The following is a 115,343-nucleotide window of genomic DNA, read 5'->3' on the forward strand; positions in this document are numbered from 1 at the left end:
CGCAGACTGTCCAGATAAGGCCACGAGTTCCTCCTTGCCATAGGCCGCCGATCCAAACCGGCCCGACTGATCCCGGCCCAACCGGCTGCCATGGCCAGTCCAGTGGCCAAGCTCATGCAAAGCCGTGCGATACCAGTTCACCGGATCATGATAGGCTGCCTGCGCTGGCACCTGCACATAGTCCTGTGACGGCGAATAGAACGCCTCCCCGCCGCCGATCCGGAAATCCGCTCCCGTTGCGGCAATAACCCGGTCGGCCTCGGCAATCGCCATGACCGGATCGGGCAGGGCTGGAACGCTGGTCAGATTCTCGGAAAGCCCCTCGCACTGGTCGACGTTGAACACGGTGAAGCGCTTGAGGAAAGCAATAGTCCGTGCCTCGCGATCCTCGCCCCGTGCCTTCTCGGCTTCGTTCTTGGGCGTGAAACGGTCGGCATAGCAGATGACCGTTCCCTTCTCCCCGCGCCGCACATGGCCGCCAGCCTTCTCGGCCTGCCTGTAGGTCAGCCAGCGCTGCGAGCCGTATCCCTGTTCGATCTCCGAGGCCCACAGGATCAGCACATTGATCCCGGAATAGACCCGGCCAGAAGCACCATTGTGCGGCATCGTGCAGGGACAGCGCGCGGCATCCCAAGGCTGCACCCATGGTAACCTTCCTTCCTCCAGCTCCGCAATGATCTTGGCAGTAACCTCACCATAAAGGCTCTGACGGTCTGACGTGCTCATGGTCCTTCACTCCTTCCAAACCGCCATTGACCGGCGCCAGGGTGGCGGGGGGCGGCAGGAGCGGACCAGAAGCCCCGCCGGCTAGTGGCGGGGCGCACCCGAAGGGACGAAACGAAGTGGAGGACCCGGGAGCGAAGTGGACGGGTTGCGCCCCGTCGAGGCGGGGCTAGAGGGCAGCGACGCCCCCCGCCACCTTGACGCCGAAGGCCCTACGCCGCCGCGCCCAATGCGCGGCGACAACTGACGGGATGCAAGGAATCCCGACCGGCCGGCTCAGGGCGGGCCGGAACGCGTCAGGCGATCGCAGCGGCTACGCCGACGAGACGCCGCAGGCGGCTCGGCTGGAGCGCAGCGGAAGTAGAGCGCGGTTAGGCCGGGACGGCCTGAGACGCCACAACCTCACCTTGCGAAAATTTAATCGAACGTAGCGTGGAGCACTCTACGGACGCCAGCGGAAAGACAGGGATGGGATAGCGCAGAAACCGCAGAATCTCATGATCTTGACGCCTTCCGACTGGATCTCAAATCTCTTGCCCGGGGAGCAGAACGACCGGCTACAACTTAGGAGATCCATATCATGACCGACCAGCCCCCCGACCGCATCCTTCGCCTCAACACCGTCCTCGACCGCACCGGCCTGTCCCGGGCGACGCTCTACCGCAAGATCCAGGACGGCACCTTTCCAAGGCAGGTCCGCATTGCCACGCGCTGTGCGGGGTGGCGGGAGTCAGCCGTCAACGAGTGGATGCGCAATCCGATGTTCTATCGGGTCGAGGAAGCCAGATACGGACTATCCTGAGTGACCGAGCCTGGGACCTTCGCGACGGTCAGCTTCGGAGCAATAATTTTAGGATAGCTGACGTTCCCGGCTTCCGGCACCGGTGTCGGCTCGCGCCGACAAGTACGAACCCGCTTCGCGGGAGGGCGCAATCAGGCCGAGCACCATCAACGGCTCGGTTTCGGCGCTGCGCTTCCTGTACAACGTCACGCTCAGGCGGCGCGATCTGGCGCGGGCGCTGGTCGTCACCCGCGTCGTGCCCCGGCTGCCGGAAGTGCTGAGCGTCGAGGAGGCCGCGCGGTTGCTCCAGTCGGCGCCGGGCATGAAGTACAAGGCGGCACTGGGCGTGGCCTATGGCGCGGGCCTGCGCGTGTCGGAGGTCGCCCATCTCAAGGTCGACGATATCGACAGCACGCGCATGCTGATCCGCGTCGAACAGGGCAAGGGCGGCAAGGACCGCAACGCCATGCTCTCACCCCAATTGCTCGAACTTCTGCGAATGTGGTGGCGCGAGGGCGGAAAGCGCGGGGTTCTGATCCCGCATGGCTGGCTCTTCCCCGGCCAGAATATAACTGACCCGATCTCGACCCGGCAATTGCACCGCGCAGTTCAGGAGGCGGCAGAGGTGGCCGGCATCCGCAAGCGCGTCAGCCCGCACACCCTGCGCCATTCCTTCGCCACGCATTTGCTCGAACAGGATGTCGATATCCGCGTGATCCAGGTCTTGTTGGGGCACAGCAAGCTCGAGACCACCGCGCTCTACACCAAGGTGTCGACCCGCACGATCCACGCCGTGTCGGGCCCGCTCGACCAGTTGATGGCGCTGATGGAAGGCAAGACGCCCGCCGGATGAGCCGGTGCGCCCCGACCTCGAGGTCGCGGACATCTTCCGCTCTGCCGGGCCGGCCTACCGGGTGACCCATGCCGGGCACCTCAGCCTGCACCAGCTCAAGGTGATGTCTGCGATCGAGACCTGCCGCACCGCGGCCTTGGGCGGCCACGTCGAGGCCTGCCAGGACTGCGGGCACTGGCGGATCGCTTTCAACAGCTGCCGCGACAGGCACTGCCCCAAGTGCCAAGGCGCCGCCGCGCGCACCTGGCTGGCCGAACGGGAGGCCGACCTGCTTCCCGTCGGCTATTTTCACGTCGTCTTCACGCTGCCCGCCGAGGTCGCCGACATCGCCTTCCAAAACAAGGCGCTGCTCTACGACCTGCTGTTCAAGGCGGCGTCGCAGACGATGCTGACCATCGCTGCCGATCGCCGGCATCTGGGCGCCCGGATCGGCATCACCGCCGTCCTGCATACGTGGGGATCGGCGATGACCCATCATCCGCATGTCCACATGATCGTACCGGGCGGCGGTATCGCGCTCGATGGCACGCGGTGGATCTCGTCGCGTCCAGCCTTCCTCCTGCCGGTGCGTGTGCTCGGGAAACTGTTCCGCCGGCTGTTCCTCACCCGGCTGAACGCTCTTCATGACGCAGGACGGCTCGCCTTCTTCGGATCCATGGCCGATCTGGCCGATCGCCTATCTCTCGCGCTATACCCACCGCGTCGCCATCTCGAACCGGCGCCTCATCGCCTTCGACGAGAACGGCGTGACTTTGCGTTATAAGGACTATCGCCGCGATGGGCCCGAACGCCAGCGGGTCATGACGCTGACCGCGCACGAGTTCATCCGGTGCTTCCTGCTTCACGTCCTGCCGCGCGGCTTCCATCGCATCCGCCATTACGGCCTGCTCGCCAGTGCCACGCGCCACGACTATCTCGCGCTCGCCCGCCGCCTGCTTGCCGTCACGCCGGAGACGGAGGCTCCAGGGCCCGAAGCCGAGCCCGACACCTGCGCGCCATGCCCGTGCTGTGGCGGGCGCATGATCGTCATCGAAACCTTTCCGCGCTGGAGCCAACCCCGCGCGCCGCCCAGGCCCGCCCCGCCGATCCGGGAGCGCGCCGCATGACCCGGCATGGTCCGCCTGCCACCATGGCCCCGCAAAGCGCGCGGTGGTCAAAGGGCCGACTTGCCCCCGGCACGCGCCGCGCTCACGTCTGCTCCTGGCATCAACGTCGACAGCGCGACAAGCACACCTTTGGGGCGCCCAGCCTCGCGTCCATGCGCTTCTGCCGTACCTCCATCAAAGCGCGCACTTCACCCCGCCAAACCACACGAAAGCACAAATCCCCATAGCCCAGCCTATCGGGCCCGCGGGTTCCTGCATGGGAGGCTTTCGTACGCAAGCGCCCGAAAACCTTCACCAAGCCGGCCTTTCCCACGTCCACGCCGGATGTCCGCTATGCCCCCAGAGCACGAACATGACGTAATCGCGGAGGGTGCCGACTGAGGCACAATCACGGGATTACTGAAAGGTTGGTTGCCCTCCGATAGGATGAAGAACGGGCTCACGATTTTGGACCGGGCCCAGCATCACATGGAGGAAAACCGTGGATCAGCATATCGGACTCGACGTTTCCCTGAAAGACACTTCGATATCGGTTCGTGAGAATGGCAAACGCATTTGGCGCGGTAAGTGTGCATCTGACCCAAGCTCCTTGCAGACTTGATCCGCAAGCGCGCACCCCGCGCAAAACGGGTGGTTTTCGAGACGGGGCCACTGGCTGTTTGGTTTTACCACGCTTTGATCGCAGAAGGTTTGCCAGCAATTTGCATCGATGCGCGCCATGCCAAGGCCGCGCTGGACATGGCCGCGAACAAGACCGACGCCAATGATGCTGATGGTTTGGCTCATTTGGCCGAGGTGGGTTTTTATCGGGAGGTTCGCGTCAAAGGCTTCGACAGCATGCTCATGAGGACGCTGATCTCTGTCCGACGCCAGCTCATGAAGATACGGGTGCAAATGTCGAACCAGATACGCGGACTGCTGAAGACTTTTGGCCTTGTGGTTCCCAAGGGCGCCGGCAGCGTCTTTGAGCGCAACGTCGTTTCTCTTCTGGAAGGCGAAGACAATCTGGCGCGCATCATCCTGCCGCTTCTAAAAGCCTGGAGTGATATCCGGCTTCGCGTGGCGGAGTTGACGAAGCAATTGGTCGTCATGGCTGGTGCAGACCAACGTTGCCGTCTGCTCACCTCGGTGCCTGGCGTGGGCACGGTCACTGCCACGGCCTTTGCGGCTGCGGTCGAGGATTCTATCAATTTCAAGAACTCGCGCGCCGTAGGCGCCTGGGTGGGGCTGACACCGAAGCGATATCAATCAGGCGAGGTTGATTACGAAGGTCACATCTCGCGGCGTGGCGACGCCAGGCTACGCACGCTGCTGTACGAGGCAGCATCTGTGATCTTGAACAGGTCATCTGAGACCAACGCTTTGCGAACGTGGGCATTGGCGCTGAAGGAGCGGTTGGGATTCAAGCGGGCAGCTGTTGCGTTGGCCCGCAAACTGGCAGTGATCATGCACTCAATGCTGAAGACGGGCGAACTGTTTGATCCCAATGCAGGAGCCGCCGTCCCCGCCTGATCAGCAGACGCAAAAGCCATCATTCTCAATACATTCATCAGTTTGCGCCCTCGCGGGGCGCATCGAGCCGTCCCTGCCGGGACGCAGTTGGGATCATTCCGCGAAGCGGGAAGCAACTGCCTTTGCTGCGGATTGCGTCACGAACATAGGAAGATCTCCGCTACGTCACCCCAAGCGACCCTCCCGCGGAGCGGGTTCGTGCTATGGGTCGACTGACGCCGTAAGACGCTGGCCGCATAAGCGTGCGCTGTCTCAACACGCAGCGAAAACTCTGTCAGTTCAGAACACGTCCGCGCTCATTGTCATGATCGCTTCTTCACCCGCAACAATGCTGGCGGCCAAGCCGACTGCCTGCGGCAGAATCCGCGTTGCGAAGAAGTTCGCTACATGGATTTTCGAAGCATGGAACGAAGTTTCGCCTGACGCAGCCGCCATTGCCATTCGCGCCCACATCCACCCGAAGGAGACTAACGCAAACAGGCGCAGGTAATCGACCGCTGCCGCGCCGAGCGCATCGACGGTCCCACCGCGAAGTTCTGCTGTCGCCTCACGCAGCAGTTCCAGCGCCTTGCCGGTACGTTGCGCGACCAAGGACGCCGCTTCTACTTGTGCGGCCTCGACCAGATCGGCTTCGACAAGGTCGAAGAACCCTTGCGCAACCGTACCGCCGGCCATCGACAGCTTGCGGCCGACAAGATCCATAGCCTGCACCCCATTGGTGCCCTCGTAGATCTGGGCAATGCGCGCATCGCGCACATATTGCTCCATACCCCATTCGCGAATGTAGCCGTGGCCGCCAAAGACCTGTTGGGCCTGAACCGCGCTTTCGAAGCCGAAATCGGTGAAGGCTGACTTCACGACCGGAGTGAGAAGCGCAACCAGTCCATCGGCCCTGGCGCGCTCGGTCGCATCGGGGTGGGAATGCGCACGGTCTAGCTGGAGGGCAGTCCAGCCAGCGAGCGCCCGCCCGGCTTCAACGAAGGCACGGACGTTAAGCAGCATGCGGCGAACATCGGCATGTTCGATGATCGCAATCGGTCCGCGCGAGCCGTCCGCGCTGCGACCCTGCAGGCGCTCGCGGGCATAGCCAGCGGCTTGCTGGTAGGCAGCACCTGCAATGCCCAGCCCCTGGATCCCGACCATCAGGCGCTCAGCATTCATCATCGTGAACATGGCGGCCAGACCGCGATGCGGCTCGCCAACAAGCCAACCAGTCGCCTCGTCATAGTTCATCACGCACGTCGGCTGCGCATGGATGCCCATCTTCTTCTCGAGCGCGCCTACCGACATGGTGTTGCGGATCGTGAAAGCTCCATCACCATCGGGCAGGAACTTGGGCACCAAGAAAAGGCTGATCCCCTTCACTCCGTCAGGAGCATCGGGAAGGCGTGCAAGGACGAGGTGGACGATATTGCCGCCAAAATCGTGATCGCCAGAGGAAATGAAGATTTTCTGCCCACTCACGGCATAGCTGTCATCGCCCTTGGGCACAGCTTTGGTCTTGAGCAGTGCCAGATCGGTGCCTGCCCCGCTCTCGGTCAGCGCCATGGCCCCTGTCCACTGGCCGCTCACCATCTGCGGCAGGTACATTGCTTTCAGTTCATCACTGGCATGGGCGGCAATCGCCTCGGTTGCGCCGCGGGTGAGACCCGGGAACAGGCCGAAGGAGAGATTCGTCGCCGACATCATCTCATCGAGCCAGAGCTGCAGGATAAAGGGTAGCCCCTGCCCTCCCCACTCGGGATCGGCAGAGAGTGCAGCCCAGCCGCCCTCGACGAACTCCCGGTAGGCGTCAGCAAATCCAGCGGGAGTCTGCACTGCGCCACCGACAAGTTGGCTGCCTTGCTCATCGCCCTCGCGGTTGATCGGAGCGAGCGTCTGTGCGCAAAGCTTGCCGGCTTCTTCGAGCACCGCGTTGGCGAGGTCTGCGTCCACATCCTTGCCAAGCTCGGCCATGACACCATCGAAGCCGAGCACATCTGTCAACAGGAAACGGTAGTCATCGACTGGGGGCGTATACTCGATCATCGCATCACTCCGAATTTGACGGAGTGCGAGTTGCACCAAACACCTGTTACAGTCAATTAGCGACGAACACGACCGCCGGGTCAATGCCCGCCAGATCAGCTATTCGTGACGGAACACTGCGACAATCTGCTCTGCAATTTGTACAGGGGTCAGCCTGCCAGGGCGGAACCAGTCGCTGGCCGAATTCAGCTGCGATAGCAGTAGGTTGCGATAGATCGACCGATCAATCTGTGATGGAAGCGGCAAGGCATCCACCAACGAGCGAAACAGCTCCTCGAATTTGTCACGTCGCGCGATCAGCGCCCCGCGTATTTCGTCGGGCACTTCACGAAAATCATTCATCATCGGCATAGTTAGGGAATCGGGCGCTAGCTGAATATCAAGCAATGTCGCGCAGGCCACCTCCAGCCTGAGCCACGGCCCCTCTACATTGCTGACGGCCTCCGCAATTCTCCCCTCCGCTGCGTCAAGCGCGGCATTATGAAGCTCCAGAAAGAGCGCATCCTTGGACTTTATATGATGATAGAGCGATCCGCCAAAGACCCCGGCCTGCGCCCCGATGTCGCGAAGGGACGTTCCGCGATATCCCTTGCGAGCGAACAATTGGGCCGCAATCTCGAGAATTTCGCGCTTGCGAGGGCTGATATTGACCCCATAGCTAGCGTCATGGTGAGTCCGAGAGGGGTTCGATCGAGATTGCATGGGCTCTTTCATAAGTTCGCGACATAGCATTTTTGCCGATATATCCCGGACCCAAGAATGTCAGAGCCCAAAAAATCAGACAATGAATCGGCAAATTGGCTTCAGCGAGTTGAACTGACGGCTTGAACAGATTGCGGAAAAAGGGCGCCGGATCGCTCGCCACCGCGCCGATTTTCAAGGCGCGGGGTGAAGGCCTCGCTCATTTCAGGGTGAAATTCGAAGATACCGGCCATATTGGCGCGGTCTTGGTGATGTGAGCGGCACGGTTAGGCCGCGGCCAGCAGTTTCGACAGTCTGATGAGGTTGTAGGCGGCAGCGGTGAGCGTGAAGGACCATCCAACGCGATCCTGGCCTCGATGGCGGGTCTTTCGCATGGTGCCGCAGGTCTTTGTCCATCCGAACACCTCTGTGATCCGTTTGCGAATCTTCTGGGAGAGACCGTAGCCGGGATGGCGTGTCGTGCGCCCGTCGATGGCAGAACGCCGGTTGGTGTTGTTCTGGGCGACGTGCGGAGTGACGTCCATCTCACGCAGCGCCGCGACGAAGGCGGCGGTATCATAGTTCTTGTCCGCCCCCAGTGTAATCCGACGACGCCCTTCCATACGGCCCAACATGGTCAGCGCGGCCTCGCGTTCGGCGGTGCCGGTGGCGTGGGTGAGGATCGCATCGACAACGAGGCCGTTGCGGTTCTCCATGAGGACATGGCCCATGTGGCACAGCTTCGCGGCCTGGCCACGCGCCTTCTTGAACAGCCGGGCATCGGGATCGGTGGTCGATGCATGGGTTGCATTGCTGCGCTTCTCGCCCCGAAAATTGCGTTCGGCATTACGGCCGGTCAGTGCTGCTGCCTGCTCGCCGTGGCTGGAAACCGGCCCATCGTCATCGTCATCCTCGGGGCCGCCCTCATCCCTGGGCTTGAAGCTCTTCACGCTGGCCCACGCTTCGATCAACGTGCCATCCACCGAGAAATGATCGCCCGAGAGAAGCGCCTGCACACGCGCCTGGCTGATGATGGCCGACAGGAGCTTGGCGGCAACGTCCCCGGCCAACAGCCTCTCGCGGTTCTTAGTGAAGACCGTGACATCCCAGATCGGCGCATCCATCGCCAGACCGACGAACCAGCGGAAGAGCAAATTGTAGTCCATCTGCTCCATCAACTGGCGTTCCGAGCGGATCGAATAGAAGGCCTGCAGCAGCAAGGCCCAAAGGAGTTCCTCGGGCGGGATCGAGGGCCTCCCGATCCGGGAATACAGGCCGTCGAAATCCGCAGTCAGCACCTCCAGCGCTTCATCAACGATCGCCCGGATCGCGCGAAGGGGGTGGGTCGCTGGCACCCGAGCCTCGCAGCTCACGTACGAAATCAGCCCCTCGCTCCGTTCATCACCGCCGCGCATCCCGATCCCTTCAACATCAATCTACGCGATCCCGGAACCAGTAATGGCACCTCAGCGCAAGCGCCTTCTTCCGCAGCCTGCTAATCTTACCGCGTCACAAATGACTCGTTCATTCTGGCGCAGCATGGACATCGTGTCAGGCGTCGCGCCACTGCTGTGGTCAGCATTTTACGCAGCGTTGCGATCGAATTCGAGGTGTGGCGTTCGGGCCGTATCGGTATGTCCAAGGGATCGCGAACCACGGGGAGCCGGAGTTTCTTCGCGGTTCCAGGTAAAGGCAAATCCTGAGGGGGAAATCGTCTCCCGTTCGGAGATCAGGAATCCGTAGGCTGCGATGCACAGGCTGGCATGATGGTGGAAGCCACGCCAACCCCGCCCTTCGTAATGGCCAAGGCCCAATTCCTGCTTGAGGTCTCGATAATCTCGTTCGATCCGCCACCGCATTTTCGTCGCCGAAACGAGCTCATGTAGTGTCGTCGTTGCCGGCAATGTTGAGAGCCAATACTTGCTTGGCTCTTCATCGCCCTCAGGCCATTCGACGAGGAACCATTCTTCTGCTCGTGGCTGGGTAAGATTATAGTCTCTGGAGGCGACACGAAGGCGCACTGCAGCAAAGCGATACCAGCTCGACATTGCTTCCTTCGCGCCATGCGATGGTCGTCCACGCGTCGGCCGGCAAGTCTATCGCCAATGCTTTGGCTGACTGCGGCTTGTGAGCTTTGCTTCGTTGCACCAGCTTGGGAGCCTTTGCCGCTCCATGGCTTGGCCGGCAGCAGCCCTTCGCCCGGACGTCAAAGACTGACTGTTGGCTGGACGCCAACCGAATATGTGAGACCCAGATCGGTCAGCCCCTGGCGAAACTGGCCATCCGCGCCGTACCCTGCATCAGCAAGCACGATACCCACTGGCGTCTGTGAAGCGAGCGCAGAGCGGACTTGATCCATCGCAATTTGGGGCTTGGTCTGAAACACCACCTCGTCCGGTATCTTGGCCTTTCGGCGTCGTTCTGCGTCATCGAACCAGATCTCTGGAAGGTAAAGTCGCCAGGCGACCGGCAAACTCGCACCCTCATTGGCAATGGTAAGGCTGACGGCAACCTGGCAATTATCCTGCTTGCCGAGTTGGCCACAATATTGACGGGCGACACCAACCGAATGTTGTCCCTTCTTCGGGAAACCCGTGTCATCGATGATCCAGGCAGTAATCGGCCCGCCTCGCTCGATCATTCGAGGTAAGACCCAATCCTGGACACGCCGCATCAGTGCTTCATCAGACCACGGCGCTTGCCCTACAAAATGCAGCAAGGACTGATGCTTGGCTGATACGCGTGCCGGTGCCGTCACTGCTGCCAGCGGCTCCACGCTCTTGCGTGCCACTGGCATCATCAGGCCTGTGCAATAATCTCGAAGAGGCTCTGCACGATCCGTATGCCCGATAACTTCCGTCAGTGCGTCGACATATTGATCAAACGCGCTTACTGCATTCTCGTTGGTCGTCACCATACCGCTGATCCATCGCTATGAATCAGCAGCCTATCACAACCCAATCACCAGCGAATCCCCCGGCTGACGATTTTTGTGACTCAGTAAGACTAAAGCGGGACGCTCTCTTATGTTCGTGATCAAGAGCCTTTTGCATGTTGCACCCTTTCCGTCGACAAATGACGAAGCGCTGAAGTTTTGAGGCTGATGCGCAAAGTTGGGAGCAGAGCTTTCGACGACGATTGGCATACTCTTATCCGCGGGTTGGATACCGCATTTCCGTAGGTTCGTCTGGGGCTGCCTCGGTCTAAAATCGGGCATCGACTGACGTCGGCCACATAGAGTCCGCGAGGGTTCCCCACCGGGGCTCTGCTCCCAACTTTGCACATCAAGCAGATGATGATTCAGGTCCCGTTCGCTCCTTCCTTTTCAACGTTTTACCGGCGATGGCTCTTTTACGCCTGAGGGCTCGGTGCCACCTCTCGACCGATTGCCCACAGGAATGCCGCCATCTCGCGCGCAATCGCGGTTACGACGACGGTCTTGAGCTTGCCCGCCATGATCAGCTTACGATAGCGGGCACAAAGCCGGATCTGGCCTTTCTAGGCGATCTCCCGCACCGTCCTTGGCAGCCCTTCAAGTCGAGCTTGGATGGTCGAACTCACGCGGGCGGGGAAGCGATAAGTCCAGGCCCCCTCGACGAGGACCCGGCGTGCGCGTGAGTTGCCAGCCTTGGTGATCCCTGCCCGCTTGACCCGCTCTCCGGTCGAACTCTCGGACGGCACGAGCCCCAGATAGGCCATCAATTGCCGAGGATTGTCGAAGCGGCGCACATCGCCGATTTCCACGCCGAAGGTCACCGCCGTCATGAATGCGACTCCGCGCATCGCCTGAAAGGCGGCGACGACCGGCGCCATCGACCATGAGCCCGCGGTCTCGGTAACCTGCCTGGTCAGTCGTCGGAGACGAACTTCTGCATCCTCGATAGCCTGACGATATTCCACCAGGACAATATGATGTGCAGGATGGTCGAATTGCAATTCAGTCAGCCACCGGCCATGCGCACGCGTCCATGGCCTGCGTCCAGTGTAGACCCGCCCGTGACGCAGCAGGAACAACTGGAGTTGCTGACGAGCCCGTTTCAGCGCCTCACCCGCCGCTTCCCGGGCCCTCACCAGATCGCGCACTGCTTCATGCGCGGAGTCGGGAACCCACACAGCAGTCAGCTCGCCGGCGCGATGTAACCGCGCCAAGCTCACTGCGTCACGGCGATTGGTCTTAACCCGATCGCCTGGCCGCTTCGGCACCAACGATGGAGCGACCACCACACACTCATGGCCAAGCTCGATGAACTGGCGATGGAGATCGTACCCTGTAGGGCCAGCCTCGTAGCAAAGGTAAAGCTTCGCCCCGCGTTTCTCCAGCTTCGCCACCAGGCCTGCAACCGATGCTGGTTCAGACGAAATGTCGCCGAGAAACCGGACATCACCGGTTCGCCCGCCATCTGCCACCGCAACGGAAATCTTCAACTTCGACGTATCGAGTCCGATGAAAAGTTCGCTATATTTGTCCATGGCTCGTCCTCGCCTATGCTTGGGGCAAGGCTCTGGACCATCCAGAGCAACCCCCGATTTCAGCATATTGCGAGGACGGGCTTTTCTCATCCCGCGAACATACGGTCTAAATGGTGTATTCATGCGCCATGCTGACATCAAGCTGGCTGAAGGCGCCGCCCGCGCCAGCGTTTCGTTCACACAAAGCATCATGTCGAACGATCCGATGGAGGATGTTGCCCGTGTTGCCAACCTGCTGCGCTGGTGGCAGCTCCATGTCTTTGGCGGCGCGGAAGTCTGGCAGGAACTGGTCAACCGGGCGGCACGCATCGGCTGCGAAGCGTTGGTCCTGACTTCAGTCATTTGCCGTCCTATAGAACAAAAACGGCAAGAATGGCCTTTCTATGCTGTCGCGAGCGCGCGCAGATATCATCAATGGTAATTCATGGATTCAAATTTTCTCGGTCAGTTCCGGGACCAGTTTGAACAGGTCGCCGACGATGCCGATGTCGGCAACCTGGAAGATCGGCGCGTCCTCGTCCTTGTTGATGGCGATGATGGTCTTGGAATCCTTCATGCCGGCCAAGTGCTGGATCGCGCCAGAGATACCGATCGCGATGTAGACTTCGGGCGCGACGATCTTGCCCGTCTGGCCGACCTGGTAGTCGTTGGGGACGTAGCCTGCGTCGACCGCAGCGCGGCTGGCGCCGACGCCCGCGCCCAGCTTGTCCGCCAGCGGCATGATGACCTGCTCGAACGTCTCGCCGTCCTTCAGCGCACGGCCGCCCGACACGATGACTTTGGCGCTGGTCAGTTCGGGGCGTTCCGACCTGGCGATTTCGCTGCCTTCGAACGCGCTGGTGCCCGCATCGGCGCTGTGCCCACCGAGGCCGCTTACTGCCTCAACCGTGCCGCTGCCGCCTTCGGCCGCCGCCTTGTCGAACGCGGTGCCGCGCACCGTGATGACCAGCTTGGGATCGCTCGATTCGACCGTGGCGATCGCGTTGCCGGCATAGATGGGCCGGGTGAACGTGCGCTCGCCTTCGATCCCGACGATCTCGGACACCTGCATCACGTCGAGCAGCGCGGCCACGCGCGGGGCGATGTTCTTGCCGGTGGTCGTGGCCGGTGCCAGGAACGCGTCGTGGTGGCCCAGGAGATCGACGATCAGCGGCGCCACGTTCTCGGGCAGCTGGTGTTCGTAGGCCGGATCGTCAGCCAGATGGACTTTGCCCACGCCCGCGATCTTCGCGGCCGCGTCGGCCACCGCCGCGCAGCCGCTGCCGGCGACAAGCAAGTGAATTTCGCCCAGCTTACCGGCGGCGGTGACGACGGCGAGCGTCGCGTCCTTTACCGCGGCGTCGTCGTGTTCGACCAGAACGAGTGTTTTCATTGCGGTAATCCTTTTCGTCCCGGGTCAGGCGATGCCATGGAACGTTAGCTGCATTTCAAGCGATGCCGAGGGCCTTCATCCTGGCGATGAGTTCGTCGACGTCAGCGACCTTTACGCCCGCCTGCCGCGCCACCGGTTCGGCGACTTTCAGCGTCTTCAGCCGCGGCGCGGTGTCGACACCGTAGTCGGCCGGGCTCTTGGTCTCGAGCGGCTTCTTTTTGGCCTTCATGATGTTCGGCAACGAGGCGTAGCGCGGCTCGTTCAGACGCAGATCGGTGGTGACGATCGCCGGCATCGCCAGCTTCACCGTTTCCAGCCCACCGTCGACCTCGCGCTTCACCGTGACATGGCCGCCGTCGACCGTCACAGTGTTGGCGAAGGTGCCCTGCGGCCGGCCCATCAGCGCAGCGAGCATCTGTCCGGTCTGGTTCGAATCGTCGTCGATCGCCTGCTTGCCAAGGATCACCAGGCCCGGCGCCTCAGCCTCGGCGATGGCCTTGAGGATCTTGGCGACCGCCAGCGGCTCGACATCGGTGCCGTCGTCTACCTGCACCAGGATCGCCCGGTCCGCGCCCATCGCAAGGCCGGTGCGCAGCGTCTCGGTCGCTTTCGCCGGGCCGATAGACACGACCACCACCTCGCTCGCCGCGCCCTTCTCCTTCAACCGCAGCGCCTCTTCGACCGCGATCTCGTCGAACGGGTTCATGCTCATCTTCACGTTAGCCAGATCGACGCCCGACCCGTCGGCCTTCACGCGCGGCTTCACGTTGTAGTCAATCACCCGCTTGACGGGCACGAGGATTTTCATCGAGCGTCTCTCCTCTACGCCTTCATGACCGGCGCAGAAATTTCTGGTCATTAATCACATTCAACGCGACCACGCACCCCAGATCCGGAGATTGAGGCAATCACGATCGATAGCTCAAACGGCAGAATCCTTGTCGGTTTCTGCGATTTACGAGCTTCCTTGATCCTTGATCTTCCAACCGTCGACATCCGGTTCGAAATGGAGGCCAGTAGGGCCAGAGAAGTGACTGCCCAACACAAGCACGTCGTTGTCGCACCACTCGTTCAGGAACGAACGCCGGGTCTCGTCCGCCGCGATCGGATCGACGCAAACGTGTGAGCAGACCTTGGTATGTCGGGCCTGTACCGGATGATGGATCATATCACCCGTGATGACGGCATACTCTCCCTTTGAGGAAATGCGGATGCTGCAGTGCCCCTCAGTATGTCCTGGCGTCGGGACGAGGCTGATTTCGTCACAAACGCGATGATCGACCTCCACGAAATCGGCCAGGCCAGCATCAAGGATCGGCTGGATCGAATCCTCAAAGGTATTGATCGAGGTTTGCCAGGTATCTGCCTTGGCAGCTTCGAACTCTCCCTTTGCGAAAAGGTAGCGGGCGTTGGGAAACGTCGGCGTCCACTGTCCGTCGACAAGGCGCGTATTCCATCCGACATGATCGAAATGGAGGTGCGTGCACAGGACGACATCGATGCTCTCGGGCGGAAAGCCCGCCTGCTCCAGATGTTTCAGGAACGGTCCGTCGCGCATATGATAAATGGCGGCCCCCTCCCTGTCTTTACCGTTGCCCAGGCAAGGATCGACCATGATCGTCATCCCGCCGACTTCGAGGAGGAACGCCTGAATGTTCATCATGATGTTGCCATCAGCGTCCGCGTGGTCGGGTATCAGCCAATCATATTTCTGGACCGTTGCGGTATCAATCTGGAGAAGCAAATCAGGCGGCAGCGTCACCTTCTCCACTTCGATCACGCGGGAAATGCGGACATCTCCAATCTGCCAACGGCTGAAGACGATGTTATCGGCCATTTCGATCATTAGTTGAACTCCGATACAAGAAGCGGTTTTTCAATATTGCCACCCACTGGCGCGAACGATGCCGAGCCAGAATCGCGTTCCTGCGATTGCATGCGAGTGGTGCGCGGCCTCCCGGCAACGTTATGAATATTCGGGAACCAAGAACGCCTTCATGGTTCCGAAATTCCGTGACCGAACGGCCTGCCTGAGACGAAAAACCTCATTTTTCGCCATACCCGGTTCAATATTCAAAGCGCAATTCCGCACCGAGCACCCGCCCCTTGTTAAGCGGCGTGAAACTGGTTCCTGCAAATAGTGGATTATTCATTCCGAAGTTCTTCTTATCCAGCAGGTTTTTGCCGTACACAGCAAACGTCACACCCGTATTGCCAATACCGATAGCCAAATTGGCATCAATCTTGTCGGTCGGCAGAAGCTTGTAAACGTTGATGTCGTTCGAAAAGGCAGAATCGATGTGCTGGTAAGATAGCCTGGCCGAAATTTCGTTCGCGCCGACTTCGGTGCGATAAAGAGCCGATGCACCGTACGACCATGGTGACAGGTATGGCAACTCAAGGTCGTACTGGTCCGGCGTGACCACGCCGCCATTACGGAAGCCGATGCGGATTTCGTCGAACTTGCTGTCCAGGTAGCCCACATTGCCTGACAGTTGCAGGCTGTCGGTAACGTCGTAAGTCGCCTCGAACTCGACCCCCTTGATGGTCACGTCGGCCGTGTTGACGGTCGTCTGAATATTACCGAGCACCGGATCGAGGATGGCGAGATCGCGTTGCAGGTCCTTGAACTTGTTCATAAAAGCGGCCAGCCGGAAACGGAGGCGGCTGTCGAAAAGCTTTTGTTTCCAGCCGATCTCGAAGCTGTCCGCAACTTCCTGGTCGTAAGGTCCCGGCGGTGCGGACTTGGTAACGTGGCGCAAGTTGTAGCCGCCCGAACGGAACCCCCTGGTATAGGTGCCATAGATGTTGGTCAGGTCGGTCGGGCGGAAGGCGAAACCGAGCTTGGGTGTGAAGGAGTTCCAGCTCTTTTCGCCCGAGAAATCCATCAGTGGACAGGAATAATCATCGGTATTGCATCTGGCGAAAGGCGTAAGGGCCTGCGTCACCGCTTTCTTCTGTTCTTTCGAATAGCGGGCACCGAGTATCAACGTCAGCGTGTCCGTCACTTTGACGTCGAAACTGCTGAAGAATGCGTAAGTCCAGCTGTCCTGAACGCCGCCGCCTTCGAGATGCAGTTGATTGGGCGTCGCAAGATCACGAGTTTCGACGTAGCGCAGCTTATCGGTGTAGTAGAAAGCGCCGAGCGTCGCGGATACCGGCCCGAACGTACCGGCATAACGCAACTCATCCGAAAGTTGTTGTTGGCGGATATATACGGCCAAGTGAGCAGTGGGCGGGGTCGGCGAGGAATCGATGTCGCCGAGCGAGTTTGAATCGACATGCCTCCACCCGATGATGTTCGTGATAACACCGTTGCCGATCGCCGTTTCCAGGTTCGTTTCCAGCGTGACGTTAGTGAACTTGGAATCGTTGAAACCCTCCTCGTTCAGCGCCACCCGGAAATCGTCCTTGTCGGGGAAAAGGAACTGGTTCTGAGTGACAACGCCGTCGCCACTGGACTTGCCGTATTCGAAGCGCAGCACAGCCTCGCCCGGACCGTCGGGCTGGAGTCCCAGTGCACCGTGCACCAGAGTGGTCTTGCGCTTACCGAGGTGGTTGTTGCCGTTGGCGATATTCTCGAAATAGCCCTCGTCGCGGTTATGGAACGCGCCAAGTTTCGCCGTGACCATGCCGTTGGCGGTGATCGGTCCACTGACGAGTGCGGAGGCGGTGTAGTTGGGGCCGCTCTCGATCGCCGCCCGCGCCGAAATACGCAGATCATCGGTCGGCTTGCGCGTAGTGATCAGGATCGCGCCGCCCGTGACGTTGCGACCGAACAGAAGACCTTGTGGTCCGCGCAAGACCTCGATCGATTCAATGTCGAAGTTATTGGATAGCGCGACCCCGGCGTTGGCGCCCAGATAGACACCGTCAACAAAGACGCCGACCGTCGGCGTCGACGAGGGGATCGAGCTATAGATGCCCATTCCCCGGATTGAAAAATTGTTCACGCCCGGGTTGGTGTTCTGGTTGTTCAGATTGACGTTCGGGACCAGCGCACTCAGATCCGCAATCGTCTGGATGTTAGCCTGCTGGAGCTGGTCTGCGCCAAGCGCTGTTACGGCAACGGCGCTGTTCTGCACGCTCTCGCCAACCGCGCGCTTGCTTCCGGTGACGATGATTTCTGATTCGTTAACAGGTGTCCCGGAAGACTGAAGGACGGCAGCCGAGGCCGTATCTTGCGGCGTCATGCCACTTGATTGCTCGTTCTGCGCAAAGGCAGTCTGCGAAGCGAAGATAGAGAAGACCGATGCGCAAACACAGCTGCGCGCAATTACCGTGCGTTTCATGACAACTCCCAGGACCTTTATGGTTCTCGAAGATCGAGCATATGCATTCGACCGGATGAGCGGGCATACGCAAAGGGCATCGTCGCCATAATCCCTGCGTATTGTCGAAGGCTTATTGGCCAGGCCGGCCAGTCGGTCAGGCGCCGACCGGCTGGATCAGTTGTTGCGCCCGCTGAACAGCATCACCATGCAGGATGGCGCCCAAGCGGGGCATTGCCGCAATTTGTGGGGCGATCTCGGTCACTTTGCGAACGAATCCCTCCGCCTTGCGATCTTCCAGTAGCACGGTGCGCACGACGAGGCTGATGACCCTGCGAATCTCTGGCCTGATCGGCAGGATCGCCATCGTTCCCTTCAACATCTTGCCGTAGAAGCCGCAGGTCGGCAGCAAAGAATACCCAAAGCCCTGTTCGACCAATTCGATGATGGTTATCGCGCCGTCCACCTCCATCGCGGGCCGGAACTGGTGCTTCGCGCGTGTAAACGCCGAATCGGTAAGGTGACGCAAAGCATGGTTCTTGGAAGGCATTATGAGATCGAGTTCGGCAAGATCGTCGATAGACGCGAAGCCCTTCTGAAACAGCGGAAGCTGCGCTGCGGCGGCGTTCCCCACCAGAAACAGCGGCTCGATCCACAAGGGAATGATGGTCACGTCGGCGTGTTCGTGGCTAGGCGCGTCCACGATTGCGATATCGAGCATTCCGTCGAGAAGCTGGTCGGTGATGTGCCGGCTCACGTTCTCTACGATATGCAGCGAAACGTCGGGATAGAGCGCGTTATACTGGCGCAGCAATTCGGGCATCATGATCTGGGCCAGCGGGTATTGCGCGGCGACGTGCAGACTTCCGGTCACATGATCGGAAAAGGTCGCGATCTCACGGCGGATATCGTCAAGCTCGGCCTCAAGAGTATCGGTTCGCCGCACCAGGACCTCGCCCGCCGGCGTCAGCGCTACGCCGCGCGGGCTTCGCCGCAGCAGCTGCACGCCAAGCTCATGCTCAAGCTTCTGGACCTGCCGGGTCAGAGCCGGCTGGGCTATGCGGAGATGCGCGGCCGCCTTACCCATCGTGCCATGATGGGCGATCGCTTTGAAATAGCGAATTTCCTTTAGGTCCATGACGTCCTCTCACCTTGCCTACGCCATGCGTGCAAGCGGCCATGCACGGTGTTGGCAATTGTCATGCCCTGACTGGCATGTATCAGAAACGAGACTGAACCTGTGGCGCCAGCAAGTCCAGCGCTACGAATGATTTTGCCGCGATTGGCCAGTGCCGGCCGACTGCGGATCAGGCGAGATCGACTTCGGCGCGCATGCATTCGGCACCATCGGCGTCGAGCGACCACATTTCGTATCCTCCTTCCCTTTCGGCGAGGCACAGCTGAAAGGGCTTTCCGGCAACGAGCGGGCGTACAGCCCTGAAGGAGAAACGCAACGGCGACCGTTCCGGGCACCGGGCGAGCGCATGATAAAGCAGCATGGTGGCCTGATACGGTCCATGCACCAACAGGCCCGGATACCCTTCGACGTCGCGGGCGTAATCAAGATCGTAGTGGATCCGGTGACCGTTGAAGGTCAGCGCGGAATAGCGGAACAGGGCGACGATATCGGGATCGACAACCTGTGTGAACTGCGACGTTCGATCGCTCGCCTTGCCGGCCGAATAGGGCGGCGCGTTCTCCAGAAACACGATATCCTGTCGTTCGCTGATCGCGTCGCGACCGGCGACCGATATGACGTGCGAGACGGTTACGAAGACAAGCGCCCCCGCCTTGCCGTTCTTGCGCTCGAAATTCTCGACAACCGTGCGTCGCACCGCTTTTTCCCCAAGCGGTGCGGGTTCGAGGAACTGCACCTCACCACCGGCCCACATGCGGCGCAAGAACGTGCTCGCGCCATCGCGCAGGGGATGGCCATCGGCGCCCATGCGCGACTGTCGGTCCGCAGGAAGGAAATGGAGCCAATGGCCAAGCGGCGGCAATGCTCCTGGCTCCCCGGGCAGGCGGTCGACATCGAATAGCGCGGCGAGCCGTTCGACGGCTGACGCGCTGAACATGTCTTCCTGGTGCTGGTCGACCAGGGCGAAAGCTGCCGCCTGGGCCGCGATCCGCGTACGGCTCGCCTCGGTTTCGACGTTTGTCATGGCGCCGCCCTTTCCATCATCCACTCTCTCGATCCTCGAATGCCACGATACGTCGGTCAAGCTCGATAGCGTTTCGGCATGTATAGCATTGCGCGACAGCATCACTTCGGTCTGCGCGATCTCCTATGGTGGCAATTAATACCCGCCTTCCGCGCCGCGCGTGGCAAGGCAGGCGGTGGAGCGCCGGCCGAAATTGCAGCGGCGCTGGATGCAGCACGGAGGATGCATGAAGATTGGTATCGTGGGCGCGGGCTATGTCGGCCGCGCTGTTGCCGAACTGGCGTCAAGAGCCGGTTGCGAGGTCAGGATCAGCAATTCACGAGGCCCGCGCACGCTGTCGTCCGTCGGGGTCGCGACGGGGGCGACCCCGGCGACGATCGAAGATGCGGTCGCTTTTGCGGACATCGTCTTTGTTGCCATTCCCTTCGCCAATCGCGAAGATTTGCCCGCCGAGCTCTTTGCGCGCAAGATCGTGATCGATGCGAACAACTATTACCCTCAGCGCGACGGTAATATCGACGCGCTCGACGCGATGACGACCACGACCAGCGAGTTGATGCAGGCAGCCCTTCCCGGCGCACGGCTCGTCAAAGGGTTCAACGCCATCCTCGCCACCGACATCGTGCCGGACGCGCGACCGACCGGCACACCCGATCGCCGCGCCTTGCCGATCGCGGGAGACGACGCCGAAGCGAAGGCTGCGGTCGCACAGTTTCATGACCTGATCGGGTTCGACGCCCACGATGCGGGAAGCCTGGCCGACAGCTGGCGCTTCGAGCGTGCCAAACCAGCTTATTGCGTGGCCCTTGACGAAGACGGACTCGTAGCCGCGCTGGCGGCGGCGGATCGCGCCGAAGAGGCAGCGGAAGGGTCCTGGCGTGGTTGAACCGCGCACGCTTGGCCAAGTGAATATGTTTCATCAAATACCCGGCCTGCCTGGCGAGCACGGGCTGATTACAGGAAGCACCGCATGACGCAGATCGCGGCGAAGGCGAGATCGCCCAAGGTATCGCTGGACGACAAGTGGACCCGCGAATCCGGCCGCGTCGTGATGAACGGGTCGCAGGCCATCGTGCGCACGATGCTGGAACAGAAGCGTCGCGACAGCGCGGCTGGCCTCAATACGGCGGGCTACGTCACGGGCTATCGCGGCTCTCCCCTCGGCAATGTCGATACCGCGATGTGGTCGGCCGGAAAATATCTCCAGGCCGCCGACGTGCTGTTCAGGCCCGGCGTGAACGAGGATCTTGCCGCCACCGCGGTTCGCGGGACGCAGCAGCTCGACGCGGTCGAGGGGGCGCGCTTCGACGGCGTCTTCGCCGCATGGTACGGCAAGGGGCCCGGCGTCGATCGGTCAGGCGATGCATTCAAACATGGAAATTATGCGGGTACGCATCGCAACGGCGGCGTCATCGCCTATTTCGGTGACGATCACGTCGGCAAATCGTCCACCGTCTCCCACCAGAGCGAGCAGGCGATGGCGGCCAGTTCGATCCCCTGCCTCTACCCGGCGAATGTGGAGGAGTTGCTCGATCATGGCCTGATGGCGATCGCCATGTCGCGCTATTGCGGGCTGTGGGTCGGGGTCAAGTGCGTCACCGAAGTGGCCGAGCAAACCGCCAACGTGGACCTGGACATGTTGACGCGGCAATACGTCCTGCCCGAAACCGATGATGCCACCAACGTGCACATGAGTGCCGGCACCTTCAATCCGCTGGGTGAAGAGCGGGTGGTGGTGGAACACCGCCTGCCGCGGGCTCAGGCCTTCGTCCGCGCCAACCGCATCGATCGCACCATTTTCGATCCGGTGGCCGACGGGATCGGCATCGTGGCTTCGGGCAAATCGTACGGAGATACGCGGAGCGCGCTTGAGCTGCTGGGCATCGACGAGGCACGCGCACGGGCGCTGGGTGTCTCGCTATACAAGGTGGGCTGCATCTGGCCGCTGGAACCCGCCGGGCTTACCGGATTTGCAGAACGGCAGGCCGTCCTGCTCTTTATCGAGGAAAAAAAGGCGTTTCTCGAAGCGCAGGCCGCGGCGCACCTCATCAACATGCCCGGCCGCCCGCTTTTCGTCGGCAAGCAGGACGAGGACGGCCAAGCGCTGTTCAGCACCGTCGACGCGCTCGAACCTGTCGACATCGCGAAGATCATCGTAGGGCGTCTGGATCGGCTGGGTCGTGCCGATCGGGCCTTGCATGAGGCGGCGGAGCAACTGCCGGCAAGCCAGTCGGTCGCGGGCTCTGGTCCTGCAGGGCCAAAGCGAGCGCCATACTTCTGTTCGGGCTGCCCGCACAACCGTTCGACCAAGGTACCCGAAGGCAGCACCTCGATGACCGGCATCGGCTGCCACACGATGGTCAATTTCGTGCGCCCCGACATCGCTCTCCTGCCTACGCAAATGGGAGCGGAAGGCACGAACTGGGTAGGCCTTGCGCCTTTCGTCGACACTCCGCACATGTTCCAGAACCTGGGCGATGGCACCTATTTCCACTCAGGCCTGATGGCGATCAGGGCCGCGGTCGCCGCGGGGACCAACATCACCTACAAGATTCTGTACAATGATGCTGTCGCGATGACCGGGGGGCAGCCGGTCGACGGTTCGATCTCGGTTGCCGAGATTGCGCGGCAGGTGCAAGCCGAAGGGGTCGGCGAAGTCATCGTGCTCAGCGACGATCCCGATCGTCACCGCAATACCGGCCTGCCCGCGAATGTCAGGGTTGGCCACCGCGACGAGCTTGACGCCGTCCAGCGCCACTTGCGCGAGGTGAAGGGCACCACCGTCCTGATCTACGAGCAGACCTGCGCCGCCGAGAAGCGCCGTCGCCGCAAGCGCGGCCAGTTCCCTGATCCGGCCAAGCGGCTGTTCATCGCCAAGGAGGTATGCGAGGGCTGCGGCGATTGCTCGGTCCAGTCGACATGTGTCAGCCTGACGCCCGTGGAGACCGCGATGGGCCGCAAGCGCGAGATCGACCAGTCGAGCTGCAACAAGGACTACAGCTGCCTTAACGGCTTTTGCCCCTCCTTCATCACCGTTCGCGGCGCCGAACCGCGCAAGCCGAGCGCGCTGGAAATCGACGAGGCGAGGTTCGCCGCGATCCCGACGCCCCCCGTCGCGCCGCTGGATCAGGATGGCTTCGACATCATCGTGGCGGGCATCGGGGGCACCGGCGTCGTGACGGTCGGCGCGCTGATCGGGATGGCGGCCCACATGGAGGGCAAGCGCATGTCCTTGTTCGACATGACCGGGCTCAGTCAGAAGAACGGTGCCGTATACAGCCACGTGCGCATCAGCGACGGCGCGCGCCGTCCGGCGACGCAGCGCATCGCGCGCGGCGGCGCCGATCTTCTGCTCGCGTTCGACATGGTCGCCGGAACCGGGGCGGAAGCGGTCGATACATTGCGCATGGGCAAGACACGGGCCATCGCCAATACCGACCTTACCGCAACCGTTGCCTTCCAGTTCGATCGCAGCGCGCAGCTCGATCGGTTCATGCTCTTGTCAAAATTCGAGAAGCTGGTCGGCAAGGATGCGATTTGTAGCGTCGATGCCTCGTCGCTCGCCCGCAAGGTGCTCGGCGACACCATTGGCGCAAACATGTTCATGGTGGGCATCGCTGCGCAGATGGGTCTGCTGCCAGTCGGTGTCGAGGCGCTCGAAAGTGCGATCGAACTGAATGGCGTGTCCGTCGGCTTCAACCGCAAAGCGCTGCATCTCGGTCGTCTCTACGTTAGCGATCCCGCTTTCCTCGAAAGCCTCACGCGCTCCGATACCGACCGGCCGGAAGTCCTGCCGACCGGCCTTGACGAGATCGTCGCGCATCGCAGCGCTCATCTGGAACAGTACCAGAAGGCGGCGCTGGCATCTTCGTACCGCGCTCTCGTGAGCAAAGTCGCCGATGCAGAGCGTGCGGTCGCGCCGCAGTCCGAAGACCTCGCCGTCGCGGTTGCGCTCAACTACGCCAAGCTGCTCGCCTACAAGGACGAATACGAAGTTGCCCGCCTGCTCACCTCGCCAAAGTTGCGCGAAGAACTGGATCGAACCTTTGCCGACGGTGGGCGGATCAGCTTCAACATGGCGCCGCCGATCCTCAACGGAGGGGAAATTGACGGACGCCCGCGCAAGCGCGAATTCGGACCATGGATTCTTCCGGTCCTTCGGGTGATGGCGAGGATGAAACGGCTTCGCGGCAGCGTTCTCGATCCCTTTGCAAGAAATCCCGAAAGAAAGCGCGAGCGCGCGCTCATCGCAGAGTACGAGGCACTCGTAGAAAAGACCGTCGCTCGGCTGACCGCCACCAATCTCCCCGTAGCGGTCAAGCTGCTGTCGCTTGCCGACATGATCCGCGGATTCGGTCCGGTGAAGGACGCGGCGATCGACCAGTACAGCCAGACGCTCCGTACGCTGGAGGCACGTTTTCAGGAAGGCGGGCAGGCGCAAACTGCACCGGCCCCGGTGATGGCACCGACGGCATGAGCGTCGACACGGATGAAATCGTTGCCGCGCTGGGCGTTATCGTCGGCGCGCGTCATGTCCTGGTCGGCGAGGACGTATCGTCCCGGTGGGACGGCTATCCGCCGGTCAGCCCGGTCGATGCCGCCTGCATCGTGCGCCCGGCCGACACGTCGCAGGTCTCGGCCGTCCTGTCATGGTGCAACGACAACGGCGTTAGCGTCGTGCCGCACGGCGGACGGACCGGACTTTCCGGCGGAGCCCGCGCGCGCGCGTCGGACGTGGTGATCTCGCTCGAAAGGATGCGGGCGATCGGCGCGCCGGACAAAGCTGCCGGAACGATCGTCGTCGAAGGCGGAGCCATCATCCAGGCAGTGCAGGATGCAGCTCTGGCGCAGGGGATGATATTCCCTGTGGACTTCGGTGCGCGCGGGACGGCAACCGTGGGCGGCGCCATCGCGACGAACGCCGGCGGCAACTCGGTGCTGCGATATGGCATGACCCGCGACAACGTGTTGGGGCTTGAGGCGGTTCTTGCCGATGGCACCGTGATCGACGCGATGAACACCCTCATCAAGAACAACACCGGGTACGATGTGAAGCAACTCTTCATCGGGTCGGAGGGAACGCTTGGCATCGTGACCCGCGCCGTCCTGCGCCTGCAGCCGCAAGTACCCGCGACGGCAACGGCCTTCCTGGGGCTCGACAGCTTCGACCAAGCGCTGTCCCTGCTGTCGCATGCGCGGTCAATGGCCGCCGGCGCGCTGTCCAGTTTCGAAGTCATGTGGCCGTCCTTCGTCGGGGCCGTGGAAAGCGTAGGCAGGAATAGCTCCCCATTGGAGGGACGGCACCGCTTCTACGTCCTGATCGAAGTGGGCTGCGCAGATGCCGAACAGGTCCTTCAGGACTTGATCGAAGACGCTTGGCAACAAGGGATTGTAGCCGATGCGGCCATAGCGCAAAGCCTTGCACAGGCGGAGAGTTTCTGGGCGCTGCGTGACGACATCGAAGCGCTCATGCACGCGCTTTCGCCCGCTTTCGCTTACGATGTGAGCCTGCCCCAAGGGCGGATGGACCAATACGTCGTTGAACTCGAGGCCGCCTTAAGCGAACGCTGGCCGGAAGCGCGCGCGGCCGTGTTCGGCCACATGGGCGATGGCAACCTGCATATCGTTGTCTCGACCGGTTCGGCCGATGATCACGCGCTTGTGGATGCGCTCGTCTACGCGCCGCTCGCGCAATGGGGCGGCAGCATCTCAGCCGAACACGGCATTGGCCAGGACAAACGCGCGTGGCTTGCGATCAGCCGCTCGCCGGCTGAAATTGCCCTGATGCGGCAGACCAAGCACATGCTGGACCCGCGCGGCACGCTGAACCCCGGCAAGGTGCTGCCATGCCCCTGATCGAACTGGTCACGATTGACCTGGTCCTGTGGAAAGGCCGCGACCTCGCCGCCAAGCTGCGTGACCGGTTGACGGGCGCTCCCGACGGCCACGCGCTGGCATGCTGGCTGACCGACCTGGGCGTGCAGCAGCGCTTGTATCTTTTGCGAGAATGGCAAGATGCCGCAGCCATGCTGGCCGAGCGCAGCGCGCTTTTCCGATCCAGCGATCCGTTCGGGGCGGGCGATTGTATCGCTTCGCTTGCGTTCGGCACCTGGGAGCGGTTCGATTTCATGCCCCCTGCCCCGCCGCTGTCGCGCGACGATGTGTATGAATTGCGCTTCTACGACTTGCACGTGACCGGTCTCGCTCCCTCGCTGGCGGCATGGCGCGCGGCGATTGACGCGCGTCACGCGATTTCCCCAATCGCGTGCGCCATGTCCTCGCTCGACGGCCCATCCAGGCTGCTGCATGTCATCGCTTACGAAAATCTCGATGTACGAACCCGATTGCGGCGGCAACTTTACGCCGACGGGCTATGGCCCCCGCGCGGTGCGCCGGAACAGATCCGCCATGCCTTCGCCGAAACCGCCACTCTGGCGTTCGCGCAGGGCGACTGAACAATTGTCGCGCAAACGCATCGTCTACCGGAGAACATCATGACCTTTTTCGTTGTGACCATGACCCATCCCGATGGCGACGGGTGGGATACGCACTTGCTTGATCACCTGCGGTGGATTCTCGATCTCGTGAAGCAGGACAAGATCAAGGCTTCGGGACCGCCGATCGGGAGCAAGCTGCGGTCGGGCATGATCATCTTCCAGGTGGAAGACCGGGCCGAACTCGACGCGCTTCTGGCCAAAGACCCCTTCGTCATTCACGACCTGATCGTATCCCTCGACATCGTCGAATGGGACCCGCTGTTCGGCATATGGTCCGAATTTGCTTCAGGCAGGGCCGACGCCTTCGTCGCGCAGATCGAGGCCGAGGGCTAGGACTTCCTTAGCGTGATACGCCGATGATGCGCCGGTCGATCAGGTCGGCGATGGTCCCACTACCGATACCCATCACCTCGGCGAGCACCTCTTCACTATGCTCGCCGAGACGTGGCGCGCGCAAAGGGCTGCCCCGAACGGCACCGGGTATCGTCCCTGCCGCGCCCGCTGTAAGGTACGTGGCCCCGGTCAGGTGTGATACGGCCGAAAGCATCGGATTTTCCGCAACCCGCGCATCCTTTCTCACCGCCTCGCTCAACTTGCGATAGGGGGCCCAGGTTACGCCGCTCTCGTCAAAGGCACGGGCGAGATCGGCATAAGTACGCACCGCAATCGCATCGGCCACGATCGGATTCAGCCGATCCCGGTGAACGAAGCGAAGCCCCTCGTCGCTTGCAAAGCTCACCCCCGTTTCAGCTTCGATGGCTGAGACCTGCGATTCGATGCCCAACGCCTTCAGCAATCCGCTCCACTGCCGGGGGCTGATCGCGGTTATCATGAGTTGACGATCGTCGGCCGTGCGGAAATTGCGGCCGAACGCGCCGTAAAGGTCGTTCCCGAAACGCGGGCGATCGGTTCCCAGCACTTCTCCTTCGGCAAGCAAGCCCAGCGCGGCGAGCGAAGAGATCGCAATATCGCCCAGCGCAACGCGGATTTCGCGCCCCTGGCCGTCCGCTACGCGGGCCCGCTCCGCCGCGAGAAGCGCAAAGGCGGCATAGAGTCCCGCCGCGAGGTCCCAGGCTGGAAGCATGTGATTCACCGGTTCGTCCGGACCGAGATCGATGGGTCCGGTCATCAGCGGCACGCCCAGCGCGGCATTGACCGTGTAGTCGAGCGCATTCCCGCCATCGGCCCAACCCATGACGCGCACGGTCAGCATATCCGTCCGCCGCTTCGTCAGTTCGTCGTGCGAGAGGAAACCGCGCGCCGGATAGTTGCTGATCAGGCGCCCGACCGAGGCGGCGAGCGCCTGCGCCAGTTCGCGTCCCTCCTCGGACCGGAGGTCGATCGCGACCGACTTCTTGCCTTTGTTTAACCCTTCCCAATAGAAGCTGGCCCCGTTGTCCGCCCGCGGCCAGCGGGTGAAATCCGGTCCGCCACCGATGGGATCGAAGCGGATCACCTCGGCCCCCATCTGCTGCATATGGAGCGCGCCGAGCGGAGCCGCGACAAACGAGGCGCCCTCGACGATGCGAATGCCCTTCAGAAGATCGTACATGGTGCGAGGTGACCTCAGGCCGCGGCTGCGCCAACGAGCGCCTTGGTCTCCAGAAAGTCGGCAAACCCGTGGCCGCCCCATTCACGCCCGTTGCCCGACTGCTTGTAGCCGCCAAATGGCGCGTTGAAATCGAGATCGGCATCGTTGATCATAACCTGCCCGGTGCGCAATTGCCGGGCGATGTTGCAGGTTTCAACCGGATCGGGTCCCTGCACGCCGCCGGCAAGGCCGTATGGGCTGTCATTGGCGATGGCGATGGCTTCATCGACGGTGTCGTAAGCGATGATAACGAGGACGGGACCAAAGATTTCCTCGCGCGCGATGGTCATTTCGGGCGTGACATCGCGGAATACTGTCAGCTGCGCGTAATAGCCCGTGTCCAGCCCATCGGGACGACCAGACCCACCGGTGACGAGTTTGGCACCCTCCGCCACGCCGCGCTCGATCAGGGATTGCACCTTCTCGAAATGCGCGCCAGAGGCCAACGGACCCATCTCGGCTCCGCTGGCGGGAGCGCCCACCCGGATAGCGCCAGCTGCTTCTGCAGCGATGGCACAGATTGCGTCCAGTTCCGCGCGCGGCACGATCAGGCGGGTAAGTGCCGAACAGGTCTGGCCCGAATTCAGCATAATGCCTTTGATCGCATTCGGAATGGCCTTGTCCAGATCAGTTCCGGGCAGAAGTATGTTGGCGGACTTTCCGCCCAGTTCCTGCGTCACGCGCTTGACCGTGACCGCCGCCGAACGGGCCACCTCGATCCCCGCCCGGGTCGAGCCGGTGAAGGAGACCATGTCGACCTGGGGATGCGCGCTGATTGCCTCGCCTACCACCGGGCCAGTTCCATCGACCAGGTTGAAGACTCCTGCCGGTACGCCCGCATCAGCCATGATCTCGGCCCATACGTGCGCAGAGAAAGGGGCCACTTCGGAAGGCTTCAGCACCATCGTGCAGCCGGTGGCGAGCGCCGGTGCGACTTTTGCCGCGATCTGGTTGATCGGCCAGTTCCACGGCGTAATCATGCCCACCACACCGATGGGCTCGTGCATGATCAGCGTCGTGCCCTCGGTCTTTTCGAATTCATAGCTGCGCAAGGCTTCAAGCGCTGTCTGCATATGAACTACGCCAAGGAAGGCCTGCATCTGCTCGGCCAGCCAGCTGGGCGCCCCCATTTCCTCGGTCACGGCGGCAGCGAGGTCGCCGATCCGTTCCTGCACCGACGCGATGACGCGTTCGAGGAGAGCCATGCGCTCTTCGCGGGTCGTGCGGCCGAATCCGGCAAAGGCCCTGCGTGCGGCGGCAACCGCCTTGTCCACGTCGTCTGCCGTACCAAGGGCGATGCGGCCAGCCACCTGCTCGGTCGCGGGATTGACGACGTCGAGGGTTTTGCGGCCGATCGGATCGACCCATTGTCCGTCGATGAAAAACCGGGTGTAGTCACGCATCATGGTCTCTCCGCGTTTTGTTTGTACTGGCAGCGCACCTTCGGCCGCATTAAAAAGATTTTGGCAGGCCCAGCGTATGTGTCGCGACATGGCTCAGGATCAGGTTGGTCGAAATGGGCGCCACCTGGTAAAGCCGCGCCTCGCGGAACTTGCGCTCGATGTCGTATTCTTCCGCAAAGCCGAATCCGCCGTGGGTCTGAAGGCAGGTATCGGCCGCGAACCAACTGGCCTCCGAAGCAACGAGTTTGGCCATGTTAGCCTGCGTCCCGCACTCCAGCCCCGCCTCGAATCGCCGGGCCGCATCTTCAACCATGAGGTTGGCGGCCGTCACCTGAACCTGCGCCCGCGCGATCGGGAATTGCACGCCCTGGTTCACCGCAATGGGCCGGCCAAAAACGGTTCGCGAGGCGGCATAGTCGCTTGCCCTGTCGATGAAGAAACGGCCGTCACCGATGCATTCGGCGGCAATCAGGATACGTTCAGCATTCATCCCGTCGAGGATATATCCGAAACCCTTGCCCTCCTCACCGATGAGATTTTCCACCGGAACCTCGAGATCGTCGAAAAACAGTTCGGTGGTCGCGTGGTTGAGCATGGTGCGTATCGGACGGATGGTGAGGCCGTTGCCCACCGCCTCGCGCAGATCGACGAGCAGCACGCTCATGCCCTGTGAAGGCTTGGCGCAATCTTCGCGCGCGGTCGTGCGCACCAGAAGGACCATCAGGTCGCTGTGTTCGGCGCGGCTGATCCAGATCTTCTGGCCGTTGACGATGTAGCGATCACCTTCGCGCCGGGCGAAGGTGGAGATGCGTGTTGTGTCGGTGCCGGCTGTAGGCTCGGTGACGCCGAACGCCTGCAGGCGAAAGTCGCCGCTGGCGATGCGCGGCAGGTAGGCCGTTTTCTGCGCCTCGTTCCCGTGGCGCAGGACCGTGCCCATCGTATACATTTGCGCGTGGGCCGCGCCGCCGTTGCATCCGCTGCGCTGGACTTCCTCCAGAATGGCGGCTGCGGCGGAAAGGCCAAGGCCGCTTCCGCCGTATTCCTCGGGAATCAGGGCCGAAAGAAAGCCGGCCTGCGTGATCGCGTCGACGAATTCGGTCGGATAGCGTCGATCCGAATCGAGCGACTGCCAGTAGGGACCCGGGTAGTCTTCGCACAGGCGGCGGACGGATTCGCGGATTTCGGGGTAGGACTGGTCCGGGATTTCGATCATGCGCCAATTAGCCTGAAATAGGGCAAGGTCATGCCGTTGGGGGCGCGCGCGAAGTCGATCTCAATACGGGCGCCGATGACGAGCCGGTCGATATCGGCCGCATTCATGAGTCCGGTCATGCGAGGCCCCTCTGCGAGCTGGGCCTGAACCACCGGATAGGGCGGCTCGAAATCTGGGAAATATGCGCGACGCACGACGACGAAAGTGCTGATCGTGCCCTTGCCGCTGGCATCGATCCAGCGCAGGTCCGGCCCGAAGCATTTGGGGCAAACCGGACCCGGTGGAAGGTGGACGTGCCCGCACGCCGTGCACTCCGGCAAGCGCACCCGCCCCTCTTCAAAGCCATCCCAGTAGGGCTGGCTGTCTGGCGACATCTGCGGTTTCACACTCATGCTTCGTTCCCCAGAATGACGGAATCACCCCACATGGTGCCCCAATGCATCAGGTCGGCGCGTGGCATCTGCCGCTCCCCTGCCTCACCGCGCATCTGACGAACCATTTCCGCGATCGTGTTCCAGCCTCCGACATGCGCTTCGGAAAGGAGACCGCCCGAGGTGTTGACTGGCAGGCTGCCGCCCGGGGCGATCTGGCCGTCAGCGATGAAGCGATGCGCGCTGCCGGGATCGCAATAGCCGTGCCTCTCGAGCGCGCCGATCACCAGCGGCGAAAATGCGTCGTAAGTACCAAAACCATCGATGTCTGCATTGCTCACACCGGCCATCTCGAAGGCCTGTCGGGGACGCCGCTCGGCAGACCAGTCGGTTACGCCCTGCTGCGCAATGCCGAAGCCGCGGGGCGCAAAGATGAACTCGTCGGGCCCGCCGCGAATGCCCTGCATGCCACGCACGTAGACGGGCGATTTGGCCAAATCGCGGGCGCGATCTGCGCTGGTGAGGATCAGGACGATCGCCGCATCGTTGATCTGGGCGCAGTCGGCCCGGCGCAGGGGATCGATGAAGCCAGGTTCGTTGGCGTACGCCTCCCAATCGAACGGTTCTCGCCGGATCGCCGCCGGGTTGAGCGCCGCGTGCGCGCGAGAAGACATGACGACGTCGCGCAGGATTTCCGTGCCCACGCCATATTCGTGCATGTAGCGCTGCGCAAACAGCGCAGCCCCGCCACCCGGACTGGTCAGGCCGAAGGCGGGGTCTTCGCCATGCGAACCGCCCCCTTCGCGCAAGCCCTCATGGTCGTTTTCACCACCGAGCGCGCCACGCACCGACAGGAACTTGACCGACGTCACGCAAGCCACCGTATCGGCCATGCCGCAGGCAATCGCCATCGCCGCCGTCTGGAGCGAGAGCGTGACGAAGCGGCCGTGAAGCCAGAATTGCGCGGCATAACGCAAGTTGAGCCCGGCATAAGCCGCGAACTGATCGTAATCGACGCCAAGCGGCGTACCCATGTGGGTGATCATGCCGTCCACGTCATCACGGTGGAGGCCGGCATCGTCGAGCGCCCCGCGCAAGGCCGTGGCGGCAAGCGAAGAGGCGCTGTCAGGAAGCCGGCGTGCAAAGGCGCTCGAACCGACGCCCACGATCGCGGCCTGGCCGCGCAAGTCGAAGGTCATGGCATCTTACCCCTTGAATAGGCCGACGGGCAGGCCCGCCACATCGACGCGAGTCTTGAAAACGCAGCCATCGACACCGGGCGATGCGCCGCCCTCGGGCGTCTTCTCATGTGGCTGCAGCGTGGTGATGTAGAGCGTCTTGAGGTCATCGTCGCCGAAGGCGATCGAACTGGGAAAGCGGACCGGCGTTTCCAGTATCTCGGCTTCGCGCCCTTCGGGATCGAGACGGCGGATGCATCCCGAACCCGGTGCCGCCACCCAAAGAAAGCCCTCGCTGTCCATCGCACAGCCATCGGGATGCCCTTGCGCTTCGGTGAAGGTGGCAAAGATGCGGCGATTGGCCACAGCGCCGGTCTCCACGTCGAAGTCATAGGCATAGACGTGCGGCGGATCGGAATCGCAATGGTACATGGTCGCGTCGTCCGGGCTCCAGGCGATGCCATTGGATATGCCGTAGCCATCGCTAATCTTGGTGACGGTCAGGTCGGGATCGACCCGAAACAGCCCGCCAACCGGGTTCTTCAGCCTCCGGTCCATCGCGCCCACGAAAAAGCGACCGCGACTGTCCGCCTTGCCGTCATTGAAGCGCTCCTTGGCGAAATCGACTACGCTGGGTTCAACGCGCCGCTCCTCCGCACCGTCGGGACTCAGAAGGACGAGCCCCTTGCGGAACGCGACAAGATGGCCACCGCCAATTCTCGGCGCAAAGCTGCCAGGATAATCATCGAACTTGCGCGAGGTGCGATCGGACCCGTCAGGGCGGCACGATTGCAACGTCTTTCCGACCACATCCAGCCAGTAGAAGCGCTGGTCGCGCGGTTCCCAGGTCGGACATTCTCCCAGTTCGTCCACGTCAGACGTAATGCGTTGCATCGTCTGCTCTCCGCTCCCGTTTGTATATGTCATATCTGTACCGTGATCCGGATTTGCGCGGCTTCCAGCCAATGCCAAACGGCTATCACCGCTATGGCGACGGGGTATTGCGGCGGCGCAGGCCTCAGCGATCATAGCGGTCCAGACACCGGCGAGGCGGCCGGGACAGGATTGCAACGCATGGTGACAGAGGATCTGCTGGCCGCCCGGCTGTTTGACGTGTCGGGAAAGGTCGCGCTGATAACCGGCGGCGGCAGTGGGATCGGGCTGATGCTGGCGCGGGCGCTGCGCGCGAACGGCGCGAACGTCTATATCTGCGGCCGCGGTGAGAGCAAGCTGGCCGCTGCCTCCGCCGCTGCAGACTGCGTGGCGATCTCCGCCGACATCTCGAAACGTGGGGGCATAGACGGATTGCACCGCGAACTGGCAATCCGGGAGCAACGGCTCGACATTCTGGTCCACAATGCGGGGACGAGCTGGGTCGCCCCCGTAGCCGACTTCCCGGAAGCAGGCTGGGACAAGGTATTCGACCTCAATACCCGCGCACCCTTCTTCCTCACGCAGGCGCTCATGCCGCTGCTCGAACGCGATGGTCAGGACTGGTCGAGCGTCATCATGGTCACGTCGGCGCGGGCCCGCACTGCGCCGTCTTCGTCCGTGGCGTACAATGTCTCGAAAGCCGCCACGACCCATCTGGTCCGCGTCCTGGCGCGGGCGCTTGCCGCGCATCGCATCAGAGTGAACGCGATCCAGCCCGGCTGGTTCGAAACTGACATGAACCGCGATTACGTCGCGCGCCATGGCGATGCGCTGGTCCGCGACCAGACCGTTCCGCGCCTTGGCACCGAAGCGGACCTGGCGGGCGCGGTGCTCTATCTTGGATCGCAGAGCGGGTCCTTCCTCAACGGCACCGTGCTTGAAGTCGACGGGGGTCTGATCTCCGGGCTCTAGTCGCGAATAACAGGCGGCGTGCCTCCAAGATCGGCAAGCGCCGCAAACAACGCGCGGCAATCCCCCGGGCCGCCAATGTCGGCGAGCGCATCGACGAAACGGTCTGCCATGGCTGCATCACCGCTTTCGCCGATTTCCCTGCGGAACCGCGCCAGAACTGCCTCGTCATCGAGCCACGGCACATCGTCGATCGTTTTCGCCCGCGTAGTCCCGTCGGTAAGATGCAAGGTCACGCGCGCGCCCTGCCTGCCCGGAAACGCAGCCTCGAATTCAGGGTCGATCCCGATTTCGACCTGCGGCAGAAGACGCTGCATCTCCGGATGATGGAACTCGGCGTAGGCCGTCTCGTCCAGTTGTTCGTGAACCAGTGCAGCGCAGATCGCGAACTGCAAGCTCATCTTGGATTGCTGAACGCTGGTGAAGGGGCCAGCGTGATCGCAGCCGGGATAGACGCGCGCCTCAGTAAAGGTATCGAGGACGATGCGTTCGACCTGGTCGGAATGCAGGGCATCGCGCGCCTTTGTCTGCAACATCGCTGCCACCGGCGTTTGCACGAAGTTGCAACCGGCCACCGGCTTGTGCCGCACGCCCAGGATCGCCCTCGGTTTGGAAAGATCGAACGCGTCGGCAAACAGCGAACCCGCACGCTCGCCGCATCCAAAGGCGGCAAAAAGCCCGTCGGCCCCTTCAAGGATGTCCAGGCAGCCTTCGATCCCGGCACAGGCGAGGTCATGTGCCCGCAGGCCCGATTGCGCCGCCATCCCGGCGTGAAGGAATATTTCCTGCCCTCCCGACCAGGCCCACTGGTTAACTCCGCACGCGAAATTGCCGGCGATGCTGAGAGCATGGGCCGTTCGCCGTGGATCGAGCCCGCTGGCCGCCGCCGCACCGGCGGCTACGCCGAACGCTCCGGTCATGCCCGACGGCCGCAGATGGCGATTGTGGCGACCGCTTCCCCAGATCGCCTGGCCGAGCGTTGCTGCCACGTCATACCCGGCTACGATCCCTGCCAGAAGGGCATGTCCCGAAAGCCCATCTCTCTCCGCCAGTGCGAGCATGGCCGGAATGACGAGAACCCCGATATGGCTGCCACTACCGACATGCATGTCCTCGCGTATCAGGCTATGGCCAAGGATGCCGTTGGCAAAGGCCGCATCGCTGGCGGACGTTCGGCCTCCCGTCGCCAGGTTGACCGAGTTCCCCGGCGCGGTCTCAAGCTCGGCATAGCGGGTAAGCGCCCCTGCCCACCGCATGGTTCGCGCCCGAATGGCACAGCCGACGAGGTCGAGGACGCAGAGGCGCGCCTTCTTCGCGACCGCATCATCGACCGGCGCCTGCGCAAGCGCCTGGACATGGCTTGCCGCAAGACCGGTCAGGAAACTTCCATCCACCATGTCTGTCACCTCAATCATCATGAATTTCGTTTGCGTCACGGACGAAATCGGGAGAGCGTCTGATCTGCAGGACGGTCAACAGCACGAGCCCAATAGAAACCGATGCGCTGATACAGCCGACCCAAGCCAGCACCCGGCTGAGCGGAACGTCCGGCCCCCCGAACCAGTCATTGCCATAGCCCACCATCGCTGGTCCGCCGGCAGTGCCGATGATGGTGATGATGACGAGGAAGATCGCCGATACCTGCCCACGCGACTGCGGCGGCGAGAGATCGGCGAGCGAGGTCAACCCGATCACCATCATCGCACCCATACCGAACGCGACGCAGCCCGCACCCGTCACCGCGAGATTGGCGGTGTGACCAGAAGCGATCAGCAAGAATCCGGCTATCGCAAGCGCTATGAAGACGCTCGCGCTCCCGATTCGTCCCACCGGGCCGAAACGCCCGACCGCCCGATCCGAAAAGCGACCGCCGAACACCGCCGCGAAAATCCCGACGATCACGATCAGAGCACCATAGGTCAGGCCCGCCAACTTCGCATCGTAGCCATATTCGCGGATGAGAACGGTCGGAAACCACCCGGTGATTGCATATTGGCAGACATTGGCCATCGCCCAGCCGACATGGTGCGGAATATAGATGCGCCGCCTCAACCACCAGCCGCTGAAGCCGTCCAGCGCGCTGCCACTGGATATTTGGGAAGTGTGCCGCCGGGCGGGTTCTTCCAGTGTGGCGAGAGCCAGACAGGCGACGAGGCCGGGCGCTAGCAGCAAGATGAGCACGATCCGCCACGGCTCGAGCGCGATGCCTTGGGCGGCCAGCGCCAAGGAAAATTGCTCTACCGACGGCATAGCAAAGCCGACGAGTATCAGGGAAAGACCGGCGCCTGCGTATATGCCCATGCTGAACAGGCCAAGCGCCTGCCCGCGTTTTTCGCTGGGATAAAAATCGCTGATCAAAGAGATCGCACAGGGCACGAGAGCCGCCTCACCCGCGCCAACCGCCATACGCGCCGCGAACAGTTGCCATCCCGCTTGGGCGAAGCCGCCTGCCGCTGCACCCACGGTCCAGATCGCGATGCACAAGAGCATCAGGTTGCGACGATTGCCATGATCCACGCGCCGCCCAATGAACAGACCGGCGATCGCGAAAGTGATCACGAAGGCAGCGCCCTGCACCAGTCCGATCATCCCGTCCGAAAGGCCCAGCGATTGCTTGATGGGTTGAACGAGAAGACTGAGCACCTGCCGGTCAAGGTAGCCGACAAGGTTCACGATGAAGAGTACAAACATGGCGTAGCCCGCCCGGGTCCGCCACGCGCGCCGGTCTCCCTGCCAGGTTTGAGGCACCGGTATTTCCGACGCGATAGTGGCCGTCGGGCCTCGTTCCATCATCCTCGTGTCCCTAAGACGGTACCGTCGGCGCGATCGCCGCTGTGCGTTGTGTTGTCGGCCCTGTCGCTGCGCAGGAAGCCTGCGCAGCTCCGGGTTTATTCCTGCTCTGCCTTGGCGAAAAATTCGGCCAGACGCTGTTTGTGCACCTTGCCGGTGGTGGTCAGTGGAATATCCTCGCTACGTAAAATTTCCAGCCGCCGCGGAACCTTGAATGCGGCGAGCTGAACCTTGCAGTGCGCAAGCACATCGTCGAGCGACAGTTCCGACCCGGGCGACGGGACAAGCACCGCAGCCACGATCTGCTCGCGATCAGGGTCGGGCAGCCCGGTGACATGCGCTTCGGAAACTCCGGGATGCTGCATCAGCACTTCTTCCACCTCAAGCGGCGATACATTGAGCCCGCCGGTCTTCAACATCTCCTTGGATCGACCTCGAAAATGGAAGAAACCGTCCGCATCGAAGCGACCAAGGTCACCCGTCTTGAAATACCCATTTGCGTCAAAACTCTCGGCCGTCTGCTCGGGCGCTTTGTAATATCCGACCATTGTGCGACCTTTGACATAGACTTCGCCGGTCTCGCCCGTCGGAACTTCGGCGCCAGAATCGGGATCGACGATGATTACGTCCATCCCCGGCACCGGCTTGCCGTGGGTCGTCGACCGTTGCTCGACAGTGTCGTTGCGATCGCCCATCGACACGAAGCCGTAGGTTTCCGTCAAGCCGTAGGGCGGACAGGCGTCCGGCAAAAGATTGGTGAGAACGTCTTCGATCTGATCGGGCGTGCCGCTAACCACGCCCTTGCGCAAGGTCGAGATGTCGAACTGCGCTACGGCCGGATGCTCGCTGATAGCCTGAAGGATGTTCGCGGTGCCGTATAACGCGGTGCAGCGATACCGGTCGATAAGCCGGATCGCCTCATCCGCGTCGAAATGATGCTGCAGGACGATGTGGGTGGCATGCGTCCAGGCCGCGAACACCCCGTTTTCGCAACCCATGCCCCAGAACAGCGAGACCGGAAGGAAGAAAGCATCGCTTTCGTCGAACCCGAGCCGTGCGCCGATCTCGGTCATGTTTTCGATCAGTCCGCGATGCGCCAGCATCACCCCCTTGGGCCGCGAGGTCGAGCCGGAGGTATAGAGCAAGTAGGCGACATCTTCGGGCGTAACTGCCGTAATTGCGCTGTCGAGGGTAGCATCGGTGACCTGCGCCCCAGCGCTCAGGAAATCATCGTACGATGCCATCGCTTCGCCCGGCACGCCTTCGAAGACGATGATCTGCCGCAGGTGCGGGAAATTGCGATCCCACGGCTGCAAATCCTCCATCAACGGCACGTAATCCTTTTTCAGGAAGCGGGCCGCCATGATAAGAACAGAAGTGTCACTGTGCTCAAGCACATAGGACAGCTCGCGGTTTGTGTACCAGGTGTTCAAGGCACACAGCGTCGCGCCGATCATGTGTGCGCCGGTCGCCACTACAAGCCATTCGATCCGGTTGCCCATCAGCAACCCGATTTTGTCGCCCCTGCCAACGCCCGCCGCAATCAGCGCCTTTGCGCAGTCGCGCGCCATGCCTTCGAACTTGGCGAACGTGACCGTCGTCTCGCCAAAGGAGAGCGCAGGACGATCGCCGTGCTCTTGTGCCAGTTCGTGCACGAGCCCTGGCACGGTACGACTTTGCGGAGTGAACATATCGCCTTTTCATCCTCAGTAACCTGCGGGCATTCTTCGAGTATCCCGCCCGCCGGACCGCAGCTTCGCACGGTTCCGACGGTCAGGCCCTGCCCCTGTTCGCATTATCGAACAGCAGCGCTGCTGCTTTGCCCCGCTTGGGCGCCAACGTCCTGCAATGCCCGTTTGGGCAGCGCTTCGCATCGACCGGGGAACGCTAGTCAAACACGCCTCACAAACTTCATGCCGTTTTGCCATCGCGGTCATGCCGTCATGTTATCCTAAAGGCTTTCCGCCCCAACGCGTTCGATGCAACGCGCTATCGCCATGATGCCGAAGTCCTATGATCCGGCCCGGCTTCATGCTCTAAAATCGATGCGGACCCAGGCTGCTCGCACTTGAAGCACGCCGGGAGATGGAGCGTTTCGACATGCAACACGGCAATCTGACCGAAATACCCCCGGCGGGCACGGTCGGCCTGATGGTCCAGGGCGTTGAAGCCGCCCATCGTCTTGTGGCGGCCGCGGTTTCGTCGGTCCGCACCATACAGCGACAGACTACTGCAGACGGCGATCCCGACCGTGAGCAGTTCGCCACGCATGCGCTGGCATGGTACGCGACGTACGAACTTGCGCTCAGCGAATTGCTCGCATGGTCACGTAGTCTGGAATCTGAAGGCCGACTGGGCGCCATCGAACGGACGATCGGATTGGTGGCGACATCAGAATACCTTGCCCAGATGGCCGGCGGGATCGCCATGAGCCAGGTCGAGATCGCACGGATAGACGCATTCCGGATCGACCCGGAGGCTGAGGCCGACTTCCGCGCCGCCGCCGCTCAGGCAATTGCAGCGGGACGAGACCCGGCACTGCGGACGTGGCTCGCGCAGGCGGCGGCCGAGGGGCTGGACAGCGGCAATTTCGGCGATGCCGGGATCGATGACATGCTGGACATGGTGCGGGCCAGCTTCCGGCGTTTCGCGAATGAAAAGGTCCAACCGCAGTGTCAGGCCTGGCATCAGGCGGATGCGCTGATCCCAATCGAACTGGTCGAAGAAATGGCCGAAATGGGAGTTTTCGGCCTGACGATCCCAGAAGAGTTCGGCGGATCGGGCATGGGCAAGATCGCTATGGCGATCGTGAGCGAGGAATTGTCGCGCGGATATATCGGCGTCGGGTCACTGGGCACTCGCTCGGAAATTGCGGCCGAGCTCATCCAGCTTGGCGGGACGCACGCCCAGAAGAGCGCCTATCTGCCGCGCATCGCCAGTGGAGAAATTCTGCCGACCGCCGTCTTTACGGAGCCCGACACCGGCTCGGATCTCGGATCGCTGGCCACCCGCGCAAGCAAGTCGGACGGCGGTGGATATGCGATCACCGGCGCGAAAACATGGATCACCCATGCCAGCCGCTCCGACCTGATGACGGTGCTGGCGCGCACCGGTCCGGCCGATCAAGGCTACCGCACGCTGTCGATGTTCCTTGCGGAAAAGCCCCGCGGCACGGCAAAGGATGCGTTCCCTGTGGACGGTCTGGTCGGAAGCGAGATCGAGGTACTCGGCTATCGCGGGATGAAGGAGTACGAACTTGTGTTCGACGATTTCCGCGTTCCGGAAACGACCCTCCTGGGCGGGGTCGAGGGGCAGGGCTTTAAGCAATTGATGATGACTTTTGAATCGGCACGTATCCAAACCGCGGCCCGCGCCGTTGGTGTTGCTCAGAACGCGCTCGAATTGGGACTGCGTTATGCGCTGGACCGGCGGCAGTTCGGCAAGGCGATCATCGCCTTTCCGCGCGTTTCGGCCAAGATAGGATGGATGGTCGCCGAAACGATGATCGCACGGCTTCTTACATATCGCGCCGCGCGAGAGAAGGACGGTGGTCGCCGCTGCGATCTTGAGGCAGGCATGGCCAAGCTACTCGCCGCACGTGTCGCTTGGAGCAATGCGGACAACGCGCTGCAGATCCACGGCGGCAACGGCTATGCCCTGGAATATCCGATCAGCCGGGTCCTGTGCGACGCGCGCATCCTCAACATTTTCGAAGGGGCTGCAGAGATCCAGGCTCAGGTGATTTCACGCAGGTTGCTGTCCGATGCCGGGTGACGAAACGATGAAGGCCATTGTCCAGGACCGGGCGGGCGATCCCGGCGTGCTGGCGGTCAGGCAAGTTCCAACACCGTCATTGCGATCCGACGACGTGCTGATCCGCGTGGAACGTAGCGGCGTGTGCTATCACGACGTGCTCGTGCGGCAGGGCGTGTTCCGCAAAGCCGTGCAGATGCCGCTCATTCCCGGTCACGAGGTTGCGGGGATCGTCGAGCGGGTCGGCCCCGCGGTCAGCGATTTCGTGGTTGGGGACCGGATCTGCACCACGCAGCGGCGTGCGGTTTGCGGGCGTTGCCGGTTATGTCGTTCCGGTCGCGAGACACTGTGCGAGGCACAGGAGTTCATGGGCGATGCCCATCTCAATGGCGGATATTCGCAATATGTGGCGGTTGCGCAGGACTGCGCGGTCAAAGTGCCCGCGGATGTTTCGCTGGATCACGCCGCCATCGCCGCGTGCGCCATCGGCACGCAGCTCAATGCCATTCGCGACGTTGGCCGGCTGAAAGCCGGTGAAACCGTTCTCGTGACCGGCGCCTCGGGCACGCAAGGCGGACATGGGGTGCAACTCGCTCGGGCAATGGGTGCGCGTGTCCTGGCGACCGTGTCTTCCGAAACGGCTGCCAAGGTCGCGCGCGATCATGGGGCTCACGATGTGATCGTTACGCCGCACGGGATCGATTTCTCCCGCCAGGTGCGCGAAGCCACCGCCGGGGCTGGAGTCGACATGGTGGTCGACAACGTGGGAACAGACATTTTCCACTTCATTCGGCGCGCGGTCGCGCGCGGTGGCCGCTGGGTGATGGTCGGTGCCCTTTCGGGCAAACAGGTATCGTTCAACACCGCCCAACTTTTCACGAGCGGCATCGACATGCTGAGCGCGGTCAGTTGCTCGCGCGCGCAGCTTGCCGATTGCCTCCAGTTGCTAGCCGATGGGGCCGTGAAGCCCGTGATTGCCGATGTTGTTGCGCTGGACGACGCCGCCGCTGCGCATCGCAGGCTCGAATGCGGCGGCGTCGGCGGGAAAATTCTACTTCACGTCTGATGGTGAGGGATCGCGACCCCCATCCTCTCGCCGTCTCCCCACAAACCGCACCGGCAAGGAAGCGATGATGATGATGAAATCTGCCTATGCCGCAAACATCGCTGCTGCGCGCCATTTCCTGTTCGTTCCGGGCAACCGCCCCGAACGCTTCGACAAGGCAGCGGCGAGCGGTGCGGATGTGGTCGTCATCGATCTCGAGGATGCCGTGCCCGCACCGGCCAAGGCGCAAGCACGCGACGACGTCCGCCGCTGGCTGGAGGCCGGCGGATCGGCGATGGTTCGCATCAATGCGATCGACGCTCCCTGGTTTGCCGAGGATCTCGCGCTCGCCCACATCACGACATTGCAGGGACTGATGGTGCCAAAGGCGGAGGCTGGCGACGCCATCATCGACGTCGCGCGCCTGTCACCGGTCGTCGCGCTGGTCGAGACGGCGCGCGGCGTAACGGGCATCGATGCGCTCGCGGCTGTGCCGGGCATCGTGCGCCTCGCCTTCGGGACCATCGATTTCGCGCTCGATTGCGACCTTACGGCATCCGACCGCCAGCTCGACCCGGTAAGGCTCGCCATGACCATCGCCAGCACGGCGGCGGGGATCGCCCCACCGATTGACGGCGTCACAGTCCGCTTCGACGATCCCCTGCCGGTCGAAATCGCTGCGCGGGCGGCGCGTTCGATGGGGTTCCGCGCGAAGCTGTGCATTCATCCCGCCCAGCTCGCCCCGGTGGCAGCGGCTATGACGGCATCGGAAGAAGAGCTCGAACGAGCCAGGCAGATTGTCGCCGCAGACCGCGCGGCGTCAGGAAGCGCCGTATCGCTCGGCGGCGAAATGATCGATCGGCCGATCGTCGCCCGCGCCTATCGCCTGCTTGCCGAGGGGGGATGACGGCCGACCATGGAGGCCGGCCGTCATCAGTCTTGTAGCCGAATGCGGTAGAGCGCGTTGCGCACGTCGGAAGCGATATAAGCATATCCATCGCCGCCGATCGCAAGGCCGCCCGACCGCGAGTATGGCTGCATCAGCAGACCGATCGGCAGATCGTCCTTTGCTACCCGAGCTTCCGTAGCACCCGGCGCCAGTGCAAGCAGGCGACGTTCGGCAGTATCGAGCACGTAGATCGTCCCGCCCGGTGCGATCGCCACTGTCCGCGGCGTGCCGAGATCGCGCGCGATAACCGTCTTCGTCCCTGTTTCGGGGTCGATCCGAACCAGTCGTCCACTACCGCTCTCGGTGATCAGCACGGTGCCGCCAGCTTCATCGACAAGGCCGAGCGGCTTATCGAGATCGCTGGCAAGCACGGTGCGCTTCTCCCCGCTGATGGCAAGAAGCTGTCCGGATGCCGGCAGGGTTGCGAGCAGGGTTCCGTCGTCGCGCTCGATCGCGCTGGCCGGCCCTGCGACCCCGTCGATCGTGCGCACAAACCGGCGCGTGCTCCGATCAAAAATCTGGATACAGTTGAGCAGGTCGCTGGCGAGCACGATATGGCCGCCATGCACGCTCACTGCCGTCGGCGCCTCCAGCGGCGAGACGAGAGGGCGGGCCAGGTCGGTAGCCTGTCCGGTCCGGCCATCGACCGCGTGAAAGGCGAAGCCACCAGCGACGTAGATTTCGGTCCGTCCCTGGTGCTGGCCCGCCGCGATCGCGAAGGGGAAGCCGAGTTCCCCAGCCATCAAGGTGGTCTGCTGACCCGTGACAAGGTCGACGTCAGCCAGGCTGCTGTCAGGCATGTTGGTGACGAGCGCATGGCCATTCTCGCGAATGATCATGTCGTCCCCGCCGGTCGGCAAGCGGGCGATATCGCGCTGATCCGATCCGTCACGGTTCATCATGACCAGCCGCCCGGTCGCCCCGTCCATCACCAGCAAGCGCCCGTCCTGCGTGATGCGAACGCTGCTCGGCCGCTCGAAGCCGGTTGCGATCGCCGTCACTTTACCCGTAGCCGGATCGATCCGTGCAACCTGTCCTTTCACGAAGAGAGGTGCATAGATCATCCCGTCATCGCCAACCGCGAAGGCGTTCGGGCCACCGATGTCGGTCACGATCGTGCGCGGCGGGGTCCTGCCTTCGAGGTCGATTTCGGACAAGCCATCGCCAAAGAACACCTGCCCCACATAGAGGTGCTTGCCATCCGGAGAGAACGCCAGCGAATTGGCTCCGGGAAGCGAGGTGGCTATGGTGCTGATCGTTCCCGCGGCACTACGGCGCTTGACGGCGCCCTCGACGATTGCGGTGAAGACCATAGAGCCATCAGGCGCAAACGCGACATCGTCGGCTATTCCCAATGGCGGATTGACGACCGCAGTCGCGCTTTGTCCATCGAGGTCCACGGCCAGTATGGACTGGCGCGCAATGCTGGCGACATAGATCAGTCCATCGGGCCCCGCAGCCAACCCGTTTATCGCAGGCAGCGGGGACGACGCGACGACGGTTTCCAGCTCGATTGCCGAGCGCGGCACCGCCGCACAACTTGCAGCCATGATCGCGATGGCAGGGACCGCGCACGCGCGCACGGATCGGCTCCACACGCGCGCCGCATCGAACCGGGGGGGAAAGCGCTTCCCGCCCTGCTGCGTTCCCGCAAAGGGCGGGCTCGCAAGAGACATCAGTACGTCACCCCGATCCGGAGGCCGTATGTAACCGGCTTGCCCGTGTACCGCGTGATGAAATCCGAAGCGCCGAATGCGGTGTTGTAATAGTATGTGTTGGTGAGGTTGCGCCCGAAGATCGCGACCGACCAGCGATCGTCCCGCGACTTTACGCCGATTTGCCCGTTCACCAGGGCATAGGGCTTGATATCGAAGAGCGGCCCGGAATTGAAATCCGCCGTTGCCGAACTGCGATAGGTGACGTCGCCACCGGCGAAACCCATCAGAGTCTCGCTAACCGGCGTTTCATAGCTGAAACTGCCGTTCAGCTGCCATTTCGGCGAAAAGTTGAAGGGCCGGCCGACAAGGCTGAGCCGTTGGTTCGTCTGGCTGTAGAACTCGCCTTCGAGCACTTTGGTGTCGATATAGGTCCCCGCGAGGGTGAGCCGCAGCCCCTGTGCCGGGGCCATGTCGACTTGCAGTTCGGCGCCGTTAACCCGGGACCGCGGAATGTTGACGAGCGCGCGCACCGGCCCGAACGTCGCGTCGACGATACGGCTGAACAGCTGCTTGTCGGCATAATCGTAACGGAAGACCGCGCCGTTCACCTGCATGAGGCGATCGAACAGCGAGAGCTTGAAGCCCGCCTCGTAGGCGTCGACCCGTTCCTGACTCACAGGCGTAAGCTGTGGCACCGACGTAGCCGGTGGATTGGGAAAGCCGCCCGATTTGTAGCCACGGTTGAACGAGATGTAGAACAGCTTGCCGCGCTCCGGCTGGATGTTGATCCCCGCCTTGATCGAAACATTGTCTTCGTCCAGCGTGAGGTTGCTGAGGACCGGGTCGAAGTTCGAATTCATCGTCACGCAGCCGCCGGGAACGAACGCGCCGGGATTGGGTTGAAGACCGGCCCGAGCTTTCAGGCTACCGCTGATGTTGCTGATGTAGTTTGCCAGCTGACCGCTTCCGCTGTCGCGTGAACAGCCAGTGAATTCCCGCTTCTCTTTCGAATAACGCAAGCCCGCGGCAACGTTCAGCCAGTCGGTGATCGGCACAGTGGCATCACCGAAGAGGCCGAAGGCATCGACTTTCTGATCCGAGGTCGGCACGATAGCATCGGTGGGTATGGCCAGCGACTGGCGCAGGCCGGTCGAATGGAGTCCGTTGAACACGTTGACGTCATGGCTCGTGTCGTGGCGGTAATTCGCACCGACAAGGGCTGTCAGATCCCCGTCGCTGTACGAGCCGCGCACTTCCTGGTAGAGCGAACCGATATCACCCAGGTAATTATATTCCTGATCGATGATGTTCACGCCGTCGCGGTCGCTCGACGTATCGACCTTGTACTTTGAGTACGCCGTGATCGCAGTCGCCGCGAAGCCGCCGCCGAGATCGGCCTGAACCTTGCCGAACAGCTGGTAGAAGCTTTCATCCGCGGCGTATTCCATGCCCGGATTCCAGTCCGCTGCGCGCGCCGTCATCGGGGGCAACCGAGTTGCGAGAAGTTCGGGCGTCGCCTTCGCGGGGTTGAGTATGACGCGCGCGATTGCCTGGGGCGCCTGCGTGTCCGATTCGTCATGCCAGCCGCTCGCGCCAAAGGTGACCGTAACGGTGTCCAGCGGCTCCCAATCCGCAATTATGCGGCCAAGCAGCTTGTCGGACGCCCCGCGCTTGTCATCGCGGGTGAAACTCTTCTGCCAGTCGCCACCCTGCGTGGTCGACGCCGAAACCCGCACACGCAGGCGGTCGCTGACCGGTCCACTGACGTAGCCATCGGCGCTGAACAGGCCGAACCGGCCATACTCTGCATTCAGACCGGCACTCAGATCGGACGTCGGCCGGTTGGCGATGTAATTGATGGCACCTCCGGTCGAGTTGCTGCCGTAGAGAGTTCCTTGCGGCCCCTTCAGCACTTCGACCCTCTGCACGTCGAGTAACGCGCCCTTGGTCATCGCCGCATAAGGTAGCGGAACCTCGTCGACATAGATCGACACCGTCGGACTCGCCAGCAGAGAGCCGTCGTTGTAGCCGATGCCACGCAACGTATAGACCGGGCTGTTGAAGCCGGAATTGGCGTAGCTCAGGCCTGGCACCACATTTGCCAGATCCTCGGTCTGCCGGACCCCGCTCTGCGCCAGAGCATCGCCGCCCAGCGCGGTGATGGACAGCGGCACGGTGTTTACCGACTCCGATCGTTTCTGTGCAGTTACGACGATGTCCTGGAGGCCGCCCGATCCATCTGCGACGACACCTTCATCCAGCACCGCAGTCGACTGCGCAAGCGCAGGGCCGCTACACGTTCCAAGCAGAACAGCTACAACGCGAAATATGTCTTTCATAAAACCCTCCCAAAAGCGAGGCGGGTTCATCGCCGATTGCCGTTATCTTTATTCAGATGACAAAGTGGACGCCCGCTCGTCGCGCTTGGTCTAGTGGGCAGTCGCCAATGCCGCTCATAAAGAAGGGTGATGGCGCGCATAGCCGTTTTGGATCGTACGAAGAGGCCGCCAGCGCCAGGCATGATCGCAATGCTGCCGTCAACCCCCTCACGCGCTCCGATGAATAACAGAGGTTAGGGCGTTCGAACTCGATATCAACGAATCCAAGACGCAAATCTATTCCGAAAGCTTCCGGTTCTCGGATAGCTGGCCGACTGACTTGGCATCCCGAATAGAGTTCGCCTTGGATTCGCCGTCACGCCGCGTATCCGAACGCCTGCGCGCCGCTCTGGAACACGCATTTTCGCTGACTTCTGCGGCCGGTGATGACGGAATTCTCAAATACACCCTTCGGTATCTCGACAAGTCTACGCTCCCTGCCGGCCAGTGAGCAGTGATAGAGCCATTTCTGAAACAAGCCGCCGTGCACTACGGTCACACCATTGATTACGTGGCCCGCATCATTGTTTGGCGTTACCTCGCCAAGCGGGATCTCGACACCGAGGCCTGGGGCACTCTTCTCGTTGGCCTACTCGACCGGCACGGCCGACTAGGTAATGACGCCGAGGTCTGCTGGTCGCTTTATGCCGCGCTACGCCTCGGCGTTGCGAGCCCACTCAACATTGCGGTCGTCAAGAACTGCGGGGCCATGTCGATCGTAGCTCTCTTGTCGGCGGCTCACGCGGGACTGGTGGATCAAGCCATATTCAACGCGACCGAAAATGTGATCATTGGGGAAAACGCATCCGGTCCATACTGGCCGGTATTTCTTGAGTGGCGTGTGCGAGACTGGCCAGAGGGAGTATTCTTATGAGACCTGTGCGCGGGTGGGCGTAGGGGGCTGAATAGCGTTGAATTCCGGCCTGTTTGCATTGTTCCCCAGGCCCGCCACGTCGCCGGGCATGGTCGTTGCCACTTTCATGCCGCTACGGTGAGAATATTCATGGTGCGCTTGAGGTTGTAGGCGATGGCGGTGAGGTGGACTTGGGCGGCGGCTTTGGCGAGACCTCGCCATCGCATTCGCCTGAGGCCATAGCATCGCTTCCATGTTCCGAAGATCTTCTCGATCCGCCCCCGCACGCGATGGATCGGTTTATTCCATTCATGGAGCTTGCGCAGCGTTTCGGCTTCGTCGCGGCCCCACATGCCGGTGGCGACGATCCGGGGGACCCCACCCTTTGCAAGAACGGCATCGCGAAAGTGATTGCCGCCGTAGGCACTATCGGCAAACACCTCGCCGGGATTATCGGGCAAGGCCTCCGGGCCTGCCTTGCCGTCATTGATATTGGCGGATGTGACCGAGACTTCCTCGACCAGTGCCGTATCTGCATCGGCGCCAACGTGGGCCTTGAAGCCGTGAACAGCCTGCTTTCCCTTGTGCTTTACCCAGCGGGCATCGTCATCCTCCTCACTGGCGGACGCGATGATGGTCGCATCGACCAGCGTTCCGGTCTTGACCGTCACCGCCTTTGACTTGAGCTGCATGGTCACGGTTTCAAACAGCGCCCGGTCAAGCTTGTGTGCAACGAGCAGCTTGCGAAATCTGACAAAGGCGGTCCGTTCGGGCGTGGCTTCATTCGCGGAGAACCCGCAGAAGCGGCGAAAGGAGGCTCGATCGTCGAGCGCTTCGGCCAGCTTCACATCGGACAGGTCGTACCAGATCGACAGAAGCAGGGCTCTGAACATCGCCAGTGGTGGCCAGGCCGGCTCACCCTTGGTAGCGGGATAGAGCGGATCAAGCAGTTCCGCGACCTGACGCCAGTCGATCAGTGATACCAGCGCGTCGAGCGATGAAGCGGCCCGCTCGCGCCCGGCAAAACCAAACTGCTCCTGTCCGATCGAACGTCGTGCCACCTACCGCCCTCCTTCTGGGAAAGCCTATAGAATCAGCAATCAACGCCCATGTCGACGCCCACCCGCGCGCAGGTCTCATAAGGGAACGGATCGGCTTCAAACGGGCTGCAGTAGCCGTTGCCCGCAAACTGGCCGTCATTATGCACACCATGCTTAAATCGGGCGAACTCTTCAATCCAGCCATAGGTGCAACAGCATGATTGCCCGCGTTCTGCTCGTTTCTCCTCGGCATTCATGATCTGAACGTCAGCCTCATGTCCCTGCCGGGGACGTGGGCCGAGCCATTCCGCTTGAAGGGTTGCACAGCTATCAGAGCTGAGTGCGCCCGAAACATTGGAAGGCTCTTCCCGCGAAGCCCATCATGCGGCGGCTCATGCCGACCGCGCAGACGACCCTGCTCCCGGCATACAGTGATGGCCTCATGACCCTGAACATCCACCAAGCAGAAAAAAGGACTTGCTCTATTACGCGCGATTAGTTTCCGTTGTGATCAAGCCCGTTTTTCGACCCACAATCGATCGGCTTTGATGAGCGCAATTGCCATCACGATGAGCTTGCGCATCAAGGTGACGACGGCAACCTTTGCGGGTTTTCCAGATTCGATGAGACTTTGATATTTCGCTTTGAGGTCTGGGTTGTAGCGGGCGGCGACAAGGGCCGGCATGTAAAGCGCACGTCGGACATTGGCCCTTCCGCCCTGAATGAAGCTACGTCCTTTCCATTGCCCTGATTGACGAGCGATGGGAGCAAGACCTGCAAGGGAGGCTGCTTGTTTGGGCTCGAGTGCTCCCAGCTCTGGCATGGTGGCGACGAGCTGGTCAGCAGTTCGTATGCCGACGCCGGCAATGCTTGAGATAATTTGATGGCGGCGCGCTAACGCTGGATCGGTTGCGATACTTTCCGCGATTTCTGCATCGACCTGGGCGATATGCCGGTCAATCTGGTCCAGACGATGTTTATGCTGCCGCTTGAGAAGCGGGACCGTGAGATTTTTCGCCTGGTTCTGGACGGCAATCTTGTCGCGGACCAAGCTATCGCGGGCGCTGATCAGTTCGGCCAGCTTCGCTTGTTGCGGCGTAGTCGCTGGGCGGACCGGAGGCTGTAGTGTCGCGGCCATGCGGGCAAGGATCGTCGCGTCGATTTTGTCCGTCTTAGCAAGAGTGCCCGCTGCTTGCGCAAACCGGCGAGCACGGGCCGGGTTCAATTTAACGCATGGCAGATCCGCCAACGCCTGCTCAAGCCGGCGGTGGTAGGAACCTGTCGCCTCATAAGCGATCCGATCAATCTGGCATTGCCCAAGCCAGACTACCAGTTCCTTGTGTCCCTTGATCGTATTCGCGAACTGCCGCTCATAGCCGGCAGGATGGGCAAACACGTCGAGGGTTGCTTTCGAGATGTCGATGCCGACCGTTTGTGGTAGAGAATTGTCCATCTTTTCCGCTGTCCTATTCTTGTCATCCGAGCCCGAAGCCCTGGTTTCCGTCCAGGCCTGTTGGAAAAGAAAGGGGTGATCACACTAATCGACGGTCCTCCACGATCGAGACAACCTCGATCCATCCCCTTCCGCCTGATCCGGGGTGGCCACCCCGGATCAGGCATCTCATGATGCCCCAGCAGGCACAAAAGTCATAAGACAAGACGACCCTTCACCAAGCCGGCCTTTCCCACGTACACGCCGGATGTCCGCTATGCCCCCAATATGCGCATGCAAGACGGAGAAGCGTCTGGCCTGCAACTGGGGAGTGGAAGTCGAAGCCTGAACGGCCGGCAAGGGTCGGGAACCGACGCCGGGGCAAAGGCAGCTATCCTCACGTCCCGGCTCCGAACCAGACACTCCGAAACCGGCCCAAAGCTGCAGTTAACCTCGCGCCGTTTGCTTGAAGGTGGGTCGAAGTACCTTGGCGCCGCCGCGCAACTGGTCGAGATAATCTGACCAGTGCTGCATCATGCGCACGCGTTCATCCCAGTATTGCCCCCGTGTGTAGGCGCGGCGAACTGCATTGCCCTCAACGTGGGCCAACTGACGTTCGATGGCATCGGCGTTCCACAGGCCCATCTCGTTGAGCAGAGTGGCAGCCATGGCGCGGAAGCCATGGGCGGTCATCTCGTCCTTGCCATAGCCCATGCGACGAAGTGCGGCGTTGATGGTGTTGTCGGACATGGGTCGGTTGACTGAGCGCAGTGAGGGGAAAAGATAGAGGCTGTAGTCCGCGTCGTGCTCTATCTCCCGAATGATGGCGATGGCTTGACGGGATAGCGGCACGGCATGCGGACGGCGCATCTTCATCTTGTGTTCGGGGATCGTCCAGACCTTCCGATCGAAATCGAATTCTTTCCATTCGGCATGACGCAGCTCCCCAGGACGCACGAAGACATGCGGCAACAGGCGCATGGCAATCTGGGTCTGTGCGTCTCCCTCGTAATCCTCGATCGATCGCAAGAGGGCGCCAGCTTCGTTCGGGGTCGTGATCGCGGCGCGGTGGACGACCTTGGGTGTGACAAGAGCGCCGCGCAGGTCCGCGCAGACATCGCGCTCGGCCCGTGCTGTCGCGATGGCGAAACGGAACACCTGGCTGCACGTCGTGCGCACGCTGGTCGCGGTGTAGAACTTTTTTGTGCGCTCGATCTTCTTGAGCGCCAGCAGCACTTCGTGCGCGGAGATCTTGGAGATCGGACGCCTGCCGATCGCGGGCATCACCAGGCCGAGCTGCCACTCGTATTTCTTGATCGAAGCGGCAGCTCGATCCTCAAGCCGGACCTTTTCCAGCCATTCATCCGAAACAGCCTTGAAGCTATTCGAGGCCGCGACCGAATCGGCCATCTTGTTGAGCTTGGCCTGATCTACCGGATCGATACCGTCTGCCAGCAGGCGGCGGGCCTGCAACAATCGTTCCCGCGCATCCGCGAGTAGAAATTCGGGGTAGCGCCCGAAGGTGATCGTCCGCTGGGTCTGATGGAAACGGTAGTTCATCCGCCAGTACCGGGTTCCGCTCGGCTTCACGAGGAGGTACAATCCATCCCGGTCCGACAGCTTGTACGGCTTGTCCTTGGGCTTGGCGCGTGCGACCGATGCCGCTGTAAGCCCCGATTTCCCTGCGATTGCGGCCATGTTGATGGACCTCCGACAGCTTAAATTGGCTACAGGTCCATCAGATGATCCATCATTTGCCTGAGATTGAGTGGAACATATCCGGAACTGCCCGGACAGTGTATCAGCCAAAAACCGCAGAAAACAGCCATTTTTTGAGGCGTTTTCGGACTTCCTAGGAGGGCGGCTGGAGCGGGTAGCGGGAATCGAACCCGCCTAGCTAGCTTGGAAGGCTAGAGCATTACCACTATGCTATACCCGCTCGTTCCGGCGAATAGTCCGGTCAAAGCAAGCCGCTTCGTGACGCCGCTTTTCACGAGATTCGTCGTTTCGTCAACGCCTCTCTTGCACCGGGCGGGTTTCCCATTGTGGATGAGACCATGCAGCCGCGGGCCGTGGCAGGTCGGCATGGCTGCTCACGGCAGGCACGCCCCCCCCCCCTTGCATTGCTGCCGGGCGCCACGACATCGTGTGTTCGCCAATGCAGCAATGCTATGCTGGAGTGACCGCCACACGAGGAGTCGCGCGACGATGAATTCATTCGGTACGCCCAATCCGAGCGAAGACCAGAACCCGGCCAAGAGGCGCAATGCGCTCGACCTTCTCATGAGTTCGGGCCTTGGTAAGCTTCTTCGCGGCCTTGGCGTGACCTCGCGGCGCAGTGGCGGCGAAAGCCTGTTGGAAATTGCCGACGCCCTGCTCTCACTGCGCGGTCGCGCTTCAGGACCGGCTCTCGCCTCGGCCTTCTTCGACCTCTACGAAGCCAGCGATGCCTCGGCGCGACAGGAGTTCCTGGCCAAGGTACACGAACGGCATCCCGCCGACGGCAAGGCGATCGACAAGGCCATCGCGCGATGGAACGAAAAGCGCGACGAGGCTTCAGCGCTGGCTCTCAATCAGGCCGCGGAATTGCCCAGTCACCGGCTGATCAACCAGCTGAACCTTGCCCCGCAAGGCACTCAGCGGCTGATCGGCCTGCGCGAGGACCTGCTGGCCGTGCCGCGCAGCACGCGATCGGCCGGCATGGCCGCGCTGGACCGCGAACTGGAAAGCGCTTTCACCGCCTGGTTCAATGCCGGCTTCCTAGAATTGCGGCGCATTGCCTGGGATTCGCCCGCCTTTCTGCTGGAACGGATCATCCGCTACGAAGCGGTCCACACGATCCATGGCTGGGACGACCTGCGCCGCAGGGTCGAGCCGATGGACCGGCGCTGCTACGGCTTTTTCCATCCCCAGATGCGCGACGATCCGCTTATTTTCGTCGAAGTGGCGCTTACCCCGAAGCTGCCGGGTGCGATCCACGAGGTGATTGCCGAAGAGCGCATCACGACCGATCCGCGTGAAGCCAGTTGCGCCATCTTCTATTCGATCAGCAATTGCCAGGTCGGCCTCAAGGGCGTTCCCTTCGGCAACCACCTGATCAAGCGCGTCGTCGGTCTCCTCAAGGAGGAACTGCCGCACCTCAAGACTTTCGCCACGCTCTCACCGGTCCCGGGCTTCGCCAAGTGGCTCGCCAAGGAACGGGATTCCGATACCCGCCTGTCCGGCTCGGGCGAAATCCGGCAACTCGCCGCGCGCTATCTCGTCGAGGCCAAGGGCAAGGGCGGACAACCCCTCGACCCCGTCGCCCGATTCCACCTGGGCAACGGTGCCAGGCTCGAGGCGATTCATGCCAACGCGGACCTCTCGCCAAACGGCCAGAAGCAGTCGCATGGCGTCATGGTCAATTACCTCTACGATCTCGACGAAATCGAGGCCAACTACTTTGCGCTCACGGAAGCGGGCACCGTGGCCCATTCCAAGGCCGTGCAGGTCCTGATGGACGAGCCCGAAGGCAAGAAAGGCGGCAAGAAGAAGGCCGCCGCCAAGGGCAAGAATTCTGTGGCCGCCTGAAGCGGCAGGGCGGTCGCAGATCAGTGGCCGGGAAAGTCGAGGAGCGCTTCTACCGACACGCCTGCATCGCGCAGTCGTGAGGCACCGCCCAGCTCCGGCAGGTCGACGAGGAACAATGCCTCTTCGACGACGCCGCCTGCGCGCCGGATCAGTTCGAGTGCGGCCATTGCGGTGCCGCCGGTGGCGATGAGATCGTCCAGCAACACGATTCGGCTGCCTTGTGCCACCGCGCCGGGGTCAATCTCGAGCGTGTCGGTTCCGTATTCGAGGGCGTAATCGATCGCGAGGACCGGGACGGGAAGCTTGCCGGGCTTGCGCACCGGAATGAAGCCCACACCGCAGTGCGCAGCGACCGCCGCCCCAAAGATGAAACCGCGCGCCTCGATTCCGGCAATGGCTTGTGCGCCGGCAGCTTCAACGCGCTGCGCCAGCATTGCCACGGCAGCCGCAAAGCCCGGGCCGTCGCTCATGAGGGTCGTGACGTCGCGAAACAGGATGCCCGGCTTCGGGAAATCCGGGATCGAGCGCACAAGCGCCTTGAGGTCATCGGGACTCACGGTTTTTCACTCCTTCAAATGCGAAGCGCCCCTGCCATCCGGAGATGGAGGGGCGCCTGCGTTCCGGTCCGGAAGACCGGGTTATCAGTGCTTCTTGTCGGCCCAGATGTTCCGGTACGACATGTAGCCCAGGATGGTGGCGAAGAGCAGGAAGCCGAGGATCGGCCAGCCGGTCTGCTTGCGCTTTTCCAGCTTGGGCTCTGCAGCCCAGGTCAGGAACGCCGCGACGTCCTTCGACATCTGGTCGACGGTCGACTTGGTGCCGTCACCGTACTCGACCTGGCCATCGGCGGTGAGCGGCGGAGCCATCGCGAGGTTCAGGTTCGGGAAGTACGGGTTGTAGTGCAGGCCCGACGGCGTCTTGGCATCCGGGAACTCCTTCAGGAGTTCGGCGGGCTGGTCCTGGAAGCCGGTCAGCAGCGAGTACACATAGGCCGGGCCTTCGTGGCGAGCCTTGGTGATCAGCGAGAGATCCGGCGGAACCGCGTTGTTGTTCGCCGCGCGAGCCGCCACGTCGTTGGCGAACGGCGACGGGAAGTAATCCGTCGGCGCGCCCGGACGCATGGTGGATTCACCGGTGTTCGGGTCAACGCCCGGAACCGTGAAGCCGGCCGCGATCGCCTTCACTTCAGCTTCGGTGTAACCGAGCGCGGCAAGGTCGCGGAAAGCGACGTGCTTGAGCGCGTGGCAGGCCGAGCAGACTTCCTTGTAGACCTGGAAGCCGCGCTGGAGCTGCTGGTTGTCGAACTTGCCGAAGGGGCCGTCGAACGAGAAGTGCACTTCCTTGGGCAGGAGGTGGAATTCATGCTCGGCCGTGGGCGGCGACGGATCAGTCGCAGCCGTGATGGCGCCGAGCACGAAGGACCAGGCCAGGGCTACCGTGAAGAACAGCCCGACGAGGATCGAGAGAATGCGTGCCATGTCTTTCGTCTTTCGTTCTAGCTGTTGATCACGCCGAGGGAGCGAGCTTGGCAGCCTCATCCTCGCCGAGAACGGACTCGGTGATGGAATAGGGCAGCGGCAGCGGCTTCTCGATGGCCGAGACGATCGGCAGGATGATCAGGAAGTGCGCGAAGTAGTACAGCGCGGCGATCTGGCTGAACATGACGTAGGGTTCTGCCGCCGGCGCACCGCCGCAGTAGAACAGGACCGCCATGGCCGGGATCAGGCCGAACCAGAAGAACTTCTTGTACAGCGGGCGATAGGAGCCCGAACGCACCGGCGACTTGTCGAGCCACGGCAGGAAGAACCAGACCAGGATCGCGCCGAACATCGCCAGCACGCCCATGAGCTTTGCCGGGATGAAGAAGAAGTCCTGGGTGAAAGCGCGCAGGATCGCGTAGAACGGCCAGAAGTACCATTCGGGAACGATGTGCGCGGGCGTGCTCATCGGGTTGGCCGGAATGTAGTTGTCCGGGTGACCCAGGGCGTTCGGGAAGAAGAACACCATCGCGCAGTACAGGAACGCGAAGACGCCGATCGCCCAGCCGTCCTTGGCAACGTAGTAGGGATAGAACGGAACGGTGTCGCTCTCGCTCTTCACTTCGACGCCGGTCGGGTTCGAGGAACCCGGGATGTGCAGTGCCCAGATGTGCAGGATCACGACGCCCAGGATCACGAACGGCAGCAGGTAGTGCAGCGAGAAGAAGCGGTTCAGCGCGGCATTGTCCGGCGCGAAGCCGCCAAGCAGCCACTGCTGCAGCGGTTCACCGACAAGCGGAATTGCGGAGAACAGGCCGGTGATGACCTTGGCGCCCCAGAAGCTCATCTGGCCCCAGGGAAGCACGTAGCCCATGAAGGCGGTCGCCATCATCAGCAGGAAGATCACGACGCCCAGCAGCCACACCATTTCGCGCGGCGCCTTGTACGAACCGTAGAAGAATCCGCGGAAGATGTGGATGTAGATGACGACGAAGAATGCCGAGGCGCCGTTGGCGTGCGCATAGCGCATCAGCCAGCCCCAGTTCACGTCGCGCACCGTCATCTCGATGGTGTCGAATGCCACCGCAGTGTTCGATGCATAGTGCATCGCCATCACGATACCGGTGACGATCTGCAGCACGAGGCAGAGCCCCGCGAGGAAACCGAAGTTCCAGAAATAGTTGAGGTTGCGCGGAACCTCGTAGCCGCTGCCGACAGCGTTATAGACGAGGCGCGGCAGGGGAAGCCGGTCGTCCATCCACTTCATGAAGGGATGGGAAGGCTTGTATTCCTTGGCCCAGGGAAAGCTCATGATCGTGATCCTCTCTCTTGGCCTTAACCGATCTTGACGACGGTATCGGAGGTGAATTCGTACTCCGGAACCTCGAGGTTCTTGGGCGCGGGGCCCTTACGGATGCGGGCGGCGGTGTCGTAGGAAGAACCGTGGCAGGGGCAGAAGTAACCGCCGAACTCGCCGCGGTTCTCACCCTCGCCGGCACCCAGCGGCACACAGCCGAGGTGGGTGCAAACGCCCATGGTGATAAGCCAGTTTTCCTTGCCTTCCTTGGTACGCTCTTCCAGCGTCTGCGGATCGCGCAGGGTCGAGACGTCGACCGCGTTCGCTTCCTTGATCTCCTTGGGAGTCAGGTTGCGCACGAAGACCGGCTGCTTGCGGAAAATCGCCTTGATCGCCTGCCCCGGCTGGATCGCGGAGATATCGACTTCGGTCGACGAAGCCGCAAGAACGTCGGCCGATGCCGACATCTGGCTGACCAGGGGAATCACTACCCCAACGCCAGCGACACCCGCCGCGCTTACTGCGGCGATATTGATGAAGTCGCGCCGCCGCACGCCATCTACTTCTGCCATGTTTGCCCTTGCCTTGCTTTCGACAACCCACTGCCGGGGGACCGACAACGAGCCATCAGCTTACCAATGGTACGCTTGGTATCCCCCTTCGACGGCACGCAGTCCGGACGTGCTCCGGGCCGATACCGACTTGGCGGGCCTGATATACACGAAAGTCCGCCGTGCCAACCGCCTTTTTGGTCTGGCACAAGGCGCAGGAAACCTTGCCGGTTTTGATGCGCCCAGTCCCGCCGCAAGCTGGCTTGCTGCGGCAAGTGCCGCAGGTTCAGCCCAGCCCGATCAGCGAAAGCTCGCGCCCATAGGCGGGTTCGTTGCGGTGCGTGGCCAGGCGGAAGGAAAAGAATCGGTCCGGTTCGGCATAAGTATCGAGACGCAGACGCTCCACCGCGGCAAGCCCTGCAGCCTCGAGACGCGCGGCGACATAACCTTCCAGATCGAAATGATGATGGCTTTTCCTGCCCGCCTCGAAGAAGCGGACGTTTTCGGAATCGTCCTTGCAGAAGCGGTCGAAGAAGGACTGGTCCACTTCGTAGGACGCCTGGGCGATGCAGGGACCGACCGCAGCGACGATCCGGCCCGCCTTTGCCCCTAGCGTCTCCATGGCCTCCACGGTGCGGTCGGTGACGCCGCCGATGGCACCTTTCCAGCCGGCATGGGCAGCGCCGACGACGCCCGCTTCGCGGTCGGCCAGCAGGACCGGCGCGCAGTCGGCCGTGACGATCCCCAGCAGCAGCCCCGGACGATCTGTGACAAGGGCATCGGCATGCGGGCGGGCGTCATCCATCCACGGATCCCCGCCCACGACGACGCAGTCGGGCGAGTGGACCTGATAGACCGAGACCAGCCGCGCGCCAGGCTTGACCGCGGCGACGGCGCGCGCGCGATTCTCGGCCACGTCGCCGGGATCGTCGCCCGAGCCGAGCCCGACATTCAGCCCGGCGACCGCGCCCCGGCTCACGCCGCCGCGCCGGCCGAGGAACCCGTGCGGCAGCCCCTCCAGCAGTGCAGCCCGGTTGACTTCGACCGCTGCGGCGCCGGTCATCTCTGGCTCGCTGTCAGCCAAGGCTCTTGGTCACCTGTTCGCGCACGTCGCGCGACAGATCCGGCAGCGATGCAATCTTCTCGAGCTCTGCCTTCATCAGGTGGGAGCGCTCCGCTTCGATTCGCCGCCAGCGACCCAGGGCCGGGACGAAGCGCGCCGCAGTCTGCGGGTTGATCGGATCGAGCCGGCGAATCAATTCGCCGATGGTGCGATAGCCTTCCCCGCCGGCATCGTGGAATGCCTTGGGATTGACCGCCGCCGACATGTAGAGCGCCCGCACCCGGTTGGGATTGGACATCGTGAAGTCCGGGTGCAGCGCCAGGTCGCGGATGTGGTCGAGCACCAGCGGATGGGTGGATCCGGCCTGAAGCGCAAACCACTTGTCGATGACGAGCGCATTGCCTTCATAGCGCTTGTGGAAGTCGTCCAGCGCCTGCTTGCGCTCGGGCACGTCAAGTCCGCACAGCACGCTCAGCGCACTCTGGCGATCGGTCATGTTGTCCGCCGCCCAGTACTGCGTATCGGCCCGGCGCGCCCCTTCGGCCGGATCGGCCGCGGCAATGTAGATCAGCGCCTGCGCCTTGCACTTGCGCGCGCCGCGCGCGCCGGCATCACGGCTGTATGGTATCGCGGAAACGCGGTCGTGCAGCGCCCGCAGCGAGGCGGAAAGCTCCCGGCCCAGCCATGCCTTGAGATCCTCGCGCGCCTCGTAAAGGGCGCTCGGGTCGGCGACCAGCAGCTGCTCGGCCAGGTAGGAGACCGGCGGCAGCATCAGCAGTTCACCGCGCATCAGGTCATCGAGGGCGACATCGTCGAGCACGGCGGCGAAGGCGCGCTTCACGGCGTTGCGCTCTGCGGCCTTGGCCGATGCGCTCATGGCGTCCGACACGGCCGCGATCAGGTGGCGAACGACAAGGCTCTGCATCGCCTCGTATCGTGCAAAGGGATCGTCGTCGCTGGCGGCGAGGAACACCAGGTCCTCGACCGGCCGCTCGACATCGAGGGCGATCGGCGCGGAGAAGCCGCGGTTGACCGAAAGCACCGGGGCCTTGGCATATCCCTCGAAGCGGAAAGTGTCGCTGGCCTTGTCGAGGACGATGAGCCGTTCGCCGTCGTGGCTGGCCGTATCGCGGTCGAACAGGGCGATCCGCAGGGGAATCGGCATGGGCTGCTTCATCGCCTGCCCCGGGGTGGAAGGAACGGCCTGGCTGACCGTGAGGGTCACGGCATCGACTTCATGGGCCATGCGAACCTGCACTTGCGGCGTTCCGGCCTGCGAGTACCAGAGGCGGAACTGCTCGAGGTCCAGTCCGGCGCCTTCCTCGATCGCCTTGATGAAATCCTCGCAGGTCGCCGCTTCGCCGTCATGGCGTTCGAAGTAGAGATCGGTGCCTTTGCGGAAGCGCTCCGGCCCCGCCATGGTCCGCATCATGCGGATGACCTCGGCGCCCTTGTTATAGACCGTCGCGGTATAGAAGTTGGAGATCTCCTGGTAGGAATCGGGCCGGATCGGGTGCGCCAGCGGGCCCGAATCCTCGGGGAACTGGGCCGAGCGAAGGACGCGCACGTCCTCGATCCGCTTGACCGGCTCCGACCCCATGTCGGCACTGAACAGCTGGTCGCGCAGCACCGTGAAGCCTTCCTTGAGCGAAAGCTGGAACCAGTCGCGGCAGGTGATCCGGTTGCCGGACCAGTTGTGGAAGTACTCGTGCCCGATCACGCCTTCGATCGCATCGTAATCGGCATCGGTCGCCGTGTCCGGATCGGCCAGGACATAACGGGTGTTGAAGATGTTGAGGCCCTTGTTCTCCATCGCCCCCATGTTGAAGTCGGAAACGGCGACGACATTGAACAGGTCGAGGTCGTATTCGCGCCCGAAGGTCTGCTCGTCCCACTTCATCGAGGCGATCAGCGAATCGAGCGCGTGCTGGGTGCGGCTCTCATCCCCGGGACGCACCCAGATGTTCAGCGCGACCTGGCGGCCGCTGCGGGTCGTGTAAGCGGCACTGTTGGCGACGAGATTCCCGGCGACAAGCGCGAAGAGATAGCTCGGCTTGGGCCAGGGATCGTGCCACTCGGCCCAGTGGGTACCGTTCTCCCCTTCCCCCTGCGCGGTACAGTTGCCGTTCGAGAGCAGGATCGGGAAAGCCGCCTTGTCGCCGGCCATGCGCACCGAATAGACCGAAAGCACGTCAGGCCGGTCGGGAAAGAACGTGATCCGGCGGAAGCCCTCTGCCTCGCACTGCGTGCACAGCATCCCGTGGGAAGCATACAGGCCCATCAGCTGGCTGTTGGCGATCGGCTTGATCAGCGTCTCGATCTCAATCTCGTGGGCCTGGCCGTGCAGTTCGATCAGCAGGTCCGGGCCGTCGAGCCGCCAGTCGTTGATCGCCTCGCCATCGACCCTCACCGAAAGCGGCGCAATCTGATCGCCATTCAGACGGATCAGGTCCGATCCGTTCCCGGCCGGATTGCGCTGCACTGAAAGCTTCGAAGTGACGTGCGTCTCATCGACGCCAAGTGCGAACTCCAGCGCGATCTGCGGCACCAGCCAGGCCGGCGGCAAGTAGTCTTCGCGGTGGATGACCGGCGGCGCCTGTGGCGGCGGCGCGGCGTCGGCAACCTGCATGTTGGCTTCGGAGTCGGCGGGAGTGCTGGCGATGTCCATGGCCTAGATTTAGAGGCTTACCTTGCGATTGCCAGCCGTTGCGGTACGAATTTACCCGGAGTCTGGGGGGATAAGATCGAATGATGCATGGCAAGCGCGCAGTGATGCTGCTGGTCGCGGGGTTGGCGATCCTTTCGGGCCCGGCCATGGCGGCAAGCGCGCCGCAGTCCGGATTCGACGTCGACCAGGCGACCCGGCTCTGGCTCGACACGCTGCAAGGCCCCGCCCGCGCCCGGTCCGACGCCTATTTCGAAGGCGGTTACTGGCTACCCCTGTGGGGCACGCTGATCGCGGTGCTGATCGACTGGGCGCTGCTCCACTTGCGCCTGTCCGGCCGGTTCCGGGACTGGGGCAGCCGGATTTCGCAGCGCCCTTCGGCCATTGCGGCGGTAACCGCGCTGCTCTACCTGCTCGCCGGTTCCGTGCTCACGCTGCCCTGGACGATCTACAGCCAGTTCATCCGCGAACGCTCCTACGGACTGATGAACCTGTCATTCGGCGGCTGGCTGGGCGAACAGGCGATCTCCCTTGCCTTCAGCCTGGTAGTGGGAACCGCCGTGCTGGCCGCGCTCTATGCCGCGATACGCCGCTTCCCGCGCCGCTGGTGGGTACTTGGCACCGGCATCGTCGCCGTCTTTGCGTTTGTCGCGCTGCTGCTGGCGCCGATCTATCTATCGCCGTTGTTCAACACCTACAGGGAAATGCCGCAGGGCCCGCTGCGCGACCGCATCGTCGCCATGGCGAACCGGTTCGATGTCCCGGCAAAGCACATCTACGTCTTCGACGCGAGCAAGCAGAGCGACCGGATTTCCGCCAATGTTTCCGGCATCGGCCCGACGATCCGCATCAGCCTCAACGACAATCTCCTCAACCGCTCGACGCCCGAGGAGATCGAGGCGGTGATGGGCCATGAGCTGGGCCACTACGTGCTCGGCCATGCCTGGCGCAACATCGCCTTCTTCGTTGTCCTTGCCGCCCTGTGCCTGTTCGTCGTGGCGCGCATCGCCCCCTGGCTTATCGCCCGGTATGGCCAGAGTTGGGGTGTTCAGGATCTTTCCGATCCGGCATCGGTTCCGGTGATGATGATCTGCATCTCCATCCTCTCCCTGCTGGCGACACCGCTGACGAACAGCCTGATCCGCATCGACGAAAGCGAGGCCGACGCCTTCGGCCTCGACGCCGCACGCGAACCCGACGCCTTCGCCGCGGTAGCGATGAAGCTGGCCGACTATCGCAAGATCGAGCCGGGCCCCGTCGAGGAAATGCTGTTCTTCGACCATCCCTCCGGAGCGACGCGGGTGCGCATGGCGATGCAGTGGAAGAAAGACCATGTGCCCGATGCCCGGATGGTCCGTCCCGCCCCCCTGCCCCAGCACTTCGGAGAACATCGCAAGTGAAGCGCCGCCTGTTCATCTTCGGCCTCGGCTATACCGCCGGTTACATCGCGGACCGGCTCGAAGCAGCAGGATGGGAAATCGTCTCCACCGGCCGCGACGGTACCCTCTCCTTCGAAGACGAGGGCAACGTGCGCATGGCGCTGGCCGACGCCGATCACGTGCTCTCCTCGGTCCCGCCGGGCAGCGAGGGGCTCGACCCGGTTCTGGAGCGCTATGGCGATGCCCTCGGCGCAAAGAGGCTGTCCTACCTGTCCTCGACCGGCGTCTATGGCGATGCCGAAGGCGCGTGGGTCGATGAAGGCGCGCCGACGGGAACCGGCCGCCGCGTCGCCAGGGCCGAAGCCGACGCCGCCTGGCTCAGGCGCGGCGCGCGCGTCTATCGCCTGCCCGGGATCTACGGTCCGGGCCGGTCGATCTTCGAACGGCTCGCCGAAGGGCGTGCCCATCGCATCGATCTGCCTGGGCAGGTATTCAGCCGCGCCCATGTGGAGGATATCGCCGCAGGGGTCATCGCCGGTCTCGATGCGGCCCCGGGGGCCTATAATCTCTCTGATAACGAGCCCTGCAGCCAGAACCGGCTCGTCGAGGAAGCCTGCGCGCTGCTCGGCATCGCACCGCCGCCGATGCAGTCGCTCGAGGAGGCGAACCTGTCGCCGATGGCACGCTCGTTCTATGCGGAGAACCGCCGGGTCGCCAACGGCAAGGCCAAGCGCGTGCTCGGCTGGCAGCCCCGCTATCCCAGCTTTCGCGAAGGCCTACGCGCGCTTCGCCCGCGCTGACAGCGCAAAGAGCAGGCCGACGAGTGCGAGCAGCGCGCCACCGCCGGCAAGGGCGGTCCAGCGATAGTCCTCGAAAAAGGTCGACAGCACCATGGCGACGACCGGAACGGCCACGCCGTTGTAGGCTGCCCGGCCCGCACCCAGCGTACGGATCAGCACGAAGTAGAGCGGGAAGGATACCACCGACCCGAAAATCGCCAGATAGGCGATCCCGGCAAGATAGCCCCAGCGCATGTCGACCACCGGCGGCCCTGCCGTGACGATGCTGAACAGCGCGTCGGCAAGCGTGCCCCAGACCATTGCCCAGGCAAGCAGCGGCACGACGAGCTGGCGTCGCCCGGCGGGCGTGGCCTGCAGCACGTTGGCAGACGATGCACTGAACAATCCGGCGCAAGTCAGCGCAATGCCCAGTGCAATGCGGCTGTCGGGCGGCGCATCGCGAAATTCATGGATCAGCAGCAGGGCGATCCCCGCTATGGCGATCAGCGAGCCGAAGACGAAGCGCGGCTTCACCGTCTCCTTCAGGAACAGTCGCCCCAGCAGCGTATTGGGTACCATCAGCAGCGCGTAAAACACGGCGACCAGCCCCGAGGTCAGGTGCATTTCAGCGCGGTACACGAACTGGAAGTTCAGGAAGAACTGCGAGAGACCCACGAAGACCGAGAGGATCATCCCCTCGCGCGAAAGGCGCAGCGGATCGCCGCGCAGCTTCGCGAAGATGAACATGCCGATGCAGGCGATGGCGAAACGGTAGGTGATCGACCAGCTGGCCGGAACGAGGCCGACCTGGTCCTTGATCACCAGCCATGTCGACCCCCAGATCGCGGTCACGATGAGGAAGGCGGCCACGACCTTGGCCTGCGAAGCGGCCGCTTCGGTATTGCTATCACTCATAGTCCGGCAATCGCCCGGGCCAACGCGGCAGCCGCTTCGGGCCGGGTGTCCCACGCGGTTACCAGCCGCGCCGCGTCCATGCCCCAATCGTAGAACTCGAAGCCCTGCGCGCGCAGCGCCTCTCGCTCGGCGGCGCTTGTCGCAAGAAACACTTCGTTGGCCTCGACCGGGTGGAGCAGGCGCGGCCCGGCCGCCGCCGCGATCTCGGCCGCAGCGGCATTTGCGGCCCGCGCATTGTCGAGCCACACATCGTTGTCGAGCATGGCAAGGATCTGCGCGGCAAGATAACGGCCCTTGGACTGCAGGTGCCCTGCCCGCTTGCGGCGATAGCGCGTCTGGCGCGCAAGCTCGGGATCGAAGAAGACGATCGCCTCGGCGCCCATGCCCCCGTTCTTGACGAACCCGAAGCTGAGCGCATCGGCGCCCAGCGCCGCCTCTGCCGGACTGCAGCCCAGAAACGCCACGGCATTGGCGAAGCGTGCGCCGTCGATATGCAGCGCCAGCCTGCGTCCCCTGACATAGTCGGCAATCGCCGAAAGCTCGCCGGGCCGATAGGCACAGCCATATTCGCTCACCTGCGTGACCGAAACCGCATGGGGCTGGACCTGGTGAACATCGTCGCGGATCGGCTCGACGACCGCGGCAATCGCCTCCGGCGTCAGTTTCGCGCTTTCGCCCTCTGCCAGCATGAGCTTCGCACCGTGCATATAGAAGCCGGGCGCACCGCACTCGTCGACCTCGATATGGGCTTCGCGGTGGCAGACCGCGCCGCCGTGCGGGGGCACCATCGCCGAAAGGGCAAGGCAGTTCGCCGCCGTGCCGGTGGCCACCCACAGCGCCGCGCAGTCACGCCCGAACAGCGCGGAGAAGCGCGCGTCAAGCTCGCGGCTCAGTGCATCGTTGTCATAGGGCGCATCGGCCGCGTCCGCAGCCATCATCGCCTTCCAGACCGCGGGATGAACGCTGGCAGCATTGTCGGAGAGGAACTTCATGGCCATATGCCCTGCTAGGGCTCGCGCCCTGCGTCAAGCGCTTGCATGGCGCTGCCATTCACGCACCGGAGAATGCCGCATGGTCGGAGTGACCATAACCAAGCACGAGAAGGATACGCGCGGCGAATATGTCGCCCATGTCGCGGACAGCGATGCCGTCGGCCGCCTGACCTGGGTGGAGCGCGAGGGCGTCCATTTCGCCGACCACACCCTGGTCCCGCCGGAGATCGGCAATCGCGGGGTCGCGATGCGGCTGGTCGAGGCGATGGTGGCCGACGCGCGCGAAAACCAGTTCAAGGTCGCCCCGGTCTGCAGCTATGTCGTGGCCGCGTTCAACCGCCACCCCGACTGGAACGACGTTCGGGCCTAGTCCGGCCTGCCGTAACCGCCGCCGCCGGGTGTCTCGATCACGATGACGTCGCCGGCATCGACATGCGCCGAGCCGGTCGAGCCCAGATCCTCGACGCTTCCGTCAGTACGCTCCACCCGGGTTCGCCCGGGGGCCGCATCTTCACCGCCCGCGAGACCAAAAGGCGCAACCTTGCGCCGCTGGGCAAGGATGCCCGCCTGCATCGGCTCGAGGAAGCGCAAGCGGCGCGTCGCTCCGTCGCCGCCCTTGTGCAGCCCGTTTCCGCCCGACCCGCGCCGGATCGAGAACTCTTCGAGCAGAACCGGAAAACCGGTCTCGAGCACTTCGGGATCGGTCAGGCGGCTGTTGGTCATGTGGGTCTGGACAACGCTGGTGCCGTCGAAATCCGGGCCAGCCCCCGAACCGCCCGCAATCGTCTCGTAGTATTGCCGCCGCGCATCGCCGAAGGTGAAGTTGTTCATCGTCCCTTGAGACGCCGCCATCGCGCCGAGAGCCGCGAACAGCGCATCGGTGATGGCCTGGCTGGTCTCGACATTGCCGGCAACGACCGCAGCCGGCGCGCGCGGGTGCAACATCGATCCTTCGGGCACGATCAGCGCGATCGGGCGCAGGCACCCCTCGTTCATCGGCACCGCATCGTCGATCAGCGTGCGCACGACATAGAGCACCGCTGCGCGCACGACCGGGAGCGGCGCATTGAAGTTGTCGGCAAGCTGTTCGCTGGTGCCGGTGAAGTCGATAGTCGCGCCGCGGGCCTTGCGGTCGATGCGCACAGTCACGCAGATCTGCGCCCCATTGTCCATCGGCACGCGGAACGAACCGTCGGCCAGCCTGTCGATCAGCGAGCGGACCGCAGCTTCGGCATGGGCCTGTGCATGGGCCATGTAGGCGTCGACGATCCCGCGCCCCTGCTCGCGCGCGATGCGGCGCAGTTCCGAAGCGCCGCGCGTACAGGCGGCGACCTGCGCCCGCAGGTCGGCGATGTTCTGGTCGATCGCCCGCGAGGGATAGGGCCCCGAGGCCAGCAGGGCGCGCATAGCCGCTTCCTGCAGCTCGCCGCGGTCGACCAGCAGCACGTTGTCGATCAGCACGCCTTCCTCGTCCAGCGAGCGGCTGCGCGGCGGCATCGATCCCGGGCTGATCCCGCCGACGTCGGCATGGTGCCCGCGTGCCGCGACGAACCAGGCCGGGGCGCTCTCGTCATCATGGGCAAAGACCGGCATGACCACAGTGATGTCCGGCAGGTGCGTGCCGCCATCGTAGGGCGCATTGAGCACGTAGGCATCGCCCGGCAGCAGACCGCGCCCGTCCTTCGCATCGCCGCGCCGCGCCAGGATCGTGCGCACGCTCTCGCCCATCGAGCCCAGGTGCACCGGCATGTGCGGCGCATTGGCGACGAGGCTGCCCTCCCGGTCGAACACGGCGCAGGAGAAGTCGAGACGCTCGCGGATATTGACCGAGCTGGCGCTGAACTGCAGCGCTGCGCCCATCTCTTCGGCAATCGCCATGAACAGCGCGCCCATGATCTCAAGGCGCACCGGATCGCAGGCGGTGGTCCGCGCCTGCGCCACCTGCAGCGCGTTGACCCGGGTGAGCAGGAGATTGCCGAACCGGTCGACACGCACCTGCCAGCCGGGTTCGACGACCGTGGTCGAAACGTCATCGACCACGAGCAGCGGACCATCGGCCTCGAAACCCTCGGCCAGATCGGCGCGCAAGTAGAGCGGCACGCGGTGCTGCGATCCACCGGTGAAGATATCGACATGATCGGCAGGTGGGCCGGAGTTGCCGGGAAGAGCCAGCGTCGCGCCGCCCGCATCCTGCGCGGCGGAGACCGCCTCGATCCGCAAGGTCTCGGCGATCAGGTCGCTGCCCGCGCCGAAGCCGAAGCGGTTCAGCCAGCCTTCGCGGAAGGCTTCGCGCATGAAGGCAAGGCTGCCCAGGCGCACCTCGATGGCATTCTCGCTGCCCTTGGGGCGCACCGCCAGGGTAGCCTCCAGAGTAATGGTGTCGAGCGCGACACCCTGCGCGACCAGATCGCCGCGTGCCTGCGCGCCAAGCGCCTCAACCGCGCGCCCGATATCGTCCATGCTGCGCGCCTCGAGCGGCAGCGCCAGCGTCCGCTCATGCAGCACGCGCTGGTCGGCAAGGCCCATTCCATAGGCGGACAGCACACTTGCCAGCGGATGGCACAGCACCGTGCCGACCCCGAGCGCATCCGCCACCTTGCAGGCATGTTGCCCGCCGGCTCCGCCGAAGGTGACGAGCGCAGCGCGCGTCATGTCGTGCCCGCGGCGCAGGGAAACGGTCTTGATCGCATTGGCCATGTTGGCGACCGCAATCTCGAGGAAGCCTTCCGCCGCCTCTTCGCGCGACAGGGCCCTGCCGGTTGCTGCACGCACCTGCTGCAGCACCTCGTCCATCTTATGCTGCGCAGCATGGAGCGATAGCGGCTCATTCCCGTGAGGGCCGAAGACCCGGGGAAAATGCTGCGGCCGAAGCTTGCCGAGCAGGAGGTTGCAATCGGTCACCGCCAACGGGCCGTCCCGCCGGTAGCAGGCCGGACCGGGCACGGCACCTGCGCTTTCCGGCCCGACGAGGAAGCGCGCCCCGTCGAAATGGCAGATCGACCCGCCGCCCGCGGCAACGGTCTCGATCCGCATCATGGGCGTGCGAACGCGGACACCGGCGACGCGCGTCTCGCTGTCGCGCTCATATTGTCCGGCATAGTGCGAGACGTCGGTGGAGGTCCCGCCCATGTCGAAACCGATGACATGATCGAAACCGGCCTCGCGCGCGATTGCCGCCATGCCGACGATACCGCCCGCAGGCCCGGACAGGATCGCGTCCTTGCCGCGAAATGCTGCGCCGGTCGCCAGCCCTCCGCTCGACTGCATGTAGAGCGCCGTCACCTGCGGCCCGAGCCCCGCTTCGAGCCCCGCGACATAGCGGTCGAGCACCGGCGAAAGGTAGGCATCGACGACCGAGGTATCCCCGCGCGCGATGAGCTTGATGAGCGGTGCGACCTCATGACTGACCGAGACCTGCGTGAAGCCGACCTCGCGCGCGATCCGCGCCAGCACCGCCTCGTGGGCGACATGGCGATAGCCGTGCATGAGGACGATGGCGATGGCGCGCAGGCCACGATCGAAGAAATGCTGCAACCCTTGAAGCGCAGCATTTTCATCGAGCGGCCGGTACACCGTTCCGTCCGCACCGACGCGCTCGTCGACCTCGATCACCGCGCCGTGCAGCGGTTCGGGCCTTACTATGTGCCGTGCGAAAATGTCCGGGCGCTCCTGCGTGCCGATGCGCAGGGCATCGCCGAAGCCGCGTGTGATGGCGAGCAGAACCGGCTCGCCCTTGCGTTCGAGCAGGGCGTTCGTCGCCACCGTGGTGCCAAGCCGAAGCTGCGCCGGCGGCAGCTCACCGTCTCGCACACCGGTCAGGCGGCGCATCGCCTCGACCGCAGCATCGTCGTAGGCGCCGGGACTTTCGGAAAGCAGTTTCAGGCGCTCGAACCGGCCGCCGGGCGCCCGGGCCACGACATCGGTAAAGGTGCCGCCCCGGTCTACCCAGAACTGCCAGAGACCGGCTTCCCGATTGCGATTGCTCATGACGTGGCGTCCGCAGCCCTGCTGCCTCAGGCGAAACCGCGATCGAGGAAACCCTCGGCGAGCCCGGCAAGGTAGGCCGCGCCCTGCGGCATGACGGTTTCGTCGACGATCATCCTGGTCGAGTGAATGCCGCAGCAATGCTGCCAATCCGCCCCTTCGTGCGCCACGCCGAGGAAGAACATCGCGCCGGGCACCTTTTCCAGCACATAGGCGAAATCCTCAGCCCCCATGATCGGATCGGGCAGGCGCAGGAACGCCTGCTCGCCGAACATCCGGCGCGCGACGTCTTCGCCGAAGCCGACCGCCTCTTCATGGCAGACCGTGACCGGGAAGCCCTCGACCGTGTTCAGTTGCGCCGTCATGCCGTGCGCCCCGGCGATACCGGACGCCAGCACGGCAAGGTCCTTCTTGAGGCGCGCCCGGTTCTCTGCCGAAAGGCTGCGCATCGTCCCTATCATGCGGGCCTCGTCGGCGATGACGTTGTGCGCGGTGCCGGCCTCGATCTTCGCGATCGTGACCACTACCGGGTCGAACACGCTGAACTTGCGCGCGACCATCGCCTGGATGGCAGTGACGATCTCGCAGGCGACCGGCACCGGATCGAGCGTCTGGTGCGGCATCGAGGCATGGCCGCCACGCCCGGTCACCACGATCTCGATCTGGTCCGCCGCGGCCAACAGGGGCCCGCTACGACCGCCGATCAGGCCGTGGGGGGCATTGGGCATGACATGCAGGGCAAAGGCGGCGTCGGGCAGCGGCCGGTCGAAACCCTCGCCGCCCAGCAGTCCGTCCTGCAGCATGAAGCGCGCGCCGTGATAGCCTTCCTCGCCGGGCTGGAACATGAAGCGGACCTCGCCTGCGAGGCTATCGGACTGGGCGCAGAGGATCTCGGCCGCACCGGCCAGCATCGCGACATGGGCATCGTGCCCGCAGGCATGCATCGCGCCCGGCACTTTCGAGGCGAAATCGAGGCCGGTTTCCTCAGGCATCGGCAGGGCGTCCATGTCACCGCGCAGCAGCACCGAGCGGCCCCGCCCCGCCCCGCCCTTCAGCGTGGCGACAAGGCCCGTCGTCGATGGGCCCTCCTTCCAGTCGAGCGGCAAGTGCGCCAGCGCTTCGCGGATCTTGTCGCGCGTCAGGGGCGTGTGCAACCCGATTTCCGGCTCGGCATGGATCGAGCGGCGCAGCGAAACGATGCGGTCGGAAATGCGGGCGGCTTCGGCAATCAGGGAACTGGGAGGCATGGTGCCATGATAGACATGGTCACCCGCCTGTCGAGCCGGCTTTACTCATGCTTCCGGCTTGTCGACCAGTTCGATTTCGTGGCGCCTCAGCTTCTGCAGCGTGCGCCAGGACATAAGGCCCATGGCGAGATAGGAGATCGCCCCGCCCAGCGCCACGGCCCACGCCGCGCCCGCAGGCCCGATGGAGATGAACAGGTAGAACCCCACCGCCAGACCGGCGACCGCAAAGAGCCGTGCCACCAGCGAAAGGCGTGCCCGCCCGGTCGAATGGAGAACCGGTTCGAAGGCGACGCTGGCAAGATCGAAACTGGCCGCGATTGCCAGCGGCACGAGGATCGCCGCGCCCTGCTCGAAGTCGGGCCCGGCGATCAGCTCCAGCAGCTGGCGTCCGATCAGCAGAGCGATCACGACCACCACGAGGCCCGCAGCACCCGCGATCAGGCTGGTCTGCAGCGCCAGCTTGCGGAATTCGGCGAATTCGGTCGAGACGCGGGCACGGGCGACTTCGGCATAGACCGAGCGCGTCAGCAGCGTCGAAAGCTTGCTCAGGGCCTGAGATAGCTGCGAGGCCAGACGATAGAGACCGGCCGCGCGCGTACCGACGAAGGCACCGACGGCAAGCAGCGGCCCGTTCTTCATGGTCGCCTCGATCGTCGCCCCGGCGTAAGTTACCATGAAGAAATGCCCGACGCCCTCGTTCTCGGCGAAGGCCTGGCGCCACTTGGCAAGGTTCGAAAGGCGCACGGCCTGCGGACACAGGCGGCGGGCCATGGCCCAGTACAGGATCGCCTCGAGGACATCGATAGCGGCCCAGGCGAAGAGGAATCTTCCCACGCTCGGCCCGGTGGCCCAGATCGTGAGCGCCGCAATCAGGCGCCCGGTCGGCACGACCGCCTCGACATAGACCGCCATGTCGAAACGGTGCAACGCGCGCACGATACCGGTCGGCGCCGATACCAGCGCCCACAGCGATCCGCAGGCAAAATAGAATGCGATGTCGATATAGGCCGGGTTGAGTTCGAGAACGCCGGAAAAGCCGTAGATCAGGATTGCCGCAAGGCCACAGCCGATGACCGCACCCACCGCGTCCAGCATCCCGCACAGCATGCCCAGGCGGCCGAACTTACCCCAGTCCTCGGCATGCACATGTTCGCTGCCGTAGCGCACGACGACGCGCCAGGTCTGGAAGCCTGCAATCGCAATCAGCGCCTGCGCCGTTCCGAAGATCAGCGAGAAGTGGCCGAAGTCCTTCAGTCCGAGCGTGCGCGTCAGGATCGCAAGGTAAGCGAGGCCGCAGACGGCTCCGAATCCCTTGCCGCCGAGCAGCCAGGCCGTGTTCTGAAGTATCCGCCGGAGGGGAGAAGCATTCTCGAGGCGGTCGCGTTTGGCGGACATCACGGGTGCATTTGGACGAGCACCGTTTCACTTGCAAGGTTTCACGAGATGCAAATAAGGCAAAGCGTGCCGCGACAAACCGGCACCTTTCTATTTTGCCCCTTTGAGGCTAGAGGCCGCAGCTTGCCCCAACCAGTCAAGTTGAATCCATGATCGAACACGCCATCCTCCTCAGCGCCGGCCAGGGCTCACGCCTGCTTCCGCTCACCGCCGAGCGACCGAAGTGCCTGATCGACTTCTCCGGCAAGTCGCTGATCGAATGGCAGATCGAAATGCTCGCCCGCGGCGGCGTGAAGCGGATCGACGTCGTTACCGGCTTCATGACCGACATGCTCGAAGAGCACCTCATGGCGATCCATGATCCGCGCGTCGAAATCTCGATCCGCTTCAACCCGTTCTACAAGGTCGCGGACAACCTCGGCTCCTGCTGGATTGCGCGCGAGGCAATGCGCGGCGACTTCCTGATCCTCAACGGCGACACGCTGATCTCCGAGGAGATCGTCCAGCGCGTGCAGCAGGGCGCGACGGACAAGGACGGCAAGACCTGGCCCGTGGCCGTGACCGTCGACGTCAAGCCGGAAGGCTACGACAGCGACGACATGAAAGTCGAACGCGAAGCCGACGGCCGCCTCGTCCATATCGGCAAGACGCTGACCGCCGAGCAGTCCAATTCCGAATCCATCGGCTTTCTCGCCTTCCGCGGCGAAGGCGCAGAACTGTTCCGCGAAACCGTGCGCCAGGCGATGCGCACCCCCGAAGGCGTGCAGCACTGGTACCTCAAGGTCATCGATTCGATTGCGCCGACCGGCAAGGTCGGCACGGTTTCGATCGAGGGCCTCGACTGGGCCGAGGTGGACTTCCTCAACGACATCGAGATCGCGACCAAGCTGACCGACACCTGGGCCTGATCGACTGGGCACTGATCCATCGGAGGCCTGATCCATCAGGGGCCTGCACTGAGGCGGGCCCCGTCCTCCGGAGCAGGTCCGGAGCCTAGAAGAAGCCCTTGAGCCAGCTTACCAGAGCGGCCAGATCCTCGCCTTCGAGGGCTACCGCGTGCCCGAGGTCGGGCACTTTCGGCCAGCCGCAGTCGACGAATTCACGGCCCTGCCATTCGCGCGATCCCTCGTAACGGGGGATCACGTGGAAATGGACGTTAGGGTCCACCATCATCAGCATCAGGTAGTTAAGCCTGGCATAGCCCACCGCCTTGCCCAGCGCCGCCTCGATGGCGCTTGTCGCCTGCTTGAGCTCGGCGTGGGCCTCGGGCGGCAGTTCGCCAAAAGCGGTAACCTCGGACTTGGCGGCCAGCACCAGCGAACCGAGCGTCGGCTGCGCCGCGCGGGCAAGGACGACCCAGTGGTCGAACTCGGCGACCAGCGTTGCCGGGTAGCCGAATTTTTCCATCGTCACGTTCATCGTCAGTCCTCCGAAAGCCACGAAGTGATCGTACCGCCCCTGGCCCGCACATTCCATGCCTGCACCAAGCGGATCGCATGGACCAGGCAGGACAGCGCCGTCCACCACGCCACGGCGATCAGGCCGATGTCGGGACGCGCAAAGAGCATGGCGACGAAGAGAATCGCCATGTTTGGATTGCGGCGCGCGGTGATCAGGCGGAACCGGCTGTCGAAGCGGCGCCACACGTGGATGTGCATCATGCCGTTCTGGCGCATGAACACGCCTTCGATCAGGCGCTGGACGACATAACCGCCCTGGATGGCGCCCTGCACCCACCAGAAGGTCGCGGTGTCGTAGGCTAGGCCCCAGCTGGCTAGACCAGTGGCCCAGAACCACCACCAGAACGGCGGATGGACGAGGTCCATGCCGTGGTCGAAGATATTGCCCCAGTAGGAAGAGGTGATCGTACACCGGGCGAGCTTGCCGTCCACGGTATCCAGCACCATGAACACCAGGCCGGCCGCCATGCCCGACCAGTAATGGCCCTGTGCGAACAGGACCGTCGCGACCACGCAGAACACCGCGCCGACGAACGTCACCATGTTCGGGGTGATGTGCAGCCTGGCGCAGATGCGGGTCAGCACCAGTGCCCATTCCGGCCAGAGGTACTTGGTGAGCAGGTCGGTCACGCCCTTGTAGGCGCCGAAATAGCTGGCACGCTCCAGCTGGCGGACGGTATCCTTGCGCAGCGGGAGCAGGAAAGGCGTTTCACGCTTGCGAAGCTGTTTGTTCTCGATCGTCGGCCCGGTCTCGAAAGCGACCACCGTCATCCCTGCGGCGTCGGCCAGCGGCACTCCCGCCGCCATGGCCTCGGCGATTCGGCGCGTCTGGTTCGCATCTGCAGCATGCGCGAGCGCCGGAACGCCCCCGAGGGTAAGCACCATGCCCGGCTGGGTGACGATGTGCCGGAACCATGCCGGGTCCCAGGCGAAGGCGGCCGCCGACAGGATTGCCGCCTCTTCGGGCACCGTGTCGGCAGGTGTGAGCCGGGAAGCCCGTGCAATCCGGGCCACGCGTTCGGAAACGTCCAGTCCCCACAGCTTTACGGGGTTTTCGCCGATCGAGACGACAGGCAGCACTTGCGAATTTTCGACCATGGGATGTCGCCGTAGTCGAGGCCGCCGGGGCTGGCAATCGCCGTCGTCGCCAGCCCAACACACGCTCACGCGACGGTGCACCTGCGCCACAGAAGTGTAACTTTCCTGTGTCAAACCATGTTTCGTAGTGATTTTCGGCGCGGGTGGCACTACATAAGCCCCCGTGTACGGATCGATTTACGAGTTTGAATCGCTGCCGAGCTTCGGCAAGCAGGGAAGCGAGGGTCACTCTCGCTCCTCTTCGCGCGTCCGCCGTGGACGTGCCGTCCCGCTTGTCGGGATCGTCCGGAATCCCCGCAGCCACCGCAACAAGGGCATCGCGCCCGAGATGGCCGATTGCTCCAACATCCTGACCGAGACGCCCCGCACCCGCGAGGATCTCCACCACACGCTCGCGGAATTTGCGCGGCGCGGCATAGACTACCTCGTGGTCGATGGCGGCGACGGTACCGTGCGTGACGTACTGACCTGCGGCGCCGACATTTTCGGCAACGACTGGCCGACGCTGATGATCCTGCCGAAAGGCAAGACCAACGCGCTGACAGTCGATCTCGGCCTGCCCAACCACTGGTCGCTCGCCGAAGCGCTTGCTGCAGCGCAGAACGGCAATACCGTGACCCGTCGGCCGCTGCGCGTCTCCCCGGCCGATGGCTCGGGCGGCTGCATCCAGGGTTTCATCTTCGGCACCGGCACTTTCTCGCTGGCGACCGAGGCCGGCCAGGAAGCGCATCGCCGCGGCGCCTTCAACAGCTTCGCCGTGGGCATCTCGATCCTCTGGGCCGTCATCCAGGCGCTGTTCGGCGGCGCCGGCAACCCGTGGCGCGCATGCACCCCGACCCGCCTCGTCGACCGTTTCACCGGCCGCGCCCTGCCGCGCACAGGCCCGGGCAGGGACGACGAGCGGCTCATGACCTTTGCCACGACTTTCGAGAAGTTTCCTCTCGGCGCGCGGCCCTTCGGCAGCAATGTGCCTCCAGGGATGAAGCTGGCCGTGGTCGACTGGCCGGTACGCTGGGTGATCATGCTGGTCCCGGCCATGCTCTTCGGCTTCTACGGACGTTTTCTCAAGCGCGCGGGCGTGCATCGTTTCTGCGCCAGCGACGTCGACATCGACCTCGGCGGAACGTTCATCCTCGACGGCGAGGCCTTCCCGGCCGGCCGCTATATCCTCGACGAAGGCCCGCAGCTCACCTTCGTCGTCCCGTGAGCCGCTGAGCAATGAGCGAGGATCTCGCTGGACGCGTGACGGCCGCTCTCAACCGGCCCGTCGAACCCGAAGTGCGCGCCTTCGCCGAACGCCTTGGAAAAGAGGCCGGTGCACTGGCCGTCCTGTTCTACGGCTCCAACCTCAGGACCGGCTCGCTGGAAGGCGTGCTCGATTTCTACGTCCTGACGGCAGGAGCGCAGTTGGAGAAGATCTGGCCGCGCGTCAGCTATCACGAATGGGACCATGCCGGCGTCACGCTACGCGCCAAGGTCGCGACAATGGCGCTCGAGACGTTTCGCGCCGCGGCTTCGGGCGAATTGCTCGATACGACGATCTGGGCCCGCTTCGTCCAGCCCAGCGCCCTGGCATGGCAACGCGATGAAGCTGCCGGCGCGGCCATGGCCGAGGCCATCGCCCTGGCGGCACGGACCGCCGCCCGGCTGGCGGTTGCCCTGGGTCCAGAGACCGGCACTCCCGAGGACTACTGGCGCGCCCTGTTCCGTGCGACTTATGCCGCCGAATTCCGGGTCGAGAAAGCCGGTCGCGAGGATTCCATCCTCTCTGCCAACCGCACCCATTTCGATGGCCTCCTGCCGCTGGCACTCGTGGCCGAACGGATCGACTTCGCCCGCGCTGCCGATAGCGTCATCCGCCCGGAACTGAGCGCCGCCCGCCGGGCTCGCCTGCTTGGCTGGTGGAAGAAACGGCGGCGCATGGGCAAGCCCTACAACTTCATGCGCCTGCTCAAGGCCTCGACCACTTTCGACGGCGCAGCGCGCTATGCCGCCTGGAAGATCGAGCGGCACACCGGCATTCATGTCGCCCTTACGCCCTGGCGCGAGCGTCATCCGGTGCTTGCAGCACCCGGCGTGCTCTGGCAGGTCTGGCGTGCGAAAAAAGCCGCCAACGCCAAAGAAGCCGCGTGAGCATCACCCAAGCCCCTGTATCAGCCCTCATTCTTGCCGGATCGCGCCCCGGAGTGCCCGACCCGGTAGCCGGCGCCGAAGGCGTCAGCCACAAGGCCCTTGTCGAGATCGACGGCAGGCCGATGCTCGCCCATGTCGTCTCCGCGCTGCGGGATGCAGGCATCGCGCGTATAGCCGTGGCGACGAACGATGCTCAGGTAATCGCCCTGGCGTCCGAGCTGGGCTGTGAGGCCGTACCAGCCGCCGCCGGACCGAGCGCCAGCGTCGAAGCCGGTTTTGCGCAGCTGGGCGCGCCGATGCTGGTCACGACTTCAGACCATGCGCTGCTGCGTGCGGAATGGGTTTCCGATTTTCTCGCCGATACGCCCGGCAATGCCGACGTCGCCATCCTGCTGGCCCGGCGCGAGGCGATCGAGCGCGCCATGCCCGGGAGCAAGCGTACCTACTTGCGCTTCGCCGATGGCTGGTGGTCGGGCTGCAACCTGTTCCTGCTCGCCCGCGACAACGCCAATGCCGCGATCCGAACCTGGAAAATGGTCGAAGCGGATCGCAAGCGTCCCTGGCGGATCGCCGCGAAACTGGGGATCGGCATGCTGGTGAACTATGCGCTGGGGCGCCTGACGCTGGCGGCGGCCATCGCCCGAATGGGCCGCCGGGTCGGCATCGAGGCCCGGCTAGTCGCCGCGCGCGACGGCCTGGCCGCGGTCGACGTCGACAAGCCTGCCGACCTCGCCGATGCCCGGGAAATCATGGCATCGCGAAAGATCGCGCAGTAAGCCGGGAAAAGCGCCCGGTCGCACCATGCGCGGCAGGAAGTCCTTGAAAGGTTTCTATCCGCGCAGGCACGCCGATCACATGTACTTCATCTCGATCCGGATCGACTTCACGGTGTCGCCGACGGGAACGCCGACCTTGGTGTAGCTCGGCTTGCCGAGGTTGAAGATGTTGATCGACGGGTTGTTCGACATGCCGCCGCCGTCGCTCATGATGTCGGTCTTGCCGTTGCCGTTGAGGTCGTGGCGCACGGCAATGCCGTAGGTGCCCGCGTCAGGCACGGGCAGGCAGAAGGTCATCGTGCCGGCCTTGGCCGGAACCTCGATGCGGGAGAGCCACTTGCCCTTTGCCAGCCACTCCGACGAATTGGCCCGGTAGCTCTGGATGCGCAGCTTGCCCTGCGACGCCTTGACGCCATCGACGGTTACCATGACCGCCGGGCCGGAGCCCGCAGTACAATGGCTCATGTCGTTGCGAATTTCATTGCGGTACTGCGCAAGGGCCGGCGAAGCCGTCGCCAGGCCGATCGCGGCGAGAGCGCCGAATACTGCAGTCAGTCGTTTCTTCATTCCGATCGATCCCTTCGGGAAGGTCGTGTTCATTTCCGCTTCCATGTAATGGACTGATTTCGCTCCATTCGCGGCGGTATTGCCGCAAGAGCAAGGCAATGTCATCTCCACCTTATTCTTGGCGCCAATCTGGCCTGACCGCCGTGAATGCGAACTGAATTGTCGCGCAAGCTGCCAGACAGGCGGCAGTTTTGCGCAAGGACGCATAGCGAAGAAAAATCCGACCCGGCCAGCGAAGTTCCCATTTCGCATCGCGGCAACTGTCCCTATTCGGGCCTTGACCCAATATCGCGTGTGGAAAACGGGCTTCCTCGTCCTTGTCCGCACAATATCTGGTGCTTTATTCATCGTTAGCCAAGGAGCCTCGATTTCCCCATGACTGCCCCCCTGATCTCGCCCTCGATCCTGTCCGCAGACTTTTCGCGCCTGGGCGAGGAAGTGCGCGCCATTGATGAAGCGGGCGCCGACTGGATCCATGTCGACGTGATGGACGGCCACTTCGTGCCCAACATCACCATCGGCCCGGCCGTGGTGAAGGCGCTGCGTCCGCACACCGCCAAGACCTTCGACGTTCACCTGATGATCTCGCCGGTCGACAGCTACCTCGAGGCTTTCGCCGATGCCGGCGCGGACATCATCACCGTCCATCCCGAGGCAGGCCCGCACGTGCACCGCACGGTGCAGACGATCAGGAACCTCGGCAAGAAGGCCGGAATCTCGCTCAACCCGGCAACGCCGGCCAAGATGCTCGACTATCTGATCGACGAGATCGACCTCGTCCTGGTGATGAGCGTCAATCCCGGCTTCGGCGGCCAGAGCTTCATCTCCAGCCAGCTTCGCAAGATCGAGGCAGTGCGCAAGATGATCGACAAGTCGGGCCGCGACATCCGCCTCGAAGTCGATGGCGGGGTCGATGCGAAAACGGCGCCGCTGTGCGTCTCCGCAGGCGCCGATGTGCTGGTGGCTGGCTCCGCCACCTTCCGCGGCGGCCCCACGAAATATGCGTCCAACATCCGGACGCTGAAGGGCCTCGCCCCGGACAATACGGACTGACACGGTGACACTGGACACGCACAACGGTTCGCAGACCTGGAACCCGGATGAAGACCGGGCCATTCCACTGGCTGAAGCAACCGAAGTGGGTGTCGAGAACAAGACGGTGGACGAAACGCCTGCCCCTCAGCTGCGCGAGGACGCGCCCGTGGCGACCGGCGAGCAGATCGAGCCGGGGCGCGCCCTGGCGCTCGTCGACTTCTCGCCGCCGGCCGTGGGGGCAGGCGAACGCCTGATCCGGTTCGCCTATCGCCTTGGCGTGCCGGGCACGATGCTGACCGCACCGATGGGCAAGAAGTCGAAGACGCGGTTGCTGGCCACGGTGAACAACACCGTACCGGGCAACCGCATCGCCGGAACGGCCCTGCGCGCGGGGCATTTCCTGGTCCACGGTGCCAAGACGCCGATCGCGCAGGTCGATTTCCATGGTGCCGCGCGGGTCACGCCGCCTCTGGAATCGGTGGTCCACAGCTTCTCGTGGCTGACCGATCTCGAAGCCTGCGCTCCGCGCGAACAGGGCGTGCCGGTGGCCGAGCGGATCCTGACGTCATGGCTCCAGGCCAACCCCAAGCCGCCGGCCAAGCCCGGCAAGGGGCCTGCATGGAATGTCGGCCACACCGGCATGCGGTTGATGAACTGGCTGGTCCATGCGCCGCTGATCCTTTCCGGCGAGAAGGCCCTGCGCCTGCGCACCCTGCGCCACATCAACGAAACCGCGCGCTGGCTCGACCGGCAGGTCCACCACGCCGAGGACGGCCTTGCCGAAGTGGCCGGCTGGTGCGCGGTGATCGCCGCCGGTCTGCTCCTTCCCGACGGTCGTCCGCGGCGCCTCTACGGCGAAGCCGGCCTGATCCGTGCGCTGGGCGAACTGATGGGCGACGACGGCGGCGTGCTGTCGCGCAGTCCGCTGGCACAGATGGAATCGATCGCGCTGCTGGTGCGCCTGCGCAACTGCTACCAGGCCACCCGGCGCGATCCGCCAGACGCGATCGAGCGGGTGATCGAAATGCTCGTGCCGCCGCTCCTTGCGTTGACCCATGGCGACGGTTCGCTGGGAAGCTGGCAGGGCGCCTGGGCGATCAACGGCGATGACGTCAGCGCCCTGGTTGCCGCCAGCGGCGTGAGGACCCGTCCTTTGCGCGACGTGCGCCAGTGGGGCTACCAGCGCGCCGTCGCGCAGAAAACCATCCTGCTGTTCGACACCGCGCCTCCGCCGATGCCGAGCCATGCCCGCTACGGCTGCGCCTCGACCCTCGCCTTCGAGATGTCGCACGGCGGCCACCGCCTGATCGTCAATTGCGGCGGCGCTGCCAGCGGCGGCGGGCTGGTACCGGTCCGCCTCGAACAAGGCCTGCGCGCGACGGCGGCGCATTCGACCCTGACCATCGACGATGCCAATTCCACTGCGATCCTGATCAACGGCATGATCGGATCGGGTGTCAGCCAGGTCGATATCGACCGCAAGACGCTGCAGAATGAAAACGGCTCGAACGCCACCCGACTCGAAGCCAGCCACAACGGCTATGCCGCGCGTTATGGCCTGACTCACCGCCGCATCCTCATCCTGCGCGACGACGGGACGGAACTGCGCGGCGAAGACCTGCTCCTGCCCTCGGGTCGCAAGGGGAAGCGGGGCAAGGTCGGCTATGCGCTGCGCTTCCACCTCGGCCCCGAAGTCGACGTCGCCCTCACCGAGGATGGCCAGGGCGCGGGCCTTGCACTGCCCGATGGCAGCTACTGGCAATTCCGCAGCGGCGGCGGCGATGTCTCGATCGAGGATTCGCTGTGGGTCGACGGCCATGGCCGTCCCCAGGCGACGCAGCAACTCGTCGTCCAGGGCCTCGTATCGCGGGGCGGCGGCAATTTCGGGTGGCTGCTCAAGAAGATGGGCTGACGCTGCGCCCAGCAGTGCAAGGCACTATTCTTCCAGTTCGATATCCCAGTAAAGCCAGTCCCGCCAGGTCTCGTGCAGGTAGTTGGGCGGGAATCCCTTGCCCCGTTCCTGCAACTGCCAGCTCGTCGGCCGGATCGGCGGCACCAGCGGCGGCATGTTCGCCTGCTTGGGCGTGCGCCCGCCTTTCTTGAGATTGCACGGGGCGCAGGCGGTGAGGATGTTTTCCCAGCTCGTCCGGCCACCCAGGCGGCGCGGGATCACATGGTCGAAGGTCAGGTTATGCGGGCTGCCGCAGTACTGGCAGCTGAAGCGATCGCGCAGGAACAGGTTGAAGCGGGTGAAGGCCGGAAATTCCGAAGGCTTCACATATTGCCGCAGCGCGATCACCGAGGGGATCTGCATCGTCCAGCTCGGGCTGTGCACCGCGCGGTCGTAACTGCTGACGATATCGACCCTTTCCAGCACGACCGCCTTGATCGCGGTCTGCCAGGGCCAGAGGCTTAAGGGGTAGTAGGAGAGCGGTGTGTAATCCGCATTGAGAACCAGCGCAGGGCAGTCCGAAAGACTTCGGGAGGGATCTTCCTCCGCGCTGCGGAACCGGGCCGCGCGCTCGATCAGCTCCGACTTGAGCATGGCCTCCTGTCGCAGGCCGTCATTACGGTTTGATGGCAGCGCATGCCCGTAATCCAGCATTTGCGCGAGTCGCCGTCAAGCCTGCGTGCGATGCAGTATAATCGACAATCCACAGCTTGCGAACGCACCTTGTCGCACGCGCCAATGCGGTTAGGACATTCCCCGCAATGTTCCGCACACGCTTTGCCCCCAGCCCCAACGGCCCGCTGCACCTTGGTCACGCGTTTGCCGCCGTGGTCGCCCATGACCTTGCGCGCGAAAGGGGCGGGCAATTCCTGCTGCGCATCGAGGACATCGACGGCGCGCGCAGCCGCCCTGAATTCGTCGACGAGTTCTTCCGCGACCTCGAGTGGCTCGGCCTGCCGTGGGACGGCGAGGTCGTGTACCAGTCCCGCCGCCTCGACCGCTACATAGAGGCCGGGGAAGCGCTCAAGCGCATGGGACTGCTCTATCCGTGCCGCTGCACCCGCGCCGAGATCGCAGCCGCCGCAACCGGCAGCGGACCTGATGGCCCCGTCTATCCCGGCACCTGCCGCGGCCGCGCGGTGGATCCCGAGGGCGCAGCATGGCGGATCGACATGGCCCGGGCCACCGCACTGGCAGGCCCGCTCACCTGGGTCGACGAACTGGCTGGCGCGCAGATTGCCCAGCCCGAGCGGTTCGGCGATGTCGTCCTGCTGCGCAAGGACCTGCCCGCCAGCTACCACCTCGCCGCCACGCTCGACGACGCTGCGGACGGCATCACCCTCGTCACGCGCGGCGCGGACCTTTTCGCGGCAAGCCACGTTCACCGAATGTTGCAGGCGCTGCTGGGACTGCCGGTTCCGACCTGGCACCACCATGCACTGCTGGTCGAACCCGGCGGCAGGAAGCTGGCCAAGCGCCGCGGATCACCCTCGCTGGGCGATCGCAGGCGGGCGGGCGAAGATGGCCGCGCCCTGGCGGAAGCCTTGCGCGCCCACCGGTTCCCGACTGGTATTTCGCTCTGCGGAGGCCTAGATAGCGAGTCATGAGCTATATTCTTGTCCCCATTATCATCGTGCTGATGATCATGGTCGTCGTCAGCCTGGTGCGCGGCATCGTCGCGTTCATCAACAGCACGAAGGAAGACCTCAACCGCGATCCGGACGCGGTCGGAGCGACGCCCAACCAGCTGTTGCAGAACAAGATGATGTTCAATCGCATCAAGTACCAGGCAGCCGCAGTCCTCGTCTGCGCCCTGCTGCTGGCGATGGCGCGCTAAGACCTTGGTCAGGCTCAACAGGATCTATACCCGCACCGGCGATGACGGCACGACGGGCCTTGTCGACGGCTCGCGGCTACCCAAGCATGCTGCCCGCATGGAAGCCATCGGCGCGGTGGACGAAGCCAATTGCGCCATCGGCCTTGCCCTGTGCGCCCTGGGCGATACGCCGCATGCCGGGGCTCTCACCCGAATCCAGAACGACCTGTTCGACCTGGGAGCCGACCTTGCCACGCCCGGTGACGACTTCACCCCCGGCGAGATGACGCTGCGCATCGTGCCTTCGCAGGTCGAATGGCTCGAAAGGCAGATCGACTCCATCAACGAAGACATCGCCCCGCTGAAAAGCTTCATCCTGCCCGGCGGCAGCGAAGCCGCAGCGCGGGTCCACATCGCCCGTGCCTCCGCCCGGTCAGCAGAGCGCCGGGCCGCCGCGCTCGCTGCGGCGGAACCCGCCAACCCCGCGGCTCTGGCCTACATCAACCGGTTGAGCGACTATCTCTTCGTCCTCGCCCGGGCAGTGAACGCCAACGGCGCCGACGACGTGCTCTGGGTGCCCGGCCAGAACCGCTAGGCGCGGCTAATCCCAAGACTAGGTTCCTTCTGAGCGACAATCCCGCTAGGCAACCGCCGAATTGGGATCATCAGAGGAGACTTTCGGTGCAGTCAGTCGGTATCATCGGTGCAGGTATCATGGGTTCGGGCATCGCCCAGACCGTCGCGAGCAAGGGCATGGACGTCATCCTGACCGACATCTCGCTCGAGAATGCCGAGAAGGGCAAGGCAGGCATTGCCAAGGGCCTGTCCCGGCTCGTCGCCAAGGAGAAGATGACGCAGGCGGATGCCGACGCCCTGCTGGCGCGCATCACCCCGGTTGCCGACTATGCCGCGATGTCGGGCTGCGACCTCATCATCGAGGCCGCAACCGAGCGCGAGGACATCAAGGCCAGGATCTTCGAAGCCGCCGGCAAGGTGCTGAAGGACGGCGCGATCATGGCCTCCAACACCAGTTCCATTCCGATCACCCGCATGGCTGCCCAGTCGCCCGATCCGACGCGCTTCTGCGGCCTGCACTTCTTCAACCCGGTCCCGGTCATGGGCCTCGTCGAAGTGATCCCCGGCCTTGCCACCTCACAGGACACCACCGAGCGCATGAAGGCCTTCGGCGAGAACTTGGGCAAGACGGTCGTACTGGCCGGGGACGCTCCCGGCTTCGTCGTCAACCGCATCCTGTGCCCGATGCTCAACGAGGCGATCTTCGTTCTGGGCGAGGGACTGGGCTCGGTCGAGGACATCGATGCAGGCTGCAAGATCGGCCTCAATCACCCGATGGGCCCGCTTACCCTTTCCGACTTCGTCGGGCTCGACACTCTCTACGAGATCATGAAGGTATTCCACGCGACCACCGGCGACCCCAAGTACCGTCCCGCCCCGCTGCTGCAGAAGTACGTCGAGGCAGGCTGGTACGGTCGCAAGTCCGGCAAGGGCTTCTATGACTACACGGGCGAGAAGCCGGTACCCTCGCGCTGACCGCACGCCAGCAACGCATTGGCAAAGCGCCCCTGCCTCACCCGAGGCGGGGGCGTTTTTCTTGGAACGCTCCGCGCGCCCCGGCCGTTACCCAAGCGAAGGAGATTTCACGATGACCCAACGCCCTGACGATCTCGCCCCCGAAACGATCAATTCCGAACAGGACGACGCCGAAGCCCAGGCGCAGTCGGTGGCCGCAGAGGCAATGAACGGTTCGCTGTCGGTGCTCGGTCTCGACCAGAGCGAAAAGCTGTCCAACAGCCTCAACCCGGCCGATACCCCCGACCTCGTCGATCACATGAAGCAGATGGACACCAGCGGAACCATCGACATGTCCGCCTATCGCGGCGAGGAGACGATGGACGATCTGGAAAACCGCTATGGCCGTGCAGGCGTGGCCGATGCCGAATTCGGCAGCGACGACAGCTAAAGCCCCTTCACCCGTTCACTGCGCCGCAGTGGTATCCTTGGCCCAGGGATTGCGGTGTTCGGCCTTGCTGGCAGCGACCCTGGCCTTTTCGCTTTTCGCCGCCTGATCCGCCGCCGGAACCGTGCAATAAGCGGTCGCCAGGATTCCAGCTGCCCAGAACAATGCGTTCCAGCGGCTTTTGAAGACGGTGGAGATTTTCGGCCCGAGCATCATGGCGCCAGCATAGGCCGCCCGGGTTAAGTTTCGGTACCCGCCTCGCGCTTCAGGTCATACAGCACCTCCAGCGCATCGCGCGGGCTCATGGCATCCACGTCCATGTCGCGCAGCTTGTCCCGCAGGGTGTCGCACTGCTCCTCGCGGTGGTCCTGCGCTGCGGCGAAAAGCGGCAGTTCGCCAAGGCCCGCCGCCAGCCCGCCGGTCTCGGCCCGCCCCTTTTCCAGCTTCTCGAGAACCGACTTGGCACGGCTGATGACCTTGGGCGGCACCCCGGCCAGGCGCGCCACGGCAAGGCCATAGCTGCGGTCGGCAGGGCCGTCGGCCAGTTCATGGAGCAGCACGAGGTCGCCCTTCCATTCGCGCGCCCGGACATGGTGCAGCGAAAGCGCCTCGCAGGTCTCCGCCAGCCGCGCGAGTTCGTGATAGTGCGTCGCGAACAGGCAGCGGCAGCGGTTGGTTTCGTGCACCGCTTCGGCCACGGCCCAGGCCAGCGCGAGCCCGTCGTACGTGGACGTCCCGCGCCCGACCTCATCGAGGATCACGAAGCTGCGGTCGGTTGCCTGCGCGAGGATCGCGGCGGTCTCGACCATCTCGACCATGAAGGTCGAACGCCCGCGCGCGAGGTTGTCCGAGGCGCCGACACGGCTGAACAGGCGATCGACCATGCCGATCCGGGCCGCTGCGGCGGGGACGAAGCCGCCCGCCTGCGCCAGCAGGACGATCAGCGCGTTTTGCCGCAGGAACGTCGACTTACCGCCCATGTTGGGGCCGCCGATCAGCCAGAGACGGTCGTGCGTGCCCAGCCGACAGTCGTTCGCCACGAAGCGTTCGCCCTGCACCGCCAGCGCCGCCTCCACCACCGGATGGCGGCCGCCCTCGATCTCGAGGCAGGTCGCGTCGACCACTTCCGGGCGGGTCCAGCCGCCCTCCGCGGCGCGTTCGGCCTGCCCCGCCGCAACGTCGATGCGGGCAAGCGCAGCCGCCGTCTTCGCGATCTGGTGGCGAGATGCGACGGCCCCAGCGACCAGTTCCTCGAAATGCGCTTCCTCGGCGGCAAGCGCGTGGGCGCCTGCCTCGGTGATGCGGCTCGCCTCCTCGTGCAGCGCCAGCGCATTGAAGCGCATTGCCCCGGCCATTGTCTGGCGGTGCGAGAAGCCGCTGTCCGCCTCCATCAGCTTGTCGGCATGGCGCGAGGGCACTTCGATGAAGTAGCCCAGCACGTTGTTGTGCTTGATCTTGAGCGCGGCGACGCCGGTTTCGTCCCGGTACTTCGCTTCGAGCGCGGCGATCGCTCGCCGGGCATTGCCCGATGTCACGCGCAGTTCGTCGAGCGCGGCATCATACCCTTCGGCGATGTAGCCGCCCTGCCCGCGTTCGGTCGGCGGCGAGGCGACGAGCGCACGGGCGAAATGGTCGACCAGTTCCCCGTGGCCGCCAAGGTCGGGCAGCAGGCGCTCAAGCAGGCCGGGAAGCGCATCGCGCTCACCAAGCCTTGCGCCGATCTCGCGGGCGCCGGACAGACCGTCGCGCAGCTGGCCGAGGTCGCGCGGGCTGCCGCGCCCGGCGACAACCCGCCCGAGCGCGCGGCCGACATCGGGCAGCGCTCGCAAGGCGGAGCGCAGGTCTTCGCGCAGCAAGGCATCGACATGCAGCCATTCGACCAGTTCGAGCCGCTCGGCGATGGCAAGTCGGTCGGTCAGCGGAGCGGACAGGTCATCGGCAAGCTGGCGCGCGCCGGCACCGGTAACGCAGCGGTCGACGGCATCGATCAGGCTGCCCTTGCGCCCGCCTTGCGAGGACTCGAGGATCTCCAGGCTCGCCCGCGTTGCCTCGTCCATCGCCAGCGCGGCTTCGCCCGAGCGCGCCTCGGGCGGCAGCAGAAGCGGCAACGCACCGCGCCCGACATGATCCAGATAGGCGATGAGCCCGCCTGCCGCTGCCAGCATGGGCCGCGTGAAGCTGCCGAAGCCGTCGAGCGTGGCAACGCCGTGGATGACCTTGAGCCGCTCTTCCCCGCCTTCCGAGGAGAACTCATGCCCCGAGCGAGCGATAGCCTCGTCGGGCGCCAGTTCCCAACCCTCGGGCACTACCAGTTCGCTCGCGCCCAGCCGCGCCAGTGCGGCGCCGAGGCGCTCGGGCGCGCATTCTTCCAGTTCCATCCGCCCGGTGGAAATGTCGCAGGCGGCAATGCCCACCGTGCCGCGCACGTCGCAGGCTGCTGCCAGCACGTTTGCGCGGCGCGGTTCGAGCAGGGCTTCCTCGGTCAGGGTTCCGGCGGTGACGAAGCGGACGATATCGCGGGCCACCAGCGCCTTGGACCCGCCGCGCTTCTTGGCTTGGGCGGGAGTCTCGGTCTGCTCGGCGATGGCGACGCGGCAACCGGCCTTGATCAGGCGGGCAAGGTAGCTCTCGGCCGAATGGACCGGCACGCCGCACATCGGGATCGGCGCGCCCTGATGCTCACCGCGCGTGGTCAGCGCGATGTCGAGTATATGCGATGCCCTCTTGGCATCTTCGAAGAAGAGTTCGAAGAAGTCTCCCATGCGATAGAAAAGCAGGCAGTCGCCCGCTTCTTCCCGCAGGGCGAGGTACTGGGCCATCATCGGGGTTGCGCCGGAAGTCATGCGCGTCAGCGTTAGCGCCACGCTTCGGTGCTTGTGAAGCTTAGGTATCGATGCTTTCCCCTATCGCGTGACGGGAACATCCGTTAGGGGTCCGGGTGAAAGCTGGAGGTGCGCTTTGTCGGATAAAAGCAGGGTTCAATTCACCGAGCGCGAGGCGCTCTTCTATCACCAGACGATCCGCCCGGGTAAGATCGAGATCATCGCCTCGAAACCGATGGCGACACAGCGCGACCTGAGCCTCGCCTATTCTCCCGGTGTTGCCGTACCGGTGCAGGCCATCGCCGACGACCCGGCAACCGCCTACGACTATACCGCGAAGGGCAACCTGGTTGCCGTCATCTCCAACGGCACCGCGATCCTGGGCATGGGCAACCTGGGCGCACTGGCATCGAAGCCGGTGATGGAAGGCAAGGCTGTTCTTTTCAAGCGCTTCGCCGACGTCGACTCCATCGACATCGAGCTGAACAGCGAAGATCCCGAAGCGCTTATCGAAGCCATCGCGATGATGGAGCCGAGCTTCGGCGGCATCAACCTGGAAGACATCAAGGCGCCCGAGTGCTTCGTGATCGAGCAAGCGCTGCGCGAGCGCATGAACATCCCGGTCATGCACGACGACCAGCACGGCACCGCGATCATCGCCGCTGCCGGCCTGATCAACGCCTGCCACCTGACCGGTCGCAAGCTCGATGAAATCAAGGTCGTGGTGAACGGCGCCGGCGCTTCGGCGCTGGCCTGCACCTCGCTGATCAAGTCGATGGGCGTACGCCACGAGAACGTGCTTGTCTGCGATACGCGCGGCGTGATCTATCCCGGCCGCGAGCGGGTGGACCAGTTCAAGTCGGCTCATGCCGTCATGACCGATAAGCGCACGCTGGCCGAAGCCATCGTAGGCGCCGACGTGTTCCTCGGGCTCTCCGCCAAGGGCGCGGTCACGCAGGACATGATCAAGACCATGGCCGATCAGCCGATCATCTTCGCCATGGCCAACCCGGACCCGGAAATCACCCCGCCCGAAGTCAAGGCGGTGCGTCCCGACGCGATCGTCGCGACCGGGCGTTCGGACTATCCGAACCAGGTCAACAACGTGCTGGGCTTCCCGTTCATCTTCCGCGGTGCGCTCGACGTCCACGCGACGGCGATCAACGAGGAAATGAAGATCGCGGCCGCCCGCGCCATCGCCGAACTGGCCCGCGAGCAGGTGCCCGAGGAAGTCGCGGCAGCCTATGGCGAATCGCAGCAGTTCGGCCTCGAGTACATCATCCCCGCGCCGTTCGACCCGCGCCTGATGGAAGTCGTGCCCTCGGCGGTCGCGAAGGCAGCAATGGAATCGGGCGTTGCGCGCCGCCACATCGCCGATTTCGACGCCTATCGCCAGGAACTGAAGGGCCGTCTAAACCCGACCACTTCGGTCCTCAGCCAGGTCTATGCCCAGGTCAAGGCGAACCCCAAGCGCATGATCTTCGCCGAGGGCGAGAACGAGGTCGTGCTGCGCGCCGCGATCCAGTATCGCGATTTCGGCTATGGCGAACCGATCCTGGTCGGCCGCACCCAGCACGTTCTCGACAAGATGGCCGAACTCGGCGTCTCCGATCCGGAAAGCTACCAGATCGAAAACTCTATGGTCTCGCAGCATGTCGCGCCGATGGTCGAGATGCTTTACGAGCGCCTCAAGCGCCGCGGCTTCCTGCAGCGCGACGTGCAGCGCATGGTCAATACCGACCGCAACATCTTCTCGGCCTGCCTGCTCAAGCTGGGCATCGGCGATGCGATGATCACCGGCATGACCCGGCCCTTCGCCCAGTCGATGAAGGACGTGCGCCGCGTGCTCGATACAGCCGAGGACAAGCTGCCCTTCGGCATCCACATGATGGTCGGCAAGAACCAGACGCTGTTCCTGGCCGACACGACCATCAACGAGCGCCCGAACGCCGAAGAACTGGCCGTCATCGCCAAGGAAACCGCGGCGGTCGCCCGGCGCCTGGGCCACGAACCGCGCGTCGCCTTCCTCAGCTACTCGACCTTCGGCAATCCCGCGGGCCGCTGGCTCGACACGATCCGCGACGCCGTGCACATCCTCGACCAGGAACAGCCCGGCTTCGAGTACGACGGCGACATGGCGCCCGACGCCGCGCTCAATCCGAAGATCATGGCCCTCTATCCCTTCTGCCGCCTCACCGCGCCGGCGAACGTGCTGGTCATGCCGGGCCTGCAGTCGGCCAACATCTCGGCCAAGCTGCTGCGCGAGATCGGCGGGGCGACCGCAGTGGGCCCGATGCTGCTGGGCATGGAACTGCCGGTCCAGATCGTGCCGATGACCGCCATCGCTCCGGACGTGCTGACTTCGGCCGTGCTGGCGGCGGCCGGCATCGTCGGCTGACGCTGTCGGCTTCGGCCGAACGGAAAAAAGGCCCCGATGGCGATTGCCTTCGGGGCCTTTTTCGTGCGGTGCATTGCCGTGAGGTGGCCAGACTGCCTACTTGCGGCGGTAGCGGAAGTACCAGACTTCGTGACCGTAAACGTTGCGGGCCTTGGTCTCGTAGCGGGTTTCGGGCCAGCCGCCGGGGCGCTTCTGGAAATCGCCGGGCTTGTCGCAAAGCCATTCGAATTGCCCGGTATGGCGCTGCATGACCATCAGGGCATGGCGCAGGTAAACGGCATGATCGGTGCCGAAGCGGAACTCGCCGCCTGGCTTGAGCTTGGCCGCGAACATATCGACCGGGCCGTCATTCATCATCCGGCGCTTTGCGTGGCGGGCCTTGGGCCAGGGATCGGGATGCAGCAGGTAAAGGAAGGACAGCGTCCCGTCGGGAATGCGCGAGAGTACCTCCAGCGCATCGCCATGATGGATACGCACGTTCGCGATCGGCGGGTGCGCACCGTTGTCGCCGCTGACGTGCAGAAGCGCCTGGGCGACGCCGTTGAGAAACGGTTCGGCGCCGATGAAACCGTGGTTCGGCAGCATCTCGGCGCGATACGCCATATGCTCGCCGCCACCGAAGCCGATCTCGAAATGGAGCGGGCAGTCTTCCCCGAACAGGATCTGGGCGGTGACCGGCCCTTCGTCGGGAACTGCAATCTGCGGCAGCAGGTTGTCGACCAGGGCCTGTTGACCGGCGCGCAGGGGCTTGCCCTTGGCGCGGCCATAGAGGCGGTTGAGAGTCGTGGGATCGCCGGATTTGTAAGCCGTCATGGCGCGCGCCACTGGCAGGCAAGAGCGCCGCGGTCAATGGAGGCGATCATCGCGCCATTTGCACATGCGACTTCGGCAGTATCCAAAAAGGCCATTGCAACGCGGCGCAATGCGCTGTTCTAGGTCGAAAACCGCGAAGGACTGCCGCCAGCCATGTTGCGCACGATATTCCTGCTGATCGCCTGCCAGCTTCTTGGCGAGATCGTCCACCGCCTGACCGGACTCGCCCTGCCCGGCTCGGTAATGGGCATGATCCTGCTCTTCGCATGGCTCGCCCTCGTCCCGCGCGAGCGTCCGACGCTGACGGTGGTGACGGGCTGGCTCACCGCGCACCTTGCCGTCATGTTCGTTCCCGCCGCGGTCGGGCTGATCGACGAAGGCGATGTGCTGAAGGCGGACGGGGTCGGCCTTGTCGTGGCGACGGCTATCTCGACTTTCCTGACCATGGCGGTCACGGCGCTTGTTTTTCGCTGGGCCCTGCGCCGTTTCGGACCGGTCGACACCGAAGCGGACACCGCCGCATGACCGACTTGATGACGACGTCGCTGTTCTGGCTCGCCGTGACGCTCGGCGTGTTCGAAGTGGCAGACACGGTCTCGAAGCGGTCCGACCGGCACCCGCTGCTGCATCCGGTGCTGTGGTCGACACCGGTGCTGATCGGACTGCTGACGTGGACCGGGACACCATACGAGACCTACCAGCAGGCGACTTTCCCGATCAGCTTCCTGCTCGGTCCCGCGGTCGTCGGCCTCGCAGTTCCGATTTGGACGCAGCGCGCGCGCATCCGCCGGCTGGCCGTGCCGATCGCCCTTGCCCTCGGCGCGGGCGCGATCACTTCCATCGTCAGCGCCGTGGGGGTCCTCTCCCTTTTCGGCGCGCCGAACGAGATCCTGGCCTCGATCGCCCCGCGCGCGACGACCACGCCGGTTGCGATGGCGATAGCCGGGCAACTGGGCGGCGTTCCGGCGCTGGCCGCCGTGATCGTGCTGTTCGCGGGCGTGATCGGCGCGATGTTCGCCACGCCGCTGCTCAACCTGCTCAATGTCCGCGATTATCGCGCGCGCGGATTTGCCGTCGGCGTTGCAGCCCATGGCATCGGCGCGGCGCGGGCCTTCCAGGTCGATTCGACCGCAGGCGCGATGGCCAGCCTCGGCATGGCCCTGAACGCGGCAACGACGGCGGCGCTGCTCTCGATCCTCGCGCTGCTGGTCTGAGCGGAGTCGCCCCGAGTCAGCCGCGGCGCAGGGCCGCAGCCCGCCGGGCAGCGACACGCGACTTGCGCTTCTTCCACCAGACATAGACCCCGGTCACGCACAGCCCGGCTGTCGCCAGTCCGGAAAGGAAGATCAGCAGGATCGTGACATTGCCGCCCACCCGGCCGCTGTGCAGCGGGTAGAGCAGGCGATAGCCCGCGAGCGAACGGTTGCCGTGATAGGGGTCGTAAGTCTCGACCACGGCATGGCTGGCGCGGTCGAAGTAATAGTAGATCGGGCCGAGGCGATGGTAATTGACGGTGCCGTCGTCGGTCATCGTCACGCCGATCGTGCCCTCGTCCGGATTTGCGAGGACACTGGCGGGCTGCCAGTCGATCCCTTCGCGCACCGCATGGGCGCGCGCGGCAGCAACGGCCCCGGCAAAGTCGAGCGGCGCGTCCTTCGCCTCACCTGCGGGGGCGACATGATCGTCGTCGCCGAAAGCAACCTCGATCATCGGCGCATAGGCTTCTTCGAAGAAATTGAGCGCGACCGAGGTCAGCGCGAGAGCGGTCAACGGGACGAAGAGCCAGAGCGCGCTGGCCTTGTGCCAATCGAGCATGAACTTGGCGAACATCGAACGGAAGCTGACTTTCCAGCTACGCTTCCAGCCCTTCCAGAACGGGCGCTTGAGCGGGAAAGTCAGGTAGAAGCCGATGCCGTGCCCGATCAGCCAGAGTACCGCAACCGTTCCCATTATCCAGCGCCCCCAGGTGCCGGCCAGGAGATGGGCGTGCAGTTCCAGGACCAGTTCCATCGCCCCGCGCTTGTTCCAAGCGGCTTTCGAGAACCGGGTCCCAGCGGGCTCTGCGCTGAAGCGATCTAGGAAGACCTGATCCACCGGCGGTCCGGAGAGGCCCGCGGCGCGATCGACATCGACCACGATCCGCCGCGTCTCCGCTACTGCGAGGGGAAAGCCGCGCACGACCCATTCCGGGTGGCGGGCTGCGAAGCGATCGACCAGTGGTGCCACGTCCGGCGCGGGCTTCCCCGCGGCGGCGGCGAGCGGCTGCGCGAAAAGGTCTGCGTTGATCCAGGCGTCGATGGGCCGCATGAAGCTGAGCACGCAGCCGGTCACCGCAGCAAGCAGCAGGAGCGGAATGGCCACAAGGCCAAGGTAGCGATGCAGCGTGATCCAGGGCGAACGCGGAACGGGTTTCAAGACGATCGGCTCTCGACTGCGGCGGGTTGCGATGGTCCCTTCATTGCCCACAATCTTACAACGCCAAAGGTCCAATTCGCACGCCCGGACCGGGCCATCCTTACCCGGCGCATACGAAAACGGCCCACCCCGGGGGGCAGGCCGCTCGATTCATGATGAAGCGAAACGCTGGGATCAGGCCGCTTCGGCCTGCTCGTCCGGGTCGCGCAGCACGTAGCCGCGGCCCCAGACCGTCTCGATGTAATTGGCACCGCCGCAGGCGTGGCTGAGCTTCTTGCGCAGCTTGCAGATGAAGACGTCGATGATCTTCAGCTCGGGCTCGTCCATGCCGCCATAAAGGTGGTTGAGGAACATTTCCTTGGTCAGCGTCGTGCCCTTGCGCAGCGAAAGCAGCTCGAGCATCGCGTATTCCTTGCCGGTCAGGTGCACGCGGGCGCCATCGACCTCGACCGTCTTGGCGTCGAGATTGACGATCAGCTTGCCGGTACGGATGACCGACTGCGAATGGCCCTTAGAGCGACGCACGACCGCGTGGATGCGGGCGATCAGCTCTTCGCGGTGGAACGGCTTGGTCACATAGTCGTCCGCGCCGAAGCCGAACGAGCGGACCTTGGAGTCCATCTCGGAAATGCCGGAAAGGATCAGGACCGGCGTCTGCACCTTGGCGACGCGCAGCTTCTTGAGGACGTCGTAGCCGTGCATGTCAGGCAGGTTCAGGTCCAGAAGAATGATGTCGTAATCGTAGAGCTTGCCCAGATCGAGGCCTTCTTCGCCGAGATCCGTCGAGTAAACATTGAAACCTTCCGCCGACAGCATGAGCTCGATGGCCCGGGCCGTGGTCGGTTCGTCCTCGATCAACAGCACTCGCATGAGGTAACCCCCTTTTTCCCCATAGTCCGCTTACGCTAACCCTGCATAAACGGACATTGCCGTGAATTAACCATATGAGCAATGAAGGTTAAAGGTAAATTTGCCGTTAATGCAAAATCGGGATTCCTTCTGAAATCACGCGATTTGTCGCAAACGCTCCCCATTACCCCCTTTGGAATTCCTCAAAAGGGTTAGGAACCGCTCAGGCCGGTTGCATCCTGCGCGGGACCTTGCGGCGCGATTCGCCCTGCCCGGCCTTCGCCGGATGGCCAATGCGCCTGAGGTAACTCCAGAAACCGCATTGCAGCCCGACCAGCATGAGGATGAAGGGCTGGAAGGCGATGCCCACGAACAGCGATCCAATCATGTAGACCACATGCGCGAGCTGCAAAGCGTTGGCGAGCGGCGCCACCCAGGCCTCGTCCGGCCCGGTACGTCCTTTCCAGCGCCGCCGGATCATTTCCATCTGGAGAATGCCCAGGCCCTGGATCAGCAGCCACAGGAACAGACCCGGGAAGCCCTGCTCGCCCAGCATCTCGAAATAGCTGGAATGGAAGGCGCGGCCCTTCTCGACCACCTTCTGCCGCTCGACCACGACATTGCTGCCGTCCGATTCGCGGGCGACGGTGTCGTATTCGACCTCGCTCGACAGGTAGACCTCGAAGCCGCCGCCCAAGGGATGCTCCCTGGCATAGCCCCAGGTCCACTTCCACACGCCGAGGCGAGTGCTGGCAGACTGGTCGGACTGGTGGTTCTCGATCGTGCTCATGCGCGCGAGGAAGGATTGCGGCAGGAACGGCACGGCGGCGAACAGCGCGAAGGCCATGCCTCCTGCGATCAGCACCCGGTGCTTCGCAGTGCGCAAGGAGAGCGCGCAGAGCACGCCAAGGCACATCAGGCCGGTGCGCGCCTGGGTGCCGACCGGGATCAGCGCGCAGGCGAAGATAAGGGCGCAAGCGAAGGTCCAGACCCGCCAGTCTGAAGGGAAGATCGTGCCGTGGCGGGCCAGCCAGATGATCACGGGGATGATCGAGATCGCCACGCAGGACAGGATCGAGCCTTCGAACAGGCCCGAATTGTTGTCCACGAAGATCCGCAGCGTGCCGTAACCGCCGCCGCCCATCACCGTCTTGATGCCGCCGTCGATGATCAGGGCACTGGCCGCCAGGACCATGACCAGTGCGACCGCCTCGATCCGCAAGCGGGTGCGCAAGGTAAGCGGCAGGAAGATCGAAAAGACCAGCGCCTTCCACACCCAGGCCCATTTCTCCAGCGCTTCTGCCGGATAGTCGGCAGTCAGCGTTGTCATCGCACAGTATGCCAGCAGCATGGCCAGCAGCGCCTGGCGGAAGGTGAAGCGCGAATCGCGCTTGTCGTCGAGCAGCAACCATCCGCCGAAAGCCGCAGCGAAGGTAATCAGCGAGACCGGGACGCTTGAGAGGATGCCCCAGGAAATGACCTGCGGCGAAACGATGTCGACGTAGAGATAGCAAAGCACCCACAGGAACGGACGCTTGAAGCCCATGACCAGGAAGCAGGCGAGGAATGCCGTCAGGCCAAGGTCAAGCATCCGGCTGTGCGCCTTCGCCCTGCGTCGGCACACGCATCTTGCGCCTTTGCGCGGGCCGGGCCTTGCGCCCGCCCCCTGCATCCTCGCGCCCCTCTTCGTCGAGATCGACGCGTGCCAGCAGGCGCAGCGCGGCAAGCGCGAGCAGTCCGTGAGACAGGGCAAGGGCGAAGATATCGACCATGCCATGGGCGATACCAGCCGCGGGTTGACGGCGCGTTAAGCCTTACAAGCTAGGGATTTGCAGGTCATGACACGCATCCTCCACGTCCTCGACCATTCGCTGCCCATGCAAAGCGGCTACACCTTCCGCACTCGGGCGATCCTCAAGGCGCAGGCCGCGATGGGCTACGAAGTGCGCGGCGTGACCGGACTGCGGCACACGGCCGAAGGGCCCATCGCCGAAGAAGCCGACGGCCTGCTCTTCCATCGAACGGCCGGTGCGGCAAGCGGCCCTGTCGGACTGCGCGAATGGCGCGAGATTGCGCTCTTCGCGAAAGGCATCGAAAAGGTCGTGCGCGAATGGCGGCCCGACGTCATCCATGCCCATTCCCCGGCGCTGTGCGGCCAGGCAGCCCTGCGCGTCGCCCGCCGCCACGGCATTCCGCTGGTATACGAAATTCGCGCGTTCTGGGAAGACGCCGCGGTCGGCAACGGCACCGGCAGCGAAGGCTCGCTCAAGTACCGGCTGACCCGCAAGCTGGAGAGCCACGTCGTCTCGCGCGCCGATGCCGTGGTGACGATCTGCGAAGGCCTCAAGGCCGATCTTGTCGGGCGCGGCACCGCGCCGGAGCGAATCACCGTCATGCCCAATGGCGTCGATCTCACCCTCTTCGGCGAGCCCGCAAGCCGCGACCCCGAACTGGCCCGCAGCCTGGGCTTCGAGGTCGGCGGCGCGCCCTGCCCGGTGATCGGGTTCATCGGCAGCTTCTACGACTACGAGGGCATCGACGTGCTGATCGAGGCCATGGCCCATCTCGCCCAGCGGCGAAGCGACGCGCGCCTGCTGCTGGTCGGCGGCGGCCCCTGCGAGGCAGCCTTGCGCGCGCAGGCCGCAGCATCGCCCGCCGCAGAGGCGATTCGCTTCGTCGGCCGGGTCCCGCACCACGAGGTCGAACGCTATTACGCTCTTGCCGACATCATGGCTTACCCGCGCAAGCGCAGTCGGCTGACCGATCTCGTCACCCCGCTCAAGCCGCTCGAAGCGATGGCGCAGGGCAAGCTGGTCGCCGCCAGCGATGTCGGCGGGCACCGCGAACTGGTCACGCATGGCCGCACGGGAACCCTGTTCACGCCGGACGATCCATTGGCCTGTGCGAACGCGCTTGCCGGGCTGCTGGAGGATCGCGCGCACTGGCCTGCCTACCGTAAGGCCGGCCGCGACCATGTCGAATCCCGGCACGATTGGGCCGTGAACGCGGCTCGTTATCAAGACGTTTACCAAATGCTGGCACTCCTGAAGCCTGAAAACAGGGGCACTGTCGCTGCATGACACTGCCTCGCGCAATTTGAGAACGGGATGGAAAACGTGGCCCAAGACACACGCAGGAAAGCCGGAGGAAAGCAGCCAATCAGCCGCCACCCGCTGTTTCCGGCCATCGTGGCCCTCTGGTTCGGCGCCCTCTTCGGTCTGGCCGGCATCGCCATCAAGCCGGCCATTGTCGAACAACTGGTCACGGTCACGCACATCGATTCGCTGGTCCCCATGGCGGCCCCGCCGCTCGGCGCAACCGCGCGCATCCTGATCGCGCTGGCCATGACCGGGCTTGGCGGAATCGTCGGCGCCATGGTCGCCCGCCGTATCGCCCGTCCTGCTGCAGGCGCAGTCACTTCGCGCCGCCGCATGAATCCGGCGGCAGCTGAGCTCGCCACTCCTGCTTTTGTCGCCAACGAGATGCCTGCGCAGGCTGAAGCTGCACCCGCACCGGTCGAGGCCGGGGAAGTGCGCGATACGGCCCATGCGGATATCGCCGAAGCCGCCGACCTCGAGCTGGAAGAATTCCAGGACGAGGTCGAAGCCGGAACTCAGGCCGCTTCCTTCGCGCCGACCGCATTCGAATCGGATGAAACCGAGGTCGAAGACGCCGAACTCGTAGGTTCCGAGGAGGTCGACGCGTTCGACGTCGAAGCCCATGAGGCCGACGCCCTTGAGGCCGAAGCAGCAGATATCGAGACCGCCGAATTCGAAGTCATCGAGGACGAAGAAGCGCCGTTCGCGGCCAAGGCCTCCGTCAGCAACCACCTGTTCGAGAGCTATTCGCGCGATCTTTCCGGCAGGCCGGCTGCACCGGTCGAACAGCAAGTGCGCCGCGAAGACCGCGCGATCCTCTCGATCGCCGATCTCGATGCCGAACCGGGCATCGACGCGGATCAGGCACCCGGCGCCCAGGCTCCGTTTTATCAGGCGCCCTACGACCGCTCGACGCCTTTTGCAGTGCTGACCAAGGCGATCATCGATTCCCTCGAAAAGCAGCCCGAAGCGCACGAAGAAGACGAGCGGGTCGAAGTGTCCGAGGCTCCGGCCGACCGCGCGCCGTCCCCGGGCGGACACAGCGCAGCGGACCGCATCGCCTCCGCCGATCTCGATTCGCTTTCGCACGTCGAACTGCTGGAACGCCTGGCCCTTGCCATGGCCAAGCGCCGCGAGGAGATCGCAGCGCAAAACGCGGCCGACCTCGTCGAAGCGCGAGAGACTTTTGCACCTGCCGCAACGCAAGCGGCTACCGTAACCCCGCTGGCCTTCAAGCCGCTCCAGTTCGAGCGCCCGCAAATCCAGCCGGCTCCGGTCGAGACCGTCACGTTCAGCGAGGCCCTGCCCGCCGAGCATGAAGAACCCGAAGCCGCACCGTTCGAACTGGCAGACGACTGCGTCGTCGAGGCCGGGATCGAGACGGCAGGATCCGAAGCGAGCGAATCCGAAGACGTCGATTTCGACGAAGCTGAATTCGACGTCGCTGCAGAGGCGAGCGAGGAAACTGCCGATCTCGTCGACTGGGAGCAGGTCGATCACACAGGCTTCGAAGTCCCGGAAGCCGAGATCGAAACATCCCTTGCCGAGCTGGCGCAACCCCTCGAGGACGCCGAACCGGCCGCTGAACTCGAGGAAGAACTCGAAGCTCTCGCCCGGACCTGGGACGAAGAGCCTGTTGCAGCGCAGCAGGTCCCGGCAGCACTCCGCCCCGTGGGCATGGACTCCTTCGACGAGGACGAGGCCCTTCCCGGATACATTCCGCCGCGCCACATCGGCGAACTGCTCAAGACCAAGCCCGCCGCGCCTTCCGCGCCGGTCATGCACTACGACGATGAGGCCGACGGCGAGTTCGCCGAGGATCATACGGAAGCACAATACGCGGACTACGCCGAGGCCGAGGATGAGCCGGAGGACGAGGAAGAAGCGATCGAGGAGGGCTATTCGTCGCTTCTCAACATCTCTCGCGCAGCACCGCGCCAGCCTTTCGTGCGCATCGACGAGCCGGAAACCGACGACGGCATCCAGCCGATGGTCGTCTTCCCCGGTGACGAACCCGCACAGGCGGCACGGCGCTTCGATGGCACGCAGGCTCCCGAGGCAGAGGAGCAGCCGCCCATGCCCAGCGAGTTCCAGGCCCGTCGCCCGTTCGACGCCCCCGGACGGCAGGACACGGACCAGACCGAACGCGCCCTGCGCGAGGCCCTGGCCACCCTGCAGCGCATGAGCGGCGCCGCCTGACCGGGCGCAGACACTCTATCGCCAGCGCGATCTGACGGGAATCGGGCCCTGCAGACCCGCGCTGCAACGGCGAATCACTGAATCTCCGAGCCCCGTTCCGGTCCTGCCGGAGCGGGGTTTCGATAATAAAATGCCCCTTTTTCCAGCATAGTCGGCACCATTACTGCGCCGAAATGTGCCTTCGCGGTTGCAAAACCGGCGTTCAATCGTCATGGGGATCGTGGGGTCACTATGCCGCGTGCTGGATAGTGCGCGATTCGCGTGCGCTGGTCGTGCGCGGCTGTGCAGGCCCCGGCAAAATGACAGGATGGATTAATATCGATGGGATTTCCTAAGCCCCAGGGCCTTTACGATGCGCGCAACGAACACGACTCCTGCGGTGTGGGCTTCGTCGCCCATATTAAAGGACAGAAAAGCCACGCAATCATTACCCAGGCGCTTGAAATCCTGAAAAACATCGACCACCGCGGCGCGGTGGGCGCGGATCCGCTCCTGGGCGACGGCGCGGGCATTCTGACCCAGCTGCCCGACCAGATGTTCCGCAAGTGGGCCACGGGTGCGGGCGTCGAACTGCCCGAAGCCGGCGACTATGCCGTTGCCATGTGCTTCCTCCCGCAGGACGAGGCCTCGCGCGATTTCGTCGTCTCCACCTTCGAGAAGTTCATCAAGAAGGAAGGCCAGACCCTCATCGGCTGGCGCGACGTTCCGGTCGCTCTGGACGGCCTCGGCAAGACGGTCATCGAATCGATGCCGGTGATCCGCCAGTGCTTTGTCGGCCGCGGCGAGAACTGCGCCGACCAGGACGCCTTCGAACGCAAGCTCCTCGCGATCCGCAAGCAGACCCAGAACCCGCTCGCGGCCCTCGCCGAAAAGCATGACCTGCCCGGCCTGACCGAGCTCTACATGCCGAGCTTCTCGAGCCGCACGATCGTCTACAAGGGCCTGCTGCTCGCCACCCAGGTCGGCTCATTCTACGACGACCTGCGCGATCCGGACTTCGTCTCCGCGCTCGGCCTCGTGCACCAACGCTTCTCGACCAACACCTTCCCGAGCTGGAAGCTGGCACACCCGTTCCGCTTCATGGCGCACAACGGCGAGATCAACACGGTTCGCGGCAACGTGAACTGGATGAACGCGCGCCGCCGCACCATGGAATCCGAGCTGCTCGGCGCCGACCTCGACAAGATGTGGCCGCTGATCCCGCACGGCCAGTCGGACACCGCCTGCCTCGACAACGCCTTCGAACTGCTGCTCGCCGGCGGTTACTCGCTCAGCCACGCGATGATGATGCTCATCCCCGAGGCATGGGCCGGCAACCCGCTGATGGACGGCGAACGCCGCGCGTTCTACGAATATCACGCCGCGCTGATGGAGCCCTGGGACGGCCCCGCCGCCGTCGCTTTCACCGATGGCCGCCAGATCGGCGCCACGCTCGACCGTAACGGCCTGCGCCCGGCGCGCTTCCTGGTCACCGACGACGACCTGTGCGTCATGGCCTCGGAAAGCGGCGTTCTTCCGATCAAGGAAGACAACATCGTGCGCAAGTGGCGTCTCCAGCCCGGCAAGATGCTCCTCATCGACTTCGAAGAGGGCCGCATCATCGAGGACGAGGAGATCAAGACCCAGCTGGCCAACGAAGAGCCTTACCAGAAGTGGCTCGACCAGGCGCAGTACATGCTCAAGGACCTCGACGTGATCGAGGAAGAGCTGGACCCGCTGCCGGCCCCGAACACCACGCTGCTCGATCGCCAGCAGTCCTTCGGCTACACCCAGGAAGACACCAGCCGCTTCCTCGAGCCGATGGCCATCAATGCCGACGATCCGATCGGTTCGATGGGCACCGACACGCCGATTCCGGTGCTGTCGAACAAGTCGCGCCTGCTCTACGACTACTTCAAGCAGAACTTCGCGCAGGTCACCAACCCGCCGATCGACCCGATCCGCGAGGAACTGGTGATGAGCCTGGTCTCCATGATCGGCCCGCGCCCGAACCTGCTTGGTCATGACGCCGGCACGCACAAGCGCCTGGAAGTCAGCCAGCCGATCCTCACCGACGTGGACATCGCCAAGATCCGCTCGGTCGAGGCCGCGCTGGACGGCGCCTTCCGCACCGCCACCATCGACATGACCTGGGATGCCGAAACCGGCGCCGAAGGTCTCGAAATGGCGATCAAGGAAATGTGCTGGGCCGCCACCGAAGCCGTGCTGGCGGACAAGAACATCCTGATCCTGTCCGACCGCGCCCAGGGCCCCGATCGCATTCCAATGCCGGCCCTGCTGGCGACGGCTGCCGTGCACCATCACCTCGTCCGCCAGGGCCTGCGCATGCAGACCGGCCTGGTCGTCGAGACCGGTGAAGCGCGCGAAGTGCACCACTTCTGCGTCCTCGCCGGCTACGGTGCCGAGGCGATCAACCCCTACGTCGCGTTCGAGACGATCGAGGACATCCGCGTTCGCAAGAACCTGCCGGTTTCCGCCGAGGACGCACGCAAGAACTACATCAAGGCCATCGGCAAGGGCATCCGCAAGGTCATGTCCAAGATGGGCATTTCGACCTACCAGTCGTACTGCGGCGCGCAGATCTTCGACGCCGTCGGCCTGTCGACCGAATTCGTCGAGAAGTACTTCACCGGCACTGCCACCACCATCGAGGGCGCGGGCCTGCTCGAAATCGCGGAAGAGGCGGTGCGCCGTCACGCCGCGGCCTTCGGCGAAAACCCGATCTACGCCAACATGCTCGACGTGGGCGGCATCTACGGTTCGCGCATCCGCGGCGAGGAACACGCCTGGACCTCGACCAACATCGGCTCGCTCCAGCATGCCGTGCGCGGCAACGTGCCCGAAAAGTACAAGGAATTCGCGCAGAGCATCAACGACCAGTCGACCCGGATGCTCACCATCCGCGGCCTGATGGAGTTTGTGCCCGCCGAAACCCCGATCTCGATCGACGAGGTCGAACCGGCCAGCGAGATCGTCAAGCGTTTCGCCACCGGCGCGATGAGCTACGGCTCGATCTCGTGGGAGGCGCACACCACACTGGCGCTCGCCATGAACCGCATCGGCGCCAAGTCGAACACCGGTGAAGGCGGCGAAGATCCCAAGCGCTTCAAGCCCCTGCCCAACGGCGACACCATGCGTTCGTCGATCAAGCAGGTCGCATCGGGCCGCTTCGGCGTCACCACCGAGTATCTCGTCAACGCCGACGACATCCAGATCAAGATGGCCCAGGGCGCCAAGCCCGGCGAGGGTGGCCAGCTGCCCGGCCACAAGGTCGACAAGGTCATCGGCAAGACCCGTCACTCGACCCCGGGCGTCGGCCTCATCTCGCCGCCGCCGCACCACGACATCTACTCGATCGAGGACCTCGCGCAGCTCATTCACGATCTCAAGAACGTGAACCCGACCTCGCGCGTTTCGGTCAAGCTGGTGTCCGAAGTGGGCGTCGGCACGGTCGCCGCGGGCGTGTCCAAGGCGCGCGCGGACCACGTGACGATCTCGGGCTACGAGGGCGGCACCGGCGCTTCGCCGCTGACGTCTCTCACCCATGCGGGTTCGCCTTGGGAAATCGGCCTTGCCGAAACCCAGCAGACCCTGCTGCTCAACAACCTGCGCAGCCGCATTGCGGTGCAGGCCGACGGCGGCCTGCGCACCGGCCGTGACGTTGCCGTCGCCGCCCTGCTCGGCGCCGACGAGTTCGGCTTCGCCACCGCACCGCTGATCGCGGCCGGCTGCATCATGATGCGCAAGTGCCACCTCAACACCTGCCCGGTCGGCGTCGCCACCCAGGACCCCGTCCTGCGCGCCCGCTTCACCGGTCAGCCCGAGCATGTGGTCAACTACTTCTTCTTCGTCGCCGAAGAGCTGCGCGCGATCATGGCCGAACTGGGCTTCCGCACGGTTGCCGAGATGGTCGGCCGCGTCGACAGGCTCAACATGAAGAAGGCGATCTCGCACTGGAAGGCCAAGGGCGTCGACCTCAGCCGCATCCTCTACCAGGCCCCGCTGGGCGACAGCCCCTCGCTCAACTGGAGCGAAACGCAGGACCACGGTCTCGAAAACGCGCTGGACAACGCCCTCATCGAAGCGTCGGCCGATGCGCTCGAGAAGCGCGAAGCCGTGCGCATCGAAAAGCCGATCATCAACGTCAACCGCACGGTCGGCGCGATGCTCTCGGGCGAAGTGGCCAAGCGCTACGGCCATGAAGGCCTGCCCGACAACACGATCAACGTGAAGCTCACCGGCGTTGCCGGCCAGAGCTTCGGCGCCTGGCTTGCCCACGGCGTCACGCTCGACCTGACCGGCGATGCCAACGACTACGTCGGCAAGGGCCTGTCGGGCGGCCGCGTGATCGTGCGCCAGCCCACCCACGTCGATCGCGACCCGCTGAACAACATCATCGTCGGCAACACCGTGCTTTACGGCGCGATCTCCGGCGAGGCGTTCTTCAATGGCGTGGGCGGCGAGCGCTTCGCGGTCCGCAACTCGGGCGCGATCGCGGTCGTCGAAGGCTGCGGCGACCATGGCTGCGAGTACATGACCGGCGGCGTCGTGATGGTCCTCGGCAAGACCGGCCGCAACTTCGCGGCAGGCATGTCGGGTGGCATCGCCTACGTCTTCGACGAGGACGGCATGTTCGACAAGCTGTGCAACACGGCCATGGTCGACCTGGAGAAGATCTCTCCGGAAGCCGACGAGGAAGAAGGCACCGGCCGTCCGCAGCAGCGCACCAACGGCGTCAACGATCTCGGCATGGGCGACATGCTGCGCCACGATGCCGAACGCATCCGTGTCCTGCTTGAACGTCACCACCTGCACACCGGCTCGAAGCGGGCCCGTGCGCTGCTCGACGACTGGGCCAACACGCTTGGCAAGTTCGTCAAGGTGATGCCGCGCGACTATGCACGCGCGCTCAAGCAACTCGAGGCCGAGCGGCAGGAAGCCGCTTCGGTTGCCGCGGAATAATTCACGAGGATATTGCAAAAATGGGTAAGGAAACCGGCTTCCTCGAGCTCGACCGTCAGGATCGCACTTACGGCGATGCTTCGGAGCGACTGAAGAACTACAAGGAATTCGTCATTCCGCTTCCGGCGGAAACCCTCAAGGCACAAGCGTCGCGCTGCATGAACTGCGGCATCCCGCACTGCCATACGGGTTGCCCCGTCAACAACATCATCCCGGACTGGAACCACCTGGTCTACGAGGACGACTACCGCAATGCGCTGGAAGTCCTCCACTCGACCAACAACTTTCCGGAATTCACCGGCCGCATCTGCCCCGCTCCGTGCGAGGCGGCCTGCACGCTGAACATCGTCGACCAGCCGGTCACCATCAAGTCGATCGAATGCGCGATCGTCGACAAGGGCTGGGCCGAAGGCTGGATTACGCCGAAAATCCCGGCGAAGCGCACCGGCAAGTCGGTCGCCGTCGTCGGTTCGGGTCCGGCGGGCATGGCCTGCGCGCAGCAGCTTGCCCGCGCCGGCCACTCGGTCACCGTGTTCGAGAAGAACGACCGCGTCGGCGGGCTGATGCGTTACGGCATCCCCGACTTCAAGATGGAGAAGCACCTCATCAATCGCCGCGCGGCGCAGATGGAAGCCGAAGGCGTTGAGTTCAAGACTTCCGTCGAGGTGGGTGTCTCGGTCTCGGTAAACTCGCTCAAGGAAAACTACGACGCCGTCGTTTTCGCGGGCGGCGCCGAGGAAGCGCGCCGTCTCGACATTCCGGGTTCGGAACTGCCGAGCGTGCGCCTGGCGATGGAATTCCTGACCCAGCAGAACAAGCGCAATGCCGGCGACGATGAACTGCGCGCCGCGCCGCGCGGCTCGCTGACCGCGACCGGCAAGCACGTCATCGTCATCGGCGGCGGCGACACCGGCTCCGACTGCGTCGGCACCTCGAACCGCCAGGGCGCCCTTTCGGTCACCCAGCTCGAGATCATGCCCAAGCCGCCGGTCCACGAGGACAAGGCCATGAGCTGGCCGAACTGGCCGCTCAAGCTGCGCACCTCCTCGAGCCATGAGGAAGGTTGCGAGCGCGACTGGGCCGTGCTGACCAAGCGCGTCATCGGCGACAACGACGTCAAGGCGCTCGAATGCGTCCGCGTCGAGTGGAAAGACGGCAAGATGCACGAGGTCGCGGGCAGCGAGTTCACGCTCCAGGCCGACCTCATCCTGCTGGCCATGGGCTTCACCGGCCCCCGCAAGGCCGGCATGCTGGACCAGGCCGCCGTCGAGCTCGACCCGCGCGGCAACGTCAAGGCCGACACCGAGAAGTACCAGACAAACGACGAGAAGATCTTCTCCTGCGGCGACATGCGCCGTGGCCAGTCGCTGGTGGTCTGGGCGATCCGCGAGGGCCGCCAGTGCGCCCGCTCGGTCGACGAAATGCTCATGGGCGCGAGCGAACTGCCGCGCTGAGCCGGACCGGGCCGAAATCACGAAAGGGGCGTGCCGCGAGGCGCGCCCCTTTTTCGTTGGTACGAGGGCCCTTCGCCGCGATTCGCGCTGACCTCGCCCGGAAATCTCCATAGAGAGCCGCGCGTGCTCATCCTGAGCCTGTCGAAGGAATCCGCAAACCGCCACTCAGGCCCAGCGGAGGGCAGCCCGGAATGGAATTGAGCGCGGCGCTCCTGTCCTTACCAGTCGATCGTCCCGCGCCCGTTTTCGGCAAGGAAGGCATTGGCGCGGCTGAAGTGGCGGCAGCCGAAGAACCCGGAATGCGCCGACAGCGGGCTGGGATGCGGCGCCGTCAGCACGAGATGGTGGCTCGAAGCCAGTCCCGGGACCCGCGACGCCTTCTTCTGCGCATGGTTGCCCCAGAGGAGGAACACGCATGGCTCGCTCTTGGCGGCAACGGCTGCCACGGCAGCATCGGTGATCGCTTCCCAGCCCTTTTTCTGGTGCGAGCCGGCCTGCCCTTCCTCCACGGTCAGCGCATTGTTGAGCAGCAGCACGCCCTGGCGCGCCCAATGCTCCAGATTGCCGTGACCCGGCGCGGTGACGCCGCAGTCGCTCGCCAGCTCCTTGTAGATATTCGCCAGCGATGGCGGCACGCGCACCCCTTCGGGCACCGAGAAAGCCAGGCCGTGCGCCTGGCCCGCGCCGTGATAGGGGTCCTGACCGAGAATCACGACCCGCACCGCGTCCAGCGGCGTCAGTTCGAGCGCACGCAGGCGATGGCCGTGCGGTGGATAGATTCGCTTGCCGGCTTCTTCCTGAGCCTGCAGCCAGCCGATCAACTGTCTGGATTCGCGCGATTCGAGCACCTCGCCCAGCACCGGCTGCCATGCCGGGGGCACTGACTGCGCGCTTGCTGTTGCATTCATGCCCGTTCGTCCTCCGAAAGCGCCAGGGAGCCGCCCTTCGCGAACAGCGCCCATTGCGAAACACCGGCCCAGTCCCTAAGCATTTTCGGATCATGGCTGTCTATCTCCACGAAGAAGATCTCCCCGAAGGCGTCCTCGCCCCGGGCCCCGTCGCCGTCGATACCGAGACGATGGGCCTCATAACCCCGCGCGACCGCCTCTGCGTGGTCCAGATTTCCGACGGCAAGGGCGACGAGCATCTCGTCCGCTTCGGCCCCGGAAGCACATTCGATGCGCCTAATCTCAAGGCTGTCCTTGCCGATCCGGCACGCCTCAAACTTTACCATTTCGCGCGCTTCGACCTGGCCGCGATCGAACATTACCTGGGCGTGATGGCTGCGCCGGTGTTCTGCACCAAGATCGCCAGCAAGCTGGTGCGCACTTACACAGATCGCCACGGCCTGAAGGACCTCGTGCGCGAGCTTCTCGGCAAGGAAGTATCGAAGCAGCAGCAGTCGAGCGACTGGGGCGCACCCGAGCTGAGCGACGCGCAGAAGGACTATGCGGCATCGGACGTGCGCTATCTGCACGCCATGCACGAAATTCTCGTCGAGCGCCTCGCCCGCGAGAAGCGGACCGAGATCGCGCAGGCCTGTTTCGATTTCCTGCCGGCACGCGCCCGGCTCGACCTGGCCGGCTGGCCGGATCACGACATCTTCAGCCACCAGGCCGCCTGATCGACCATGTCGGTCGAGGCCACCCAGATCCGCAACCGACGCCGGCACTTCGCTGCGCCGGGCGGTTCGCATGACCGGCTTGTCGCCTTCCTCGCCAAGGCCCTGCCGGCAGGGATAGGCGTGGTTGCCGCCATCATGATTCTCATGCCCCTGTCGCCGCGCGGCGAGATCAGCTTCCTGCTCGACCGCAACAAGGTGGCCGTGACAAAGGAACGCATCCGCGTGGCCGATGCGGCCTATCGCGGCCTCGACGATCGCGGCCGAGCCTTCGTCGTCACGGCCGGAAGCGCGGTGCAGAAGTCCGCGAGCCTGCCGGTGGTGCAGATGCTGGACCTGGTGGCGCAGCTCAATCTCAACGACGGCCCCGCCAAGATCGACGCGCCACGCGGTGCGTACAATTACGATACCGAAACGATCAAGGTTGACGGGCCGGTGAATTTCGCGGCTGCCGACGGCTATCGCATGGTGACGAACAACGTCGCCATCGACGTCAAGGACCGCAAGGCCGTCGGCACGGGCGGCGTCGAAGGCAAAGTGCCCACCGGCACTTTCGCGGCGCAGACCATGAAGGCCGATTTCAACGAACGAACAGTCACGCTTGAAGGCAATGCCCGGCTGCGCATGACGCCCGGCAAGCTTAGGATACCGCAATGACCCGTCGCAGCCCGCGCCCTTTCACCTCCCGTGCCGCAATGCGCGTCGCCGTCGCCCTGCCGCTGCTGGCCGGCGCCAGCCTGATCGCGACGCAGCAGCTTGGCGCGCAAGTCTTCCCCGGCCACGATACCAATGCGCCGGTCGACTATGCCGCCGACCGCATCGAGCTGCAGGACAAGCAGAACCGCGTCGTGCTGACCGGCAATGTCGATATCAAGCAGACCGACCTGCGCCTGCGCGCCGCGCGCACCATCGTCAATTTCACCAATGCCGATGAGCTCAAGCTGCAGCGGATCACGGCCAGCGGCGGGGTGACCGTCACCCGCGGCAACGAAGTGGCGACCGGCGATACCGCGATCTACGACTTCAACAAGCGCATCATCACGATGATCGGCAATGCCTCGCTCAAGCGCGATTCCGACACCCTGCGCGGCGGGCGTTTCGTCATCGACCTGAAGAGCGGGGTATCCTCGGCTTCGGGTGGCCGCGTCTCGGGCACTTTCAGCGTTCCCAAGCAGAACTGACGGATGCGGGGCCACACTGGCACCTGACGCCATCGTTCAGCGCAACTGACGCCTGGGCAACAATCGATAGACCGAGGCTTCGTCCTTCGCGCTCAGAACGCGCGGTCGTGGACCAGAACGCGCAAGGTCAGGAACAGAATCTTGATGTCGCGGCCGATGGTCCAGCCCTCGAGATACTCAAGATCGGACTGCAGGCGCTTCACGAGGTCGCCCTCGTGATCGGTGGCACCGCGAAAGCCGCGCACCTGGGCCAGGCCGCTGAGGCCCGGCTTCAGGCTGTGCCGCTGCCAGTAACGGCGGTCCACTTCCCAGAAGAGCTTCTGCCCCGCCAGCGAGCCGGTGGCGTGCGGGCGGGGTCCGACAAGGCTCATGTCGCCGAGCAGGACGTTGAAGAGCTGCGGCAGCTCGTCGAGGCTGGTCGAACGGATGAACTTGCCGACCGGCGTGATCCTCTTGTCGTCCTTGGAGGCCGAGACATTGCCGTCGCTGTCGCACAGCGCCGTCCTCATGCTGCGGAACTTGTACATGTTGAAGAAGCAGTTGCCCCGTCCCATGCGCTTCTGGATGAACAGGACCGGGCCACCGTCCTGCAGCTTGATCGCCAATGCGACAACGATCAGCAATGGCGAAAGCACGAGGATCGCCGAGCCGGCGAAGGCCATGTCGAAGATGCGCTTGATCGCGCGCTGGCGCAGGCCGAGCGGCCCCGCGGAAACCATCAGCAGACCGTGATTGCCGATCGTGCGTGCGCCCTGCGCGCCCAGCCTGGCAACCTGATCGTCCAGTACTTCGCCTTCGACGTTGGCACCCTTGAGGATCATCGCCCAATCGAGGCGACGATCGGACGGACAGCTGACGACAACCCGATCGATGTTGCGCAGGACCAGACCGACACGATCGAGATCGTCCGGGTCGTTGAGATTGGGCCGCAGGCCCATGGCCGCTGCGGAAATGCGGATGGCATTGCGGATCTGCACCTGCGGCCCGCCATCGTCGATAATCAGTTCGTTGATAACGCTGCCACCGCATCGCCACGCCACGAAACTGCGCATCTGCAGACGCAGCCACGCAATCAGCGCCATGGCCAGAATGGCCCCGCCGTTGAATGTCACGCGGGAGAAATCGGCGCTCGAACTTGTCAGAAACTGCACGAAGACGACAACGGCCACGGCAATGACGAATGCCAGCTCTGCCCGCATGATCCCGGACCAGCCGGAGCGGAGCGCATCGATTGAATAGGCGCCGTTGTAGAAAGCAATCGTCAGGAAAATCGGGAAGATCAGGGACCCGTAGAGGAAGGAGTCCTCCAAGCCCTTCGTGGCCATGTACAATTGGCCGGCGACGGCAAAACCCAGAAAGACTGCGACGACATCGCTGATGAGAAGAGCAAGGTAACACTGGAGTCTGCGTCGGACGAGCGAGGGCGCGACGAGGAGCTCGTCGAATTCCTGCCCTTTAATGAACTCGCCCGTCGTGAACGGCGCATTCATTGGTTCCGCACTCCTCGAATCCAACTGCACAATGCCTGCTTTCCTCACAGATCGCTGGCATCGATTGCGGTCGATGCGATGCTGCACTGCAGAAGATATTGAAGCTTAAAAACGCGGCGTGCAATTGGAAAAGCGGATTAAGTCAAAACGTTCCCTATATCCGCTGCTTCACCGTCAGACAGGCGGTTCTGGCTATTTCGAGCAGTCCTTCAGCCAGGAGGAGTTCCGCATCCTGGCTATTCGCCAGCAACGACTGGTGCATTGCAACAAGCTTCGCGGTGAGGCGCTCGATTCGCGGACCACGCCAGATGCGCAATTGTTCGTTGAGCGCGGGCTGATCTTTCCAGAAGACACGACGCGCGCCCGCTTCGGCCTTGAGGAGCCCGGCAACGTCGCCGCCGCGGCCCAGCTTCGCGTTCAGCGCGGCCAGCTGCGCCGTCCGACGCTCGAAGGCAAGCAGCAGGCCGACCGGGTTCATCCCAAGTTCGCGGATCCGCTTCAGTTCGCTTGCAACTGCGTTACGGCGCCCACCGAGCACGGTATCGACCAGGGGTGAGAAATCGTCGTCCTCGGTCTGTGCGCCCACGGCGTCGAGATCGGCGGCCGAGACCGGTCGCGGCGTCTCCGGCGAAGCATCGAGATAGAGCGCCAGCTTCTCCACTTCGGAGCGGGCAATCCGGCTGTCGAGACCAGCGCCGCGGGCGATGCGCTCGGCCAGTTCACCGCCCATTTTGAGGCCGGCGCCATTGGCCATCGTGCGCACAGCGCCGGTCACGGCGCCGAGATCGGGCGGATAGAACATCGCCACGAGGGCATCGTCGCGGTTGATCAGCAGCTTCGCGGTGCGCGACTTGTCGGTCGCCCCGGTGGCGACAATCACGACCGGGCAGGACTCGACATCGTCCTCGATCAGGTTGCGCACCGCGTCATGGGCCTCGTCGCCCTGCGCTCGCACCCAGATGTGGCGGGTTCCACCGAACAGCGAATTGGAGCGGGCCTCGTCACCCAGGCGCACCGGGTCCCTGCGCAGTTCCGCGCCGGGCAACTCGATCCGCTCGCCCGGATCCGCCAGCAAAGAGACCAGCTTGTGCGCAGCGTCCAGCGCGCCGGATTCGTCCGGGCCGCAGAAAAAGGCAACGCGCGCATCGCGAGCTGCGCGTGAAGCGATCCCGGCGAAGTCTTTCTGCGTTGCCTTCACTGGCTCGTATCGCCGCGCAGACGCAGCGCGACATTGGTGACAATTCGGTTGGCGACGTCCTTGGCGAGGTTCTCCAGCGCTGCCTGTTCGGCCGCGATCGTCGCATAGTCCGAGGAGACCACGTCGATGCCTGCGTCCGAACCGGCGGAGGCGTCGAGGACGATCTCGTCGCTGTTCAGGTCGACGAGCTGATAGCGGGCCCGCAGCGTACGGCGTTCACGGCCGACGGTGTCGTCGGACAAGAGCGCGAAGCCCTCCAGCTTGTCATCGAGCCGGACATCGAGGCGATAGCGCGGCGTCGAGCCGGCCTGCCCCTTGCCCAACTGATCGACCAGAGCATTGCGCACGAGCCAGCCCGCGCGCCCTTCTATCGCGGCCACCTGGATGTCGGACAGGCCGCGCGCCACGGCGCCGCTGCCGCCACCGGCGTACATCGGCTGCAACCCGCAGCCGGCGAGCATCAGTGCTCCGAACAGGGCCAGGGCGCGTTTCACGCGACGAGGTTCACCAGTCGGTCGGGCACGACGATCACTTTCCTCACCTCGGCACCATCGAGCGCACGCTGCACTTTCTCGCTGGCGAGAGCAAGCGCCTCGAGTTCTTCCTTCGCCGTGCCCTTGGCCACGGTGATGGTGTCGCGCAGCTTGCCCTTCACCTGGATCGCGACGGTCACTTCGTCCTCGACCAGCAGCGCCGGATCGACTTCGGGCCAGCCGGCCTCGGCCACAAGGCCCTGACCGAAGGTGGCGAAAGCCTCTTCGGCGAGGTGCGGCATCATCGGCGCCACGAGCAGCAGGACCTTGCGGATCGCTTCCGAACGGCTGGCCGATGGCTTTGCCTTCTCGATCACGGCGGTCAGTTCGTAGATGCGCGCGACGGCCTTGTTGAAGCCGAGCGATTCGATGTCCTGGGCCACGGCGGCGACGGTCTGGTGCGCCTTGCGGTCGACCGCCTTGTCCTCGCCCTCGGCCGAGGCGTCGTACTGGCCGAACAGACGCCACAGGCGCTGCACGAAGCGCGCGCAGCCCTCGATACCCGCTTCCGACCAGGGCAGGTCGCGCTCGGGCGGGCTGTCGGACAGCATGAACCAGCGGATCGCGTCGGCGCCGTAAGTCGCGACGATCTCGTCGGGATCGACGACGTTCTTCTTGGACTTCGACATCTTGATGACGCGGCCGATCTCGACCGGCGCGCCATCGGCCTTGAGCGTTGCCCCCTCGGCCGTGCGTTCGACGTCGCCCGGCGCAAAATAGATCGGCTGGCCGTTCTCGGGATTCCTGCGCTCGTAGGTCTCGTGCGTGACCATGCCCTGCGTGAACAGGCTGGCGAAGGGCTCCTTCACCTCGACCTTGCCGATGCGGGCAAGTGCGCGGGTCCAGAAACGAGCATAGAGCAAGTGCAGGATCGCGTGCTCGATGCCGCCGATGTACTGCTCGACCGGCAGCCACTGCGCAATCTTCGCCGGATCGAACGGCCTGTCGCCGGGCTGGCTGGCGAAGCGCAGGAAGTACCACGAGCTGTCGACGAAAGTGTCGAGGGTATCGGTCTCGCGCCGGGCAGGCTTGCCGCACTGCGGACAATCCACATGCTTCCAGGTCGGATGGCGGACCAGCGGATTGCCCGGGGTCGAGAAGTCGACGTCCTCGGGCAAGGTCACCGGCAGGTGCTTCTTGGGCACCGGCACGACGCCGCAGACTTCGCAGTGGATGAACGGGATCGGCGTGCCCCAGTAGCGCTGGCGCGAAACGCCCCAGTCGCGCAGGCGCCAGACCGTCTTGCCTTCGCCCCAGCCGCCGCTTTCGGCACGGGAGATAACGTCCGCCTTCGCCTCGGCAACGCTCATCCCGTCGAGAAAGTCGGAATTGACGATGACGCCGTCACCGCTCTCGGCCTCGCCGTCGAAGGGCGTGTCGGCCTCTTCCAGGCTTGCCGCGACGACGCGCGGGATCGGCAGTGCGTACTTGGTCGCGAACTCGAAGTCGCGCTGGTCGTGTCCCGGAACGGCCATGACCGCGCCGGTGCCGTAGTCCATCAGCACGAAGTTGGCGATGAAGACCGGAAGCGCGGCGCCGGTGAACGGGTGCCTTGCCGTGATGCCGGTATCGAAGCCCAGCTTCTCGGCGGTTTCCAGCTCGGCCGCGGTCGTCCCGCCCTGCTTGCACAGCGCGATGAAGTCCTGAACCTCCGGGTTCCCCGCGGCCACGCCCTGCGCGATCGGGTGATCGGCGGCGACGGCTACGAAACTGGCACCGAAGATCGTATCGGGGCGGGTCGAGTAGACTTCGACCTTGCCGCCGTCCGAGAGGTCGAAGCGGAACTGCAGGCCCTGGCTCTTGCCGATCCAGTTTTCCTGCATCGTGCGGACTTTTTCCGGCCACTTGTCTAGGCTGGAGAGGCCTTCGAGCAATTCGTCGGCAAAGTCGGTGATCTTGAGGAACCACTGGTTGAGCTTGCGCTTCTCGACCAGTGCACCCGAGCGCCAGCCGCGCCCGTCGATGACCTGCTCGTTGGCCAGCACCGTCTGGTCGACCGGGTCCCAGTTCACCGCCGATTCCTTGCGGTAGACGAGGCCGTGTTCGTACAGGTCGAGGAACAGCGCCTGCTCGTGGCCGTAGTACTCCGGCTCGCAGGTGGCGATCTCGCGGCTCCAGTCGAGCGCAAAGCCCAGCCGCTTGAGCTGCGCCTTCATGTTCGCGATGTTCTCGCGCGTCCAGCCGCCGGGATGCACGCCCTTTTCCATGGCCGCGTTCTCGGCCGGCATGCCGAAGGCGTCCCAGCCCATCGGGTGGAGCACTTCATGCCCGGTCATGCGCTTGTAGCGCGCCAGCACGTCACCCATCGTGTAGTTGCGCACGTGGCCGATGTGAATGCGCCCCGAGGGATAAGGGAACATCTCAAGGACGTAGCTGCGGGGCTTGGACGAGGTGTCGTCCGCCTTGAAACACTGGGCTTCGTCCCACGCCGCCTGCCAGCGGGTATCCGCCTGAGCCGGATCGAACCGCTCACTCATGTCAGTCTAGTCTCCTGCGGGTCAGCCGACCCGCGAACCTGTGGTGGGCCGGCTGGCCCGCCAATCCATGGGTATCAGCCGCCCACCGAGTTGCGACGCAGGTCGCGTGCACGGGTGAGGATGATGTCTTCGAGCTTCTGCACGGTCGCAGCCTCGACCGGCGCAGAGGCCCAGCCGCCATTGGCCGCGACTTCGCGGGCAGCGGTGACGCGCAGCGCGTCGGCGCGCAGGTCCTGGTCGAGAATCATCACCGTGACCTTCATCCGCTCGCCGGGATTCTTGGGGTTGGTGTACCAGTCGGTGACGATGACGCCGCCCGCGCTGTCCGACTGGAGCAGCGGCATGAAAGAGAGCGTATCGAGGCTGGCGCGCCAGAGGTAGCTGTTCACGCCGATGGTGGTCACCTGCGAGGGCGCCATCACCGCGGCGGTCTGCTTCTTGCCGCCACAGCCCGTCAGAGCGAGTGCCACCGCAGCGCAAAGCCCGATGCGGACGATGTTGCGAGCAGTGAAGAGGCCGGTATCGGTGCTGCCTGTCATTGTCGTTCCCAATTCCTGAATCCTGGTGGCGAAAAGCGCTGTCACGAAACCCGCCGTCAACGCCTCTATAGCTGCCAACACACTTGCGGCAAGAGCGCGGGCGTTGACGGACCGGCCTAAGCGGGGACAGCCTAAACGCGACCTGAACGCCCAGCGGGCCAACGGACTGCATGGATCGCTTCTGTCTCCCCCCGCCGATCAGACTGTGTTAAGCTGGCCCCTGACATTAGACAGGGAAAATGTGCGAAGCGATTCCGGCGGCAGCCAAGCTGCCTTCGCAAGGCGCCGCATCAGGACCGATTGGGGTCGAACAGGCATCTGACGAGAGTTTGTAATGAATTCGGGGAGCAAACTGGCCGCCAGGGGCGGCATCAGGACCGGCATATTGCTGGCATGCTGCGTGAGCGTGCTCGCCCTGCCCAGCGCTGTCCTCGCTTTCACCGCCACCATCCGCGCCGCGAACTTCACCGCACCGTCCATCGAATCCCTCGATCCCGAATCCTCGGAAGAAAACCTCTCGCGCGCCGTTGCCATGCGTTCGCTGGCAAAGGGCCACCAGTTCCCCTTTACCCCGGCCGGCACGCCCAACCGGCCCGACCGGGCCGTGACCGTCGCCGTGCGCGTCGACCCCGAGGCCGCCAAGGCCATCATCGTTCGCCACCATTCGTCGGTCGCCAAAGCCGAGCAGGAACCCGGCAGCCTGCGCATGGCGCCCACCGGATTCAATCTCGGCGTGGCACGCGGATACCAGAACTTCGCACAAAATCTCACCCAGCCGCCGGCCACTCGCAATCCTGCGGAAATTCCCGATCTCCAGAAGTTCAGCCTGTCGCCCGGTGCTTCGGCAACCGTTACCGATTCGCGCTTCAGCCCGCGCATTTCGATCGACGAGAAGCGTGCGGCGGGCCGGGCTCCGCGAACCTTTGCGGGCGACGCCGGCGAAGTCGATCTCGGCGGCGCCTATCGCGTGACCGACAACCTCAACGTCACGGCCGGCGTGCGCTATTCCCAGGACCGGGAGCGCCTCCTGCCGCTGACCGACGGCAAACAGGATAGCCAGGCCGTCTATGTCGGCACACAGTTCCGATTCTGACAAAAATCGGACCGCCCAAAGTAATATGACAGTCCTATGAAGCAGATGGCCGAAAATTCATCGATCGGCGACTGCGTGCCCTTGCCCTGACCCCGCGCATTTCCTAGCAAAGAGGTGGTG

At 63.9% G+C, this 115,343-nt stretch carries 94 protein-coding genes, 1 tRNA gene and 4 pseudogenes; 43 read left to right on the top strand and 56 right to left on the bottom strand.

Features of this window, described 5'->3' with window-relative positions; translation table 11 throughout:
• On the bottom strand, positions 1-726 hold a 726-nt coding region (locus J3474_RS15720; RefSeq protein ID WP_207094810.1), incomplete at its 3' end, for an ArdC family protein.
• 577 nt (positions 727-1,303) lie between these two features.
• Here J3474_RS15720 and J3474_RS15725 point away from each other — a divergent pair.
• The 4 genes and pseudogenes from J3474_RS15725 (at position 1,304) to J3474_RS15740 (ending at position 4,975) form a co-directional block, all read left to right on the top strand.
• Positions 1,304-1,525 (top strand): AlpA family transcriptional regulator, encoded by a 222-nt coding sequence (locus tag J3474_RS15725; RefSeq protein ID WP_207094811.1) that lies wholly within the window; start codon positions 1,304-1,306, stop codon positions 1,523-1,525.
• An 82-nt stretch (positions 1,526-1,607) separates the two neighbouring features.
• Positions 1,608-2,357 (top strand): tyrosine-type recombinase/integrase, encoded by a 750-nt coding sequence (locus J3474_RS15730; RefSeq protein ID WP_207094812.1) that lies wholly within the window; start codon positions 1,608-1,610, stop codon positions 2,355-2,357.
• Positions 2,358-2,361: 4 nt separating this feature from the next.
• A pseudogene (locus tag J3474_RS15735) lies at positions 2,362-3,463 on the top strand (transposase).
• Between the two features lie 481 nt (positions 3,464-3,944).
• Positions 3,945-4,975: pseudogene (locus tag J3474_RS15740) on the top strand (IS110 family transposase).
• Between the two features lie 279 nt (positions 4,976-5,254).
• Here the strand turns inward: J3474_RS15740 and J3474_RS15745 are convergent.
• The 5 genes and pseudogenes from J3474_RS15745 to J3474_RS15765 all read right to left on the bottom strand — a co-directional run bounded on the left by J3474_RS15745 (position 5,255) and on the right by J3474_RS15765 (position 12,154).
• Entirely contained in the window at positions 5,255-7,003 is a 1,749-nt protein-coding gene (locus tag J3474_RS15745) for an acyl-CoA dehydrogenase C-terminal domain-containing protein (RefSeq protein WP_207094813.1), read from the bottom strand.
• Between the two features lie 99 nt (positions 7,004-7,102).
• On the bottom strand, positions 7,103-7,705 hold the full coding sequence (locus J3474_RS15750) for a TetR/AcrR family transcriptional regulator (protein WP_376706541.1): 603 nt from the start codon (positions 7,703-7,705) through the stop codon (positions 7,103-7,105).
• Between the two features lie 266 nt (positions 7,706-7,971).
• Entirely contained in the window at positions 7,972-9,099 is a 1,128-nt protein-coding gene (locus tag J3474_RS15755; RefSeq protein ID WP_207094814.1) for an IS5 family transposase, read from the bottom strand.
• Positions 9,100-9,267: 168 nt separating this feature from the next.
• Positions 9,268-10,601, bottom strand: a pseudogene (locus J3474_RS15760) (IS701 family transposase).
• A gap of 434 nt (positions 10,602-11,035) precedes the next feature.
• Positions 11,036-12,154 (bottom strand): annotated as a pseudogene (locus tag J3474_RS15765) (IS110 family transposase).
• On the opposite strand from J3474_RS15765, the gene J3474_RS22745 reads away from it, so the two are divergent.
• A complete protein-coding gene (locus tag J3474_RS22745; RefSeq protein ID WP_256437845.1) occupies positions 12,153-12,575 on the top strand; it encodes an alpha-hydroxy-acid oxidizing protein in 423 nt (140 codons plus the stop codon). The pseudogene J3474_RS15765 and the gene J3474_RS22745 overlap by 2 nt on opposite strands.
• Positions 12,576-12,584: 9 nt before the next feature.
• Here J3474_RS22745 and J3474_RS15775 read toward each other — a convergent pair whose 3' ends face one another.
• From J3474_RS15775 to J3474_RS15800, 6 genes are all read right to left on the bottom strand, one after another.
• Entirely contained in the window at positions 12,585-13,526 is a 942-nt protein-coding gene (locus J3474_RS15775; protein ID WP_207094816.1) for an electron transfer flavoprotein subunit alpha/FixB family protein, read from the bottom strand.
• Between the two features lie 55 nt (positions 13,527-13,581).
• Entirely contained in the window at positions 13,582-14,334 is a 753-nt protein-coding gene (locus tag J3474_RS15780; RefSeq protein WP_207094817.1) for an electron transfer flavoprotein subunit beta/FixA family protein, read from the bottom strand.
• Positions 14,335-14,481: 147 nt separating this feature from the next.
• Positions 14,482-15,372, bottom strand: a complete 891-nt coding sequence (locus J3474_RS15785) for an MBL fold metallo-hydrolase (RefSeq protein WP_207094818.1) — start codon at positions 15,370-15,372, stop codon at positions 14,482-14,484.
• 220 nt (positions 15,373-15,592) lie between these two features.
• Entirely contained in the window at positions 15,593-17,818 is a 2,226-nt protein-coding gene (locus J3474_RS15790) for a TonB-dependent receptor (protein WP_207094819.1), read from the bottom strand.
• A gap of 136 nt (positions 17,819-17,954) precedes the next feature.
• On the bottom strand, positions 17,955-18,935 hold the full coding sequence (locus tag J3474_RS15795) for a LysR family transcriptional regulator (RefSeq protein WP_207094820.1): 981 nt from the start codon (positions 18,933-18,935) through the stop codon (positions 17,955-17,957).
• 169 nt (positions 18,936-19,104) lie between these two features.
• The gene (locus J3474_RS15800; RefSeq protein WP_207094821.1) at positions 19,105-19,959 is read right to left on the bottom strand and encodes an acyl-CoA dehydrogenase; all 855 of its coding nucleotides are present in this window, start codon (positions 19,957-19,959) and stop codon (positions 19,105-19,107) included.
• Between J3474_RS15800 and J3474_RS15805 the strand changes: the two genes are divergently transcribed.
• From J3474_RS15805 to J3474_RS15830, 6 genes are all read left to right on the top strand, one after another.
• The gene (locus J3474_RS15805; protein ID WP_207094822.1) at positions 19,958-20,098 is read left to right on the top strand and encodes a hypothetical protein; all 141 of its coding nucleotides are present in this window, start codon (positions 19,958-19,960) and stop codon (positions 20,096-20,098) included. The genes J3474_RS15800 and J3474_RS15805 overlap by 2 nt on opposite strands.
• Positions 20,099-20,119: 21 nt before the next feature.
• On the top strand, positions 20,120-20,845 hold the full coding sequence (locus J3474_RS15810; RefSeq protein ID WP_242528437.1) for an NADPH-dependent F420 reductase: 726 nt from the start codon (positions 20,120-20,122) through the stop codon (positions 20,843-20,845).
• Positions 20,846-20,929: 84 nt separating this feature from the next.
• Positions 20,930-24,436, top strand: coding sequence for an indolepyruvate ferredoxin oxidoreductase family protein (locus J3474_RS15815; RefSeq protein WP_207094823.1), 3,507 nt, complete (start codon positions 20,930-20,932; stop codon positions 24,434-24,436).
• The gene (locus J3474_RS15820; RefSeq protein ID WP_207094824.1) at positions 24,433-25,815 is read left to right on the top strand and encodes an FAD-binding oxidoreductase; all 1,383 of its coding nucleotides are present in this window, start codon (positions 24,433-24,435) and stop codon (positions 25,813-25,815) included. Before J3474_RS15815 ends, J3474_RS15820 begins: the two co-directional genes overlap by 4 nt.
• A complete protein-coding gene (locus tag J3474_RS15825) occupies positions 25,806-26,414 on the top strand; it encodes an NIPSNAP family protein (RefSeq protein WP_207094825.1) in 609 nt (202 codons plus the stop codon). The genes J3474_RS15820 and J3474_RS15825 overlap by 10 nt, the downstream gene beginning before the upstream one ends.
• A 39-nt stretch (positions 26,415-26,453) precedes the next feature.
• Entirely contained in the window at positions 26,454-26,789 is a 336-nt protein-coding gene (locus J3474_RS15830) for a YciI family protein (protein ID WP_003050627.1), read from the top strand.
• A gap of 7 nt (positions 26,790-26,796) precedes the next feature.
• On the opposite strand, the gene J3474_RS15835 is transcribed toward J3474_RS15830, so the two are convergent.
• From J3474_RS15835 to J3474_RS15860, 6 genes are read right to left on the bottom strand one after another with little or no spacing between them, the layout of a single operon-like run.
• The gene (locus J3474_RS15835) at positions 26,797-28,008 is read right to left on the bottom strand and encodes a CoA transferase (protein ID WP_207094826.1); all 1,212 of its coding nucleotides are present in this window, start codon (positions 28,006-28,008) and stop codon (positions 26,797-26,799) included.
• A 14-nt stretch (positions 28,009-28,022) separates the two neighbouring features.
• Entirely contained in the window at positions 28,023-29,450 is a 1,428-nt protein-coding gene (locus tag J3474_RS15840; protein ID WP_207094827.1) for an aldehyde dehydrogenase family protein, read from the bottom strand.
• Between the two features lie 49 nt (positions 29,451-29,499).
• The gene (locus tag J3474_RS15845; RefSeq protein WP_207094828.1) at positions 29,500-30,663 is read right to left on the bottom strand and encodes an acyl-CoA dehydrogenase family protein; all 1,164 of its coding nucleotides are present in this window, start codon (positions 30,661-30,663) and stop codon (positions 29,500-29,502) included.
• Entirely contained in the window at positions 30,660-31,055 is a 396-nt protein-coding gene (locus J3474_RS15850) for a Zn-ribbon domain-containing OB-fold protein (RefSeq protein WP_207094829.1), read from the bottom strand. Before J3474_RS15850 ends, J3474_RS15845 begins: the two co-directional genes overlap by 4 nt.
• Complete coding sequence (locus tag J3474_RS15855) at positions 31,052-32,233, bottom strand: hypothetical protein (RefSeq protein ID WP_207094830.1); 1,182 nt, start codon at positions 32,231-32,233, stop codon at positions 31,052-31,054. The genes J3474_RS15850 and J3474_RS15855 overlap by 4 nt, the downstream gene beginning before the upstream one ends.
• A gap of 6 nt (positions 32,234-32,239) precedes the next feature.
• Positions 32,240-33,106 carry an SMP-30/gluconolactonase/LRE family protein gene (locus J3474_RS15860; RefSeq protein ID WP_207094831.1) on the bottom strand — a complete coding sequence of 289 codons (867 nt, stop codon included), beginning with the start codon at positions 33,104-33,106 and terminating at the stop codon, positions 32,240-32,242.
• A 180-nt stretch (positions 33,107-33,286) separates the two neighbouring features.
• Between J3474_RS15860 and J3474_RS15865 the strand changes: the two genes are divergently transcribed.
• Complete coding sequence (locus J3474_RS15865; protein WP_207094832.1) at positions 33,287-34,057, top strand: SDR family NAD(P)-dependent oxidoreductase; 771 nt, start codon at positions 33,287-33,289, stop codon at positions 34,055-34,057.
• Here the strand turns inward: J3474_RS15865 and J3474_RS15870 are convergent.
• The 3 genes from J3474_RS15870 to J3474_RS15880 all read right to left on the bottom strand — a co-directional run bounded on the left by J3474_RS15870 (position 34,054) and on the right by J3474_RS15880 (position 38,535).
• Positions 34,054-35,469: an MmgE/PrpD family protein gene (locus J3474_RS15870; RefSeq protein ID WP_207094833.1), complete on the bottom strand. Its 1,416-nt coding sequence runs from the start codon at positions 35,467-35,469 to the stop codon at positions 34,054-34,056. The two genes, J3474_RS15865 and J3474_RS15870, sit on opposite strands and share 4 nt — an antisense overlap.
• Positions 35,462-36,727, bottom strand: a complete 1,266-nt coding sequence (locus tag J3474_RS15875; protein ID WP_207094834.1) for an MFS transporter — start codon at positions 36,725-36,727, stop codon at positions 35,462-35,464. Before J3474_RS15875 ends, J3474_RS15870 begins: the two co-directional genes overlap by 8 nt.
• Before the next feature lie 215 nt (positions 36,728-36,942).
• Positions 36,943-38,535 carry a class I adenylate-forming enzyme family protein gene (locus J3474_RS15880; RefSeq protein ID WP_207094835.1) on the bottom strand — a complete coding sequence of 531 codons (1,593 nt, stop codon included), beginning with the start codon at positions 38,533-38,535 and terminating at the stop codon, positions 36,943-36,945.
• 409 nt (positions 38,536-38,944) lie between these two features.
• Here J3474_RS15880 and J3474_RS15885 point away from each other — a divergent pair, with 409 nt between their 5' ends.
• The 3 genes from J3474_RS15885 (at position 38,945) to J3474_RS15895 (ending at position 42,549) form a co-directional block, all read left to right on the top strand.
• On the top strand, positions 38,945-40,618 hold the full coding sequence (locus tag J3474_RS15885; RefSeq protein ID WP_207094836.1) for an acyl-CoA dehydrogenase family protein: 1,674 nt from the start codon (positions 38,945-38,947) through the stop codon (positions 40,616-40,618).
• A 7-nt stretch (positions 40,619-40,625) separates the two neighbouring features.
• Positions 40,626-41,663, top strand: coding sequence for an alcohol dehydrogenase catalytic domain-containing protein (locus J3474_RS15890; RefSeq protein ID WP_207094837.1), 1,038 nt, complete (start codon positions 40,626-40,628; stop codon positions 41,661-41,663).
• Positions 41,664-41,730: 67 nt separating this feature from the next.
• The gene (locus J3474_RS15895; protein ID WP_207094838.1) at positions 41,731-42,549 is read left to right on the top strand and encodes a CoA ester lyase; all 819 of its coding nucleotides are present in this window, start codon (positions 41,731-41,733) and stop codon (positions 42,547-42,549) included.
• Positions 42,550-42,575: 26 nt separating this feature from the next.
• Here the strand turns inward: J3474_RS15895 and J3474_RS15900 are convergent, their stop codons facing one another.
• Entirely contained in the window at positions 42,576-44,267 is a 1,692-nt protein-coding gene (locus J3474_RS15900; protein ID WP_207094839.1) for an SMP-30/gluconolactonase/LRE family protein, read from the bottom strand.
• Positions 44,267-46,588, bottom strand: coding sequence for a TonB-dependent receptor (locus J3474_RS15905; protein WP_207094840.1), 2,322 nt, complete (start codon positions 46,586-46,588; stop codon positions 44,267-44,269). Before J3474_RS15905 ends, J3474_RS15900 begins: the two co-directional genes overlap by 1 nt.
• Before the next feature lie 493 nt (positions 46,589-47,081).
• Here J3474_RS15905 and J3474_RS15910 point away from each other — a divergent pair, with 493 nt between their 5' ends.
• A complete protein-coding gene (locus J3474_RS15910; protein ID WP_207094841.1) occupies positions 47,082-47,501 on the top strand; it encodes a hypothetical protein in 420 nt (139 codons plus the stop codon).
• A 104-nt stretch (positions 47,502-47,605) separates the two neighbouring features.
• On the opposite strand, the gene J3474_RS15915 is transcribed toward J3474_RS15910, so the two are convergent.
• From J3474_RS15915 to J3474_RS15935, 5 genes are all read right to left on the bottom strand, one after another.
• Complete coding sequence (locus J3474_RS15915; RefSeq protein WP_207094842.1) at positions 47,606-48,541, bottom strand: IS5 family transposase; 936 nt, start codon at positions 48,539-48,541, stop codon at positions 47,606-47,608.
• Positions 48,542-48,573: 32 nt separating this feature from the next.
• Positions 48,574-48,777: a hypothetical protein gene (locus J3474_RS15920; protein WP_207094982.1), complete on the bottom strand. Its 204-nt coding sequence runs from the start codon at positions 48,775-48,777 to the stop codon at positions 48,574-48,576.
• Positions 48,778-49,031: 254 nt separating this feature from the next.
• On the bottom strand, positions 49,032-49,973 hold the full coding sequence (locus J3474_RS15925) for an IS110 family transposase (protein WP_207094843.1): 942 nt from the start codon (positions 49,971-49,973) through the stop codon (positions 49,032-49,034).
• A 426-nt stretch (positions 49,974-50,399) separates the two neighbouring features.
• Positions 50,400-51,650 (bottom strand): integrase arm-type DNA-binding domain-containing protein, encoded by a 1,251-nt coding sequence (locus J3474_RS15930; RefSeq protein WP_207094844.1) that lies wholly within the window; start codon positions 51,648-51,650, stop codon positions 50,400-50,402.
• A 167-nt stretch (positions 51,651-51,817) separates the two neighbouring features.
• Positions 51,818-51,891, bottom strand: a tRNA-Gly gene (locus J3474_RS15935).
• Positions 51,892-52,160: 269 nt separating this feature from the next.
• Here J3474_RS15935 and J3474_RS15940 point away from each other — a divergent pair.
• On the top strand, positions 52,161-53,522 hold the full coding sequence (locus tag J3474_RS15940) for a malonyl-CoA decarboxylase domain-containing protein (protein ID WP_207094845.1): 1,362 nt from the start codon (positions 52,161-52,163) through the stop codon (positions 53,520-53,522).
• A gap of 20 nt (positions 53,523-53,542) precedes the next feature.
• Here J3474_RS15940 and J3474_RS15945 read toward each other — a convergent pair whose 3' ends face one another.
• The 6 genes from J3474_RS15945 to pepN form a co-directional block, all read right to left on the bottom strand.
• Positions 53,543-54,079, bottom strand: coding sequence for an adenine phosphoribosyltransferase (locus J3474_RS15945; RefSeq protein ID WP_207094846.1), 537 nt, complete (start codon positions 54,077-54,079; stop codon positions 53,543-53,545).
• Between the two features lie 84 nt (positions 54,080-54,163).
• On the bottom strand, positions 54,164-55,000 hold the full coding sequence (locus J3474_RS15950; RefSeq protein WP_007012749.1) for a cytochrome c1: 837 nt from the start codon (positions 54,998-55,000) through the stop codon (positions 54,164-54,166).
• Between the two features lie 28 nt (positions 55,001-55,028).
• Positions 55,029-56,312: a cytochrome b/b6 gene (locus tag J3474_RS15955; protein ID WP_013831580.1), complete on the bottom strand. Its 1,284-nt coding sequence runs from the start codon at positions 56,310-56,312 to the stop codon at positions 55,029-55,031.
• 23 nt (positions 56,313-56,335) lie between these two features.
• A complete protein-coding gene (gene petA, locus J3474_RS15960; RefSeq protein WP_007012747.1) occupies positions 56,336-56,869 on the bottom strand; it encodes a ubiquinol-cytochrome c reductase iron-sulfur subunit in 534 nt (177 codons plus the stop codon).
• A gap of 265 nt (positions 56,870-57,134) precedes the next feature.
• Positions 57,135-57,911 carry a peptidoglycan editing factor PgeF gene (pgeF, locus tag J3474_RS15965; RefSeq protein WP_207094972.1) on the bottom strand — a complete coding sequence of 259 codons (777 nt, stop codon included), beginning with the start codon at positions 57,909-57,911 and terminating at the stop codon, positions 57,135-57,137.
• Between the two features lie 13 nt (positions 57,912-57,924).
• Positions 57,925-60,579, bottom strand: coding sequence for an aminopeptidase N (gene pepN, locus J3474_RS15970; RefSeq protein WP_207094847.1), 2,655 nt, complete (start codon positions 60,577-60,579; stop codon positions 57,925-57,927).
• Positions 60,580-60,659: 80 nt separating this feature from the next.
• Here pepN and J3474_RS15975 point away from each other — a divergent pair, with 80 nt between their 5' ends.
• Together J3474_RS15975 and J3474_RS15980 are read left to right on the top strand one after the other, a co-directional pair.
• Complete coding sequence (locus tag J3474_RS15975; RefSeq protein WP_242528438.1) at positions 60,660-61,976, top strand: M48 family metallopeptidase; 1,317 nt, start codon at positions 60,660-60,662, stop codon at positions 61,974-61,976.
• On the top strand, positions 61,973-62,755 hold the full coding sequence (locus tag J3474_RS15980) for a hypothetical protein (RefSeq protein WP_007012743.1): 783 nt from the start codon (positions 61,973-61,975) through the stop codon (positions 62,753-62,755). The genes J3474_RS15975 and J3474_RS15980 overlap by 4 nt, the downstream gene beginning before the upstream one ends.
• Here J3474_RS15980 and J3474_RS15985 read toward each other — a convergent pair.
• Positions 62,732-63,649, bottom strand: coding sequence for a DMT family transporter (locus tag J3474_RS15985; RefSeq protein ID WP_207094848.1), 918 nt, complete (start codon positions 63,647-63,649; stop codon positions 62,732-62,734). The two genes, J3474_RS15980 and J3474_RS15985, sit on opposite strands and share 24 nt — an antisense overlap.
• Positions 63,646-64,641, bottom strand: a complete 996-nt coding sequence (locus tag J3474_RS15990) for a low specificity L-threonine aldolase (RefSeq protein WP_207094849.1) — start codon at positions 64,639-64,641, stop codon at positions 63,646-63,648. The genes J3474_RS15985 and J3474_RS15990 overlap by 4 nt, the downstream gene beginning before the upstream one ends.
• A 79-nt stretch (positions 64,642-64,720) precedes the next feature.
• On the opposite strand from J3474_RS15990, the gene J3474_RS15995 reads away from it, so the two are divergent.
• The gene (locus J3474_RS15995) at positions 64,721-65,011 is read left to right on the top strand and encodes a GNAT family N-acetyltransferase (protein WP_007012740.1); all 291 of its coding nucleotides are present in this window, start codon (positions 64,721-64,723) and stop codon (positions 65,009-65,011) included.
• On the opposite strand, the gene J3474_RS16000 is transcribed toward J3474_RS15995, so the two are convergent.
• From J3474_RS16000 to J3474_RS16010, 3 genes are read right to left on the bottom strand one after another with little or no spacing between them, the layout of a single operon-like run.
• Positions 65,008-68,628 carry a hydantoinase B/oxoprolinase family protein gene (locus tag J3474_RS16000; RefSeq protein ID WP_207094850.1) on the bottom strand — a complete coding sequence of 1,207 codons (3,621 nt, stop codon included), beginning with the start codon at positions 68,626-68,628 and terminating at the stop codon, positions 65,008-65,010. The genes J3474_RS15995 and J3474_RS16000 overlap by 4 nt on opposite strands.
• Positions 68,629-68,654: 26 nt before the next feature.
• Entirely contained in the window at positions 68,655-69,872 is a 1,218-nt protein-coding gene (locus J3474_RS16005) for a M20 family metallopeptidase (protein WP_207094851.1), read from the bottom strand.
• Positions 69,873-69,917: 45 nt separating this feature from the next.
• Positions 69,918-71,267: a lipopolysaccharide biosynthesis protein gene (locus J3474_RS16010; RefSeq protein WP_207094852.1), complete on the bottom strand. Its 1,350-nt coding sequence runs from the start codon at positions 71,265-71,267 to the stop codon at positions 69,918-69,920.
• Between the two features lie 149 nt (positions 71,268-71,416).
• Here J3474_RS16010 and J3474_RS16015 point away from each other — a divergent pair, with 149 nt between their 5' ends.
• Positions 71,417-72,175, top strand: coding sequence for a sugar phosphate nucleotidyltransferase (locus J3474_RS16015; RefSeq protein ID WP_207094853.1), 759 nt, complete (start codon positions 71,417-71,419; stop codon positions 72,173-72,175).
• Positions 72,176-72,260: 85 nt separating this feature from the next.
• On the opposite strand, the gene J3474_RS16020 is transcribed toward J3474_RS16015, so the two are convergent.
• Together J3474_RS16020 and J3474_RS16025 are read right to left on the bottom strand one after the other, a co-directional pair.
• On the bottom strand, positions 72,261-72,686 hold the full coding sequence (locus J3474_RS16020) for an HIT family protein (RefSeq protein ID WP_013831570.1): 426 nt from the start codon (positions 72,684-72,686) through the stop codon (positions 72,261-72,263).
• A 2-nt stretch (positions 72,687-72,688) separates the two neighbouring features.
• Positions 72,689-73,825 (bottom strand): CDP-alcohol phosphatidyltransferase family protein, encoded by a 1,137-nt coding sequence (locus tag J3474_RS16025; RefSeq protein WP_207094854.1) that lies wholly within the window; start codon positions 73,823-73,825, stop codon positions 72,689-72,691.
• A 163-nt stretch (positions 73,826-73,988) separates the two neighbouring features.
• Between J3474_RS16025 and J3474_RS16030 the strand changes: the two genes are divergently transcribed.
• The 3 genes from J3474_RS16030 to J3474_RS16040 are packed head-to-tail and all read left to right on the top strand — an operon-like array spanning position 73,989 to position 76,734.
• Positions 73,989-75,032: a diacylglycerol kinase family protein gene (locus tag J3474_RS16030; protein ID WP_013831568.1), complete on the top strand. Its 1,044-nt coding sequence runs from the start codon at positions 73,989-73,991 to the stop codon at positions 75,030-75,032.
• Positions 75,033-75,043: 11 nt separating this feature from the next.
• Positions 75,044-75,958 carry a hypothetical protein gene (locus J3474_RS16035; RefSeq protein ID WP_013831567.1) on the top strand — a complete coding sequence of 305 codons (915 nt, stop codon included), beginning with the start codon at positions 75,044-75,046 and terminating at the stop codon, positions 75,956-75,958.
• Complete coding sequence (locus J3474_RS16040; RefSeq protein WP_207094855.1) at positions 75,955-76,734, top strand: nucleotidyltransferase family protein; 780 nt, start codon at positions 75,955-75,957, stop codon at positions 76,732-76,734. The genes J3474_RS16035 and J3474_RS16040 overlap by 4 nt, the downstream gene beginning before the upstream one ends.
• A gap of 75 nt (positions 76,735-76,809) precedes the next feature.
• Here the strand turns inward: J3474_RS16040 and J3474_RS16045 are convergent, their stop codons facing one another.
• Positions 76,810-77,334, bottom strand: a complete 525-nt coding sequence (locus J3474_RS16045) for a DUF2141 domain-containing protein (protein WP_232512568.1) — start codon at positions 77,332-77,334, stop codon at positions 76,810-76,812.
• A gap of 342 nt (positions 77,335-77,676) precedes the next feature.
• Between J3474_RS16045 and rpe the strand changes: the two genes are divergently transcribed.
• Both rpe and J3474_RS16055 read left to right on the top strand, forming a co-directional pair.
• Complete coding sequence (rpe, locus tag J3474_RS16050; protein WP_007012729.1) at positions 77,677-78,354, top strand: ribulose-phosphate 3-epimerase; 678 nt, start codon at positions 77,677-77,679, stop codon at positions 78,352-78,354.
• A 4-nt stretch (positions 78,355-78,358) separates the two neighbouring features.
• Positions 78,359-80,248, top strand: a complete 1,890-nt coding sequence (locus J3474_RS16055) for a heparinase II/III family protein (RefSeq protein ID WP_207094856.1) — start codon at positions 78,359-78,361, stop codon at positions 80,246-80,248.
• 24 nt (positions 80,249-80,272) lie between these two features.
• Here the strand turns inward: J3474_RS16055 and J3474_RS16060 are convergent, their stop codons facing one another.
• On the bottom strand, positions 80,273-80,881 hold the full coding sequence (locus tag J3474_RS16060) for an HNH endonuclease (protein WP_013831562.1): 609 nt from the start codon (positions 80,879-80,881) through the stop codon (positions 80,273-80,275).
• Between the two features lie 167 nt (positions 80,882-81,048).
• Here J3474_RS16060 and gluQRS point away from each other — a divergent pair, with 167 nt between their 5' ends.
• The 5 genes from gluQRS (at position 81,049) to J3474_RS16085 (ending at position 84,084) form a co-directional block, all read left to right on the top strand.
• Complete coding sequence (gluQRS, locus tag J3474_RS16065) at positions 81,049-81,894, top strand: tRNA glutamyl-Q(34) synthetase GluQRS (protein WP_207094857.1); 846 nt, start codon at positions 81,049-81,051, stop codon at positions 81,892-81,894.
• Entirely contained in the window at positions 81,891-82,124 is a 234-nt protein-coding gene (locus J3474_RS16070; protein WP_041558645.1) for an HIG1 domain-containing protein, read from the top strand. Before gluQRS ends, J3474_RS16070 begins: the two co-directional genes overlap by 4 nt.
• A 4-nt stretch (positions 82,125-82,128) precedes the next feature.
• Positions 82,129-82,698 carry a cob(I)yrinic acid a,c-diamide adenosyltransferase gene (locus J3474_RS16075; protein ID WP_207094858.1) on the top strand — a complete coding sequence of 190 codons (570 nt, stop codon included), beginning with the start codon at positions 82,129-82,131 and terminating at the stop codon, positions 82,696-82,698.
• Between the two features lie 86 nt (positions 82,699-82,784).
• Positions 82,785-83,654, top strand: a complete 870-nt coding sequence (locus J3474_RS16080) for a 3-hydroxyacyl-CoA dehydrogenase family protein (protein ID WP_207094859.1) — start codon at positions 82,785-82,787, stop codon at positions 83,652-83,654.
• A 112-nt stretch (positions 83,655-83,766) separates the two neighbouring features.
• A complete protein-coding gene (locus tag J3474_RS16085) occupies positions 83,767-84,084 on the top strand; it encodes a hypothetical protein (RefSeq protein ID WP_207094860.1) in 318 nt (105 codons plus the stop codon).
• A gap of 15 nt (positions 84,085-84,099) precedes the next feature.
• Here the strand turns inward: J3474_RS16085 and J3474_RS16090 are convergent, their stop codons facing one another.
• On the bottom strand, positions 84,100-84,294 hold the full coding sequence (locus J3474_RS16090; protein WP_238532504.1) for a hypothetical protein: 195 nt from the start codon (positions 84,292-84,294) through the stop codon (positions 84,100-84,102).
• A 26-nt stretch (positions 84,295-84,320) separates the two neighbouring features.
• Complete coding sequence (mutS, locus tag J3474_RS16095) at positions 84,321-86,924, bottom strand: DNA mismatch repair protein MutS (RefSeq protein ID WP_207094861.1); 2,604 nt, start codon at positions 86,922-86,924, stop codon at positions 84,321-84,323.
• Positions 86,925-87,039: 115 nt separating this feature from the next.
• Here mutS and J3474_RS16100 point away from each other — a divergent pair, with 115 nt between their 5' ends.
• Positions 87,040-89,301, top strand: coding sequence for an NADP-dependent malic enzyme (locus J3474_RS16100; protein WP_041558643.1), 2,262 nt, complete (start codon positions 87,040-87,042; stop codon positions 89,299-89,301).
• A 96-nt stretch (positions 89,302-89,397) separates the two neighbouring features.
• On the opposite strand, the gene J3474_RS16105 is transcribed toward J3474_RS16100, so the two are convergent.
• Positions 89,398-90,114, bottom strand: a complete 717-nt coding sequence (locus J3474_RS16105) for a tRNA (guanosine(46)-N(7))-methyltransferase TrmB (RefSeq protein ID WP_207094862.1) — start codon at positions 90,112-90,114, stop codon at positions 89,398-89,400.
• 153 nt (positions 90,115-90,267) lie between these two features.
• Between J3474_RS16105 and J3474_RS16110 the strand changes: the two genes are divergently transcribed.
• A complete protein-coding gene (locus tag J3474_RS16110; RefSeq protein ID WP_207094863.1) occupies positions 90,268-90,639 on the top strand; it encodes a CidA/LrgA family protein in 372 nt (123 codons plus the stop codon).
• A complete protein-coding gene (locus J3474_RS16115) occupies positions 90,636-91,328 on the top strand; it encodes an LrgB family protein (protein ID WP_013831552.1) in 693 nt (230 codons plus the stop codon). The genes J3474_RS16110 and J3474_RS16115 overlap by 4 nt, the downstream gene beginning before the upstream one ends.
• Positions 91,329-91,344: 16 nt before the next feature.
• Here the strand turns inward: J3474_RS16115 and J3474_RS16120 are convergent, their stop codons facing one another.
• The 4 genes from J3474_RS16120 to J3474_RS16135 all read right to left on the bottom strand — a co-directional run bounded on the left by J3474_RS16120 (position 91,345) and on the right by J3474_RS16135 (position 95,150).
• Positions 91,345-92,529 carry a PepSY domain-containing protein gene (locus J3474_RS16120; RefSeq protein ID WP_242528439.1) on the bottom strand — a complete coding sequence of 395 codons (1,185 nt, stop codon included), beginning with the start codon at positions 92,527-92,529 and terminating at the stop codon, positions 91,345-91,347.
• A gap of 174 nt (positions 92,530-92,703) precedes the next feature.
• Positions 92,704-93,399, bottom strand: a complete 696-nt coding sequence (gene ctrA / locus J3474_RS16125) for a response regulator transcription factor CtrA (RefSeq protein WP_038576013.1) — start codon at positions 93,397-93,399, stop codon at positions 92,704-92,706.
• Between the two features lie 202 nt (positions 93,400-93,601).
• Positions 93,602-94,969, bottom strand: a complete 1,368-nt coding sequence (locus J3474_RS16130; protein WP_207094865.1) for a putative O-glycosylation ligase, exosortase A system-associated — start codon at positions 94,967-94,969, stop codon at positions 93,602-93,604.
• Positions 94,962-95,150, bottom strand: a complete 189-nt coding sequence (locus J3474_RS16135; RefSeq protein WP_207094866.1) for a hypothetical protein — start codon at positions 95,148-95,150, stop codon at positions 94,962-94,964. The genes J3474_RS16130 and J3474_RS16135 overlap by 8 nt, the downstream gene beginning before the upstream one ends.
• A gap of 66 nt (positions 95,151-95,216) precedes the next feature.
• Here J3474_RS16135 and J3474_RS16140 point away from each other — a divergent pair, with 66 nt between their 5' ends.
• The 4 genes from J3474_RS16140 (at position 95,217) to J3474_RS16155 (ending at position 105,091) form a co-directional block, all read left to right on the top strand.
• Complete coding sequence (locus J3474_RS16140; protein ID WP_207094867.1) at positions 95,217-96,458, top strand: TIGR04063 family PEP-CTERM/XrtA system glycosyltransferase; 1,242 nt, start codon at positions 95,217-95,219, stop codon at positions 96,456-96,458.
• Between the two features lie 27 nt (positions 96,459-96,485).
• The gene (locus J3474_RS16145) at positions 96,486-98,675 is read left to right on the top strand and encodes a hypothetical protein (RefSeq protein ID WP_207094868.1); all 2,190 of its coding nucleotides are present in this window, start codon (positions 96,486-96,488) and stop codon (positions 98,673-98,675) included.
• 321 nt (positions 98,676-98,996) lie between these two features.
• Positions 98,997-103,637: a glutamate synthase large subunit gene (gene gltB / locus J3474_RS16150; protein ID WP_207094869.1), complete on the top strand. Its 4,641-nt coding sequence runs from the start codon at positions 98,997-98,999 to the stop codon at positions 103,635-103,637.
• A gap of 20 nt (positions 103,638-103,657) precedes the next feature.
• Complete coding sequence (locus J3474_RS16155; RefSeq protein WP_013831545.1) at positions 103,658-105,091, top strand: glutamate synthase subunit beta; 1,434 nt, start codon at positions 103,658-103,660, stop codon at positions 105,089-105,091.
• Between the two features lie 218 nt (positions 105,092-105,309).
• Here J3474_RS16155 and J3474_RS16160 read toward each other — a convergent pair whose 3' ends face one another.
• Positions 105,310-105,999: a uracil-DNA glycosylase gene (locus tag J3474_RS16160; protein ID WP_038576020.1), complete on the bottom strand. Its 690-nt coding sequence runs from the start codon at positions 105,997-105,999 to the stop codon at positions 105,310-105,312.
• A gap of 92 nt (positions 106,000-106,091) precedes the next feature.
• Between J3474_RS16160 and J3474_RS16165 the strand changes: the two genes are divergently transcribed.
• Genes J3474_RS16165 through J3474_RS16175 form a run of 3 tightly spaced genes read left to right on the top strand, consistent with a single transcriptional unit; the run spans position 106,092 to position 107,893 of the window.
• Positions 106,092-106,715, top strand: a complete 624-nt coding sequence (locus tag J3474_RS16165; RefSeq protein WP_007012705.1) for a ribonuclease D — start codon at positions 106,092-106,094, stop codon at positions 106,713-106,715.
• A 6-nt stretch (positions 106,716-106,721) separates the two neighbouring features.
• Positions 106,722-107,369: an LPS export ABC transporter periplasmic protein LptC gene (lptC, locus tag J3474_RS16170; RefSeq protein ID WP_007012703.1), complete on the top strand. Its 648-nt coding sequence runs from the start codon at positions 106,722-106,724 to the stop codon at positions 107,367-107,369.
• Positions 107,366-107,893, top strand: a complete 528-nt coding sequence (locus J3474_RS16175; RefSeq protein ID WP_013831543.1) for an LptA/OstA family protein — start codon at positions 107,366-107,368, stop codon at positions 107,891-107,893. The genes lptC and J3474_RS16175 overlap by 4 nt, the downstream gene beginning before the upstream one ends.
• Before the next feature lie 92 nt (positions 107,894-107,985).
• On the opposite strand, the gene J3474_RS16180 is transcribed toward J3474_RS16175, so the two are convergent.
• On the bottom strand, positions 107,986-109,218 hold the full coding sequence (locus tag J3474_RS16180; protein ID WP_242528440.1) for a sugar transferase: 1,233 nt from the start codon (positions 109,216-109,218) through the stop codon (positions 107,986-107,988).
• Between the two features lie 6 nt (positions 109,219-109,224).
• Between J3474_RS16180 and J3474_RS22750 the strand changes: the two genes are divergently transcribed.
• Entirely contained in the window at positions 109,225-109,485 is a 261-nt protein-coding gene (locus tag J3474_RS22750; protein WP_242528441.1) for a hypothetical protein, read from the top strand.
• A gap of 52 nt (positions 109,486-109,537) precedes the next feature.
• Here J3474_RS22750 and holA read toward each other — a convergent pair whose 3' ends face one another.
• The 4 genes from holA to J3474_RS16200 all read right to left on the bottom strand — a co-directional run bounded on the left by holA (position 109,538) and on the right by J3474_RS16200 (position 114,130).
• Positions 109,538-110,581 carry a DNA polymerase III subunit delta gene (gene holA / locus J3474_RS16185; RefSeq protein WP_207094871.1) on the bottom strand — a complete coding sequence of 348 codons (1,044 nt, stop codon included), beginning with the start codon at positions 110,579-110,581 and terminating at the stop codon, positions 109,538-109,540.
• A complete protein-coding gene (gene lptE, locus J3474_RS16190) occupies positions 110,578-111,075 on the bottom strand; it encodes an LPS assembly lipoprotein LptE (protein ID WP_041558640.1) in 498 nt (165 codons plus the stop codon). Before lptE ends, holA begins: the two co-directional genes overlap by 4 nt.
• Positions 111,072-113,591, bottom strand: a complete 2,520-nt coding sequence (gene leuS, locus J3474_RS16195; protein WP_207094872.1) for a leucine--tRNA ligase — start codon at positions 113,589-113,591, stop codon at positions 111,072-111,074. Before leuS ends, lptE begins: the two co-directional genes overlap by 4 nt.
• 74 nt (positions 113,592-113,665) lie before the next feature.
• Entirely contained in the window at positions 113,666-114,130 is a 465-nt protein-coding gene (locus J3474_RS16200; protein ID WP_207094873.1) for a DUF3576 domain-containing protein, read from the bottom strand.
• A gap of 400 nt (positions 114,131-114,530) precedes the next feature.
• On the opposite strand from J3474_RS16200, the gene J3474_RS16205 reads away from it, so the two are divergent.
• A complete protein-coding gene (locus J3474_RS16205; RefSeq protein WP_242528442.1) occupies positions 114,531-115,223 on the top strand; it encodes a hypothetical protein in 693 nt (230 codons plus the stop codon).
• Positions 115,224-115,343 lie beyond the last annotated feature (120 nt).

Source organism: Novosphingobium sp. PY1, assembly GCF_017312445.1.
Taxonomy (GTDB): domain Bacteria; phylum Pseudomonadota; class Alphaproteobacteria; order Sphingomonadales; family Sphingomonadaceae; genus Novosphingobium.

Excerpts from the sequence above, each read along its gene's own strand:
- J3474_RS15925 (WP_207094843.1), bottom strand. The coding sequence starts at position 49,973 with ATGGACAATTCTCTACCACAAACGGTCGGCATCGACATCTCGAAAGCA.
- J3474_RS16000 (WP_207094850.1), bottom strand. The coding sequence starts at position 68,628 with ATGAGCAATCGCAATCGGGAAGCCGGTCTCTGGCAGTTCTGGGTAGAC.
- J3474_RS15930 (WP_207094844.1), bottom strand. The coding sequence starts at position 51,650 with ATGGCCGCAATCGCAGGGAAATCGGGGCTTACAGCGGCATCGGTCGCA.
- J3474_RS15855 (WP_207094830.1), bottom strand. The coding sequence starts at position 32,233 with ATGACCTTCGACTTGCGCGGCCAGGCCGCGATCGTGGGCGTCGGTTCG.
- J3474_RS15830 (WP_003050627.1), top strand. The coding sequence starts at position 26,454 with ATGACCTTTTTCGTTGTGACCATGACCCATCCCGATGGCGACGGGTGG.
- J3474_RS15725 (WP_207094811.1), top strand. The coding sequence starts at position 1,304 with ATGACCGACCAGCCCCCCGACCGCATCCTTCGCCTCAACACCGTCCTC.
- J3474_RS15890 (WP_207094837.1), top strand. The coding sequence starts at position 40,626 with ATGAAGGCCATTGTCCAGGACCGGGCGGGCGATCCCGGCGTGCTGGCG.
- J3474_RS15750 (WP_376706541.1), bottom strand. The coding sequence starts at position 7,705 with ATGCAATCTCGATCGAACCCCTCTCGGACTCACCATGACGCTAGCTAT.
- J3474_RS15880 (WP_207094835.1), bottom strand. The coding sequence starts at position 38,535 with ATGTTCACTCCGCAAAGTCGTACCGTGCCAGGGCTCGTGCACGAACTG.
- J3474_RS15895 (WP_207094838.1), top strand. The coding sequence starts at position 41,731 with ATGATGATGAAATCTGCCTATGCCGCAAACATCGCTGCTGCGCGCCAT.
- rpe (WP_007012729.1), top strand. The coding sequence starts at position 77,677 with ATGACTGCCCCCCTGATCTCGCCCTCGATCCTGTCCGCAGACTTTTCG.
- J3474_RS16090 (WP_238532504.1), bottom strand. The coding sequence starts at position 84,294 with ATGCTCGGGCCGAAAATCTCCACCGTCTTCAAAAGCCGCTGGAACGCA.
- J3474_RS15865 (WP_207094832.1), top strand. The coding sequence starts at position 33,287 with ATGGTGACAGAGGATCTGCTGGCCGCCCGGCTGTTTGACGTGTCGGGA.
- J3474_RS15795 (WP_207094820.1), bottom strand. The coding sequence starts at position 18,935 with ATGGACCTAAAGGAAATTCGCTATTTCAAAGCGATCGCCCATCATGGC.
- J3474_RS15825 (WP_207094825.1), top strand. The coding sequence starts at position 25,806 with ATGCCCCTGATCGAACTGGTCACGATTGACCTGGTCCTGTGGAAAGGC.
- J3474_RS16115 (WP_013831552.1), top strand. The coding sequence starts at position 90,636 with ATGACCGACTTGATGACGACGTCGCTGTTCTGGCTCGCCGTGACGCTC.
- J3474_RS15920 (WP_207094982.1), bottom strand. The coding sequence starts at position 48,777 with ATGAATGCCGAGGAGAAACGAGCAGAACGCGGGCAATCATGCTGTTGC.
- J3474_RS15940 (WP_207094845.1), top strand. The coding sequence starts at position 52,161 with ATGAATTCATTCGGTACGCCCAATCCGAGCGAAGACCAGAACCCGGCC.
- J3474_RS16045 (WP_232512568.1), bottom strand. The coding sequence starts at position 77,334 with ATGAACACGACCTTCCCGAAGGGATCGATCGGAATGAAGAAACGACTG.
- J3474_RS15905 (WP_207094840.1), bottom strand. The coding sequence starts at position 46,588 with ATGAAAGACATATTTCGCGTTGTAGCTGTTCTGCTTGGAACGTGTAGC.
- J3474_RS16010 (WP_207094852.1), bottom strand. The coding sequence starts at position 71,267 with ATGTCCGCCAAACGCGACCGCCTCGAGAATGCTTCTCCCCTCCGGCGG.
- J3474_RS15845 (WP_207094828.1), bottom strand. The coding sequence starts at position 30,663 with ATGATCGAAATCCCGGACCAGTCCTACCCCGAAATCCGCGAATCCGTC.
- J3474_RS16060 (WP_013831562.1), bottom strand. The coding sequence starts at position 80,881 with ATGCTCAAGTCGGAGCTGATCGAGCGCGCGGCCCGGTTCCGCAGCGCG.
- J3474_RS15870 (WP_207094833.1), bottom strand. The coding sequence starts at position 35,469 with ATGATTGAGGTGACAGACATGGTGGATGGAAGTTTCCTGACCGGTCTT.
- J3474_RS15820 (WP_207094824.1), top strand. The coding sequence starts at position 24,433 with ATGAGCGTCGACACGGATGAAATCGTTGCCGCGCTGGGCGTTATCGTC.
- J3474_RS15860 (WP_207094831.1), bottom strand. The coding sequence starts at position 33,106 with ATGCAACGCATTACGTCTGACGTGGACGAACTGGGAGAATGTCCGACC.
- J3474_RS16085 (WP_207094860.1), top strand. The coding sequence starts at position 83,767 with ATGACCCAACGCCCTGACGATCTCGCCCCCGAAACGATCAATTCCGAA.
- J3474_RS16155 (WP_013831545.1), top strand. The coding sequence starts at position 103,658 with ATGGGTAAGGAAACCGGCTTCCTCGAGCTCGACCGTCAGGATCGCACT.
- J3474_RS16105 (WP_207094862.1), bottom strand. The coding sequence starts at position 90,114 with ATGACGGCTTACAAATCCGGCGATCCCACGACTCTCAACCGCCTCTAT.
- petA (WP_007012747.1), bottom strand. The coding sequence starts at position 56,869 with ATGGCAGAAGTAGATGGCGTGCGGCGGCGCGACTTCATCAATATCGCC.
- J3474_RS16145 (WP_207094868.1), top strand. The coding sequence starts at position 96,486 with ATGGAAAACGTGGCCCAAGACACACGCAGGAAAGCCGGAGGAAAGCAG.
- J3474_RS15975 (WP_242528438.1), top strand. The coding sequence starts at position 60,660 with ATGATGCATGGCAAGCGCGCAGTGATGCTGCTGGTCGCGGGGTTGGCG.
- J3474_RS15990 (WP_207094849.1), bottom strand. The coding sequence starts at position 64,641 with ATGAAGTTCCTCTCCGACAATGCTGCCAGCGTTCATCCCGCGGTCTGG.
- J3474_RS16160 (WP_038576020.1), bottom strand. The coding sequence starts at position 105,999 with ATGAATGCAACAGCAAGCGCGCAGTCAGTGCCCCCGGCATGGCAGCCG.
- J3474_RS15775 (WP_207094816.1), bottom strand. The coding sequence starts at position 13,526 with ATGAAAACACTCGTTCTGGTCGAACACGACGACGCCGCGGTAAAGGAC.
- J3474_RS16005 (WP_207094851.1), bottom strand. The coding sequence starts at position 69,872 with ATGCCTCCCAGTTCCCTGATTGCCGAAGCCGCCCGCATTTCCGACCGC.
- J3474_RS16025 (WP_207094854.1), bottom strand. The coding sequence starts at position 73,825 with ATGGTCGAAAATTCGCAAGTGCTGCCTGTCGTCTCGATCGGCGAAAAC.
- J3474_RS16020 (WP_013831570.1), bottom strand. The coding sequence starts at position 72,686 with ATGAACGTGACGATGGAAAAATTCGGCTACCCGGCAACGCTGGTCGCC.
- J3474_RS16130 (WP_207094865.1), bottom strand. The coding sequence starts at position 94,969 with ATGCTTGACCTTGGCCTGACGGCATTCCTCGCCTGCTTCCTGGTCATG.
- J3474_RS15850 (WP_207094829.1), bottom strand. The coding sequence starts at position 31,055 with ATGAGTGTGAAACCGCAGATGTCGCCAGACAGCCAGCCCTACTGGGAT.
- J3474_RS16140 (WP_207094867.1), top strand. The coding sequence starts at position 95,217 with ATGACACGCATCCTCCACGTCCTCGACCATTCGCTGCCCATGCAAAGC.
- J3474_RS16165 (WP_007012705.1), top strand. The coding sequence starts at position 106,092 with ATGGCTGTCTATCTCCACGAAGAAGATCTCCCCGAAGGCGTCCTCGCC.
- pgeF (WP_207094972.1), bottom strand. The coding sequence starts at position 57,911 with ATGACCGGCGCCGCAGCGGTCGAAGTCAACCGGGCTGCACTGCTGGAG.
- gluQRS (WP_207094857.1), top strand. The coding sequence starts at position 81,049 with ATGTTCCGCACACGCTTTGCCCCCAGCCCCAACGGCCCGCTGCACCTT.
- J3474_RS15955 (WP_013831580.1), bottom strand. The coding sequence starts at position 56,312 with ATGAGCTTTCCCTGGGCCAAGGAATACAAGCCTTCCCATCCCTTCATG.
- J3474_RS16015 (WP_207094853.1), top strand. The coding sequence starts at position 71,417 with ATGATCGAACACGCCATCCTCCTCAGCGCCGGCCAGGGCTCACGCCTG.
- J3474_RS22745 (WP_256437845.1), top strand. The coding sequence starts at position 12,153 with ATGGCTCGTCCTCGCCTATGCTTGGGGCAAGGCTCTGGACCATCCAGA.
- J3474_RS16070 (WP_041558645.1), top strand. The coding sequence starts at position 81,891 with ATGAGCTATATTCTTGTCCCCATTATCATCGTGCTGATGATCATGGTC.
- J3474_RS16180 (WP_242528440.1), bottom strand. The coding sequence starts at position 109,218 with ATGGCCACGAAGGGCTTGGAGGACTCCTTCCTCTACGGGTCCCTGATC.
- pepN (WP_207094847.1), bottom strand. The coding sequence starts at position 60,579 with ATGGACATCGCCAGCACTCCCGCCGACTCCGAAGCCAACATGCAGGTT.
- J3474_RS15785 (WP_207094818.1), bottom strand. The coding sequence starts at position 15,372 with ATGATCGAAATGGCCGATAACATCGTCTTCAGCCGTTGGCAGATTGGA.
- J3474_RS15885 (WP_207094836.1), top strand. The coding sequence starts at position 38,945 with ATGCAACACGGCAATCTGACCGAAATACCCCCGGCGGGCACGGTCGGC.
- J3474_RS15950 (WP_007012749.1), bottom strand. The coding sequence starts at position 55,000 with ATGGCACGCATTCTCTCGATCCTCGTCGGGCTGTTCTTCACGGTAGCC.
- J3474_RS15900 (WP_207094839.1), bottom strand. The coding sequence starts at position 44,267 with ATGTCTCTTGCGAGCCCGCCCTTTGCGGGAACGCAGCAGGGCGGGAAG.
- J3474_RS16135 (WP_207094866.1), bottom strand. The coding sequence starts at position 95,150 with ATGGTCGATATCTTCGCCCTTGCCCTGTCTCACGGACTGCTCGCGCTT.
- J3474_RS15995 (WP_007012740.1), top strand. The coding sequence starts at position 64,721 with ATGGTCGGAGTGACCATAACCAAGCACGAGAAGGATACGCGCGGCGAA.
- J3474_RS15780 (WP_207094817.1), bottom strand. The coding sequence starts at position 14,334 with ATGAAAATCCTCGTGCCCGTCAAGCGGGTGATTGACTACAACGTGAAG.
- J3474_RS15805 (WP_207094822.1), top strand. The coding sequence starts at position 19,958 with ATGGCGCCGCCCTTTCCATCATCCACTCTCTCGATCCTCGAATGCCAC.
- J3474_RS15755 (WP_207094814.1), bottom strand. The coding sequence starts at position 9,099 with ATGCGCGGCGGTGATGAACGGAGCGAGGGGCTGATTTCGTACGTGAGC.
- J3474_RS15835 (WP_207094826.1), bottom strand. The coding sequence starts at position 28,008 with ATGTACGATCTTCTGAAGGGCATTCGCATCGTCGAGGGCGCCTCGTTT.
- J3474_RS16110 (WP_207094863.1), top strand. The coding sequence starts at position 90,268 with ATGTTGCGCACGATATTCCTGCTGATCGCCTGCCAGCTTCTTGGCGAG.
- J3474_RS16200 (WP_207094873.1), bottom strand. The coding sequence starts at position 114,130 with ATGACAGGCAGCACCGATACCGGCCTCTTCACTGCTCGCAACATCGTC.
- gltB (WP_207094869.1), top strand. The coding sequence starts at position 98,997 with ATGGGATTTCCTAAGCCCCAGGGCCTTTACGATGCGCGCAACGAACAC.
- J3474_RS15985 (WP_207094848.1), bottom strand. The coding sequence starts at position 63,649 with ATGAGTGATAGCAATACCGAAGCGGCCGCTTCGCAGGCCAAGGTCGTG.
- J3474_RS15800 (WP_207094821.1), bottom strand. The coding sequence starts at position 19,959 with ATGACAAACGTCGAAACCGAGGCGAGCCGTACGCGGATCGCGGCCCAG.
- mutS (WP_207094861.1), bottom strand. The coding sequence starts at position 86,924 with ATGACTTCCGGCGCAACCCCGATGATGGCCCAGTACCTCGCCCTGCGG.
- J3474_RS16175 (WP_013831543.1), top strand. The coding sequence starts at position 107,366 with ATGACCCGTCGCAGCCCGCGCCCTTTCACCTCCCGTGCCGCAATGCGC.
- J3474_RS15815 (WP_207094823.1), top strand. The coding sequence starts at position 20,930 with ATGACGCAGATCGCGGCGAAGGCGAGATCGCCCAAGGTATCGCTGGAC.
- leuS (WP_207094872.1), bottom strand. The coding sequence starts at position 113,591 with ATGAGTGAGCGGTTCGATCCGGCTCAGGCGGATACCCGCTGGCAGGCG.
- J3474_RS16035 (WP_013831567.1), top strand. The coding sequence starts at position 75,044 with ATGAGCGAGGATCTCGCTGGACGCGTGACGGCCGCTCTCAACCGGCCC.
- J3474_RS15790 (WP_207094819.1), bottom strand. The coding sequence starts at position 17,818 with ATGAAACGCACGGTAATTGCGCGCAGCTGTGTTTGCGCATCGGTCTTC.
- ctrA (WP_038576013.1), bottom strand. The coding sequence starts at position 93,399 with ATGCGAGTGCTGTTGATCGAGGACGAACCGACCACGGCCCGGGCCATC.
- lptC (WP_007012703.1), top strand. The coding sequence starts at position 106,722 with ATGTCGGTCGAGGCCACCCAGATCCGCAACCGACGCCGGCACTTCGCT.
- J3474_RS15745 (WP_207094813.1), bottom strand. The coding sequence starts at position 7,003 with ATGATCGAGTATACGCCCCCAGTCGATGACTACCGTTTCCTGTTGACA.
- J3474_RS15840 (WP_207094827.1), bottom strand. The coding sequence starts at position 29,450 with ATGCGTGACTACACCCGGTTTTTCATCGACGGACAATGGGTCGATCCG.